Origin of the sequence: Azonexus hydrophilus, assembly GCF_001956855.1 — a bacterium.
In the GTDB taxonomy this organism is placed as follows: Bacteria; Pseudomonadota; Gammaproteobacteria; order Burkholderiales; family Rhodocyclaceae; genus Azonexus; species Azonexus hydrophilus_A.
This window is the reverse complement of record NZ_MTHD01000005.1, coordinates 284,847-373,621: the sequence shown is the minus strand read 5'-3', so window position 1 is coordinate 373,621 and position 88,775 is coordinate 284,847. Positions and strand designations below refer to the sequence as shown.

Genomic DNA, 88,775 nt, shown 5'->3' with positions numbered 1-88,775 from the left:
ACCCACCCGTTCAGGAAATTTCGCAATGATCGTCACCAATATCGAAACCGTCCCCGGCAAAACCATCGTCAAACACCTCGGCATGGTCAGTGGCAATACCGTCCGTTCCAAGCATGCCGGGCGCGACATCATGGCCGGCCTGAAGAACATCTTCGGCGGCGAACTCAAGGGCTACACCGAATTGCTGACCGAATCACGCGAGGAAGCCACACAGCGGATGCTTGACCAGGCGAAGGCCATCGGCGCCAATGCCGTGGTCAACGTCCGCTTCTCGACTTCCTCGGTCGCTGCTGGCGCTGCCGAACTGTTCGCCTACGGCACCGCAGTCGTCGTGGAATGACAGCATGTACGACCTGATAATTTTCCTGGTCCTGCTGCTGCTCGGCTATGTCTTCGGACAACGCGCCGAAAAACGGCATTTCAAATCAATCATCGAACGCGAGAAAACCCTGCGCGACATCCTGGTCTTTTCCGAGCGCCGCATTCCGGACGAGGATCAGCTCGAAGGCACGCTGGTCAGCGGCAATGTCGTCATCTCGGTCGACTTCTTCAAGCGTTTCGTCGCCAATCTGCGCAATCTCATCGGCGGTCGTGTCAGTTCCTACGAATCCCTGCTCGAACGCGCCCGCCGCGAAGCCATCCTGCGCATGAAGGACGCTGCCCGGCGCAAAGGCGCAACAGCGGTCTGGAATATCCGCCTGGAAACGGCATCGATCTACAAGGGCGCTGCGCAAAGCATCGGCGCCGTCGAGGTCGTCGCTTACGGCACTGCTGTCAGGCAACGCCGCTGAGTCATGGCCGAGTACGAAAACCCGGAGATTCCGGAAGGCATCAACGTCAGCCCGACGCATCCGCTCAAGGATTTCGCGCTGCTCGTTGGCGGCATCAGCGCGCTGATTCTGCTTGCCGTGCTGGCCCTGTCGCTGCTCGCCGGGCAACTGGCCCGCCACGTTCCGTTTGCCCAGGAGCGCGCCCTGGCCAGCAGCCTCGGCCGCTGGCTGCCGGACGCACCGGCCAAACCGCTGCACCAACAGCGCCAGCAATACCTGCAGCAACTGGCTGAACGCCTGGCCAAGGCGATGGAACTACCGCCGGAAATGACGCTGACCGTCCACTACTCCCCGGCGGACACGGTCAATGCGCTGGCCACGCTGGGCGGTCACATCGTCGTCTTCCAGGGGCTGATCGACACACTGCCCAGCGAAAACGCACTGGCCATGGTCATGGCCCACGAAATCGCCCACATCCGCCACCGCCACCCCATCGTCGCCACCGGCCGTGGCTTCGCCGTCGTGCTTGCGCTATCCAGTCTCGCCGGCATCGGCGACGGCGCGATGCAGCAGTGGCTGACCGGCGTCGGCATGCTGCCCATCCTGTCGTTCAGCCGCAACCAGGAAGAAGAAGCCGACGCCGATGCGCTGCAGGCCATGCTGCGCAGCTACGGACATGTCGGCGATGCTGCCGCCTTCTTCGAGCACATCAGCCGCCAGGAGCCGATGCTGCAGACTCCGGCGCTGTTCAACACTCACCCCGGGCACGAGGAACGCATCAAGCGCATCCGCGATTTCGCGCAACGGCACTCGCCTCAGGCGGCCCCGGCGCCGGTTCCGCTGCCGGACTTCATGAAGGCCGAGTAAGCACGGCCTGGCGGGCGTGTCGTCTGACCGGCAAACAAGCGGGCGAACGGACGGGCAATGACCGCGATGAGCCGGTCCTGCACCGCCAGAATTTCCGCACGCCGCATTGCCTCGGCCCGGATTACCGCCTGCGCGTGGCAGCGACCGATCTGCCCTGCATCGTGCGCTGTTGCGGGCTGCGCTCCCGGACGGGTGATCTGGCTCATGGCAATCTCCTTCGTAAGTGACGGTTCGTACTTTATTGCTACGACCGACTATCGGAAACCGTCACGAATGCAGATTGCTGTTGCAGTTTTTGCAAAACCAGAAAATCCCGTTCATACTGCCCGGCATGCAACTCAACCTGACCGATGCCGCCCTTTTTGTCCGCGTTGCCGAACTTGGCACGCTGTCCGCTGCGGCACGCGAACGCAACGAACCGGTCAGCCAGGTATCGCGGGCCATCGCCCGCATGGAATCGGCACTCGGCGTCCGCCTGCTGCATCGCAGCACGCACGGCCTGTCGCTGACCGATGAAGGCGATACCTTCCTCGCCCATGCGCGGCGCATGCTCGACATTGCCGCCGAAATGGACAGCGAACTCAGCGGCAAGCTGGCCGGGCCAAGCGGACTGGTCCGCATCTGCATCAGCCCGATTCTCGCCCAGATGGTCATCGTCCCCAGCCTGCCCGGTCTGTATGCGCGCCATCCGGCGTTGCAGATCGACATCCTGGCCGACGACCGCGTTTCCGACCTGGCCCGCGACGGCATCGACATCGCCATCCGCGCCGGGGTCGACAACGCCGAAAGCCTGGTCATCCGGAAAATTGGCGAACACGGCCGCAGCCTCTACGCCGCCCCCGCCTACCTGGACAAGTTCGGCGCACCGGCGACCCCGGCCGATCTGGCGCAGCACCGGCTGATTGCCAACAGCGCCAGCCAGTCGCTGAACCGCTGGCCGTTCAGGAAATCGACGCTGGACACTAGCGAATGGAACAGCATCGCTGCCGTCTGGCAATCCGCCGGCAAGGACAAACGACTGGCCCGCAGCGACCGGACCGATACCCTGCTGGTCAAGGGCCACACCCGCGCCGACAGTACCTCGATCGTGCTCGCGCTGGCGCTCGAAGGCATCGGCATCGCCCGCCTCAACGAGTTATTGGTATCGCCGCTGGTCCGCCGCGGCCAACTGCGCCAGGTGCTAGCCGACTACACCGACCGCGAACGCATCCCCGTGTACGCGGTGATGCTTCAGGAACGCCATCGCCTGCCCAAGGTTCGCGCCTGCCTGGATTACTGGCAGGAATGCTTCGCCACGATGCGCACGCACCGCGACGACGAGGCGGGTTAAGGAAGTCATCGCGAGGAGCGAAGCGACGTGGCGATCCAGGGGTTCTGGATTGCTTCGCTGCACTCGCAGTGACAGCGATATCGCATCAATCAGCAAGGGCCGCGTCGATCAGCCGCCGCGAAATGCTGACCGGGTCGGGCAGCAGCGGCAGCGCATCGGGCAGGAACCAGCCGGCGTCCTCGATTTCGCCGGGTTCCGGCGTGATCGTGCCGCCGGCGTAGTCGGCGAAGAACGCGATCATCAGCGAATTGGGAAACGGCCACGGCTGGCTGGCGAAATAACGCAGGTTGGCGATCTCGATGCCGACCTCCTCGCGCACTTCGCGAACGGCGCATTCCTCCAGCGTTTCGCCCGGCTCGACGAACCCGGCCAGCGCACTGTAAACGCCCGGCTTGAAATGCGGACTGCGCGCCAGCAGTAGTTTTTCACCATCGCGCACCAACACCATCACCGCCGGCGACAGGCGCGGATAAGCGAGCAGACCGCAGGCCGGACAGTGCATCGCCGGCTCGTCCGGCTTGATCACCGTCGGCGTACCGCACCTGCCGCAGTAGCGGTGATTGGCCTGCCAGTCGAGCAGTTGCGTCGCCCGACCGGCGAGCGCGAAAACTTCCGGACCGGCCAGCGTGAAGATAGCGCGCACGGAAACCGCTTCGGCGCCGGGCATTTTCGGGAATTCTGCGACGTCGACCGCAACATGCCGACAATCCGCGGATTCGCTGACAATCAGCGCCCGCTCCGGATTGCCGAAATCGGCAGCATGGCCCACCGGGAACTGTGCGCCATCGGTCAGGAACAGCAAGCGATGCTCGCAACGCAATATCCAGTAAGTCGTCTTGTCCATGATGGCTCCGGAAAATCAGGCGTTACGGCCGTGCATGACGATGCGCGAGGCGCACCAGATCGCCGCCAGGTTGGCAACCACGGCAACGTAGCCAACCAGCGGATAGCCGACCATGCGGCCACTGTCGTCCATGTTGACCAGGAAGCCGGCCAGCGTCGTCGCCAGCCCCATCGCCAGCGACTGCATGGTGCCGTTGAGCGACATGAAGGTGCCGCGCAGTTTCGGCTGAGCCGCTGACGCGATGATCGCCATCGCCGGGATCATCCGCCCTGACAGCAGCACGAAGAAGCTGGTCGAACAGATCAGCCAGCCCCACAGCGGCAGCACGCCGACATGCGTCAGCACCAGCAGCGGCACCATCGCCAGCAGGCCGACCCGGCGATAGATCTCGACCTTGCCGTGACGATCGGCCCAGCGCCCGATCAGCCGGGCGCTGATGAAGGTGGCGAAGCCGCCGACCAGGTAGACGATGGGAATGTCCGTCTGGGCGATGCCAACGTTGCTCACCGCGTAAATGGTGATGTACGGAATCACCGTGAAGCCGGAAAAGATGATCAGCGCGGAAAACAGCAAAGCGCGCAGGTGGTTGCCGTCGGCAAGCACACTGAAGGTATCGGACAGCAGATGCGCGCGCTTTTCCTCACCGAGGTGATGCCGCAGTTCCGGCAGGAAACGCAGGCCGACCAGCATGAAGACGACGCCGAGCAGTGCGATCAAGCCGAACGGCGCGCGCCAGCCCAGGTGATTGGCCAGCCACAGCGACAGCGGCACGCCGGCAATGGTCGACAGCGAAAAGGCGCTGGCCACGATGCCACTGGCCCGCGCCCGGCGCGAGAACGGAATCGCATCGCCGATCATGGTGTGGATCAACGCCCCCATCACCCCGCCGAACACGCCAGCCATCCCCCGCGCCAGCAACAGCGTCGAATATCCCGGGGCCAGCGCACAGGCCAGCGTCGCCAGCGCGAACAACGCCACGACTACCAGCAACAGCCGCTTGCGCTCGAAGCGATCGACGAAGGTCGCCGCCAGCACGCCGGAAGCCGCCGCACTGAAACTGTAGGACGCCACCAGCAAACCGAACTCGTGCGTATCGATGCCGAAAGCGGTCATCAGGATCGGGCCGAGCGGCATCATGATCATGAAATCGAGGACGTGGCTGAACTGGATGCCGGCCAGGGTCAACAGGAAGAAACGTTCTACGCGCGGGGAAAGCTCGGTGGTCATGAAGGATGAATCATCTGCAGATGCGGGCGACAAGGATACGCGCCCGGCGCGACTGTCGGTACACTTCGCGACTCCAGAATCGCTCCCATCAGGAAAATCCATGCAGACACTGGTCGACCGCGTCGCCGCCCATATCAAGGCCCGATTTCTCAGCGAAAGTTCCGGCCACGACTGGCATCACATCCATCGGGTCTGGCAACTCGCCCGGCAGATCGCCAGCGCCGAAGGCGCCAACCGCGAAATCGCCGAACTCGGCGCACTGGTGCACGACATCGCCGACTGGAAATTCCACGACGGCGACGACAGCATCGGCCCGCGTGAAGCCGAGCGCCTGCTCAGAAGCGAGGGCGCCGCGCCGGAAATCATCGCTGCTGTCGTCGACATCGTGGCGACCATTTCCTACAAAGGCGCTGGCGTCGTCACCGCCATGCGCACACTCGAAGGCCGCTGCGTGCAGGATGCCGACCGGCTCGACGCCATCGGCATCGCCCGCTGCTTCGCCTATGGCGGCCACGCCGGCCGGCTCATGCACGACCCGGACGAAGCGCCGGTGCTGCACCAGAGCGCCGCCGCGTACAAGGCCTCGAAAGGCGCCAGCCTGAACCACTTCCACGAAAAGCTGCTGCTCCTGAAAGACCGCATGAACACCCCCACCGGCCGCGCGCTGGCCGAACCCCGGCACCGTTACATGGAAGAGTTCGTACAGCGCTTCCTGGCGGAATGGAATGTTTCGGCCGGGGCCGGCGAATGAAAACGCGAAAAACCCCGGTCGACCGCAGCAGATCAATGCGCCGCGTCTGACTCCACCGACTCGGCCGGCAGCAGCAGGTTGAGCAGCACCGCCAGCACGCCGCACAGGCTGATGCCCTGCAGCGAGAAGCTGCCGATGTTGACGCCAAGACCGCCGATGCCGGTGACCAGCGTCACCGAGACGATGCACAGATTGCGCGCACTGGTCAGGTTCACCTTGGCGTCGAGCAGCGTCTTCAGGCCGATGCCGGCGATCGAGCCGAACAGCAGCACCATGATGCCGCCCATCACCGGCATCGGGATGGTCTGCAGCAACGCGCCGAACTTGCCGACGAAAGCCATCAGGATGGCGAAGCCGGCCGCCCAGGTCATCACCACCGGGTTGTAGTTCTTGGTCAGCATCACCGCGCCAGTCACCTCGCCATAGGTCGTCACCGGCGGGCCGCCGAACAGGCCGACGACATTGACCGCCAGCCCGTCGCCAAGCAGCGTGCGATGCAGGCCGGGGCTTTCGGTGTAATCCTTGCCGGCCACCGAACCGATGGCCAGCACGCCGCCGACGTGTTCGACAATCGGCGCAATCGCCACCGGGATCATGAACAGGATCGCCGCCAGGTTGAATTCCGGCGTACCGAAGGCCGGCATGGCAATCCATGCCGCTTCGCTGACCTTGGTGAAATCGACGATGCCGACGAACAACGAAACGATGTAGCCGACAGCGACACCGATCAGGATCGGCACCAGCTTCAACAGCCCGCGCGCGCGGATTGCGGTCAACATCGTTGCCAGCAGGGAAATGGCGGCAATGGCAATGGCCGTCTCATACGGCACGACCTGCGCATCGCCCGCCTTGCCGGTCGCCATGTTGACGGCAACCTGGGCCAGACCAAGGCCGATGACCATGACCACCGGGCCGATGACGACCGGCGGCAGCAGCTTGTGGATCAGCCCGACGCCGCGCCATTTGACCAGCGCCGCAGCAACGTAATAGAAGAAGCTGGCGGCAGCCAGTGCGCCCAGCGTCGCGTTCATGCCCCAGGTTTGCACCGAGTAGATCACCGGCGCGATGAAGGCAAAGCTGGAGCCGAGATAGATCGGCACCTGACGCTTCGTACACACCTGAAAGATCAGCGTGCCGACACCGGCGCCAAGCAAGGCCAGGCTGGGATTCAGCCCGGTCAGCAGCGGCACCAGCACGGTCGCGCCAAAGGCCACGAAAAGGATTTGCGCACCGGACAGTGCCGTGCGCCAGACGGGATCTTGCGTCGTGTTCATGCTTCCTTCGTTCCAAAAATTTTGTCGCCGGCATCGCCAAGGCCGGGAATGATGTAACCCTGCTCGTTCAGGTGGCTGTCGATCGCCGCCGTGTAAACCTGCACCTCGGGATGCGCCCGGCTCACCGCCTCGATACCTTCAGGCGCCGCAACCAGCACCAGCGCCTTGATCTGCTGGCACCCCTTGCGCTTGAGCATGTCGATGGTGGCGATCAGCGAACCGCCGGTGGCCAGCATCGGATCGATGATGATCGCCAGACGCTCGTCGAGCTGGCCGACAAAACGCTCGAAATACGGCTCCGGCACCAGCGTCTCATGATTGCGGGCAATGCCGACAACGCTGACCTTGGCATTCGGAATCAGGTCAAGCACGCCATCCAGCATGCCGATGCCGGCGCGCAGGATAGGCACCACGGTAACCTTCTTGCCCTTGATCTGCTCGATCTCGACCTCGCCGCACCAGCCGGCAATCCGGCAAGGCTCCAGCTCGAAATCGCTACAAGCCTCGTAGCTCAGGAGGCGCGCCAGCTCGGCCGTCAGCTCGCGGAATTTCTTGGTACTGATGTCGCCTTCCCGCATCAATCCGATTTTGTGTTTGACCAGGGGGTGGCGGACTTCGATCACCGGCATGAATTACCTCGCGTGCGTTTGCAGAAAGGGTGAAGGTTAATCGATTCGGAGCTGCCACGCAGTTGACCAGGCGCAATTTCCATCCGGATTCCCGACAAGCGGATTATCACCGGCCACAAGGCAGGCGTGCGCAAGGCAAAAGGGATATCCGGTATCGCTGAAAGTGAATATCTACCCCGCCACCTTCCGCCAGCCCTTCCCCTCCATGCAGGCATGCATGCGCCGCACCGAAGCAGTCGTCGGCATGGCACCACTCGAATCGCTGAAGGTGACGGTCTTGCAGTCGCGGACATCGGCATCGTAATCACCACCGGCCTTTTCCCAATGCCAGGATGGGGCAAGCAGGGAGCAGGCGGAAGTGAAGACGGCGACGAGAATGATCAGTGAGCGGTGCATTTTGGTAATTGGCTGGGCTAGGAGTGCGAAGCAGCGTTCATGACGAAAGGATTGCAAATGCGTTCTTTCGACCCTGAGCGGCCCCTGAAGCAATAGATGAGCAGTCATTCATGGCTGCACTCTATCAATTCCATATACGTACCATCAGGGTAAGGTAACTGACTATTTATTCGTCGGACAAAAACCAAAAGGGTCTCAAGTGCATCATGCAATTCTTTCGTTGTGCCAAGATTTCTCGCTTTGAACGCGTGAATAGCATTTCTTTTTTGTTGAACTAGAGAGAGCCAGGCGTCCCATGGTTCATTCTCCATCCAAATTCGACTCTTAAAAAACACTCGTAATTTTTCAAGCATTAGGGCATCCGGTTCAATGATGGCTCTTGTTCTTTTGTCAGAGATTGCATAGATATCATTCAAGTAATCTTCGTAATAAACAGCCAAAAATAGCTTTAATTGCCCCTCGACAATCGCACCTATATTGGCCCATGCCAGAATGCGCTCCCCTTGTGTTAAGTCCCCCGTCCATTTCTCAAGGCAGTCCGCAAGAGAACTTTGCCACTCCAGCATAGATTTACTCAACAATTTCGATGCGTCAATTGGCGCCCAGCCATCGGATGAACTCCAAAACCTCGTCATGTTTTGCACTAATCGTGCAATTTTCTTGGTCGTTTCATATGTGGTTCGGTTCATTGAGTTCACCTCAGCTAGAACGAGCGCTTGCGGTGAGTTTGGTTATAGCCGACTGCGGGGTCGTTGCTTCCTAATAAGCGGATAAATTCGCTTTCCTTCTGCCGAATTTCCTTCTTGTCATCGGATTCAAAGAGAATTTGTTTTCGCAAGGTTAAATCTTGAAGTTCTGCCTTGGTGAAGTCCTGTTCAATTAGTGCATCTGACCAACTACCAAAGTAGCTTAAAGAATGCCCTTGTCCTCCTTCATCTTTTCCTACATAGATTTTTCCGTTCGGGAAAGTGATTTTGTAAACTACGTATTGAAATGGCATTTTTCGAGGGTGGCTAAATTAAGTTTTCGGTCAATCAACAAGCGGGAGTTTAGCGACGAAATGACTGCTTTGGGTTGCAAGACACAATGGCCGCTCCTGGCCGAATCCAGTCCTAACCCCTCTCCGATCTGGCGCCAATCATTCGACACGGCCATCATCGCCAGCGCAGCAAGGCAATCCGGTGCATCGATCAGACGATCATTTTCTGGATCGCCACGTCGCTTCGCTCCTCGCGATGACGAGCAAAGCAGTTCTCTCTTCACCAATAGCCACCGCCGCCCCACCCACGCTGCGGTGATAAACTCGCGCCTTCCCCAGATGAGTGCTGCACCGTGCGCCTGACCCTGCTTGTTCCCGAATTGATCTGGCCCGAACCGGGCGACCAGTTGACGCTGGACAAGCTGCCGGCGCCGGGTTTCGAGTGGCTGGACGGGCATGCGGCATTCTTGCGGTCGACGCCCGTTTCCTTCGAAAAATCACTACTCGACCTGTTCGGCCTGCCGACTGGCGAGCCGGCGGTTTTCCGGCGGCTGGGCGAGACTGGCGCGGTCGCTGAAGACGGGCACTGGTTGTGTGCCGATCCGGTGCATCTGCGCTTTCACCACGAGCGCATCGTGCTGGCTGACGCCGGCGCCTTTGACATTGACGACGGCGAAGCACAGTTGCTGGTGGCGGCGCTGAATGCGGAGTTTGCCGATATCGGCGTGTTCCACGCGGCGACAGCGCGGCGCTGGTATTTGCGCCTGCATGCTGCGGTCGACCACGTGGCCGAGCCACTTTCCGCCGTCGCCGGGCGGCGCATGGACAGCGAACTGCAGGACAAGACTTCGCCGCTGCATCGCTGGCTGAACGAGGTGCAGATGTTCCTGCATTTACACCCGGTCAACGCGGCGCGGGCCAGCGCCGGCAAGCCGGCGATCAACAGCCTGTGGCTGTGGGGCGCCGGGACTGCTGGGCAGCCGGCTGGCGCAGTGGATGCGCTGTTCGCCGACGATCCGCTGGCCATCGGCCTCGGCCGCGCCGCCGGCATTGCCGTGCAGCCCCGGCCGGCAAGCCTGGCCGACGTGCTCGACAGCCGCGCGCAGACGCCGCTGGTGGTGCTCGACCAGTTGCTGCCGACCATCCTCTACGAAAACCCGGAAAACTGGCGGCAGACGTTTGCCGACCTGGAAAACCACTGGTTCGCTCCCTTGCGCGGTCAACTGGGTAAAACCGTGAAAAACCTCGACATCGTCGCGCCGACCATCTACGGCCGGCTGCAATGGACGATCAGCGGTGGCGAGCGCTGGAAGTTCTGGAAGAAAGGCCGCTCGCCGGCCGTCATTGCCAACGCGCTGGCCGCCACAGCGCCGGAAGGAAAACCGTCTTGACCCGCATCGTCACCCGCAGCGCGCCCCAGCGTACCGTCTGGCAACTCGAACAACAGGGCCTGCATCCCCTGCTCGCCCGGCTTTACGCCGCGCGCGGCGTCACCGACAAGAGCGAACTCGACTACGAACTGAAGTCGCTGCTGCCGCCAACCGCACTGACGCACGCCAACGACGCCGCCAGCCTGCTCGCCGACGCCATCGAGGCCGAGGCAAAAATGCTGATCATCGGCGACTACGACTGCGACGGCGCCACCGCCACCGCGGTCGGCATGCGCGCGCTGAAGGCGCTCGGCGCCGACGTCGATTTCCTGCTACCCGACCGCTTCAAGCTCGGCTACGGGCTGTCGCCGGAGATCGTCGATGTCGCCGCGCAGCAATCGCCGGACCTGATCATCACCGTCGACAACGGCATCGCCAGCCTCGAAGGCGTCACCCGCGCCCAGCAGCACGGCATCGCCACGCTGATCACTGACCATCACCTGCCGGCAGAGACGCTGCCGGACGCCGATTGCATCGTCAATCCGAACCAGCCCGGCTGCGACTTCCCGTCGAAGTGCATCGCCGGCGTCGGCGTGATGTTCTACGTGATGCTGGCGCTGCGCGCCGAACTGCGCGAGCGCGGCTTTTTCGCGGACCGCCCGGAACCCAATTTCGCCGACCTGCTCGATCTGGTCGCGCTCGGCACCGTCGCCGACGTCGTCAAGCTCGACCGCAACAACCGCATCCTGGTCAGCCAGGGCTTGAAGCGCATGCGCGCCGGCCGGCTGCAGCCGGGCATCGCGGCGCTGTTCAAGGCGGCCGGGCGCGATGCGCGCAAGGCCACCGCCTTCGACCTCGGCTTCCTGATCGGACCGCGCCTGAACGCCGCCGGCCGCCTCGCCGACATGCGCCTGGGTGTCGAATGCCTGCTCACCGACGACCCGGCGCGGGCGCTGAACATCGCTCAGGAACTCGACAACCTCAACCGCGAACGCCGCGAAATCGAATCCGGCATGCAGGAACAGGCGCTGGCGCTGCTGGAAACAATGGATATTGAAGCCGCCGCGCCCGGTGTCGCCCTGTTCGACCCCGGCTGGCACGAAGGCGTGGTCGGCATCCTCGCCTCGCGCATCAAGGACAAGCTGCACCGGCCGGTATTCGCCTTCGCCCAGAGCGAGGGCGACATCGTCAAGGGCTCCGGCCGCTCGATCCCCGGCCTGCACCTGCGCGACGCGCTCGACCTCGTCGCCAAGCGCGCCCCCGGTCTGCTCGTCCGCTTCGGCGGCCACGCGATGGCTGCCGGTGTGACGCTGAAAGCCGGCGATTTTGAACGCTTCCAGGCCATGTTCGCCGAAGTCGCCGGCCAACTCCTCGCCCCGGCCGACCTCACCCGCACGCTGGAAACCGACGGCCCGCTCGAAGGCGGCTACATCAGCCTGGAAACCGCCAAGCTGCTGGAAAACGAAATCTGGGGCCAAGGCTTCCCGGCGCCGCTGTTCTGCGACGAGTTCGAAGTCGAACAGCAACGCGTACTCAAGGAAAAGCACCTGAAACTGCGCCTGCGTAAGGGCAACAGCCGGATCGAGGCAATCCAGTTCAACTTCTCCACCCAGCCCGGCCACAACACCCGCGCCGCCTACCGCTTGTCGATCAACGAATACATGGGCGTCGAGAATCCGCAGTTGATGATCGAACATCTGGAATAAACCCGCCGCACCCCGAAAAAAGCCCGGTTCTTGCGGTCGACCGCAAAAAACCGGGCTTTTTCATCTGGCACACCATCGCGCATGGCATACTTCAGGCCATGACAACCAACTGCCACCCGGGGAGCAAGCATGACATTCGGTGAATCCATCAGCACCTGCTTCAGCAAGTACGCGACCTTCGACGGCCGAGCCACACGTTCGGAATACTGGTGGTTCGCGTTGTTCACCTTTCTCGCCTCGGTCATCCTCGGCATGATCAGCGAGACCGCTTCCGGCGTGTTTTCGCTGGCGGTACTCTTGCCCTCGCTCGCCGTCGGCGCCCGCCGACTGCACGACACCGACCGCAGCGGCTGGTTCCTGCTGCTGTGGCTGCTCCCCCTCGTCGGCTGGATCATCGTGCTGTTCTTCGCCGCGCAGGAAAGCAAGGAACCGAACCGCTTTTCCTGAACCACACCCTGCCCGTCATTGCGAGCACAGCGCGGCAATCCAGCACTGCGCCCGTAATGACGGCGTCCGCATTCACCAATCCAGATCATTCCCATGCGCATCGAAGGCACCCTCGCCAAATGGAACGACGACCGCGGCTTCGGTTTCATCGCACCAACAACCGGTGGCCCGGAAGTTTTTGTTCATGCCTCGGCCTTTCCGAAAGACGGCCAGCGTCCCCGACTCGGTGAACGCCTGAGTTTCGAGATCGAGACCGGCAACGACGGCAAGAAGCAGGCAAAGCACCTGGTCTGCCTTGATCGCTCAACGGTCGGACGAACACCGGAGCGGCCGCGTGCGCTACCCCACCGGGAAACCAGGCAAGGCCCCGGCTGGCTTGGGCGCCTGCTGCCCATGCTGCTGGTTGCCGGTCTTGGCTACTACGGCTATGGCGCATTCATGCAACGCAGCCAGATTACCGAATCCCGCAGCGTACCTCCGGTTGCCGTGAAGACTCAGTCAGCACCGCCAGTCACCCAACAGGCCACACCTGAACCGGCACCCGAGAACTTCCGTTGCGATGGACGCCAGCACTGCTCGCAGATGACTTCCTGCGCGGAAGCGACCTTTTTCCTGCGCAACTGCCCAAATACGAAGATGGATGGCGACGCTGACGGCGTGCCTTGCGAGGAACAGTGGTGCAACAGCCCTTTCGCTCGCTGAAAATGCCTGTTTGATCAATACGCTGGATTGCCGCGCTTCGCTTGCAATGACGGCGATATTGCATTGAGGCTGTTCATCCGGCAATCGTCGGATTCGCGAGATATGCCTCAAGCGCTGCGGCCGGCATCGGCTTGGCGAACAGATAACCCTGGAATTCCTGGCAGCCGAGGGCGTTGAGCACGGCCAGCTGGGTCTGCTTCTCGACTCCTTCGGCGACGACGCGCAGGTTCAGGCTGTGCGCCAGTGAGACGACGGCGCGGGTGATGGCCAGGCCTTCGTTGCCGCAATCGCATTCGATGACGAAGGAGCGGTCGACCTTGAGGATGTCGATGGGGAAACGCTTCAGGTAGGCGAGCGAGGAATAGCCGGTACCGAAGTCGTCGACCGCAATATAGACACCCATCGCCTTCAGTTCGTCGAGCACCGCCAGCGCCCGCTGGACGTCGCCCATCAGCATGCCTTCGGTGATTTCCAGTTCGAGGTTTTCCGGCGGCAGGCCGGCTTCCTCCAGCACCGACATGACCAGTGCGGCGAGATCCTTTTCGCGGAACAGGCTGGGCGAGATGTTGACGGCGACGCGCAGTTTCGGATTGCCGGCGGCACGCCAGGCGGCGGCCTGGTGGCAGGCTTCGCGCAGCACGAACCAGGTGACCTGGCCGATCAGGCCGTTTTCTTCGGCCAGCGGTATGAAGCGCACCGGCGAAACGCTGCCGAACTCGGCACTGTCCCAGCGCACCAGGGCCTCGAAACCGAAAGGCCGGCCGTTGGCATCGACCTTGGGCTGGTAGACGACATACAGTTCATCCTGCTCGACCGCCCGGCGCAGGGCGGAATCGAGCGCCAGCCGGTCGCGGGCTTCGACGTTGAGCGATTCGGTGTAGAACTGGAACTGGCCCTTGCCCAGCTTCTTGGCGTGATGCATCGCCGCGTCCGAATGACGCAGCAGGACTTCGAGGTCGACGCCGTCGTCGGGAAAGAGGCTGACGCCGAGGCTGCAATTGACGCGCACTTCCTGGCCTTCGAGCATGATCGGCGCGCTGACGGCATCCTGGACGCGATGCAGGATGTGCAGTGTGTCGCTCAGCCCGCCGTAATCACCAAGGATGAGCACGAATTCGTCGCCGCCGTAGCGGGCGACGGTGTCCGAATCGCGCAGGCAGGATTTCAGCCGGCGGGCGACTTCGACCAGCAGTTTGTCGCCGGCGCCATGACCGAGGCTGTCGTTGACGAACTTGAAGTTGTCGAGATCGACGAAAGCCAGCGAGCCCTTGGTCGCCCGCCGCTGTGCCAGGCGCAGCACCTGCTGCAGACGGTCCTGCAGCAGGTTGCGGTTGGGCAGGCCGGTCAGCGGATCGTGCGTCGCCTGGTATTCCAGTTGCTGGCGATAATTGTGCTGCGCCGTCACGTCCTCGACGGTGCCTTCGTAGTACAGCGGCTCGCCTTGCGGGCTGTAGACGACGTGGGCGTGTTCGGAAATCCAGATGCTGCTGCCGTCGCGACGGTACACCTCGGATTCGAAATCGGTGACGCGGCCGTGTTCGCGCATCAGCGTCTTGAATTCTTCGCGCCGGCCCTGGGCGACGTAGAGGCTGATTGCGATATCGGACAGTCCGGCGATCAGTGCCGCCGGGTTTTCGTAGCCGTAGAGCTCGGCCAGCGCCCGGTTGGCGGCAAGGTAATGACCGTCGATCGAGGTCTGGAACATGCCGACGACCGAATCCTCGAAAATGCTGCGGTAGCGCAATTCGGCGTCGGCCAGCTGACGCTGGCTCAACACCTGTTCGGTGACATCCTCGATGAAGCCTTCGAGCACGCGCCGGCCCTGCTCGTCGAGCACCACGGCACCGCGCTCGAGCACCCACTTGACCTCACCGCGCCGATGCACGATCCGGTACTGCACGCGATAGCGGCCGCTGCCGGCCATCGCGATGGAAATCGCCCGTCGCACCTGCGCCCGGTCTTCCGGATGGGTGATCACTTCCAGCGAGGTGACCTTGTTGTATTCCAGTTCGTCCGGACAGTAACCGGTCAGCTCGCGGCTGCCGTCGCTGACGAAATGCATCGTCCACTGATCGTCGATGGCACAACGAAAAACCATCCCGTCCAGGTTATGCACGAGCACCTGCAGCACGCGGTCGCTGTCGATGCCGTTCCAGGCCGAATCACGACGCTTGCGCAATACAGGGAGAAAACCGAGGGGTGGTGCAATATCGTTCACGATGCGGATACATTGAGTCAGTACTTTTGATTCAGAGCAAAAATCTTGCCTGCTTGAAACCTGCCAGTTTTTACATTTTTTTACGGTCGACCGCAAAAAAACGCGTTTTTCCGCAGATCAATGCACCACGGCAGTGCATGACTTTCAGGAAAGTGCATACCCGACCGCAGCCCCCGTCGAACCACCGATACCAACCCCGGCCAACTGCCTGCCATTATCGGAAATCCAGGCAAAAACGGCGTCGACCGCACGCGTGGCATCGTCGAAATACTCCTGGGCACCGACCGCCACCCCGGAAGCGCCCAGCATCCGGTTGCGCACCAGCTGCGCCATGTGCTGCACGGCACGCTCGGCCTGACCGTTCGCTGCCCCGCCTTCGCCGGCCTGCTTGAGGATGGCCTCGGCGCGGGCGATCAGGAACATCAGGCGAACCCTGGCCACCGGCGAACAGGCGCGGCGCGTCGCCACGCTCAGGCCGACGGCGCGGGCCTGGCCCAGGCACTCGGTCAGCGCCGGCAGGCGGGTGGCGTAATTGCGCACTAGCGCGCGTTCGCCGCGAGCGGCAAGCAGCGGCTCGATGCGCGCTTCGCCAAGCGCCGCCAGCCAGCGCAGCAACTGTTCGATCAACTGGCTGTGTTCGGCAATGCTCTGTTCGACCGACAACAGCCCCAGGCGATCGCGCAAACCGCCCCAGCGATGCCGGAACAGCGCCAGATCATTGGCCGTCAGGCAGGGATGCGGCTTGCTGCATTCACTGACGGCGACCGGGCGCAGCGCCTGGAACAGGGTTTCGATTTCCCGTGCCTTGCTCTCCAGCTTGCTGCCAAAACCCTTGTCGCCGGCCAGCCAGGCCGAGCTCATGCCGCGATGCTGCTGGAAGTGCGCCGTCAGCGCCAGCAAGGTCCGGCAGGCCGCCAGATTGATTTCCAGCGACCGGCCGGCATCCAGCCGCTGCGACCGCTGCTGCTGCACCAGCAGCACCACGGCGATCAGCACTGCAGCGCCCAGTATTGAATAAATGATCCAGTCCATGGCTGCCTCACTCATATTGGTATTGGTTCAGGGTGCCGTTCAGTTGCCCGGCCAGTTCGCTCAGGTAACGCGACAACTCGCTGTTCTCGCTGACCAGGTGCTCGTTGGCATCGGCCAGTTGCGCCACCTGTTCGATATCGCGGGCGATGTTCTGCCCGGCCTCGCTCTGCTCGCGGCTGGCGTCGGCAATGTCGCGGATCAGTTCCAGCGTGCGCTGGGCGTTTTCCTCGACCAGGCGCAATTCGCCAACCGCCTGGCCGGCATCGGCGAGGCTGAGCGCCGCTTCCTCGCGGGTCTGCGCCATCGCGGCGATCATCCCGTCGACCTCGTGCCTGACGCCTTCGATACGCTCGCCGATATCGCGGGTGGCAACGCTGGTCCGTTCGGCCAGCTTGCGCACCTCGTCGGCGACCACAGCAAAGCCGCGCCCCTGCTCGCCGGCGCGCGCCGCCTCGATGGCGGCATTGAGTGCCAGCAGGTTGGTCTGCGCGGCAATGTCGGCAATCAAGCCGACGATGGTATCGATCTCGCGCGATCGCTCGTCCAGACGCGCCGCACCGGCCGCCGTGCGGGCCACCGTCGCCGCCAGTCCGGTCAGGCTCTCGGACAGGCTGCTGACCCGGCCGGCACCGGCCAGCGCCATCTGCCGTGACGTCTCGGCGACGCCGGCGGCGCCCTGCGCGCTGTCGCTGGTAATCCCCAGGCTGACCGTCAATTGCTCCAGCGTCGCTGCTGACGAACAGGTGATGTCGCGCTGCCGGCGCACGCCGGCATCACCACCGCTGGCGTTCTGCTTGCTCTCGCTGGCGACACTGGAAATCTCCTGCGACATCCGGGCAAAGACCAGGAACAGCCCGGCCAGCGAGCGGGCCATGCCGTTCAGGCGTTCGGCCAGCGGTGCCAGTACGCCGCAGTCCCGTCCATCGAGACGCGCCACCAGCTTGCCGCCCGCCAGCGCCTGCGCAAAGCGGTCAATCTGCGCCAGGCCCTGTTCCAGCCCGTGCACGAGACGCAGCGACAGCCACGCCGAAACCAGCAGCAGTCCGCCACCCAGCCAGCCCAGATAACCCGGCCAGCCGCCGGCAAAGCCGAGCGCGATGGCGGTGCCGGCGGTCACCGCCAGCAGCCAGCAGGCAAGCTGCGGACTGCGCAGATTGACCAGCAAAGGTCGCGAAACAAGTACATCACTCTCTGTCATGGGGCCCTCGTCATTGATTGACTGTTGTGCAGTGCAATATGCAAAAGCCTTGCCATCCGTCACGCCAAAATCATCATCATTGAAATCAACAACATAAATAAAAACATGATTCACTGATACAGCAAAAATCCCAAAATCGGGGCGTAGACCGCAAGGCTGCTGCCATGCCATGCACTCGAGTGGTGCCATCCCTGCCGGCGCACAATCCAGTCGGCATCCGGGCGCCCGGCAGCTATAATTGCGCCTTTGCAATGCACTGGAATTTGTCTCATGGAAGCAGAACAGCTCAACAGCATCTCCAACAAGCTCGACGATCTGGCGCAGCGCGCCGACGAGCTTCGGAGGTATCTTTGACTACGATCACAAGCGCGAACGCCTGACCCTCCTCAACCAGGAGATGGAAGATCCCAAGATCTGGGACGATCCGAAACGCGCCCAGGAACTGGGCCGGGAAAAGAAGGCACTGGAAGACATCGTGCTCGTCCTCGAAGACGTGGACGGCGCGATCAAGGACGGCCGCGAACTCTTTGCCATGGGCAAGGAAGAAGGCGATGACGATACGCTGCTGTCGGTCGAGGCCGACAATGCCGATATCGAGAAAAAGGTCGGCACGCTCGAATTCCGCCGGATGTTCAACAACCCGTCCGACCCGATGCCCTGCTTCCTGGAAATCCAGGCCGGCGCCGGCGGTACCGAAGCCCAGGACTGGGCGTCGATGCTGCTGCGCATGTATCTGAAATTCGGCGAGAAGAAGGGTTTCACCGTCGAGGTCATGGAAGAGTCAGAAGGCGACGTGGCCGGCATCAAGAGCGCCACCGTCAAGTTCACCGGCGACCATGCCTACGGCACGCTGCGTACCGAAACCGGCATCCACCGCCTGGTCCGCAAATCGCCGTTCGACTCGAATGCGCGGCGCCACACCAGCTTCACGTCGGTGTTCGTCTTCCCGGAAGTCGATGACTCGATCGAGATCGCGATCAACCCGGCCGACGTCCGTACCGACACCTACCGCGCCTCCGGCGCCGGCGGTCAGCACATCAACAAGACCGACTCGGCGGTGCGTCTGACGCACGTCCCGACCGGCATTGTCGTGCAGTGCCAGAACGACCGCTCGCAGCACCGCAACCGCGACGAAGCCTGGCAAATGCTGCGCGCCCGCATCTACGAGTTCGAACTGCGCAAGCAGCAGGCCGAACAGCAGAAGCTGGAAGATGCCAAGTCGGATATCGGCTGGGGCCACCAGATCCGCTCCTACGTGCTCGACCAGAGCCGGATCAAGGACCTGCGCACCAACTTCGAGACCGGCAACACCCAGGCCGTACTCGACGGCGACCTCGATGACTTCATCCAGGCCAGCCTGAAACAGGGCGTGTGAGCGACAACCTGTTTGCCGGATTGCCGTCGGCTGTTGCGGTCGACGAGCAATTCCGGGCAATTTTGCAGCGCCCTGGCCTGAAGATCGAACGCATCGTATCCACCGGCCAGGCCAGCCCGCCAGGTTTCTGGTACGACCAGGCCGACGGTGAATGGGTGGTCGTGCTGCAGGGCGAAGCGAAATTGCGCTTTGCCGACGAAACCGAAGCCCGCCACCTCAAGGCTGGCGATCATCTCGACATCGCCCCGCACCGCCGCCACCGCGTCGACTGGACGCAGCCGGATGCGCCAACCGTCTGGCTGGCGGTTTTCTACTCAGTCTGAAGCCGGCTCAGGCGCCGAGAATATGGCCGACGGTGCGCACGGCGATGCCGATGCAGGCACCGAGCGCCGCCGGCTTCCACACGGCGGCAATGCGCGGACCGGCGGAAATCAGCACGGCAACACCCGGCAGGTCGAAGGGTGAAATCAGGAAACCGGCACTGGCGTTGAGCAGTTCGACACTGATCTGCCCGGCCCGACGCATCTCGTCCATGACCCCCATCATCGCCGTGCCGCCGGCCAGGTACTTGGTCAGCGTCGGCAGGATCAGCGCCTTGTCGATCGACAGCGCATCGAGCAGCGGCGCCAGGATTGCGGTCAACGCGTCGATCGCGCCAAAAACCCGCAAGGCGGTGACGACGACCAGCGACAGCACCAGCATCGGAATCGCCCCGACCGCCAGCTTGAACGCCTCGGCGCCGGCCCGGTTGATCACGTCGAGCACGCCCTTGGCGTTCTCCGCCACCGGATGTTTCAGGCTTTCGTCGAGTTGCGCCTCGGCCGCCGACAGCGAACGACCGAACAGGTAATAGGTCGCCGCCGCTGCGGTCAGCCCGCCGATCAGCGACCAGCCCAGCGTCAGCAACAGGTCGAGGCCCATGGTCATCATCGGCAGTGCGGCGTTGGCCTGCGACATGGCAAAGACCATCGCCAGCGTCGCCGCAATGTGGCGGTCGGAAGCGCCGCGCTGCTCCATCATCGCCAGCGTCGCCATCGGCGCGGCGAAACTGACGAAATTGATCTGCAGCGCCGCAAACACACCCAGCCCGGTCAGCCCGACCGGACGCAGCACCGGTGCGACAACGGCGACAACGCGATCAAGCACGCCACGCGCTTCAAGCAGGCGCATCAGCGACAGCATGACTACCATCACCGGCAGCAGCACGAAAAGGGAAAGCTCGACCGCAGAGCGGCCGGCCTTGAGAATGATGTCGATGAGGATTTCCATGGGGCGGGATTATTTCATCAACAGTTGCGTATCTGCCAGCGGTGGTTGGTTGGCACCCAAACAAATTCAACACCAGCGAAAATGCACGGGGCTAGCGCTATCGAGTGAATCAGAAATTTCTCTCGTTATCGCAACCGGGCAAGCTAAAATACCAATGGTATACAAAAGCCGGCAATAGGAAATCTGATGCAACAGCCCAAACTGAATGCCCTCCTCAAACCGTGGATCGTAACCAGTGTTTTTTTGATGATTGGTGGATGTAATGCCGAAGCCGAGCGCCAGACATTGGCTGATGCGCCAAAAACCCAAGCCAGAGTCAAAAGCCTGATCGACAAGACACTCAAGCAGTTGGTCACCATCAAGGGCGGCAGTTTCTGGCTGGGCGATTACGGCCAGTTAATGCCTAGCGATGGGGAGGGGAAATTCGACAAATTCCCGCACCCTGGCCCGGACCTGCGGCCCGAAGACGAACACTTACCGCTAACCCCGGAAACCGACAACAAGCCTCCGCGCTGGGTGAGCATCGACGGCTTCCAGATGCAGGCCTACAAGGTGACCTATGAAGATTTCGACGTCTATGTCGCCGCCAATGCCCTATCGCCGCATCCGCCCGAAGGCGACGAGAGCTACCACCGCATCTGGGCCAAAGCCCGCACCTCGGGGAATATCCCCGCCGGCGTCAAATGGCAGCAGGCCAAGGATTACTGCCGCTGGCTCGGCAAAATCAGCGGACTGCCCTTTGATCTGCCGACCGAAGCGCAGTGGGAATATGCCGCGAGCAATGGGCAGAACAACGCCCACCACTACTACCCGACGCCGACCGGCAAGCTGGAAGAAAACCGGACGCATCCGTCGTTCAAGAAGAAAAAGGAATTGATCGGCCTACGCGGCGCCCTCTACCCGGTCGGCCTGTTCGCTCCGTCGCAGGCCGGCCTGTACGATCTGGTCGGCAACGGCTTCGACTGGGTTAATGACTGGTATGCACCGGATGCCTACGCTAACGGCGACAGCCATAATCCCCGGGGGCCGGCGGCCGGCACAGAGAAGGTCTTGCGCGGAAAGTCGCCTGGGGATGGCTGGTCATTCGGCTTCCCGCATTTAGATAGGTATCACAAGAATCCTGCCTCATACAAGATAGGCGATGACGATCCGCCATTTCCTTTCATATGGGAAAGCTTCCGCTGCGTCGTCAATCAGGATCAGCTTCCCTCCTCTGGAAATTGATCACCTTCCGTCTCAGGCAATGACCGGGCCGTCACCGGCATTGCGCAGCATCGCCAGATAGGTCGGCGACTCGCCGAAACCGTGATTGAGGTCGAATGACCGGCTACCGTTCATGGCAACCTTGTACCCACGCGCCGGCTCGCCCGGCAAGCCGGCATACAGCGCCCGCAGTTTGTCGTCGTAATCGCTGTCCAGCGGACCGATCTCCATGAAACGCAACAAGCCGTCATAGTTGCCCTGAAATCCGCCCTTGCTGCCGGTAGCCGAGATGTGCTGGACGATATTCTCGAAATGCCGCCGGCTTTGCGCCCATTTGCACACTTGCAGCACGGCCTGCTTGCGCTCGCCCAGCACGTCGAAATTCCAGCCGGTGTTGCTGGGCAAAGCCTTGGTCAGCCCGCCGTGCCGCGTCAGTTCATGGAGCAGGATGCCGTGCGCCTCGGGCGTGCAGATGCGCAACTCCGGTGGATTCTGCAGGACGCGTTTCATCAGCGCGATGCGGCGCTCTTCGCGTTCGAGTTGATCCTGAAAACTGATCCATTTGCCAACGACATCTTTATAGGCATCCTGAATACCGTTGACCAACATGACCTGGAGCTGGGTTGCGGCCTCAAACGCATCTTCGCTTACTACCTGCAGCATTTCAAAATTGGCATTGAGCAAGGCATGGAACAGCCACTCCAGGAAGCTATAGATTTTTTTGGTGTCGACTTCCAGGCTGATTTCTCCCTTGGCGCCGAATCCCAGGCACAGGCCTGCCTTTGCGCGAACGCGGAATTTCCCGCCTTTGAAGTCAACCAGCAGATGCGCCGCGACACCTGCACCTGCCTGGGCGTCGAACTTGGGACCAACGCTGGCCATGTACTCGAACTTGTCGCCCTTTTCCGGGTTCCTGAATTGCAGCCCACCAAGCAGTTCGCAACCGGCCTTGACGCCGGCAAAAGCTTCCGCCCCGGCACTCGCGCCGGCACCGAAGTTATCAAGGGAGACTTTCCGCTGGCCGACCGTCTCGCCCTTCGGGCGCCTGCTCCCCTTGGCCTTGGGCAGCACTCCGGAATAATCCACCTCCAGACTCAATTCCGCCGCAACGCTGGCACCTGCCGCCGCCGTCAGCTTGATGCCCCCCTGGAAACGCATGCAGCCGATCAGGTATTCCTTGCCGGTCTTGACGCCTTGTAGTGACCAGGCCCAGCCCTCGGCATCGGGCAGGAAACCTTCTGAGCTCAATTCCCCATAGGCGAGCATGATTTCGCCCTTGCCATTGAGCTTGCCAGCCACTTTTCCGGATTTCGGCTGCCATTCCAGCGCCGCGCCGCAACCGACGAAGTAGCGCAGCAAATGGACTTTCCAGCCAACCTGGAACGGCTTGTTTTCCGAGGCGGTACGGTTCATCGTCTCCACCCAGGCTTGCAGCCCCGGACTGAAGAAGCCTGCATCGCTAATTCCCCAATCCGCCTTGAGTTTTGGTGCAATGCTGCTCATCTGCTGCTTCAGCGTTGGAGAATCGACCTTGCCATTCTTTACGAACGAGGCGTCCTGGCTTTTATCCGCTCCGCTCATCGGATAGGCTCGCCAGTGATTCTTCATCTTGTCGGAGCGAACGTAGGTCCACTTCCTTGCCCAGTCCTTGGTACGGGAACCACTCTTGTGGGTTACCAGCGGAATCAACTCCAGAAGCTCCTTGCCATTCCCCGATCCAGCAAGATAGCCGGTAGCGCCAAGCTCCTTTTTGACTTCCTCGTAGGCCTTGTCATATGTTTGTTGTGCCTTGCCAAGGTCACGCTTGAGCTGATCCAGACGGCTTGAAGAAGGTGATCGCTTTGCTGTTTCCTCGGCGATGTTCTCTTCCAGCCCGAGAACTTTCTCTCTCGCCGTGACCAGATTGCGGCACAGCATTTCCATCTGATTGGCTTCTTCGAGAAAGGCTTTGGCGTCTTTCTGCGGCACGACGACGATCTCGTTGGTTTCCGGTCGAAACAACACGAGGTTACTGTCGTAGCTGGCTTTTGCATCGACCACGGTCGGACCGTTGGGGTTGAGCTTTGCTTTTTCGAGTACTTCAGTGTCGGACATGCTCACTCCTCGTCCGGGATAATCCGGATGTTTTCAGGTTTGGCTGAATGGATGCGCATGGCGAAACCGTCTTTGTCCGTATAGCCGCGGGTCAGAATCTTTCCTTGGTCGTTTTCAATCCTGTATTTGAAGAATGCCATCGGCTCCCCCGTGTTCTTGTCAGTGACCCTGAATTGCTCGTCGTACAAATCTCGAGCCTTCGGAAAGCTGAGTCCGGCGAGCGATGCGCTTGCCGGCCCCGTCCAGTTTTTCTTGCTCGCCTTGAACAGCACTTTCCCCGGCGCATGCACTTCGATGTTGCCGCCCTCAAGCTTGATGTAGGCCCCCTTGGAAGTCAGCAGGACGTGTTTCGGGGCGCCGACGCTGAGGCTGGCGTGGGTGCTGGCGAAGGTGACTTTCCTGTCGGCGGCGGCCATGGTTTTGCCGCTCTGGCTTTGCAGGCTGACTCGGCCGCTGGCGGCGTGGAGGTGGGTGCCGGTTTCGGTGTTGGGCTTTTGGCTGTTTTTGGCTTTGCCGTGGGTGAAGATGGCGATGCCGTCCTTGACGGCGAGGCTGTGGTTGCCCTGGGCGATCAGGTTGGTGTCGTGGCCGGCGGCGATGGCGAGGTTCTTGCCGGCGAACAGGAAGTGGTTGTTCGGGGTCAATTGGGCGATACCAGCCGGGGCCGAGTATTGCAGCCGGGGTTCGGACCAGGCGGGGACGGTGCCGTCGCCACCGCGGATGCTCTTGATCAGGCCGTCGCCGCCCTGGATCGGGCCACGGGCGGTGGTGGTTTCGAGTACGGAAATCGCGTGTTTGAGGGCGTCGACCGCAGGTAACTGGTCGGCGGCCGGGTCGCCCTTGAGGGCGGCGTTCTGTTTGCCGGCCAGTTCGGCCAGGCTGTGCGCGAGACTGAGGGCGTTTTCTGTGCGGGCGATGGGTTCGCGGCTGTCGAGGTGGCTGCTGCTGGCGTTGTTTCTGGCGTCGGCGCTGAGCAACAGGCCGCTGCCGGCGCGCAGCGCGGTGCTGGCACGGGTGGCGAGATCGCCGCCATGGCCGCGATGCTTGAGCCGGGCATTGTCGTTCTGTTCGCGCAGGTGTCCGAGTTGCAGGCGGCTCTGGTATTCAGTGGTGGCTAGCTCGATGCGCGGTTGCCCCGGGGTGTCGTCGAAGACGAGCTGGTTGTAGCCGCCCTGCCCGTCGCGGGTATTGGCCAGTTGCTGGCTCTTGAGCCCGGAGAGGCTGGCGCCGTGGGTGTGGGGTTCGGCCGCTTCGCCGGCAAAGAAAGTTGGGGCGTTGGCGCTGCCTGCCATGGTGCTGCCGGCAATTGCATTGCCCTGGGCATCGGTTTGTCCCCGACCGTTGTAAACAGCGCCGACGATCACCGGCCGGTCGATGTTGCCACTCTGGAAACCGATGACGACTTCCTGACCGGGACGCGGCGTCAGGTGGCCGCCCCAGTTGGCACCGGCGACCGGGGTCATGACGCGCAGCCAGACGCCCAGTGCATCGCTGGCCGGGGCGTTGTCAGCGCCGGTCGGGTGCGCCTGCCGGGCGCCGGCCTTGCCGCCGCGCTGCCAGGGAAACTGCACGCGCACGCGCAGGTCCCGGTCGGTATGGGTGGGGTCACCCGGGCCGACGACAATGGCGGTGAGCGTGCCGCGCGCGGTCGGTCGCGGGTGGAGGTGACGGCCATGGGCGTCAGCGATCAGCGGGCGCCAGGGGCGCTCGGCGACAAGCGTTTCGATGCGGTTGCGGTACAAATCTGCCGGTTTGGCGAGGTTGACCGCAACATTGCCTGTCTGCGGTGCCGGACCAAGCAGTTCGGTCAGCTGTGGCACCCGCTCGGCAAGGTTGTTGCGGGCGTGATGTGTTACCGCCGTGATCAGGTAGCGGTTGTTGCCCTCTGGATGATCTGCGAGGACGAAGTAACTGCCGGGCATGGCGCTGCGGATGGTGCCTTCGGCCAACTGGCGTGCCAGCCGGGCATCGAGCGCCTGGCGCTGGTTGCCGAGCATGCGCTCGCCGTGGGCGAGGCTTTGCCAGGCGTATTGACCGGGATCGTGCCAGGCAGCAGCGGCGGGCATCGCCCCGGCGGCCTGGGCGGTGACGGCATGCTGCGGTCGACTGGCCAGACTGCGGTAATCCCAGCTGCTGCTTTGGCTCTCGGCGCTATCGATACGCTCGCGCGCCTGCCAGCGGTCCAGGCTGTCCTCCGCCAGGGTTGCGCCCGACTGGGTATAGCGAAAACGCGGCTGGGCGTTGTCGGTGAAGGCGCCGTTGTGGTCGGCGATGACCAGCGTGTGCCGGCCCAGGGTTTCGCCTTCCGTCATCTCATGCTCGAACCAGCAGAACAGCCCTTCTTCGGCCAGCAGGCGTTTGAGGAAAGCCAGATCGCTCTCCTGGTACTGCACCGTCATGCCACGCTTGGGATAAACCGAAGCATCAGCCAGATCCCAGCGCCAGGCCGGTACCAGCTTGCCGCGCTCGTGCCAGTCACCGAACAGCTCGTCGACAATCTCGATGACGCTTTTATCCTGGAACAGGTAGTTGTCGATGTTGTAACCAAGAAAAGCGAGCCAGGGTTCGATGATCAGCCGGTAACGGGCAAAGCCGCCGTTGGCGCCGAGCCTTTCAACCCGACTGATGTGGCCGTGAAAGGGCCGGTGTTCGGTACGCGACAGTGCCGTCTGCAGTTCGAGCCTGGCCGGCTGGCCGAGCAAGCTGGTCAGCGACTGGTGAGCATTGGCAGCAAGTACCGTCAGCGCGATGCGGAATCCGGCGTGTTCGGCAACCGGACCGAGCGCTTCTTCAATGCTTGCAGTTTCGGCCAGCTGCGCGTCGGCACCGGCCGGCGTAGTCAGCGTCAGCAGACGGTCGCTCTGCCGCCAGCCCGCTGCGCCGCCGATCAGGTCGAGGAGATCGCTCATGAATTTACTGCCTTGAAGACAAAGAGACGGCACACGATGCGCCGCAAAGACGCGATATTAGCCCAATATCATATTGCTTTGGAATAACCAGACGATCCACGCGGAACTTCATTCAGGGCAAACGGCTGGTACATTCGAGAAAGCACGCGACAGACTTGTCCCGAACGGCCTAAATCGGCGAAAATCCGGGGTCTCAGGCGGGTCGCCCGCAGCCATCCCATACCCAAGGATTTTCATGTCCAACGCCGAACAGCAAACCCCGGTCCAACAAGACGAAAACCAGCTCATTGCCGAGCGTCGCGCCAAACTGGCCGAGTGGCGCAAGAGCGGTGCCGCCTTCCCGAACGATTTCCAGCGCGAGAACACGGCGCAGAAACTGCACGAGGGTTACGGCGAGAAATCGGCGGAAGAACTCGAAGGCCTGCCGGTCGAGGTCAAGGTCGGCGGCCGCATGATGCTGAAGCGGGTCATGGGCAAGGCTTCGTTCGCCACGCTGCAGGACGTCTCCGGTCGCATCCAGATCTACGTCGCCCGCGACAAGGTCGGCGAGGAAAGCTACACCGCCTTCAAGGGCTGGGACCTCGGCGACATTCTCGGTGTCGTTGGCACGCTGATGAAGACCAAGACCGGCGAGCTGTCGATCCAGGCTGCCGAAATCCGCCTGCTGACCAAGTCGCTGCGCCCGCTGCCGGACAAGTTCCACGGCCTGGCCGATCAGGAAATGAAGTACCGCCAGCGTTACGTCGACCTGATCATGAACGAGGAAACGCGTTTCACCTTCCGCGCCCGTTCGGCCATCGTCCAGTCGATCCGCAACTACATGTGCGGCCACGGCTTCATGGAAGTCGAAACGCCGATGATGCATCCGATCCCCGGCGGCGCGGCGGCCAAACCCTTCATCACCCACCACAACGCGCTCGACATGCAGCAGTTCCTGCGCATCGCGCCGGAGCTGTACCTGAAGCGCCTGGTCGTCGGCGGCTTCGAGAAGGTCTTCGAAGTTAACCGCAACTTCCGCAACGAAGGTTTGAGCCCGCGGCACAATCCCGAATTCACGATGATGGAATTCTATGAGGCGTATGCGAACTACCACACGCTGATGGACTTCACCGAAGGCCTGATCCGCCACGCCGCGCGCGAGGCGCTGGGCAAGGAAGTGTTCCAGTACCAGGGCCGCGAACTCGACCTGTCCAAGCCCTTCCACCGCCTGACCATCACCCAGGCGATCCAGCGCGAGCAGCCGGACTTCTCCGACGCGCAACTGGCCGACGCCGAATTCCTCAAGACCAAGATCGTCGCCTTCGGCGAGAAGGTCAAGCCGGGCGGTCTCGGCAGCCTGCAACTGCAACTTTTCGAAGCCTGCGCCGAAGCCCAGTGCTGGGAGCCGACCTTCATCATCGACTACCCGGTCGAAGTCTCGCCGCTGGCCCGTGCATCGGACGCCAACCCGGAAATCACCGAACGCTTCGAGCTGTTCATCGTCGGTCGCGAAATCGCCAACGGCTTCTCCGAGCTGAACGACGCCGAAGACCAGGCGGCCCGCTTCCAGGAACAGATGAAAGCCAAGGACGCCGGCGACGAAGAGGCGATGTATTACGACGCCGACTTCATCCGCGCGCTGGAATACGGCCTGCCGCCGACCGGTGGTTGCGGCATCGGCATTGATCGCCTGATCATGCTGCTGACCGACTCCCCCGCCATCCGTGACGTGATTCTCTTTCCTTCAATGCGTCCGGAATAATGCAGATCCGGCAGATCCAGGTAGCGAGCGACGCGGTCCAGGATCGGCTGACACTGCGCGTGGCGACGCAGGCCAACGAGGAGTTCCGGGTGTGGATCACCCGGCGCTACCTGCGCGAACTGTGGCCGCATCTGGTCACCATGCTCTCCGGGCATCTCGCGGCGCGGCCGCAGGCGCCGGCCGAGAAGCCGGCTGCAGCGGCGCCGTCGTCGAGCTTCGAGCAGCCGTTCAAGGAAGACAACCCGCTGTTTCCGCTCGGTGCAACGCCACTGCTCGCCAGCGAGGCAACGCTGACTGCCGCCGGCGATGGCGTCGCCCGGCTGATCTTCCGTGAGGGTCGCGAGCGTAGCTTCACGCTCAACCTCAACGGCGAACTGATGCAGGCGCTGTGCGCGATGCTGCGCAAGTCGGCCGAACAGGCCGGCTGGGCGCTGGCGCTCGACTACGCGCCGACCGCCGCTGCCGAAACGCCGGCAATGCCGGCCGACGACAAGAAACCCGGCCTGCTCCACTAGTGGAAGTACTGCGCCCCGCCCGCCTGGAACTCGCCGACGACGGCCGGACGCCCTACGCCAGCGACTACGACGACCTCTACCATTCGGCCCACGGCGGCCCGGCGCAGACGCGCCACGTCTTCCTCGGCGGCAACGACCTGCCCGGGCGCTGGCAGGGCAAGGACCGTTTCGTCATCCTCGAAACCGGCTTCGGGCTGGGTCTCAACTTCCTCACCACCTGGCAGGCCTGGCGCGACGACCCGCAACGCTGCCGGCGGCTGCATTTCGTCTCGGTCGAGAAACACCCGTTCTCCGCCGCCGACTTGGCCATCGCCCAGCGCGCCTGGCCGGAATTCGCCGAGATTGCCGGGCAACTGCAGGCGGCCTGGCCGGTGCTGTCGCCGGGCGTGCATCGCCTTTTCCTCGACGACCGCCGGGTTATCCTGACGCTGGTGTTCGGTGACGCGGCAACGCAATTGCGTGCGGTCAACGCCTCGGTCGATGCCTTTTTCCTCGACGGTTTCTCGCCGGCGAAAAATCCCGAACTATGGACGCCGGCGCTGTGCCGCTCGCTGTCGCGCCTGGCCGCACCGGGCGCGACGCTGGCTACCTGGACGGTCGCCGGGCATCTGCGCAGAGCGCTCGAAGCCGCCGAATTCGAGACGACGAAACGTCCCGGTTTCGGCAACAAGCGGCAGATGCTGACCGGCCGCCTGCGCTCGCGCCGGCCCGACCGCCACCAGCCACCGGCCGAACGCCGGGCCATCGTCATCGGCGCCGGCGTTGCCGGTGCTACCGCCGCCAGCGCGCTGGCCGGTGCCGGCTGGCAGGTCGAGATCATCGAACGTGCCGCCACGCCAGCCACCGGCGCCTCGTGCAATCTCGCCGGGGTGCTGCGGCCGCTACCGAGCGCCGACGACAGCCGCCTGTCGCGGCTGACCCGCGCCGGCTACCTGGCCACGCGCGCATTGCTGCAAAGCCTGCCGGACGCCCGCTGGTCGGGCTGCGGCGTGCTCCATCTCGGCCGCGAAGCACTGCATGAGGCGACCCAGCAACGGACCATCGAACGTCTGCAGATGCCGCCTGAACTGATGCAGTTCGTCGACCGCGAAAGTGCCGGCCGCATGCTCGGCCTGCCGGTGGAAACCGGCGGCTGGTGGTTTCCCGGCGGCGGCTGGGTCAATCCCGTGTCGGTCTGCCGGGCCGCCCTCGCCGCCTGGCCGGAACGCATCGTCCGGCGCTTCAATGTTGCGGTAGACCAGCTGGAACAGACAGAAACCGGCTGGCGTCTGCTCAATGCCGACGGCGAGGAAATCGGCGCGGCGCCCATCGTCATCATGGCCAGCGGCGCCGCTGCCACCGACTTCGCCCAGTTCGCCTGGCTGCCGCAAAAGAGCGCCAGAGGCCAGGTCAGCCACCTGCCGGCCGGGGCCACGCAAGCGCTGGCGCACGTCGTCTGCCGCCACGGCTACGCGATGCCGGCCATCGACGGCCTGAGCCTGACCGGCGCCACCTTGCAATACGCCGACCCCGATCCGTCAGTACGCATCGACGACCACCGCGAAAACCTTGCCCGGCTGAATCTGTGCCTGCCCGGCTACGCCGGCCCCATCGATCCAGCGACGCTGACTGGCCGCACCGGCTTTCGCCCGATGTCGCCCGACCGCCTGCCCATCGTCGGCCCCATGCCCGACCCGGCCAGCGCACCGGCCAATGCGCGCCTGCCGGCCCTGCCCCGCCTGCCCGGCCTGTGGTGCGTACAGGGCTTCGGCGCGCGCGGCATCGTCTGGTCAGCACTGATGGCCGACCTGCTGCTCAGCCGCCTCGAAGGCGAACCGCTGCCGCTGGAAAGCGACCTCGTTGACGCCGTCGATCCTGGCCGGTTTTTGCTCAAAACGCACGGTCGACCGCAAGAAGACGATACTTTCGACGACCGCACGTGAATAAGCTTAGCTGCCGATGTTATTGGCGCAATCCACCAGCCATGGTTAATCTGGCCAGGCTCCTGTAGACTTTTTCCTTTCACCACAAAACCAAGAGAGACACGCGCATGAAGATCGAAACCATCGCCGTACACGGCGGCTACAGCCCGGACCCGACGACCAAGGCGGTTGCCGTGCCGATTTACCAGACGACGTCCTACGCCTTCGACAGCACCCAGCACGGCGCCGACCTGTTCGACCTCAAGGTCGCCGGCAACATCTATACGCGGATCATGAATCCGACCCAGGACGTGCTGGAAAAGCGCGTTGCTGAAATGGAAGGCGGCATCGCCGCGCTGGCCATGGCCTCGGGCATGGCAGCGATCACCGCGTCGATCCAGACGATCGCCGAAGCCGGCGACAACATCGTCACGTCGTCCACGCTGTACGGCGGCACCTACAACCTGTTCGCGCACACGCTGCCGCAGTACGGCATCGAAGTCCGTTTCGCCGATTACCGCGATCCGGAAGCCTTCGAGAAGCTGATCGACGCCAAGACCAAAGCCGTTTTCTGCGAGTCGGTCGGCAATCCGCTGGGCAATGTCACCGATTTCGAAAAGCTCGCCGAAGTCGCCCACAAGCACGGCGTGCCGGTCATCGTCGACAACACCGTGCCCTCGCCCTACCTGTGCCGCCCGTTCGAACACGGTGCCGACATTGTCGTCCATGCGCTGACCAAGTATCTCGGCGGCCACGGCAATTCCATCGGCGGCATCATCGTCGATAGCGGCAAGTTCCCGTGGGCCGAACACAAGCAGAAGTTCAAGCGCCTCAACGAGCCGGACGTCTCCTACCACGGCGTCGTCTATACCGAAGCGCTCGGCGCCGCTGCCTACATCGGCCGCGCCCGCGTCGTACCGCTGCGCAACATGGGTGCCGCAATCAGCCCATTCAACGCCTTCCTGATCCTGCAAGGCATTGAAACGCTGGCGCTGCGCATGGACCGGATCTGCGAGAACTCGCTGAAGATCGCCCAGTTCCTGCAGAACCATCCGAAATGCAGCTGGGTCAACTACGCCGGCCTGCCCGAGCACAAGGACCACGCGCTGGTACAGAAGTACATGGGCGGCCGCGCTTCCGGCATCCTCAACTTCGGGGTCAAGGGTGGTCGCGAAGGCGGCGGCAAGTTCCAGGATGCACTGAAGCTGGTCACCCGCCTGGTCAACATCGGCGACTGCAAGACGCTCGCCTGCCACCCGGCGTCGACGACGCACCGCCAGCTGTCGCCGGAAGAACTGGCCAAGGCCGGCGTCTCCGAAGACATGATCCGCCTGTCGGTCGGCATCGAGCATATCGACGACCTGATCGCCGATCTGGATCAGGCGCTCAACGCCGCCTGATCAGGCACAGCGCAAGAACGACAAACCCGGCTTCGTGCCGGGTTTGTCTTTTCCGGGATCAGGTACTGGCGTTGTCCCAGTCATCGAGCGCGGCGTGGACCCCGGAAATGAAGTTGCCCAGGCCGTCGGCGCAGCGCTCGGCCGGCACCACGCAGGCCGCGGCATCGCCGGCACGCGCCGCCAGTTGCAGATCGGCGGCCAGTGCGCTGACCGAGACGACACCGATGGTCGCCAACGAGCCTTTCAGCGCATGCGCCAGACGCTCCAGCGCAACCAGGTTGCCCTCGGCCAGCAGGCGCCGGATTGCCGCCGCATCTTCGCCATGCACGCGGGCGAAGGAAATCAGCAGATGCGCCAGGAAATCGGCTTTTTCCCGGGCGACCAGCAAGCCCTTGGCAAGATCGAGATCGGCAATCGTCCGCAAGCGCTCTGCCAGCGTCTCGTCGACTTCTGCGGCCAACGGGACGGCTTCCTCGACGATGACCGGTAACTCGTCACTGGCAGGCAGCCATTGTTCGAGCACCGCATAGAGCATTTCCGGTGCCACCGGCTTGGCGATGAATGCGTTCATGCCGGCTTCGAAGCAGTGTTTCCGGTCCTCGTCAAAAGCGTTGGCGGTCATCGCGACGATCGGCACGGTAGTCCCGGCAGGCAGGCTGCGAATCGCACGGGTCGCCTCGACACCATCCATTTCCGGCATCTGCATGTCCATCAGGACCAGCTGGTAATCGCCGGTGCGGAACATTTCCACCGCTTGGCGCCCGTTGACCGCAACATCGGTTTTCAGGCCGACGGCTTCGAGCATGTCGAGCGCAACCTCGCGGTTGATTTCGTTGTCCTCGGCGAGCAGCAGGCGAGCACCCGCGCAATGCTGCAGCAGCTTGCCGCTGTCGGCGAGCGCATTGCTGCCGGGTCGTACCAGCGCCGCCGGGTCGCCCGTGTGCAACACCGCCGAGAACCAGAACACGCTGCCCTTGCCGGGTTCGCTGATGACGCCGATATCGCCGCCCATCAACTCGGCCAGCCGCCGGGTGATGGTCAGACCGAGGCCGGTGCCGCCATATCTGCGGGTGGTCGAGGCATCGCCCTGCTCGAAGGCTTCGAACAACTTCGACTGGCGATCGACGGGAATGCCGATCCCGGTATCCTCGACCGAAAACCGCACACGCAGGACATCGCCTTCGGCACGTTCGAGCGAGGTGCGGATGACAATGCCGCCGCGCTCGGTGAATTTGACTGCGTTGCCGGCAAAATTGAGCAGTCCCTGGCGCAGCCGGGTCGGGTCGCCACGCAGGCAGCGCGGTACCTCGCCACGATCGACGGCGACCGTCAGATCCTTCCTGGCAGCAGCTTCGGCGACCAGCGTCTGCACCTGTGCCAGCACGTCGTCGAGCGAGAAATCGGTTTCCTCCAGCTGCATCCGGCCAGCTTCGATTTTCGACAGGTCGAGGATGTCGTTGATCACCGTCAGCAGATGCTGGCCGGCCGCCTCGATCTTGCGCAGGCGGTCGCGCTGTCGCGGGTCAAGCGACGTCCGCTGCAACAAGCCGGTCAGACCGATCACCGCGTTGAGCGGCGTCCGGATCTCGTGGCTCATGTTGGCCAGGAACCGGGTCTTGGCACTGCTGGCAATCCGCGCCTGTTCCATGGCTGCGGTCCGCTCCTTGAGCAGCACCTGCAACGAATCGCGATGTTCGCGCAGGCTCTGGTCACGGCTGCGGATCTCGTCGAGCATCGCGTTCAGGCCCCTGGCCAGCGTGTCGAGTTCGTGGATGCGGCTGGGGCTGGCGCGCAGACTGAAATCACCGTAGTGCGAGACCTGCTCCATCAGCATCGTCAGCTCAGCCAGCGGCCGCAAGGCGCTGCGGCTCAAGCGGCGGGAAAGATGCTGGCCGAGCAGCAGCGCCAGCAAGGCCGCGGAAAAAATGACCGCCAGTTGCACCAGCATTTGCCAGTACAGCGCCCCAAGGCTGGCACGCAGATAAAGGCTGCCGAGCGCTTGCCCCTGATGATGAATCGGCTGGACCAGTTCGACATGGCCGGCAAAATAATCGATGCCCTCGCCGACCGCGGGAAGCTTCGCCGGCAACGCCTGAGCCGCAGTCAGGTATTGCGCGAAGGGCATCCCGGCCTCGTCATACACCACTGTGGCGAGAACTTCCGGCGCATGCTCGAGCGAACGCAGCAAGGCCGTGGCATCTGCCTCATTGCGGAAAGCCAGGCTGGCACTGAGATTCTCGGCGAGGATCGCGGCCTGCCCGCGATGGGCGTGCAGCAGCGCTGAGACACCGAGGATAAGGCTGCTGGCGACGACGATCAGCGCAAAGATGCCCAGCGCACCCGCAAGAATGCGCCGGTTGATGCCGGCCAGTCGTTGGCCAAGCGTGATCGTATGACTGCTGTCATGATTCACTGGACCACCTCGCTGGCCAGCCGCAACAGCTTGGAACTGAGACCGAGACCACGATTGCGTGCCTCGGCCAGATTCGCCCGGAAGCCGAGCCGCCCATCCGCCATTTCCATGTTCAGGACGATGCCGCGCGCACTACCGCCGGGCGCATCGGCCACCGTCAGCACCGGCCGGTTACCCAGGTGTTCTAGCACGCGCGGCAGGTTGCCGATGGCGGCCTGGCCGATGAAGACGACGTGGCAGGCTGCCAGCGCATCGACGCTGCTGGCGCGCCGGATTGCCAGGCTGCCGCTGCCGATCTTGCGGCCCTGCAGCGCATCGATTTCACGACCAAAGGGATCGGGACCATAAATACAGACATTGAGCACAGGAGGAGCCGCTTCCGGCCAGGTGGTGAAGGCAATGAAGTTGTACAGCACACCGGCCTTCAGCTGATACTCGGTAAAACCCTGGCCAGCCACCGGCGTGGCCAGCAGCGACGCGCACAAGGCGAGGAGCAGAAGGCGCAGGCGCGACATCAGAAGCGGTAATCCATTTTCAGCAGCACGGCCCGCCCGTCCTGGGTGAAGCTATCCTGCCAGTTGCTGTCGGCACCGGGATGGCGGTAGCGCCGGTCGAACAGGTTGCGCACGCCGAGCGACAGGTCGACACCGCGAATCCAGCCCTCGGCACTTAGGTTCAGGTGAGAAAGGCTGTAGGCATCGAGGTTTGCGCCAGCCAGCGTACGCCGCCGACCTTCGAAGCGGTATTCGTAACCGAGGCGCAGGCCGTGCCAGGGCAGCGGATAGATCAGGTTGAGCCGGCCCAGCCAGCGTGGGGAGTTTTCCAGTTCCCTGCCGCCCGGGTAGGCAACATCCTGAAACGACACGCTGCCGCGCAGGCGGACGCCCGATGGCCAGTGGCGTGCGGCTGACAGCTCGACGCCCCGGGCGTCGATGCGCTCGCCCGAGCGGTATTGCGTCAGGCCGCTGACGGCATCGGTGTTCAGCGTGATGATGTCCTTCAGGCGCCAGCGATAAAGCGAGGCGCGCAGGCTGGTGCCGTTGCCCAGGCGATGGTCGGCGATCAGTTCGTAGGTATCGACGGTCTCGCTGTCCAGGCCGGGATTGGCAAGCTGCGAGACGGTATCGTCGTAGTCGCGCTCGTAGGCATTGGGTTCGCGGTGGGCGCGGCCGTACAGCATCTTCAGCGTGGTTGCCGGCGCTGCCTGCCAGATCAGGCCGAGCCGCGGACTGAGCTGGGAGCCGCCGACATCACTGTGGTCGGCGCGCATGCCGATGATCGAGGTCCAGGCATCGGCAAATTGCCATTCATCCTGGAAATAGACGCCTTGACGCCGGCCGTCGCCACGGATCAGCGTGTCGATGCCGACGGTGGTCGGGTCGTCGTTGCTCTGCATGATGCGGCTGTTGCGCTGCCACTCGGCACCGAACAACAGCTTGTGCCCGGCAATACCAGTATGCAGCAGGCGCAGTTCGCCGCCATGCCAGTCGCTTTCCCCCTTGGCCAGGTTGGGCACGCCGCTGTAATGAAAAATGCCGTCGTAACGCTGTCGACCGTAAAAAACGCGGGCCAGGACTTCCAGCTGGTCGTTGAGGTAGCTTTGCCGGTACTGCAACTGCATCACGCTGTAGGCATCGCGCTGGTACTGGCCATCGGCCAGCGCATCGGCGAAGAACGAAGCCGTCGGATCATCCTTGCGCCGCTTGCCACTGGCGACCTCGGCCGACCATGCGCCACGGGCGACGCGGGCGAAGAACTCGCGGTCACGCTCACTGTCCTGACCGGCAACGCGCCCGGCAACATCGCTGCCGCCAGGACCGGCACCGGGGTAAGCCATGTTCAGCGTCTGGCCGTCGGCACGCAGGCCGGAAACCGAAAACATGGCGTCGACGCCGTTCTCCAGGCGGCGTCCCCAGCTGATCCGCGCCTCCCGCTGGTTGCCGCGATTCTTCCAGGCCACCGCGGCTTCGCCGCCATCGAGGCTGGCACCGTCGCGGGTAATGATGTTGACCACGCCGAACATCGCATTCTGCCCATAGACCGCACCGCCGGGCCCGCCGATGAATTCGATCCGTTCGACCAAGTCGATGTCGACCGGAAAATCCCGGCCGATGCTCCCGCCGTCGTACAAGGCATCGTTGATGCGGTTGCCGTTGACCGCGACCAGCACGCGCGTCAGGTAATCGCCGGGCAGGCCGATGCCACGGGTGCCGATGCTGCCGTACTGGCGATCGTACGAGGCATGGATGCCAGGCAGACTGGACAGCGCCTCGTCGAGCGTGCGCCAGCCGAAAGCCTTGATCTCGTCGCGGGTGATCACACTGGCTGCCGCCGCCACCTGGCTCTGCTTCTGCGCGTACTTGGCTGCCCCGGTGACCGTGACTTCGAGCAGATCCTCAAGGCTGAGCGCTGCCGCATCCACCGTTTGCGCACTCGCCGGCGCAGCCGCCGCGATGGCAAGAACGAACGCCGGCAAAAGCGCTCCCGAGCTTTTCCTGCCCATCATCTCCCCCGTTTTTTCTGTTTTATTGCGGTCGACCGCAAGAATCAGTCAATTTCCTCAACCATCAACCAGATCGAGCGTGCATCGCGCATCTGCCCGGTGCCGACGCTGTACGAACCGCCCTGACGCGTGGTCGCCTGCTGGCCGGTGCCGCCAAGCTCGATCCATTCGCCCAGCCGGCCGTTGACCGTGGTCGCCAGTTGCTGCGAGGCAATCGCGCCGTTGCGACGGCCCTCCAGTTGTTCGGCCTGCTGCGAGATTTCCAGCGTCACCCGCTCGCCGCTGACCCGCGGACTGGCGTAGAAACCGCTGCCGATATCGCGATAGACAATGCTGTCATTGACGATGGCGCCACCCGGCCCGACGGCGATCTGACGCATCGGCACCGGCAGCGAACGGCCGACCTGGATGAAGGCACGACCGCCTTCGACGGTCTGCACACGCTGCGCTGCATTCTCGCCGCGCTGGCTGCGGGTATCCCAGACACGTGCCTCGACGTTGGCCTGCGGCTTGCCGCCGAAGATGACCTGGCCGACGGCGTTGGCGCCACGATTTTCGGCCTGCTGCTGGCGGTCATGGGCAACGTGAATGATCAGCCGCCGCGCCGGCTTGTCGACGGCCGCCAGCGCCCGCTTGATGTCCTCGCGATTGCGCGGCGAAGCACGCAGGAACAGCTGGTTGTTCATGCCGGTCAGCGTGCCGCCCGGCTCGACCAGCGGCAGCAGCACCGGCAGCACTTCGTCCACGGTCCGGCTCTTCAGTTCAATGACTTCCAGTTGCTGCGCTGTCGCCAGGCCGATCCAGAACGCGAATATTGCGGTCAACAGGGTTTTCAGCGCAGTTTTCATGAATGGGCTCCTCAGGGGGCGACGATGTGCGGCAAGGCCAGGTATTCGCGCGAGTTCATCTCGGTCAGACGACTTACTGTACGCTTGAATTCACTGGCCTGGGTACCTTCGGTGTACAGATCGTCGGCGGCACAATCGGCGGTGGCGATCAGCTTGACCTTGTTGTCATAGAAGACATCGACCAGCCAGGTGAAGCGCCGGGCCTCGGACGCCTGGTGCTGCGTCATTTTCGGAATGTGCGAGAGCAGCACCGTGTGATAGCCGCGCGAGATTTCCAGGTAATCGTTCTGCGAACGTGGACCACCGCACAGCGTCCTAAAATCGAACCAGATGACGCCATGGCCACGGCGCACCGTCGGAATCTCCCGGCCGAGCACTTCGATATGCCCGCCCTTCTTTCCTTCTTCACCGGCGACCATGCGGAAATAATCGAGCATCTTCTTCTCGGCGGCCGCGTCGGCCGGATGGTGATAGATCTCGACCTGCTCCAGCGCGCGCAAGCGGTAATCGATGCCGGCCTCGACCTCGAACACGTCGAGGTGCTTCTTCAGCAGCGCGATGGTCGGCAGGAAACTCTCGCGATGCAGGCCGTTCGGATAGAGCATGTCCGGCGGGTAGTTGGAGGTCATGACGACGATGACGCCGCTGCTAAACAGGCCGTCCATCAGGCGCCCGAGAATCATCGCGTCGGCGATGTCGGACACGTGGAACTCGTCAAAACAGAGCAGGCGCACGTCCTTGGCGATGTCGGCAGCGAGCTTCAGCATCGGGTCCGGCTCGCCCTTGTATTTCTCCAGATCGCGGTGGATCTGCTGCATGAACGAGTGAAAGTGCAGGCGCTTCTTGCGCCGGTACGGCACCGAATCGTAGAAGCAGTCCATCAGGAAGCTCTTGCCGCGTCCAACGCCACCCCAGAAATACACACCTTTCGGCGGCTTCGGCGGCGACAGCAGGCGCTTGAAGGTGCTGCTGCGGTCGACCTTGAACGACAGCAGATTCGTATATAGCGACTGCAGGGCGCTGGCGGCCGTCAATTGCGCCGCATCGGCAATGTAACCGCGGGCGTCGAGCAGGTTCTTGTAGGCGTCGAGCATGCCCTGCGCAGCGACGTTCAGTTTTCTGTGAGGCATCGGGGAATTTTCGTTATTGGAATGATTGGCTATTTTGCCAAATAAAAAGGCGGGTGCGTTACCGCAACCCGCCTTTGGCGCAACGAATGTGGCGATTAGAAGTGCAGCGAGCGCTTGTCGCAGGCCAGTGCCGCTTCGTGCACGATTTCCGACAGCGTCGGATGGGCGTGACAGATGCGGGCCAGATCTTCGGAAGCACCAGCAAATTCCATCGTGACGACAGCTTCGGCGATCAGTTCAGAAGCGCTGTTACCGATGATGTGCACACCGAGGATACGGTCGGTCTTGGCACAGGCCAGAACCTTGACGAAGCCGCTGGCATCGCCGTTGCCGAGGGCCCGGCCGCTGGCCATGAACGGCACCTTGCCCGGCTTGTAGGCAATGCCTTCGGCCTTGAGCTGCTGTTCGGTCTTGCCGACCCAGGCGATTTCCGGATGGGTGTAAACGACGCCCGGGATGGTGTCGAAGTTGCAGTGACCGGCCTGACCGGCGATCAGTTCGGCAACCATGACGCCTTCTTCGGAAGCCTTGTGCGCCAGCATCGGACCACGAACGACGTCACCGACCGCCCAGACGTTCGGCAGGTTGGTCTGGCAGTGGCCGTTGACTTCGACCTGACCGCGCTCATTGAGCTTCAGGCCGACGGCATCGCCGTTCAGACCGTCGGTGTTCGGGATACGGCCGACCGAGACGATCAGCTTGTCGCATTCGAGCTTCTTGGCGCCGTCCTTGTCTTCGTACTCGACGGTGACACCCTTCTTGGTGACCGAGACCTTGCCGATCTTGACGCCGGTAGTGATCTTCAGGCCCTGCTTGGTGAACAGCTTGAGCGCTTCCTTGGCGATGTCCTGGTCGGCGAACGGCATGAAATCCGGCGCGGCTTCGAGCACGGTGACATCAGTACCGAGACGACGCCAGACCGAGCCCATTTCCAGACCGATGACGCCGGCGCCGATGACGCCCAGACGCTTCGGCGCGGCTTCGAAATCGAGCGCACCGACGTTGTCGCAGATGACCTTGTTGTCGACCGGAATACCGTCGAGGTGACGCGGCTTCGAGCCGGTGGCGATGATCACGTGCTTGGCCAGCACGATCTCTTCACCGACCTTGACCTTGTACAGATCGCCTTCCTTGCCGGCAAAGCTGGCGTGGCCGTTGAGGCCGGTGACCTTGTTCTTCTTGAACAGGCCACGGATGCCGCCGGTCAGCTGGGTGACGATGGTGTTCTTGCGACCGACCATGGTCGGCACGTCGATCGCCACGCCCTTGGCGGAAATGCCGTGCATGGCGAAGGAGTGATTGGCTTCTTCGTAGAGTTCGGAAGAGCGCAGCAGGGCCTTGGACGGAATGCAGCCCACGTTCAGGCAGGTGCCGCCAAGACGCGGTTCACCCTTCGGATCGGCATAGGCTGCGGATTCGGCACAGGCGGTGTTGAAACCGAGCTGGGAAGCGCGGATGGCGCCAACGTAGCCGCCGGGGCCACCACCGATGACGAGCACGTCGAATTGCTTGGACATGTGTAAACCTTTCAGATTGCAGATGTGCAAAAGCGCCAGTACCCGGAATCGGGCACTGGCGCCGGCAAACGTCGATCAGACGCCGAGAAGCAGACGGGCCGGATCTTCCAGCGCTTCCTTCATGGCCACCAGACCGAGGACGGCTTCGCGGCCGTCGATGATGCGGTGATCGTAGGACATGGCGAGGTAGTTGATCGGACGCACGACGACCTGACCATTTTCCACCACGGCACGGTCCTTGGTGGCATGAATGCCGAGGATCGCGGATTGCGGCGGGTTGATGATCGGGGTGGACATCATCGAACCGAAGATGCCGCCGTTGGAGATCGAGAAGGTGCCGCCGGTTAGGTCTTCGATGGACAGCTTGCCATCCTTGGCCTTGTTGCCGAACTCAGCGATCTTCTTTTCGATGTCGGCGATCGACATCTGGTCGGCGTTGCGGATGATCGGCACGACCAGGCCACGCGGCGAACCGACGGCGATACCGATGTCGATGTAGCCGTGGTAGACGATGTCGTTGCCATCAACCGAAGCGTTCAGGATCGGGAACTTCTGCAGGGCGGCACAGGCTGCCTTGACGAAGAAACCCATGAAACCGAGGCGAACGCCGTGGGCCTTCTCGAACTTCTCGCCGTACTGCTTGCGCAGGGCCATGACCGGGGCCATGTTCACTTCGTTGAACGTGGTCAGGATGGCATTGGTGGCTTGCGATTCGAGCAGGCGCTCGGCGATGCGGGCACGCAGACGGGTCATCGGCACGCGCTCTTCGGTGCGATCACCCAGGGCGACGCCGGACGGCGGCACCGGCAGCGAGGCAGCAGAAGACTTGGCGGCAACGACCGGACCAGCGGCAGCAACCGGCTTGGCCTGGGCAGCAACGGCATCTTCCTTGGTCACGCGACCACCACGACCGGAACCGGCGACGTCGGCAGCAGCAATGCCCTTCTCGTCGAGGATCTTGCGGGCGGACGGGCTGGCCGTACCGGCCGTGGCGGCGGCAGCCGGCGCCGGGGCAGCAGCCGGTGCGGCAGCCTTCGGTGCTTCGGCAGCAGGTGCCACGGCACCGGCAACAGCAGCGGTATCGATCCTGGCGATCAGTTCGCTGGAAACGACAGTCTCGCCATCGCCCTTGATGACTTCCACCAGCACACCAGCGGCCGGCGCCGGCACTTCGAGGACGACCTTGTCGGTTTCGATGTCGATCAGGATTTCGTCACGGGCGACTGCTTCGCCGATCTTCTTTTTCCAGGATGCGAGCGTGCCCTCGGCGACGGACTCGGAGAGTTGCGGAACTAGGACTTCAATGATGCTCATGGGTGACTCCACTCTGCTTTCGTTATTAGTAGTCGATCTTGCCCAGCGCGGACTCGATCAATGCTTTCTGCTGTTCGTTGTGCTTGGCCAGGTAACCCACGGCCGGCGACGGAGAAGCAGGACGCGCAACCAGCAGCAGCTTCTGCTTGGCGTCGAGACCGGTGTCCAGGTGATGACGCGAGGCGAACCAGTACCAGGCACCCTGGTTGCGCGGTTCCTCCTGCGCCCAGACGATCTCCGCAGCCTTCGGATACTTGGCCAGTTCCTTGGACAGCGAAGCCGATGGGAACGGATAAAGCTGTTCGATACGGACGATGGCGATATCCTTGATCTGCTTCTCACGACGTGCATTGACCAGATCGTAATAGACCTTGCCGCAGCACAGCACAACACGCTTGACCTTCTTGGCGTCGATCGGATCGACTTCGCCGATGACACGCTGGAATTCGCCATTGGCCAGTTCGTCGAGCGACGAGGCGGCATCCTTGTGGCGCAGCAGCGACTTCGGCGACATGACGACCAGCGGCTTCCGCTGCATGCGCACGGCCTGCCGGCGCAGCATGTGGAAAACCTGGGCGGCCGTAGTCGGGACGCAAACTTCAATGTTCATTTCGGCACACTGGTTCATGAAGCGCTCAAGGCGTGCGGAGGAATGCTCCGGACCCTGACCTTCGTAACCGTGCGGCAGCAGCATGACCAGACCACAGGCGCGGCCCCACTTGGCTTCACCGGAAGTGATGAACTGGTCGATGACAACCTGCGCCCCATTGACGAAGTCACCGAACTGGGCTTCCCAGACGACGAGTTCGTACGGATTGGCCGAGGCATAACCGTAATCGAAAGCCAGCACAGCCTCTTCCGACAACACCGAGTCGTAGCACTGGAAGCCGGCCTGCTTTTCCTGCAGGTTCTTCAACGGATGGTAAGTACCCTCATCCCAGCTGGTACGGTTCTGGTCGTGGAAGGCAGCGTGACGGTGGAAGAAGGTGCCGCGACCGACGTCTTCACCGGAAATGCGCACGCCGTAGCCGGAAACCAGCAACGAAGCATAGGCCAGGTTCTCGGCCATGCCCCAGTCGACCGGCAGCTTGCCCTCGCCCATCGCGGCGCGGTCTTCGGCGATCTTCTTGACTCGTGAATGCAGCGTGAAACCTTCCGGGAAGGTCGTCAGGCGCTGGGACAGACGCTTCAGTTCTTCTACCGGAACGCGGGTATCGCAGGTCTCGATGTAGTTCTTCGTCAGGAACGGCGTCCAGTCGATCGTCATCGGATGCTTGTAGCCGGCCAATACCGGGTTGTACAGCAACTCGCCCTTGTCCAGATGCTCGCGGTATTCCTTGATCATCTGATCCGGACCTTCAGCCGGCAGCGTGCCTTCGGCGACCAGCTTGTCGCCGTAGAGCTTGCGGGTACCCGGGTGCTTGGCGATGATCTTGTACATCAGCGGCTGGGTGACCATCGGCTCGTCCTGCTCGTTGTGGCCGAGCTTACGGAAGCAGAAGATGTCGATGACGACATCCTTCTGGAAGGTCTGGCGATACTCGATGGCCAGCTGGGTCACCAGCGTGACTGCTTCCGGATCGTCGCCATTGACGTGGAAGATCGGTGCATCGACCATCTTGAAGATGTCGGTGCAATAGTGACCGGTGCGGTAGTCGCGCGGATCGCTGGTGGTGAAACCCACCTGGTTGTTGACCACGATGTGCAGTACGCCACCGACACCATAACCACGGGTCTGCGCGAAATTGAGCATTTCCTGGTTGACGCCCTGGCCGGCAACGGCCGAGTCGCCGTGCACCAGGATCGGCAGCACCTTGGTCTTGCTGCCTTCGCCGCGGCGAACCTGACGGGCGTAGACCGAACCGGCAACCACCGGGTTGACGATTTCCAGGTGCGACGGATTGAACGACAGCGTCAGGTGGCAGGCGCCGCCCGGGGTATTGACGTCGGACGAGAAGCCCATGTGGTACTTGACGTCGCCGGCCGAGAGGTCACTCTTCTTCTTGCCTTCGAACTCGGCAAACAGCATCGACGGAGCCTTGCCCAGCGTATTGACCAGGACGTTCAGACGGCCGCGGTGGGCCATGCCGACAACGACTTCATCAACGCCCATGGCGCCGCCGCTACGGATTGCTTCGTCCATCGAGACGATCAGCGATTCGCCACCTTCGAGCGAGAAACGCTTCTGGCCGACATATTTGGTATGCAGATAACGCTCCAGCGTCTCTGCTGCGGTCAACCGTTCAAGAATGCGCTTTTTCTGCTCGGCATTGTAGGTCGGACGCGAACGGATGCTCTCGAGACGCTCCTGCAGCCAGCGCTTCTCGTTGTAATCCGTCATGTACATGTACTCGACACCGATGGTGCCGCAGTAGGTCTGCTTCAGCGTTTCAAGAATCTCGCTGAGCTTGGCGTTTTCCGGCAGGCCTTGCAGCGAACCGACGTTGAAGGTCTGGTTCAGGTCGGCATCGGTAAAGCCGTAGAAGGACGGCTCCAGTTCGTCCAGCTTCGGTCGCGGCAGGCGCTTGAGCGGATCGAGATCGGCCCAGCGGGTACCGAGCGAGCGATAGGCGGTAACCAGTTGACCAACGGCCGACTGCTTCTTGTGCTCGGACTTCGACGATGCCGGTGCGGCCGGGCGGAAACCGCCATCCTTCGCCAGTTCGGCAAAGGCAGCGATGACCGGGGCGTGGGCGACGTCACGGGCAACGAAGCCCGGCATCTGCGCGAGGTGATCGAAATAATCGCGCCACTCTGCCGGAACAGAGGTCGGATCGTTCAGGTAATTTTCGTAAACTTCCTCGACAAACGGTGCATTACCGCCAAAGTAAAGCGTGCTGTCGAATTTTTCATTCATCGTGGTCATAGGCGTCCCCACCAGGGTTTTATTCTCTGTCGCTGCGAATGCAGACTGACAATTCTCCGCATGTAAAAAAGGGCGGCCCACGGCCGCCCGATTCTTCTCTTAGCCGCGTTGGGCGAGCGGTACGACGTTGCGCTTGGCAGCGCCCATGTACAACTGACGCGGACGACCGATCTTGTATTCCGGATCGGAGATCATTTCTTCCCACTGCGTCATCCAGCCAACCGTACGGGCCAGCGCGAAGATGCAGGTGAACATCTCGGTCGGAATGCCGATCGCCTTCTGGACGATGCCAGAGTAGAAGTCGACGTTCGGGTAGAGCTTCTTCTCGACGAAGTACGGATCTTCCAGAGCGATCTTTTCCAGTTCCATGGCCAGCTTGAACAGACGATCGTTTTCCAAACCCAGTTCGCCCAGAACATCGTTGCACACCTTGCGCATCAGCTTGGCGCGCGGGTCGAAGTTCTTGTAGACACGGTGACCGAAGCCCATCAGTTTGAAGGAATCGTTCTTGTCCTTGGCGCGCTTGATGTACTCGCCAACCCGCGAAACGTCGCCGATTTCTTCCAGCATCTGTAGGCAGGCCTCGTTGGCGCCGCCGTGTGCCGGGCCCCACAGACAAGCGATACCAGCCGAGATGCAGGCGAACGGATTGGCACCCGACGAACCGGCCAGACGGACGGTCGAGGTCGAAGCGTTCTGCTCGTGATCGGCGTGCAGCGTGAAGATGGTGTCCAGTGCGTTGACTAGCACCGGGTTCGGCACGTACTTCTCGCACGGATTGCCGAACATCATGCGCATGAAGTTGGCGGTGTAGTCCAGTTCGTTGTCCGGGTACATGAACGGCGCACCGGTGTTGTACTTGTAGGCCATGGCGACGATCGTCGGCAACTTGGCAACGATGCGGTTGAAGCTGATGTTGCGGTGCTCGGCATCGGAGTAGTCCATGGCTTCGTGGTAGAAGGCGGACAGGGCGCCAACGACACCGACCATGACAGCCATCGGGTGCGCGTCACGACGGAAGCCGTTGTAGAAGCGGGTCAGCTGGTCATGCACCATCGTATGGCTCTTGATGGTGGTCTCAAACTTGACCTTCTGGTCGGCATTCGGCAGTTCGCCATTCTTCAGCAGGTAAGCCACTTCGAGGAAGTTGCAGTTTTCTGCCAGTTGTTCGATCGGATAGCCGCGGTACAGCAACTCGCCCTTGTCGCCATCGATGAAGGTAATCGTGGACTTGCAGCTGGCAGTCGACAGGAAGCCGGAATCGTAGGTGAACAGGCCAGTCTTGGCCCCCAGCGTACGAATATCGACACAGTCGTTGCCATGCGTCGGGGACATGATCTGGAAATCGACAGGTGCCTGCCCGTCGATTGTCAAAGTTGCCTTGCGTTCGGTCGTCATGGTTTCTTCCCTTTACAGGTGTTGGTTATCACTGCACTGCCAAAATACGGTCAACGTTACAAAGTTAATTCGCCAACCTTACTGAACACTTACGTAATTTTTCAACAACAGGCACGAATCGCGCCTCATCCTCATTGCACTCTTCCTTGCCGCTGATCAGATACCAGAGATCGTGGTCCTCCAGCGCCACCAGATCCACGAACGCCGCCTGCTCGTCCTCGGTCAACTGATCGAATCCATCATCAAGGAAACGCGTCAGCGTGATGTCGAGTTCCAGCAGGGCGCGCCGGATGCAACGCCAGCGCAGGCGTTCGTAGTCCTGGCGTTCCATCAGACGGCGCGACGAACCATCATGTCCTTGATCTTGCCGATGGCCTTGGTCGGGTTCAAACCCTTCGGGCACACGTCAACACAGTTCATGATGGTATGGCAACGGAACAGACGGTACGGGTCCTCGAGGTTATCGAGACGCTCGTTGGTCGCCTGATCGCGCGTATCGGCGATGAAACGGTAGGCAGCCAGCAGACCGGCCGGACCGACGAACTTGTCCGGATTCCACCAGAACGACGGGCACGAAGTCGAACAGCAGGCGCACAGGATGCACTCGTACAGACCATTCAGTTCTTCCCGGTCTTCCGGCGACTGCAGACGCTCGCGTTCAGGCGCCGGATCATTGTTGATCAGGTACGGCTTGATCGAGTGGTACTGCTTGAAGAACTGGGTCATGTCGACGATCAGGTCGCGGATGACCGGCAGGCCGGGCAGCGGACGCAGCACGATCGGCTGCTTCAGGTCGTCGATATTGGTCAGGCAGGCCAGACCGTTCTTGCCGTTGATGTTCATCGCATCGGAACCGCACACGCCTTCGCGGCAGGAACGACGGTAAGACAAGGTGTCGTCCTTGGCCTTCAGCGCGGTCAGCGCGTCCAGCAGCTTGCGGTCAGTCGGATCGAGCTCGACCGAGATGTCCTGCATGTACGGCGCGTCATCCTTGTCCGGATCGTAGCGATAGATACTGAATTGAACAATGCGTTTGCTCATTCTGGACTCCAATTAGTACGAGCGCGTCTTGAGCGCAACAGGCTCGACGGTCAGGGGTTGCATGTTCACCGGCTTGTAGCTGATCGAATTATCAACCGGAGAGAACAGCGTGTGCTTGAGCCATTCCTTGTCGTTGCGGCCGTTCGGGAATTCCGCGGTATCCGGCGCATCGTCGCGCACGTGGGCGCCACGCGATTCCTTGCGGGCTTCGGCGGACATCATCGTGGCCTTGGCGACTTCGATCAGGTTTTCCATTTCGAGGGCTTCGGTCCGTGCCGTATTCCAGGCCATGGACTTGTCCTTGATCTCGAGTTCGCGGGCAGCCTTTTCGACTTCGAGAATCTTCTCGACGCCCTGCTTCAGCATGTCGCCGAAACGGAACACGCCAGCGTGATCCTGCATCGTGCGCTGCATGGCCAGACGGGTCTCGTGCACGTTGGCACCACCCTTGCGATTGTCGATGGCGGAAATGCGGGCCAGCGATTTCTCTGCCGCATCCTTCGGCAGTGCGCGATGAGCGCGACCGGCCTTGAGATCCTCAACGGCGGAATCACCGGCCGACTTGCCGAAGACCAGCAGATCGAGCAGCGAATTGGTACCGAGACGATTGGCACCGTGCACCGAAGCACAGGCACATTCGCCACCGGCGTAGAAGCCCGGCACGACGGCATTCATGTCGCCACCCTGCGGCATCACGACACGGCCGGAGTAATGGGTCGGGATACCGCCCATCTGGTAGTGACAGGTCGGCACGACCGGCAGCGGCTCCTTCAGGCAATCGACACCGGCGAACTGCAAACCGATTTCGTGGATGCCCGGCAGGCGCTTCATGATGGTGGCCGGATCGAGGTGGGTGATGTCGAGCAGGACGTAGTCCTTGTTGACGCCACAGCCGCGGCCTTCCTTGATTTCGGTCGCCATGGCGCGCGAAACCACGTCGCGCGAAGCCAGATCCTTGGCGTTCGGCGCATAGCGCTCCATGAAGCGTTCCTTGCTGGAATTACGCAGGATGCCGCCTTCGCCGCGCACACCTTCGGTAATCAGCACGCCTGCACCGGCGACGCCAGTCGGGTGGAACTGCCAGAATTCCATGTCTTCGAGCGGGATGCCTGCACGCGCCGCCATACCCAGACCATCACCGGTGTTGATGAAGGCATTGGTCGAAGAGTAGAAGATACGGCCGGCACCGCCGGTAGCGAAAATCGTCGCCCGGCTGTGGAAGATCACAACCTGGCCGGTTTCCATTTCCATCGCGGTAACGCCGAGGACATGGCCTTCTTCGTCACGGATCAGGTCCAGCGCCATCCATTCAACGAAGAACTGGGTGTTGGCCTTGACGTTGCGCTGGTACATCGCGTGCAACATGGCGTGACCGGTACGGTCAGCGGCAGCACAGGAACGACGCACCGGCTTTTCGCCGAAGTTCGACATGTGACCGCCGAACGGACGCTGATAGATCTTGCCATCATCGGTACGGTCGAAAGGCATGCCGTAGTGTTCGAGCTCGACGACCACTTCGTTGGCCTTCTTGCACATGAATTCGATCGCGTCCTGGTCGCCGAGCCAGTCGGAACCCTTGACGGTATCGTACATGTGCCACGTCCAGTGATCTTCCTCGGAATTACCGAGGGACGCAGCAACACCGCCCTGCGCCGCAACGGTGTGCGAGCGGGTCGGAAAAACCTTGGAGAGCACGGCGGTTTTCAGGCCGGCTTCGGACAATTGGATTGCGGAACGCAGACCGGCGCCACCGGCACCGACGATGACCGCATCAAACTTGAGAACAGGAATACTCACGCTTACAGCCTCCAGAGAATCGCAGCAGCCCATGCGGTGTAGCCCACCAGCAGGGAAACGGTGACAACGTGCAGCGTCAGGCGCAGGCCGGTCGGCTTGACGTAATCCATCCACAGGTCACGCATGCCAATCCAGGCGTGGTAGAACAGGCTGACAAAGAACAGGAAGGTGAAGAACTTGATGACACCATTGGCGAACACACCCTGCCAGGCTTCGAAGGTCGACGGACGAACGACCAGCAGCACGACGGCAATCAGGACTGAATAAACAGCCATGATGATGGCGGTCGCACGCTGGGCGATCCAGTCCCTGAGGCCGTAATGGGCACCGACAACAATACGGTTGATCACAGCAGAACCCCCCACAGGATCAGGGTCAGCGGAATGCTGACAGCGAACACAACCGCCGCGGACTTGCCGGCGGCTTCCTTCTCGATACCGATGTGCATATCCAGCAACAGGAAGCGGATACCGGCACAGAAGTGATGCACGAAAGCCCAGAGCAGGCCGGCGAGGATCACTTTCACCGGCAGCATGCCGGCGACGGACTGGAAGCTTGCATAGCTTTCAGGGGACTCCAGGCTGGCACTGAAGAGCCAGAGCATTACAGGAAGACAGAGGAACAAGCCGGCACCGCTGACGCGATGCAGAATTGAAACCTTGCCGGGTAATGGCAACCTGATGGTCGTCAAGTCCAAATTTTTTGGACGTTTCTTCTTTATGGACATTTCTGCCATGAACGTCATCCCTCGCGTAAGAGTGCGGTTAACCGCTTGTACGTGGTTTGAAAAGAACCGTAATTATACAGTTAAAAAACGCCTGCAAAGCGCCACATGGCGTGCTTTCAAGACAAGTACGACAAACAGTTGACGATCAACCCAGATCGTTCCGGTAATAGTGATTCCTGGTGCAATAGAGACCTCGCCGCCACTCGACCGGCTTGTTGCCATAGGTATAGGCAGTCCGCTCGACCAGCAACAGCGGATCGCCAACCGCAACCCCCAGCAGGTCCGCACTCTCCGGATCAGCGGCAATGGCTCGCAGACGCTCTTCGGCATTGATCATGCGCACACCGAAATCACTTTCGAACAGACTATAGAGAGAACGCTCGCCGCCACGCAGGGCCTCCAGCGTCAGGCCGCTGAACAGATCGGCGGCCAGGTAGATCTGGTCGAAGACCACGGTTTCACCGGCAAAGCGCAACAGTCGCTTGACGTGGATTACCGGATCGCCTGGCTGCAGACCAAGCGCCGCGGCAACCTCCGGCGTGGCACTAACATTTTCGCAGTAAAACGGGTCGCTGGCCGAAGGCACGGCGACACCGTCGTCCGGCAACAGGCGGAGGAAACGGTAGAAGGAGCGCGGGTCGCTGTGTGTCGAGACGAAGGTGCCCTTGCCTTGCCGGCGAACCAGCAGATTCTCGGCTGCCATTTCATCAATGGCCTTGCGCACCGTCCCCTGGCTGACGTTGAAACGCTGCGCCAACTCTCCCTCGCTGGGAATCGCATCACCCGGCCCCCACTCACCGCGCTCTAGGCTGCCGATCAGGAAATCCTTGATCTGGCGATAGAGCGGACTGAAGGTTGGCGCGGTTGCGCGCGTTGCTGAACGATTTGCGTCACGGGTCATGGCTGCAGATTTCAGCATATTTCTTTATCAGCGTCCACGAAAAGTTGTCTTATATAAGACACATGATGAATTGACAGGGATACGCCGAACTTCTAACATCTTCGTCTCCGTTGCCGACCGACGCAAGGTAGCAAAAACGTCTGCATACGGTGCCATCGAATAATTCAACCAAGCTGTTTAAATACAGGAGCGATACATGTCCAAAGCCCCCATGCGCGTTGCCGTTACCGGCGCCGCCGGCCAGATCGGTTATAGCCTGCTGTTCCGCATTGCCTCCGGCGAAATGCTCGGCAAGGACCAGCCGGTCATTCTGCAGTTGCTCGACCTGCCGCAAGCCCAGAAGGCCGTGCAGGGCGTGATGATGGAACTCGACGACTGCGCCTTCCCGCTGCTCGCCGGCATGGTCGCTACCGATGATCCGAACGTCGCTTTCAAGGACGCCGATGTCTGCCTGCTGGTTGGCGCCCGTCCGCGCGGCCCCGGCATGGAACGCGCTGACCTGCTGACCGCCAACGGCGCGATCTTCACGGTCCAGGGCAAGGCCATTGCTGAAAACGCCAAGGAAGACGTCAAGGTTCTGGTCGTCGGCAATCCGTGCAACACCAACGCCTACATCGCCCGCTCCGCGGCGATCAAGGTTGGCCGCACCAACCCGAACAACTACCACGGCATGCTGCGCCTCGACCACAACCGCGCGCTGACCCAACTGGCCCAGAAGTCCGGCCGCCCGGTTTCCTCGCTGAAGCAACTGGTCGTCTGGGGCAACCACTCGCCGTCGATGTACGCCGACTACCGTTTCGTCACCTCCAACGGCGACAACGTCAAGGGCCTGATCAACGACGCAGCCTGGAACAATGACGTGTTCCTGCCGACCGTCGGCAAGCGCGGCGCCGCCATCATCGACGCCCGTGGCCTGTCGTCTGCCGCTTCCGCTGCAAACGCCGCCATCGACCACGTCCGCGACTGGCACCTCGGTTCTTCCGAGTGGGTCACGATGGGCATTCCGGCCCCAGCCGACAACGGCTACGGCATTCCGGAAGGCCTGGTCTTCGGCCTGCCTTGCGAATGCAAGAACGGCACCTTCACGCTGATCAAGGGCCTGGAAATCGACGAATACTCCAAGGGCAAGATCGCGATCACCCTGAAGGAACTGGAAGACGAGCGCGCTGCCGTCGCCAGCATGCTGTAATCAGCTTTCAGCTGTCACGCAAGGCCGCGGTAAAATACCGCGGCCTTTTTTATTTTCGACGACGACATTCATGCGCCATCCCAAGCACGTCCTGTTCGCGGGCGAAAAGCCCTTCCCCGTCCTGCCCGCGGTCGACCATTACGCCGGCTCGGAAAAGCTGATGAAGAAGGCCCTGCAGTTGCAGAAGGAACTGGGGCCGATCTTCGACATCACCTGCGATTGCGAAGATGGCGCCCATGCCGGCGCCGAGCGCGAACACGCCGAGATGGCCGCCGCCGTGATCATGTCCGACGACAACCTGTTCAACCGGGTCGGCGCCCGCGTGCATGACGTGACCCACGCGCACTGGCGCCACGACATGGAAATCCTGGTCGGCATTGCCGGCAACCGCCTGCCCTTCATCACGCTGCCCAAGCCGTGCAGCGTCGGCGACGTGCAGACGCAGATCGAGACGCTGCGTGAAATCGAGCGTCATTTCGGTGTCGACCGCAGGATTCCGGTGCATGTGCTGATCGAAACCCACGGCGCCTTGCGCGAAGTCTGGGAGATCGCCGCCCTGCCCGGCGTCGAGTCGCTCGACTTCGGCCTGATGGATTTCGTTTCCGGCCACCACGGCGCGATCCCCGGCAGCGCGATGAAGAGCCCCGGCCAGTTCGACCATCCGCTGGTCGCCCGGGCCAAGTGCGAGATCAGCGCCGCCGCGCTGGCCAACGGCGTCGTGCCCTCGCACAACGTCACTACCGAACTGAAGGACATCGACTACATCCGCAACGACGCGCTGCGCGCCCGCCGCGAATTCGGTTACCTGCGCATGTGGAGCATTCACCCGAACCAGATCCTGCCGATCGTCGAAGCGATGCGCCCGGACTTTTCGGAAGTCCAGGCTGCGGCGGAAATCCTGATCGCCGCCCAGGACACCGACTGGGGTCCGACCCAGCACGCCGGCAAGCTACACGACCGCGCGTCCTACCGCTATTACTGGGAACTGCTCGACCGCGCCCACGTCACCGGCATGGAACTCCCGCCTGCCGCCAGGGAACGGTTTTTTGCCTGAAATCGTCGTCGACCGCAGCATCGGCGATGAAGCGCCGCTGCCCATCCTGTACCGCGACGAGTACATCGTCGTCATCGACAAACCGGCCAACCTGCTCGTTCATCGCTCGGAAATCGACCGCCACGAAACGCGCTTCGCGATCCAGATCCTGCGCGACCAGATCGGGCAGAAAGTATGGCCAGCGCACCGACTCGACCGCGGTACTTCCGGCGTGCTGCTGTTCGGTCTGAGCGCCGAAATCGCCAGCGTGCTCGGTCGCCAGTTCGCCGACGGCAGCGTCGGCAAGCGTTATCTGGCGGTCGTGCGCGGCCATCCGCCGGCAAGCGGCAGCATCGATCATGCGCTGACGCGCCAGCGCGACGACTACGAATTCCAGGGCGAACGCAGCAGTCAGGAAGCACAACCGGCGCTGACGCACTTCCGCCGGTTGGCGACGGTCGAACTACCGGTGATGGTCGAGCGCTACCCGAGCAGCCGCTACGCGCTGCTCGAACTGACACCGGTGACCGGGCGCAAGCACCAGCTGCGCCGCCACCTCAAGCACATCGCGCATCCGATCATCGGCGACGCAACCTACGGCAAGGGCCGGCACAACCGTTTCTTCGCCGAACAACTGGCTTGCCACCGCTTGCTGCTGGCGTGCACGCACCTGACCTTCCGCCATCCGGCAAACCATCAACCGATTGCGGTCGACGTACGACCAGGCGGCGAATTCGCCGCCCTGCTCGACCGCTTCGGCTGGACCGGGGCTCAGTAACCGATCACGCTTTCCAGCGCCTCCATGCGCTTGATATCCTGCTCCACCTCGAGCATGTCCTGGCCCAACGCATCGCGCGCCGAGACCATGCCGATCGCCCGGCCCTCGGCATCGACCACCGGCACGTGACGGAAACCGCCCTCGGACATCATGTGCAACGCATGCGACAGCGGCTTGTCGTCACGAATGCACAGCGGGTCGGCGACCATCACCTGTGCCACCAGTGTCTTGTCCGGGTCCAGCGTCGCAGCCAGCACCTTGTTCAGGGCATCGCGCTCGGTAAAGATGCCGACAGTCTTCAGACCTTCGACCACCAGCAGGGCACCGATCCGCTTTTCCGCCATCAGGCGGCAGGCGGCACGTACGGTCATTTCCTTGCTCGCAGTGATCAACGGACGATCGGCGAGAATGTTGCGAATCATTCTTCTGGGCATGATTTGTCTCCTTGTCGTTATCGGGTCAGGCAATCGTTTTGCGAACGCCAAGCGACAGCCTGCCAGCCGTATATTGTGTTTTTATGACCCGGACTGCAAGCATCCGGACAACAGCGACAACTCAGGGCTTGAGTTCGTAGACCACGCGCACCCGCGCATCGGCGCGCGACAGCTCGACAAAGCCGATACCGCCCGGGCGGGCGGCTACCCATTTCAGCACTTCCTCGGTCGACTCCAGACGCGGTGGCGCCTGCATGCGCCCGGTAAAAATCTGGCGCGACCAGTAGGCATTGATTTCGGAGAGATCCTTGCCGACCAGCGTCTTGTAGAACTGCAGACGCTTCGGATGGCTATCCTCAAGATCCACCGGCATTGCCTCCAGACCATTGAAGAACTGGCGATTCCGACCAAAGAAAACGTTGATCACTTCATTGCGGGTCATCGCCGCAACACCGCTGCGGGCATTGACCACGACTACCAGCTCGGCCATCACTGCCCCGCTACCGAGGCAACCGAGACACAGCATGAGAAGTTTCAGGAAGCGCCGGATCATGCGTTCAGAAGACGAAATCCAGACTCATCGAAAAGACATCCATTCTTCCGTCCCAGCGATTCAGGTCATCCTGACGATACGGAAAGAGCGAGGAACTGTCGCCGCGAATGCCATCCCACTGAGCCTTGAGTGCAACGTTGCGCGCCAGGTCCCAGCGCACACCCGCGAAGACTGTTTTCTGGTCGGAGTGGGAATCGGCAACGATCCGCGCCGCAATCGGGCTGGCCGGCGGCGCCTGCTTCTTCGAGCGCACACGCGAGTAACCAAGATAGGGCGTCCATTCGCCCAGACGATAACCGAGCAGCAAATAGCCGGCATCGGAATCCTCCAGCGCCCGGGTGCCCTGGTCGATGTGGTTGAGCATCAACTGGGCCTGCAGCGGCCCCTTGTCGTACACCACGCCAAACGAGTAGTAATGGGTTCGGGTATTGCGCGTTTCCAGGAAGCGGGCATCGGCCTGACTGAAGACGATGCCGTACTCCTTCAGCAACACCGGCGCCAGCGGCAGGTCATGTTCGAAGCGGATATTGGCGTAGCTGCCCCGGACCTGCCAGGGACCGGACTGGTACTCCAGGTAGCCACCCAGCATCGGCGACCCCTTGATGTTCCAAAGCTCGTCGGAAAGCGGGATGTCGCCGCGCGACAAGCCATAGAACAACTTGCCCCGGACCACGCCTTCGCCCGCCGGCAAGGTCAGCGCGGCATCGGCGCCGTGGATGCTGTAGAACGGCAGGTACCAGAAATAATCACCGGGCGGCCGGACGGTGAGGAAGGAATAGCCGACCCAGCGTGAATCGGCGAGCATGAAGAACTCGGTACCCAGGCGACCGGCACGCAGGCTGAGATTTGGCGTCGGCTCGTACTTGACGAACGCCCAGGCCACTTCCGGCCTGAAGCTACGATCGTAACGATAACGGCTGACCCCCTGGGCCACCACCTGCCATTGCGGTGTGATCCGCCAGTTGGCCTGCAAACCGAGCACACTGTCGGTTTTTGCCGTCCATTCATCGGTAGCGCCACGTGCCTGCGAGAGATCGCGAACGAATTCGACGTGATCGGTATCGGTGCGCACCGCCCCCAGCGTACCAAAACCATTTACGGTGAATGTCTGACCCGAATCCGCCTGCGCTGGCAGGTTGAAAAGCAGGCTGGCGAACAGCACGGAGATGAATTTCCCCGCCCGTCCGCAAACCGGATGTCGAACACTGCGTGAATGCGTAGGCATGCCTGGTGTTGGATCGTTACCCCGATCGGTGACCGGGCGCTTGGCGTTGAAGGGAGCGGACCGGCATGACCGGCCGCGGGAAATCAGCCCTGGACAGCCTCCGGCAAGGCGATCTTCTGATCGGTGCTGAACTGGTAATCCTTGAAGATGTGTTCGGCACTCAACATCTGGTAACTGCCGTCCGCCAGCTTGTTGGTCGTGTCCTTGAGCCGCCAGGTCAGTTGACCGCAGGTCCAGATTTCGAAATTGCGCATGTGCGTGCACAGGCAGGTCTTGTCCATCACCTTGACCTTGCGCGCTTCCGGATGCAGCGCGACCTCGCGGTTGTACGAGGAAATGTAGGCGCACTTGCCGTTGGCGTCGAGCAGGTAGCCGTAGGCCTCGCAGTTCGGGCGGATGCCATCGCCGATGCCGGGGCTGGATTTGATCATGCGCATCGGGTAGCCGGTCGGCGAGATCTGGTTGACCTCGATGTCGTCCTCGCTGGCCTTGAAGTATTCCTGCTTGGCGGCATCGGGCAGGCCGCACTCGTCGGCAACGGTGAACCGCGTCGCCACCTGGACGGCGGCAGCGCCGGCTTCCAGGAACTGCGCCGCGTCGGTGCCGGTAAAGATGCCGCCGGCCGGGATCACCGGGATATCGAGATGTTCGTCCTTCAGGTACTGCATCACCTCGGCAACGATGGTCGCCAGGTCGTACTGCGCCCAGTCCATGCCGAAGCCGAGGTGGCCGCCGGCGAGCGGCCCTTCGACAACGATGTAATCGGGCATGCGGTTGGTGCGTGCGCTTTTCTTCAGGAACAGCTGCAGCGCACGGACCGACGAGACGATGATGCCGATCTTGGCATCGCGGAAACGCGGGTGGTCCTCGATCAGACCCAGCGAACCGAGATGCAGGCCGGCAGCCAGCGTGATACCGTCGATGCCGGCATCGAGCGCGGCCGACATGCGGACCTTGAGGGTCTCGCGCGGCGCATTCATGGTCAGCTTTTCCATGCAGTTGATGAAGACCATGCCGCTGCCCTGCTTGCGCGCCATCGTTGCTTCGACGTGCAGGCGGGTCGCTTCCGCGAGGCGGCCAAGGTCGAACTTGACCGAAGATTTGTCCTCGTTGAGGACGTTGTACTTGTACAGTGCGAGCTTTTCCTTGACGTGCTTGGTTTCGTAACGCCGGTCGGAGACCGTGTTGATCATCGCATCGGAAATATGGCCGACACCGCCCAGACGCGCCGCCTCCAGCGCCAGGTCAGCCGTCGAGATATCGACACCCATGCCGCCGATCATGATCGGAACCAGCTCGTGCTTGCCAAAACGCAAGCGGAAGTCATCCACACGCTTCATCATTATCCTTAATAAACCAGCCCGGTCTTGGCCTCTCTCCTTGCCCGGGCAAGAATGCGATTTTACGCCATTCCCCCTGCTCCTGCGCGCCACCATGGGATAAATCAAATTCCGCCCCCTGCACACTTGGTAAAGTTGCGACGTTTTCACCCCACGAACCCGGAAAAAAATCATGTCCCATGCACGCCATCCCCTGTGGCTGGTCGGCTTCCGCCCCTTCTTCCTGCTGGCCTGCCTGGCCGGTGCGTTGCTGCCGCTGATCTGGGCGTTGCTTTTTTCCGGCGTCGGGTCGTTGACCGCAAGTCCGGTCGATGCGCTGCGCTGGCACGCCCATGAAATGTTCTTCGGTTTCGGCTGGGCGGTGCTCGGCGGCTTCCTGCTGACCTCGACCAAGAACTGGGTGAACATCCGCGGCCACCACGGCGACGCGCTCGCCTTCCTCGCCGCCGCCTGGCTGTTCGAACGCTTCGGCATGGCCTATGGCGGCAGTTGGCCGACAGCGCTGTTCCTGCTGTCGAACAATCTCTTCCTCGGCAGCATCGTCGCCATGCTGCTATGGACATTGATCCGCCACCGCGCGCAGGACAGCTACCGCGACAACCTCTTCTTCATCGTGTTGCTGCCGATCTTCATCGTCGCCAAGCAACTGATGCTGCACGGCGATTTCGCCGCCGGCAGCGACATGGTGCTGGCGCTCTTCCGCCTTGCCTTCCTGGTCATGCTCGAACGCACGCTGACACCGTTCATGAAGGGTGCCTTCCAGGTGCAGATCCTGCGCCAGCCGCGACTGGACATGCCGATCAAGCTGCTCGGCCTGATCCTGGTCGGCGGCTTCCTGCTGCCAGCCGCACTGACCGGCGCGCTGTCGCTGGCGCTGGCACTACTGCTGCTGGTCCGCTTCGTCTTCTGGAAACCGCAACTGGCGTTCCGCCGCATCGACATCGGCATCATGTACGTCGGTTATCTGGCCATCGTCGGCCAGTTGCTGCTGGTCGCGCTGGCGCAGGTGGCCGATCCCGGATGGGTCGGCTCGGTAGCCACCCATCTGTTCACCTTCGGCGCGATGGGCTGCATCATCCCAGCGATGATCGTGCGCATCGCCAACGGCCACACCGGCAGAAAAGTCGTGTTTTCGCCGGTCGACCGCGGAATCCTGTACATCATGCTGGCCGCGCTGGTGATCCGCATCGTCATCCCGCAATTCGCCCCCGGCCTGTACCTGGCCTGCATCCATGCTGCCGCGACCTGCTGGCTGCTGGCCTTCAGCCTGCTCGGCTGGCGCTACATCCCGATGCTGCTGAAGCCACGCATCGACGGCCGCGAGCACTGATCGGAGGTTAGCGGCAGGAAAACTTTCTTCAGCCCGGCTTTCGCATTTTCACTAAGACACTTGCTCCAACGCCCGGAACATCGAGCAGCGCCGGAACACCTCCTCCGTCGGCGGTAGCTGTTTCTGGCTACAGTACTTGGCGACCAGCTTGGCCAGGCCCTTGATGTCGCGCCCTGACGCCTGCGGGAAGATGTCCGGCAGGCGGTCGAGCAGGTCGGCCTGGATGGTCAGCCCGAACTGCTCGGCCATGACGCCCCATATCTTTCTGCGGTCGACGCGCTCCGGCGGGTAAAAACGGATCAGCGCGATGCAGCGCGAGACGATGGCTTCGTCGATGTCATCCACCCGGTTGGTGGTCAGGAACAGCAGGCCGTTGAAGTATTCGAGCACACGCAGGAACACGCCGACGACGGCATTCATCGTGATGTTGTCGTCGCGCCGCTTGATGTACACATCAGCCTCGTCGATCAGCATCACCGCGCCCCACCGCTGGGCGCGGGTCAGCACTTCCTTCAGCGATTTTTCCATTTCCGCGACGTTCAGACCGAGCTGGCCGGAGTGCACGCGGTACAGCGGGCGGCGGATGATTTCCGAGTAAACCTCGGCGGTCAGCGTCTTGCCGACGCCCGGTGGCCCGGCGCAGAGCACCGTCGTACCGCCCGATTTGCCGGCGACGATGTCGTCCATCAGTACGTCCATCTCGGCGGTCAGGATGTCGATCAGGTCGGTCTGCTCGGGCGGCAGCACCAGCTTGTACTTGAGTTCCGGCTGGTAGGCGTACGGTTCGATGTCGTCCACATGCACCCAGACGTAGTGATGCAGATCAAGGTGGAACATCAGGATGTAGAAATGCACCGGAAGTTCGGTGAACAAGCCCTTGGCGATGCCGTCGCGGGTTTCCTCGACTTCGCTTTCCTCCTTGCCCGACAAGCGCGCGTTGCGGGCGACGCGGCGCACGAACTTGGCCAGGATGTCGCCGCTGGCATCGAGCGCCAGCAAGCGCTCGCCGAGGATGCTTTCGTCGTTGACCAGGCGCGCCGGGCTGCCGGTCGACGACAGGATGATCTGGTCCTTGCGCGAATAATCGGTGTCACGGTGCGTCGCCGTCGGGTTCTCGGCGAACCAGCCGGTGCCGCTACCGGAAAACTGCGCACCGTACTGCGCGCGCCAGTCGAAATAGCGCGCCGCGGCTTCGTCGTAGCTCGCCAGCAGCGCCGGCGTTTCCTTGACGTAGCCCTTGCTGGCGAGGATTTCCGGGATCGTCCGGCCGGCGATGTCGGGCCCGGCGATACGCACGGTAACCATGGCCATCCGGGCGCGCGAATTGGCTTTCAGTTCGACAAAGATCTTGCCACTTTCCTCTTCCGACGGCGGCGTGTAATCAAGCCGCGTCACCACCCAGGCCAGCGGCTTGCCAGTGATCGCCGCCGAGAACACCCAGCCGCGCGTGGCGTCTTCGGCCAGATACCGGGCGATGGCCGGCACCGCCATTTCAAGTTCTTCAGCTTCGAAACGCTTGCCGCCCTCGGCGAACGCACTGCGCAAGGTGGCAATCTGCGCCGCACGTGCGCGCAACTCGGCGTCGCCGGCGGCGTACAGCGCCTGCAGCAAATCGAGTTCAGCAGCTTCAAGTTGCGGGAAAGCGAGTTCGACACGATTGCCGAAACGCAACTACTCGCGCACGAAGTCGAGGCGCGGAAAAGCCTGCAGCATCGTTTCGATGTGCGGCCGGTCGATCTGCAGCTTCATGGGCTGCCTCCCTGTTGACTGAACAGGGAAAGGACTAGCCAGTTTCGTGCCTTGCGGTCGACCGCGCCAAATCATTAAAAATCAATCGATTGGCGCAAACCGGCATTGTCGTGCTTGCGACAGGCTTTCGTGGGACAATCCCGTCCCCGCAGAAGGAAGGACAGCCATGCACCCGCGCAACAAGAACGCCAACGGCTACGATCTGGCCGCACTGACCGCCACCTCGGCCGCGCTGGCGAAGCACATCAGGACCACGCCGGCCGGCAAGGCCAGCATCGATTTCGCCAACCCGACGGCGGTCAAGATGCTGAACCGGGCGATCCTGATGCATCACTACGGCGTCAAGGGCTGGGACATTCCCGAAGGCTACCTGTGCCCGCCGATTCCCGGCCGCGCTGATTACCTGCACAGCGTCGCCGACCTGCTGGCCACCTGCAACAAGAAGAACATCCCGGCCGGCCCCGGCGTGCGCGTGCTCGATATCGGCACTGGCGCCAATCTCGTCTACCCGCTGATCGGCCATGCCGAATACGGCTGGTCCTTCCTCGGCGTTGATATCGACGAAGCCGCGCTGGCCAACGCCCAGGGCATTTTGACGAAGAATCCGGAGTTGACCGCAGACATCGAACTCCGCCACCAGACCGTCTGGGAAAACATCTTCACCGGCCTGCTGCGCACCGGCGAAAGCTTCGACCTGTCGATCTGCAACCCGCCCTTCCACAATTCGCCGGACGAAGTGTTGGCCGTCAGCCAGCGCAAATGGAACAACCTCGGCAAGCCGGGCGCAAAAAAAGGCAGCGCCCAGCCGCGCCTCAATTTCGGCGGTGGCGGCACCGAGCTGTGGTGCAACGGCGGCGAACGCGCCTTCGTCAAACTGATGATCGAGCAGAGCTGCAACATCCCGAAGCGCGTGCTGTGGTTCACCAGCCTGCTGTCACAGGGCGACAACCTGCCGCACATCGAAGCGGCGCTGAAGAAAGCCAAGGTCGTCGAATCGCGCATCATCCCGATGGCGCAGGGCCAGAAGCAAAGCCGGCTGATCGCCTGGACCTTCTGCGCCAACGGCGAACGCGAAAAATGGCGGCGCGAACGCTGGTCGTCGGCGCCGGCTTTCGGTACCGCCGAGCCGGCAGCCGACGCGTCTACACCACCCGCCGAACCGGCAGACGAATCGTAAACGTAGAGCCCTGCCCCGGCACGCTATCGACCTCGATGCGACCGCCGTGTTTTTCGACGATGCCGTAGGTCACCGACAAACCCAGCCCTGTTCCCTTGCCCACCGGCTTGGTGGTGAAGAAGGGATCGAAGATCCGGTCCAGGAGTTCGGGCGGAATGCCGCTCCCGGTATCGCACACGCTGATCGCGACATGATCACCGTCACGGCGCGTCCGCAGCGTGATGGTGCCGCGTTGCTCAATCGCCTGCGCGGCGTTGACCAGCAGGTTCAGGAATACCTGGTTCAGTTGCGACGGCAGACAGTCGATCTCCGGCAAGTCGCCGTAATCGCGTTCGACCTCGGCCTTGTACTTGATTTCGTTCCAGACCACGTTGAGCGTACTTTCCAGACCGGCATGCACATCGACGGTATGCCATTCCGAATCCCCGGCCCGGGAAAAATCCCGCAAATCCTGAACGATGCGCCGGACACGCGACGTGCCGTCGATCGACTCGGCGATCAACGCCGGCATGTCTTCGCGCACGAAGGGCAGATCAATCCTGGCCTTGAGCGCCTTGATCTGCTCGCCGGCGATCGCTGACAGTTCCGGTTCCAGGCGCTCATACGCAGCGTTCAGTTCTAGCAGGTCGGCGACGTATTTTTTCAGTGTGCACAGATTGGAATTCACGAAGCCGATCGGATTATTCACTTCGTGCGCCACGCCTGCCGCCAACTGGCCGATGGAAGCCAGCTTCTCGGATTGCAGCAACTGGTTGTGCGCCTCTTCCAGCTGCCTGATCAGCGCACGCTGCTCCTCGCGCTCCCGCGTCAGGTCGCGATTGATGCGCTCATTCTCGCGCAGGGCGGCTTCCAGCTCGGCGGTACGGCGACGCACCTGGTTTTCCAGCATCACCGCATTCTGGAACAGGCCGAAATTACCCTGCCGGGTACCGGCCTCGCGTTCGGCATGATTCATCAGCGCAGTAACGATCTTGTTCAGGCGGACGATTTCCGCCTGCAGTTCGGCCTCGTTGCCGGACACCGTCAGCTCAGCCAAGATCCGCCCCCGTGCTGCCGATGGCGATGCCGGTGAGGGTCTGATTGATATGTACGCCGCCGAGCTGCTCGCCGTAGGTGCTGAAGCCGAGCGCATGAAAGCGCTGGAACAGCTCACCTACTGCCGCTTTCTTGCCGTTGCGGGAAATTTCCAGGTTGCGCAGGATGCAGTCGCAGACCAGCATGCCCTCGATGCCGCCGAGTTCTCGCTCCGCCTCGACAAACTCCGCTTCCATCCTGGCCAGCAGATCGACGCCATGCGCCACGCGCAAGACAACACCTTCGTCGATCGCACAAAAGAAAGTCAGGCTGCCGTCCGGATTGGCGTGCTGGATCGAGCGGACGAAATCGCTGCCGTCGATCATCACGACCACCGGCCAGCTGGCGAAATGCTCCGGCGTCAGCTGCCCGGGTGCCACACCAACCAGCCGCGCATACTCCTGAACCGCTGACCGGCCATTGATTTCCCGCACGATACGCCGCGCCGCATCGACCTCGGTGACGACCAGGCGCTCGCCGTCGGCAACGAAATGCTGGCTGCGCAGGATGCGGAAGGGCAGCGGCGTGGACAGCAGCAACAGCACCGCACTGTCGGTATGGAAGCGACCTTCGTGAAATATCCAGGTGCTCTGGAATTTCAGATCGTCGCCGGCCGAGCCACCGAACATCGGCACCGCCCCCAACCCGTCCTGCAAGGCGTGGGTCACCGGCTCCTCGCGCAAGGACAAGCCGTCGATCAACAACAGCCCGAAAGCGCTACCGCCCTGCTGGCGTGCTTCAAGACGTTCCAGGACGCCCTCGGCAAAAGCTCGGCCAGTGGCAATTTCAAAACTGTTCAGGGCATCGATACGGCCGGTTTCGGCAGTAAATGCCTGCGCCGAGAAGCTGACCCCGACCAGCGAATGATTCAGATAGCCGGCCGGTCCGATTTCACCGGCAGACGTACAGCCAATCACCGGCACCCCGGCAAAGCGGCGGTTCATTTCATCGGCCAGCGCATCGAGATCGTAATTCGATGAACAGAAAAACAGGACCAGCGCCAACTCCGGCTGTGCCACCTGTTCGTAAAGCTCCGCCACCGCGGCCCTCGCCTCGGCTGCATCCGAATGTCCCCGGTGCATGTATTTTGCCGTTTTCATTGTCGTCTCCCCCTGCATGTGACACCACTGCACGCAGCAGCCAGTATCCCGCATCGCTGGCATTAGTCAATTGCCCGAGATTCACCGCATCGCCGGTTACTACGGTCGACCCCGTATAATCGCCGGTTTTCGTACTGGAAATTCGCCTGTGTCCGACCGCCTTGCCGTCCTGCCCCAATACCTGCTGCCGAAACAGGCGCTGACCCGCCTCGCCGGCCGGCTGGCTGCCGCCGAAGCCGGCGCGCTGACCACCGCGGTGATCCGCTGGTTTGTCGGCCGCTACGGGGTCAACATGGCTGAAGCGGCAAATCCGGACATCGCCAGCTACAAGAGCTTCAACGAATTCTTCACCCGGCCGCTGAAGGACGACGCCCGCCTGCCCGCCGCCGCCGATTTCCTGTGCCCGGTCGACGGCGCGATCAGCCAGTTCGGCGCCATCGAGCGCGACCAGGTGTTCCAGGCCAAGGGCCACAGTTATTCGACCACCGCGCTGGTCGGCGGCGACCGCGACCTCGGCGCGCAGTTCGAGAACGGCAGTTTCGCCACCCTCTACCTCAGCCCGCGCGACTACCATCGCATCCACATGCCTTGTGACGGCCAGCTGACGCGGATGATCCACGTTCCCGGCGAGTTGTTCTCGGTCAATCCGACCACCGCCCGCGGCGTACCCGGACTGTTCGCGCGCAACGAGCGCGTGGTCTGCGTCTTCGACACCGCCAGCGGCCCCTTCGTGCTGGTGCTGGTCGGCGCCACCATCGTCGGCAGCATGGCCACCGTCTGGCACGGCACGGTCAATCCGCCGCGCCCGGGCGTCGTCCGTGAATGGCGCTACGACGGCGAAACCGTCGTCAAGCTGAAAAAAGGCGAGGAAATGGGCCGCTTCCTGCTCGGCTCGACCGTCGTCATGCTGTTCCCGAAGAACACCCTGAGCTTCAATCCCGACTGGGCACCCGCCCGCACCATCCGCATGGGCGAGGCAATGGGCCGGAAGGCCGGCTGAGGCATGGGCGCTGCCGATTCGACGCGGCGCCGCAAGGGCGTTGCCACGCTGGACGAACTGGGCGACTTCGACACCATCATCGACGTCCGCTCGCCGGCCGAATTCGCCGACGACCACATCCCCGGCGCGATTTCCTGCCCGGTGCTCGACGATGCCCAGCGCGCCGAAGTCGGCACGCTGTACAAGCAGGTGTCGCCCTTCGTCGCCAAGAAACTCGGCGCCGCCTACATCTCGGCCAATATCGCCGGCCATCTGCGCGAGCATTTCCTTGATCGCGACAAGGGCTGGCGACCGCTGATCGTCTGCTGGCGCGGCGGCATGCGCTCCGGCGCAATGACCACGGTATTCCGCTCCATCGGCTGGGATGCCTGCCAGCTCGACGGTGGCTACAAGACCTTCCGCACCCATGTACTGGCAGAACTGGAAACCCTGCCCGGACAATATCGTTATCAGGTGCTCGGCGGTCCGACCGGTTCGGCCAAGACCCGCGTGCTGCAGGCCATTGCCGAACAGGGCGGACAGGTGCTTGACCTGGAAGAGATCGCCTGCCACAAGGGCTCGGTGCTCGGTCGCCTGCCCGGTCAGCCACAACCCTCACAAAAATGGTTCGAAACGGCAATCTGGCAGACCCTGCGCAATTTCGACCCGGCCCGGCCGGTCTTCGTCGAAGCCGAATCGCGCAAGATCGGCAACCTGCGCCTGCCGGCCGAGCTGTTCACCGCCATGCAAAGCAGCCCGATCTGCGAGATCTGCGCCGACATTCCCCAGCGCGTCGATTTCCTGCTGCGCGACTACGACTATTTCACCCAGGATGCACTCAACCTGAAAAAGCACCTGGATGCACTACGGCCGCTGCTCGGCCATGAACGGGTCAATGCCTGGCACGAACAGATCGACCAGCACGATTTCGCCGGGCTGACCGGATCGCTGCTACAACATCATTACGATCCACTCTACGCCCGCGCCCGGCAACGCGATTACAGCGCGACGCCAACTGCCTTCAGCGCCAGCACGCTTGATGAAGCCGAAATCGCCCGTCTGGCCGCCACCATTCTCGACCACGCTGCCCCCACAACGGAGACCGCACAAGCATGAACGAAAAACGCGCCATCACGCTGATGCGCGGCATCAGCGCCCTTGCCATCTTTCTGCCGATGTTGTGGATCGCCTGGGCCTACACCCCGGTACCACTGCTGATCACCCTCGGCATCGCCGCTTCGCTGGTCTCGATCCGCATCGGCCAGGCCGGCGAAGCGCGCTACGGTCGACGCGTCCAGGTCACCGAAATGCTGCCGCTCGGCCGTAAAGGCGACAAGCAGATGCTGATCGGCGGCATCGCCGGCTACCTGATGATCGTCTTCTTCGGACTGGCCGCCTGGCTGGCCTTCCACGACTGACATGCAGATCTGGGTCGATGCCGACGCCTGCCCAGGCGTCATCAAGGAAATCATCTTTCGCGCCGCCGAGCGCAAGCAGATCCAGACCACGCTGGTCGCCAACCAGATGCTGCGCACGCCGCCGTCGAAATTCATCCGCGCCATCCAGGTACCCAGCGGCTTCGACGTCGCCGATGCGCACATCGTCGAGCAACTGAGTGCCGGCGATCTCGTCGTCACCGCCGACATCCCGCTGGCCGCGCTGGTCATCGAACGCGGCGCGCATGCGCTGAATCCGCGCGGCGAGCTATACACCACGGCCACCATCCGCGAACGCCTGAACATGCGCGATTTCATGGAAGGCCTGCGCGCCGCCGGCGTCGAAACAGGCGGTCCGGCAGCCTTCGGTCAGGCCGACCGGCAGGCCTTCGCCAATCAGCTCGACCGTTTCCTGGCGAAAATCCCCGGCTAACCCTTGCGCCCGTGCCCGGTGCGCTGCTGCGTCGACGCCAGGATGCCGCGCAGGATGTTGACCTCGTCCCGCTCCAGCTCCGCCCGGCCGAACAGCCGGCGCAACTTGGGCAACAAGCGGCCGGGCTGGGCCGGGTTGAAAAAGCCGGTTTCGGTCATCACCGCTTCCAGGTGGCCATACAGGCCCTCGATCTCGTCATGCGTCGCCGGTGGCGCGGTAAAGGGCGTGGTCAATTGCTCACGCAGCGGCGCCGCGCCGGCAAATGCCGCCATGCGGCATTCGTAGCTCAGCACCTGGACCGCGGCGCCAAGATTCAGCGAGCTGAAATCGGGATTGGTCGGGATCGTCACTGCCGCCTGGCATTGCAGCACTTCCTCGTTGGACAGACCGACCGTCTCGTTGCCGAAGACCAGCGCCACCGTGCCTTGCGTCGCGGCAGCGAGCAAGCGCGCCATCGTCTCGCGCGGCGTGCCGACCGCCGGCCCGAGGTCGCGCTGACGGGCCGAGACGGCCACGGCGAAGACACTGCCGGCCAGCGCGTCGGCCAGCGTGGTGGTGATTTTTGCGTTGGCGAGCAGGTCGACCGCACCAGTGGCCCGGGTGTCGGCTTCGGGGTCGGGAAACTGTTTTGGCGTCACCAGGCGCAGATCCGAAAGCCCCATGGTCTTCATCGCCCGAGCCGCGGCACCGATGTTTCCAGGGTGACTCGGACGACAAAGGACAACGCTGATGCGGGACAGCAGGACTTCCGGTTTCATGGTGTAAAATTCGCTCTTTCCAAAAATGAATCGGACTGGAACGTGGTCGACGACCATGGCCGCCCGATCGCTCTTTCATAAGCCATGCATCCAGCCATCAATATCGCCGTCAAGGCCGCGCGTCGCGCCGGCCAGATCATCAACCGCGCTTCCAACGACCTCGACATGCTCAAGGTCACCACGAAGCAGCCGAACGATTTCGTCACCGAGGTCGACAAGGCCGCCGAAGCCGCGATCATCGAAACCCTGCTGGAGGCATATCCGAATTACGGCATTCTAGCAGAGGAGTCCGGCACGACGCCGGCCCGGGGCAATGCTGACGCGGAATACCAGTGGATCATCGATCCGCTCGACGGCACCACCAACTTCATCCACGGCATGCCGCAATACGCCGTGTCGATCGCCCTGGCCAAGGGCAACACCATCGAACAGGCAGTCGTCTACGATCCGAACCGCAACGAACTGTTCACCGCCTCCAAGGGCGGCGGCGCCTTCCTCAACGAACGCCGCATCCGCGTTTCGAAGCGGATCAAGCTGCAGGATTCACTGCTCGGCACCGGCTTCCCCTATCGCGAATTCGACAAGATCGACCTTTACCTGTCGATCTTCAAGGAACTCGCCGAAAAGACCGCCGGCCAGCGTCGCCCCGGCGCTGCCTCGCTCGATCTCGCCTACGTTGCCTGCGGCCGTTACGACGGCTTCTGGGAATTCGGCCTGGCGCCGTGGGACATGGCGGCCGGCGCGCTGCTGATCTCGGAAGCCGGCGGCCTGGTCAGCGACCTGCGCGGCGAAGCCAACTACCTGGAAACCGGCAACATCATCGCCGGCACGCCGAAGGTTTTCGCCCCGCTGCTGAAGCTGATCGAAGACAAGCTGCCGGAATCGATACGCGGCTGATTTCCCGCCGCTCCGCCAGAAAAGCGCCGACCCCGGCGCTTTTTTTACGTCCGCTCACAGGCGGGCAAGAATGGCCGACATGGCTGCCGCGGCGCCCATTGGCAGATGAAAGTCGACGTGCTCGCTCAACTGCGTGCGCACCGGGTTGATCTCCACCGTCGGCACCCCGGCCTGCAGCGCCATGACCACCGGCTGGACGATGTACGGAAAGGTCGCCGACGTGCCGATGGTGATCACCAGGTCGAAGCCTGCGTCGAGCGCTTCGTCCAGTCGCTCGATGGCTTCTTCAGGCAGGTGTTCGTCGAACAGCACGACATCCGGCCGCAGGATCGCCCCGCAGGCCGGGCACGGCGGCGGCAGGGGCCGCCCGGCCAGGGTCGGCGCATGTTCGGAGAAACCGCAACGCGGACAATACAGTTCGTGCAGACCGCCATGGATCTCGATCAGTTCGACACTGCCGGCCTGCCGGTGCAGACCGTCCACGTTCTGCGTCAGCGTCAGCACGTAAGGCAGGCGCTGCTCCAGTTCGGCGATGGCCAGATGCGCGGCATTGGGCAGCGCGCCACGGCAGGTCTCCTCGATCTGCGCCAGGTATTTCCAGGTGATTTCCGGATGACTGCGAAACACCGGCCCGGACAAGGCCTGCTCGATCGACATGCCATCATCGGTATGGCGCCCGTTGTACAGCCCTCCGGTGCCACGGTAGGTCGGCAGCCCGGAATCGGCGGAAATCCCCGCTCCGGTAATGAACAGCACCCGCTCGGCTGACGTCAGTTCGCGGGCAATCGCATCAATCATGTTTTTTTGCTTTCTGGATGACAAGCTGGAATGGTCTGATCAGGCGTAGATGTTGACCGAACTGCCGGCAGCCGGCTTGTCTGCAGCGAGATAGCCAGCCAGTTTCCCCTGGCGGGGTTCGTCGCCGTCGGCGCCGGTTGCACCGCGCATGGCCTGCTGCGCCAGTTCGCCCCGCGCTTCCTGCTCCATCTGTGTCGCCTTGGCCGCCACGGCACGATCCTGACCGGATGGATCGGCTGGCGCAAGCGCGGCGGCGCGGATGCGTTGCGCCCGGGCAATGGTCTCCTCCGGCGTTCGCCCGGAGGAGGTATCGATACCGACTTCGCCACCGACAGCGTAATTAACACCGTCCGGCCCTTTCTGATAGGTATAGCTCGCTCCTGAAGTCACCAGGCCGCCACCGGCAGCCATGTGCGCCATCTCGTGCTGGCGGACCTTGCTGTCGATCTTTTTCAGCTCGGCAACTTCGGCAGCTTCTTCCCGGCTCAATTGCCCGTTTTGCCCCTCTTCCGCCCGACGCCCCGAAGCCCCTGCAGACGCAGCATTCCCGGTCGACCGGTTGGCGGTCGATGCATAGTTGCTGCTGACGGGACTGAATCCGGATATGTTCATCGGCGGAAAAATGAAGGTCTGGCAAGCTCATCTTAGGCTGCCCCGGCATTAAATCAACTCCGGTTGAACGGATCAAGCCTGCCGCAGTCAGACCAGCCTCAGCCGCCGAGCGTACTTTTCATGACAACTGTTTCAATCGCACTGACACCCTCTGCCGGCATGATCGACAGCGATGCCTGGGAAAGGCTGGCACCGGCAGGGCATCCCTTCCTCTCGGCCGACTTCCTCGAAACCATTGAACGCCACGCCGTGGCTGGCCCCGGCAATGGCTGGCAGGCCAGCCATTGGCTACTCAAGGATGGCGACGACACAGCACTTGGCCTGTTGCCGACTTACCTGAAGAGCAACTCGCATGGCGACTTCGTCCGCGACTGGTCGTGGGCCGGCGCTTACGAGCAGCTCGGCAAACCCTATTACCCCAAGCTGCTCAGCGGCCTGCCCCATACCCCGGCCGGCGGCAACCGCTTCCTGACCGGTGACGGGACGACAAGCCAGGACATCCGTCAGGCGCTCATCGAAACCGTCAAGGCCCACGTTGCAGAAAACCAGCTCTCGTCGTGGCATGTAGCCCTCCCCGCGCCGGACGAAGTCGAACACCTGCGCTCGCAAGGCCTGCTCGTCAGCCACGACGTGCAGTTTCACTGGCACGACCGGGGCTACGAAGACTTTGCCGCTTACCTGGCACGCTTTCCGTCGGAGAAGCGACGCAAGATCAAGGCCGAACGACGCCGGGTTGCCGAAAGCGGGATCAGCATCGAAATCCGGCATGGCAACGAGATTGCACCGGCGGAATGGCCCGCCCTGTATGCGCTTTATGCAATGACATTCGTCAAGTACCGGAACTACGCGGCCTTTTCAGCCGCCTGCTTTGCCGAACTCGGCAGCCGGCTCGAACGCCGCATGGTCGTTTTCATTGCCTACGCCGATGGCGAGCCGGTGGCGGTCTCCATCTGCTTTCGCAGCGACGACACGCTGTACGGGCGCTACTGGGGCACGAATGGCAAGCACCACAGCCTGCATTTTGAATTGTGCTTCTATCAAGGCATCGATTACTGCCTGAAGCACGGTCTCACCACCTTCGAACCGGGCGCCGGCGGTGAACACAAGGTGGCGCGCGGCTTCGAACCAACCATCGTCCGCTCCTGCCACTGGATCGAAGACCAACGCATGCGCAGCCTGATCGGACAATACCTGGAACGACATCGCGCAAGCGTGCTGGCCTACGCGGAAGAAGCGACCGCGCACCTGCCCCTGCGCCGATGAAGCATCCAGCAGCCAAAAAGCAAAAAGCCCGCATTTGCGGGCTTTGGTGCTTTTTCAAATATCCTTCCGGATATTTCCAGAGTTGGAAGGCTCTGGCGGAGAGGGCGGGATTCGAACCCGCGGTGGGCTATTAACCCACGCACGCTTTCCAGGCGTGTGACTTAAACCACTCATCCACCTCTCCGGAAGCCGCGCATTGTAGCAGAAGCGCGGCTTTGGTCAAACAGAGTTTGACGAAAAACCGGGATCAACCGACCCAACGACGGGCGTTGCGGAACATCCGCATCCACGGGCTATCTTCGCCCCAGCTTTCCGGATACCAGGACATCTGGACGCTGCGGAAGACACGTTCCGGGTGCGGCATCATGATCGTGAAACGGCCGTCAGCCGTGGTCACCGCGGTCAGACCGTTCGGCGAACCGTTCGGGTTGTACGGATAGAGCTCGGTCGGTTCGCCCTTGTTGTCGACGTAGCGCACGGCCGACAGCACCTTGCTGTAATCGTCGGCGTTGTCGAACACGGCACGACCCTCGCCGTGCGAGACGACGATCGGCACTTGCGAGCCTTCCATGCCAGCGAAGAAGATCGACGGCGAATCGAGAATTTCGGTCATCACGAAACGCGCTTCGAACTGCTCGACCTTGTTGCGACGGAAAGCCGGCCAGTGTTCGGCACCGGGGATGATGGACTTGAGCGCGCTCATCATCTGGCAACCGTTGCAGACGCCGAGAGCAAAGGTGTCCTTGCGGTTGAAGAAGGCGGCGAACTCGTCGCGGCAGCCGTCATGCATCAGGATGGTCCGCGCCCAGCCGAGGCCGGCGCCGAGCACGTCACCGTAGGAGAAGCCGCCACAGGCGACGAGCCCCTTGAAGTCCTTGAGCGTAACGCGGCCGGCGAGAATGTCGCTCATATGCACGTCGACCGCAGCAAAGCCGGCCTTGTCGAAGGCGGCGGCCATTTCGTAGTGGCTGTTGACGCCCTGCTCGCGCAGGATGGCGACGCGCGGCCGGCCGCTGATGTCCTGATAGACCTTGGTGAAATCTTCCTGCGGATCGAAGCTCAGCTTCGGCGTCAGGCCGGGATCGGTGACGTCGAGGATGCGGTCGAATTCCTGCTGCGCGCAGCTCGGGTTGTCGCGCATGGCCTGCATCTGGTAGCTGGTCTCGGACCAGGCACGCTGCAGGTCGACACGCTTTTCGCGCAGCACGCGCTTGGCGTTGCGGGTAACGCGGATTTCGTCCCACTCGTTCATCGTGCCGACGAAGTGGTACGGCACACCGCAGGCGCGCAGAATCGGCGTGACCTTTTCGCGGTCGGCACGGCGGATCTGGATCAGGGCGCCGAGTTCTTCGTTGAACAGGGCGCGCACGATGTTTTCGAAATCGCGGCCGGCCAGCAGGTCGGGACGCTTTTCCGAACCATCGACATCGCCAGCGCCGGCGTCGTAGCAGATGCCGTCGAGATCGAGCGACACACCACGGCGGCTGGCGAAGGCCATTTCGCAGGCGGCGACGAACAGGCCGCCGTCGGAACGGTCGTGGTAGGCAAGCAGCAGGCCGTCGCGATTGAGCTTCTGCACGGCATCGAACAGGCCCTTGAGCTTGGCCGGATCGTCAACGTCCGGCGCATCGCTGCCGGTGGCGTTGTAGACCTGGGCCAGACAGGAGCCGCCGAGGCGATTCTTGCCGAGGTCGAGCAGCAGCAGCTCGGTTTCGCCCTGATCGACGGCCAGTTGCGGCGTTTTCGTCTTGCGCACGTCGTCGACCGCAGCAAATGAGGTGACGACCAGCGACAGCGGCGACACGACCTGCTTCTTGACGCCGCCATCTTCCCAGGCGGTGCGCATCGACAGCGAATCCTTGCCGACCGGGATCGACACGCCGATTGCCTTGCACAGGTCAGAAACAGCTTCGACGGTATCGAACAGGCGGGCATCCTCTCCCGGCACGCCGCACGGCGCCATCCAGTTGGCCGACAGCTTGACCTTGGCCAGAGCGCCGACATCGGCAGCGGCCAGGTTGGTCAGCGCTTCGCCGATCGCCATGCGGCCGGAAGCCGGCGCATCGAAGACGGCGAGCGGGGTGCGTTCGCCCATGGCGAAGGCTTCGCCGAGGTAACCCTGGTAACCCATGGTGGTCACGGCGACGTCAGCCACCGGCACCTGCCACGGGCCGACCATCTGGTCGCGAGCGGTCATGCCGCCGACCGAACGGTCGCCGATCGAGATCAGGAAGGTCTTGTCGGCGATAGTCGGCAGACGCATCAGGCGATAGGCTGCGTCCTTGAGTTCGATGGCGGTGGCGTCAAACGACACGAAGGTTTCCGGCTCGTGTTTGACGTCACGCGTCATGCGCGGCGGCTTGCCCAAAAGGGCTTCCATTTCCATGTCGACCGGATTGACGCCGAAATGCGCGTCGGTGACGGTCAAATGGCCGTCGCCGGTCGCTTCGCCGACCACGGCAAACGGGCAGCGCTCGCGCTCGCACATCGCCTGGAATTCGGCGATGCGGTTCGGCGGGATGGCCAGCACGTAGCGTTCCTGCGATTCGTTGGACCAGATTTCGGCCGGCGACATGCCCGGCTCTTCGGTCGGCACCTTGCGCAGATCGAAAATGGCGCCGACGCCGCCCGAGTGGGCCAGTTCCGGCAGGGCGTTGGAAACGCCGCCGGCGCCGACGTCATGCACCGACAGGATGGGATTGTTCTTGCCCATCTGCCAGCAACGGTCGATCACCTCTTGGGCGCGGCGCTGGATTTCCGGGTTGCCGCGCTGCACGGACGCGAAGTCGAGATCTTCGGCATTCGAGCCGGCCGTCATCGACGAGGCGGCACCGCCACCCAGACCGATCAGCATGCCGGGGCCACCGAGCTGGATGAACTTGGTGCCGACCGGGAAGGTTTCTTCCTTGAACGACTGTTCGGCCTGGATGGAACCCAGACCGCCGGCGATCATGATCGGCTTGTGGTAGCCGCGCACGGTACCGGCGACGTCCTGCTCGTAGGTACGGAAGTAGCCGGTCAGGTTCGGGCGGCCGAATTCGTTGTTGAAGGCGGCAGCGCCGATCGGGCCTTCGAGCATGATGTCCAGCGCCGAGGCGATGCGCGACGGACGGCCGTAGGCGTGTTCCCAGGGCTGCGGGGCGTCCGGCAGATTCAGGTTGGAGACCGAGAAACCACAGAGGCCGGCCTTCGGCTTGGAACCCTTGCCGGTGGCGCCTTCGTCGCGGATTTCACCACCGCTACCGGTCGACGCGCCCGGGAAGGGCGAAATCGCGGTCGGATGGTTGTGCGTCTCGACCTTGGTCAGGATGTGGGTCAGCTCTTCCTTGTAGGAATAGCCACGGTCGGCGTCCGGGTAGAAACGCTGGATGGTCGCGCCTTCGATGATCGAGGCGTTGTCGGCGTAGGCCATGATCGTGCCATGCGGCGCGGCGGCATGGGTTTCGCGGATCATGCCGAACAGGGTCTTGTCCTTCTTCTGCCCGTCGATCACCCATGAGGCATTGAAAATCTTGTGGCGGCAATGTTCGGAATTGGCCTGGGCGAACATCATCAGTTCGACGTCGGTCGGGTTGCGGCCGGCCTTGGTGAAGACATCGAGCAGGTAGTCGATTTCGTCGTCGGACAGCGCCAGGCCGAGCGAGCCGTTGGCCTCGACCAGCGCTGCCTTGCCGCCGGCCAGCACGTCGACGGTATTGAGCGGCTTCGGCTCGAAATGGCGGAACAGTTCGCCGGCGGCGTCGAAGCCGGGCAACACAGACTCGGTCATGCGGTCGTGCAGCAGGCCGGCGACGGTTTTTCTCTCTGCTGCGGTCAACACGCGGTTTTTCTGCAAAACCACATGGAAGGCGACAACGCGCTCGATGCGTTCGATGGCATCCAGATCGCAGTTCCAGGCAATGTCGGTGGCCTTCGACGACCACGGCGAAATGGTGCCGATGCGCGGCGCGACGAGGAACAGTTCGCCGGCATCAGAACCGGCAGCCTTCTCTTCCAGCAGCGTCGCCAGCTTGGCGCGCTCTTCTGCGGTCAACGGCCGTTTCAGGGCAGAAACGTGCCAGTAATCGGCACCAACCCGTTCGATGTCCGACACGGCCGCCACCAGGCGGGCTTGCAGGCGTTGCAGACGGAAGGCGGAAAAGGCGGCGTCGCCCTTGAGGCAAAGAATGTCGGCCATTGGGAGTGTGGTCTGGTTAGGCGGAGAGGGCGAAATTATACCTGAGCAGCTACCCGGGGACCCGTCTGACACCGGATGCAAATTCCGTTGCCGGCAATTGCCAGAAATCTGCACAGACAAATACGCAAGTTTTGACCCGCTGCAAATGCAACGAAATGTAACAATGAAACATTTAACAATAAATGCAAAATTATTATTTTTATGTTATTTTTTTGGGCAAATTATTCCAAAGCAATAGGCAGCTCATCATCGTTCTGCCAAGCAATCATTCCCCTACTACATTCTGTTTTTCCGGAGATTTCATGAGCATCGCAATCCGTATTGTTCTGCTGATCGCACTGGCGATCGCAGGACTCATTGGTCTGGGGGGCTTCAGCCTGTACCAGATGTCGTCGATCAACCAGGGCGTCAAGGAAACCAACGAAATCACGATACCTGGCATTCTCAAGCTCGGAGAAGCGCAAACCGCCTTCCTGCTGGCCCGCCCCTTCCTGATCAACGTGCTCATCGAGAGTGACCCGGCCCGGCGCGAAACACTGATCCAGCGATTCAACGAGCGCATCGCCGAAATGAATGCTGCCTTGGCCGACTATGAGAAACTGGCAGCCGACGACAAGGATCGCGAACTGCTGGCGCACGACAGGAAAACCGCTGCTGCCTATGGCGAATTCTCGAAAAAATATGCCACAGCCGCGCTCGCCGGCAACCGTGAGGAAGCCACCGCCATTTCCCGCAGCGCCGCCGACACGGTCAACGGTCTGTCGAACGCCCTGGTCGAGCACGCCAAGTATGTCAAGGTGCATGCCGAAGAATCAGCCAGGGAAGCCTACGATATCCACCAGACGGCAATCCGCCTGGTCGTCACGGCAATCATCCTGCTCAGCCTGTTCGTCGCAATCATCGGCTTCCTGATCTATCGCCACGTCGCCGGCGGCCTGGGCCGGATGGTCGATATCTTTTCCCATGTCGAGAAGGATCTTGATTTCACCACCCGCCTGAGCAGCGACGGCAATGACGAGATTGCCAAGGTCGCCCACGCTTTCAATGGTCTGCTCGAACGACTGCAGACCAGTTTCCGCCAGATCACGCACCACGCCGAATCGGTGAACAGCGCCGCCCAGCGCGTCTCGACAGCCGCCCGGCAGATGTCGGTCGCCTCCCAGTACCAGAGCGAGTCGGCTTCCAGCATGGCGGCAGCCGTCGAGGAAATGACCGTCAGCGTCAATCATGTTGCCGACCGTGCCGAAGACACGCGCCGCCTGGCAACCAATGCCGGCACGGTAGCCGGCAAGGGTGAAGGGATCATCAGCGAGACCGTGCTGTCGATCAACAGCATCGCCACTACCGTACAAAGCGCCTCAACCCAGTTGACCGACCTGGAAAAGCAGAGCGAGAAGATCAGCAGCATCGTCTCGGTCATCAAGGAAATCGCCGACCAGACAAACCTGCTGGCACTCAACGCCGCCATCGAGGCAGCCCGGGCCGGCGAACAGGGTCGTGGTTTCGCGGTCGTTGCCGACGAGGTACGCAAGCTTGCCGAACGGACCGGGCACTCGACCCAGGAAATTGCCAGCACCATCCAGCAGATGGTGGCAGGCTCGCAGGCCGCGGTACAAAGCATCCAGAGCGTCGAAGGCGCCGTCGGTGCCGGCGTCGCCTTCGCCCGCCAGGCCAGCGATGCAATGCAGGAAATCGGCAGCGGCTCGGCCGACACCGTCGGCATGGTCAGTGACATCACCAGCGCGATTCGTGAACAGGGTGTCGCCAGCACCGACATCGCCCAGCAGGTCGAGAAGATCGCCCAGATGACCGAGGAAAACAGCGCCGCCGCGCAATCGACCTCGAACACTTCCGAAGAGCTGGTCAAGCTCGCCCAGGAAATGCACCAGATCGTCGCCCGCTATCGGGTGTAGGAAAAATCTGCCCGGCGTGGGTCGGGCGTGTCGGTGCTGACGCATTAGAATGCTGCCGATGCCAAGCTCACGCCCCCTGCACGGAGACACCGCCTTTTACCGGGCCTTGGCAGCATCGTGCCTGGTGCACTTGCTGCTCTTGCTGCTGCCGAGCCAGGAACCTGCCATCATGCACGCCGTCCCGTCGCGCATGGAAGCCCGCCTGCAAGCACGCCCTGCCGTAGCAGAAACACCAGCGCCAGCCACTGAGGCACCGCGGCAGACAAGCGTAAAACCCGACAAGGCAAAGACCCGCACCCGGATATTGAGCGCAAAAAAATCGTCCACGCCAACCTGGACGACGGCAGAAAAATCCGAGATGGACAGCTTTCTCAACGAACTGGAGAAGGCGCCAAAACCAAGCTTGGCTCAGCGTTCACTGGCGATGGCACGCGAACAGGGACGGCAGATGGCCGCGCGCGAGGAAGCCGAGGAGGCCCTACTTGAGCTGCGCCCGAATGCACCACCGGTCAATGCCTTCAGCCTGGAGACCTATCTTGACGGCATGGTCCGCCGCTTGAACCGTAGTGCCGCCTTCGTCGAGCGCAATCAACGCGACCCCGGCATCCGGCCGGCTGCGGTCCAGTTCCGGCTGCATCCGGACGGTTCGCTGAAAAGCTTCGTCGTCCTCAATGCCGGCGATCAGGCAGGCGAAATCGCCTACATCAAGGCCATCATCGAACGCTCGCTGCCGTTTTCACCTTTCCCGCCCGATATCGATCGCGCCGCCAGGTCGCTTGGCATCACCATCTGCATCCGTCCCGGCAGCAGCGGCGACGGCGCGGGCTTCACGCGGATGAACGGCAACCGCTGCAATTGATCGTTCTCACTTGCGGATCGGCTCGTTGCGCCCGGACATGCTGTCGCTCATCCGGTAGGCCGCATCGATGAACAGGCCGGTGGGATTCTTCCGGCAATATTGTTCGATGTTCCGCTCAACGGTCCCCGCCGAGACATCAGTCACCTGCTGGCGCTGATTCGCGTAATTGTGGCCGCTGAGAAAACCACGCGCCCAGGCCACCTGGGCTGCGCGCAACTCGGGATCGCCACTGGTCCCCTGCCAGGCCTTGCAGGAATTGTCGTCAAACCCGAGTACCTTGAGGTTCTGCGCCATGGCTACCGTCGATGTCAGCGTCAATGCCGCAACCGCCAGCAGTATCGCTGCGTTCTTCTTGCCCATCGCACTCTCCTGGATGAATTGCTCGTTTGCAGGGCAGAGGATAGACCAGCTTGCGGTCAACGCGAAATCAGGAGAAAAACCGGGTTGACCGCAACAATTGCTACTTCGCCCGTTTGAGCGCTTCCAGAAGCTCGTTATCGGTCCTGCCATTCACTTTCATCCCCTGGGCCCGCTGGAATGCCTCGATGGCAGCCCGCGTCTTGCTACCGGCCACGCCATCGGGTTTGCCCACCGGATAGCCAAGACGATTCAACTGCCCCTGGATCTCCCTGACCAGCGCCTTCCGGTCCAGCGGCTTGCGCGCATCGCCAAGAACAGCACGGGGCTTCGCCTTCACTTGCGCGGCAACCCCCTCTTCCGTCAACAGGAGCGGTTGCACGGGATAACCATGGGCCTTGGCCATGCGGAACCAGCGCAGCGCTTCACCGGCATCAGCCGCGACCCCGGTACCGTAGACATGGAGCAGGCCGAGATAGAACATGGCGACCTCGTCCTCACCCTCTGCCGCCTTCAGCATGTAGGCTGCGGCAGCCTGAGGATTCCGTTTCTCACCAACGCCGCCGAGGCTGCGGACACCCATCGTGAAATTTGCCGCGGGATAGCCGGAATCCGCCGCCTTGCGCATCCACTGCTCGGCCTCAGCCTGATCGCGCTTGACGCCCTTGCCCTCGGCATACATCCAGCTGAGCATGTACTGGCCGTAACCGCCGCCAGCCTCCGCGGAGCGCCGATAGGCTTCGGCCGCCGCCACGTAATCCCTGGTGGCATATGCATTTTCGGCTTCGTGAACCGCCATGTCCGACTTGATTCTTTCGGTAACCGCGCAGCCTGCCAGCAGAATGACAGCCATGCAGGCACAGACCCGGTTGCGCCATGTGGTAATTGTTAATGACATTTTCTTCTCCCAACCCAGAGTATCAAGCACCGTGAGCGACTGTTCCTGTCGGCCCTATTTGCCGCCGCCACCGCCTCCGCCGCCACCACCGCTGTTGTGCACCAGGATGGCGCCCTGTTCCGGTACTGCCACATAGAAGTTGTGCGTATCGGCAACCTGCATGTTGAACAACCGGCGATTTTCCGGCGTCAGGTCGATGCGCTCGATTTTCAGCATGCGCCCGGCAACATGAATGCTGTCGCCGACCTTCAGGTCGCGCACAGGTCGCCAGCCATCCTGGCTGAGCAGGCGTTCGCCACCACTGGTCCGCAATTCGCCATTGATCAGGTACAGGTGGTTGCCATCGACCTGGTAGACATCAACGACCTTTCTCGGCACGGTCTTTTCGTAGCCGATGTCGTAGGTCTGAACGAGATCCCCGATCCGGACTTCGGCAAACGGTCGTGTCGTGCCATCGGCCATCACCACCAGCGTTTCTGCCGGGAAGCAACCCATCGACTGCTGCTGCAGGCTCTGCTTCTGCTTCGTCAGATTTTCCAGTTCCTGCTTTTGTTGTTCCAGTACCTTGCGGGCGACCTCCAGATTCTTCGTGACACGTACCACCCGCCCTGTATTCGGGTCACCCGGATTCTGCCCACCAGTCATGTTGTAGTCCGAACTGTGGGGATAATTCACATTGACCCGAAGTTGCTGCTTGATCTCGAAATCCTCGATCACCAGCTGGTTGATGTCATCCTTGGTTCCCTGGATCTTTGCTTGAACCTGCTGGATTTCCTTATCGATATTCGCAACTGCATTGCTGGCCTGAACCGGATTGTTAACCGGCGTGCTGCGCGGTGGTGTGGACAGACACCCGGCCAGCAGCAACGCCAACAGACAGATGCCCCCTCGCCATGGAGCGGATTTGCAATTGATCATGATGGCCTCCCGTATTGAAGCGCTGAACAAAGACTACTGAGTTCAACCTACGCCAACGTCAGGACAACGTATTGACGCCAATCAACAAACAGGGGATTTTTACGCCAATGGCAAGGCGGAATTCCCGGAAAAACTCAGCTCCCGGCGTCGTGCGCCGCGCTCAGTTTTTCCGAAACGTACTCGCCGCGGGCCGTTGAATCGTTCTGGCGCTCATTACGCGCGCACCAGGCAAAGAACTCCTCGGGAACAACCTGGCATTCGAGCGCCATCACGCCGGAACGCTGGAAATTGCGACGGGCCGCGACGGCCATCGTCTTCCATTTTTCGAAGGAATCCTCGAAACATTCGGGATCGACCGCCGTGGCCTTGACCTGTGCCCAGGTTTCCGGGGTGTACCAGGTAACGCCGATGACCAGCGATTGCGTGCGGCGCTTGGCCTTGATGCTTTGATAGAGGGTCGGTTTTCTCATGACGGGAATGGCTGTGTGAATTGACGGGACGCCGACCGGAGCGCGGCCAGCCATTAAGCAACAAGTCCCTATCCGGCACAAGGTTTTTACCCGCGATTTCCAAAAAATCGCCGGCAGCCGCACCGAATCCCGCGCTCGGCTTAAAATCGGGCCTTTCCATCCCGAACCCGCCGATGCGCATCCTCCACACCTCCGACTGGCACCTCGGCCAGCACTTCATGGGCAAGAGCCGGCAGGCCGAGCATCAGGCGCTGATCGGCTGGCTGCTCGAACAGGTGGATGAACAACAGGTCGACGCGGTGCTGATTGCTGGCGACATCTTCGACACCGGCACCCCGCCCTCCTACGCCCGCGAGCTCTACAACCAACTGGTCGTGCGCCTGCACGAAGCCGGCGTCGCGCTGCTGCTGCTCGGCGGCAACCACGATTCGCCGGCGACGCTGGGTGAAAGCCGCGAACTGCTGGCGCGCCTGGGCACCACGGTGATCGCCGCGACGCACGAAGACATCAGCACGCAAGTCATCGTCCTGCCGCAGCGCAACGGCAAACCCGGCTGCCTCGTCTGCGCCATCCCCTTCATCCGCCCGCGCGACGTGCTGCAAAGCCAGGCCGGACAAAGCGCCGAGGACAAGCAGCAGTCGCTGCAGCAGGCGATCCAGCAGCACTATGTTGCGGTCGACGCCGCCGCCAGGGCAAAAATGGCCGCGCTCGGCATCACCCTGCCGATCGTCGCCACCGGCCACCTGACCACAGTCGGTGCCAGCACCAGCGAATCGGTGCGCGAGATCTACGTCGGCGCGCTCGAAGCCTTCCCGACCGCCGCCTTCCCGCCGGCTGACTACATCGCGCTTGGCCACATCCACCGGCCGCAGAAAGTTGGCGGGCTGGAACACATCCGCTACTGCGGCTCGCCGATCCCGCTCGGCTTCGACGAAGCCAGGCAAACGAAGGAAATGCTGCTCGTCGACCTCGACAGCGACGGCCTGAAAACCGTCACCGTGCTGCCGGTACCGCGCTTTCAAGGCCTGGTCGCCATCAGCGGCAATCTGGAAACGCTGGCCGGCGCGATCGGTGCCGCAGCCGCCGAAGGCACGCGCGAACGCCCGGCCTGGCTCGAAGTCACCGTCGCCGACGACGACTACCTGGCCGACCTGCCGGCCCGCATCGAGGCGCTGACTGCAGGCTGGCCGGTCGAAGTCCTGCGCATCCGCCGCCAGCGCGGCAACGCCGCCGCCCGCCTGGAAGCTGCAGCCAGCGAAACGCTGGACGAACTCAGCCCGCACGACGTCTTCGCCCGCCGCCTGCAACAGGAGGAATTGAGCGACGAGATGCACGCAGCGCTCAATGAACGTTACCGCGCCATCGTTGCCGGCCTGACCGACAGCGAATGAAAGATCACCTCACCGGTCGTTGCAGACTTTCGGCAAACGCACCAATCAGGCAATGTGCGGCCGGCGCAACGCTATCGCCCGCATAAGCCGCCACCAGCCGGGAACGCGGCAGGCTCGGCAAGGCAATACCGGCGCAGGAATCAACAGCCAATAGCCCGTCACCCAACAGGCTTTCGGGCAGGACACCCAGCCCCAAGCCGTGGCGTAGCGCGTGCCGCAACCCGGTCGTGCTGCTACCGGAATAATGCACTTGCCAGGCGATACCGGCGCGGGCCAGTGCAGCCGTCGCCGCCATGCGGAACACGCAATTTTCACCAAATAGCGCCAACGGCAAGACGCCCGCATCGGCGTGCAAGGTATCGCGGTAGGCTTCGCCGGCCACCCAACACAATGGCTCGTCGCGCAGCACCTCAAGCTCACCGCCAACGACGTCGCTGCAATCCTTGTAGATCACCACATCGAGCCTGCCCTCCGCCAGCGCAGCACGGAGCACTATCGACGCTTCCGCCTGAACGGACAAACGTAAGCGTGGGTAGCGTGCCCGGAACAGCGGCATCGCAGCAGGAAAAACCTGCTCCATCAATTCTTCGGGCAAACCGATACGCAGGCTGCCACTTACGGCATTCCGGGCCAGGATCGCGCAGGCTTCGTCATTAAGCCGCAACATCTGCCGCGCGTAAGCCAGTAACGCATTGCCTTCGGCGGTCGGCCCGTCTACGCGCCCTTGCACTCGCTGCAACAAGGTCTGCCCCAGCGTCTGTTCGAGCCGCTTGATCTGCAGGCTGACGGCAGATTGTGTCCGGCCAAGCTGTTCCGCCGCGATGGAAAAACCGCCCTGTTCAACAATCGCGACGAAAGCGCGTAAGGCATCAAGGTCGAGATGGCGGAGCGACATTGCACAATCCTATTTTAAATTCGAATTAATAACCAATATTAATCAATTTTCCAAATAATGAAAGCCAAAGTACAGTCACTGCACCCCATCCAGACAAGGAGAACGTGATGCCCTACCTGCACCTCACCCTCGGCCAAACGATTACCGCCGAAACCCAACATCAACTCGCCAGCCGCAGCACCGCATTGCTGCAGCAACTGCTGCGCAAACGCGCCGAAGTCACCGCTGTCCGCATCGAGTGCACGGCGGACGCCTGGTTCATCAATGGCGACAAACCCGCTGCAGCGTTGCTGCCCTGCCATGGTGAAGTCTGCATCACTGCCGGCAGCAACAGCGCCGAAGAGAAAACTGCCTTCCTTGCTGCCTTGCATGCGTTACTCGGCGAAATCTGCGGTCCTTTGCCCGAAGCCAGCTATCTGGTCATCCGCGAGATCGCCGCCGGCAACTGGGGCTACGACGGAAAAACCCAGGCCAGCCGGCTGGCTGCACGCCAATCCACTTGATGCCACTTGCGGTGTGGCGCCGGCGAAGTACTGCGGAATATCCTCATTTTTTGACAAACGCCCCCCAGTGGCCTGGCGCCAACAGTAAAATCGGCCCTTCGATGGATGCCCTCACCCAGACGCGAAGCCACACCGCATGAAAATCCTCACCCTGCGCCTGAAGAACCTCAATTCGCTCAAGGGCGAATGGACCATCGACTTCACCAAGCCACCGTTCACCGACAACAGCCTGTTCGCCATCACCGGCCCGACCGGCGCCGGCAAATCGACGCTGCTCGATGCCATCTGCCTCGCCCTCTATCACCAGACACCGCGCCTGAAGACCATCTCGGCGTCCGACAACGACATCATGACGCGGCACACCGCCGACTGCCTGGCCGAGGTCGAGTTTGAAGTGAAGGGTGCCGTCTACCGCGCCTTCTGGAGCCAGCGCCGCTCGCGCGACAAGATCGACGGCGCGTTGCAGGCGCCCAAGGTCGAACTCGCCACTGGCGACGGCACCATTCTCAGCACGCAGACCAACGACAAATTGAAACGCATCGCCGAGATCACCGGCCTCGATTTCCCACGCTTCACCAAGTCCATGCTGCTCGCCCAGGGCGGCTTCGCGGCCTTCCTCAACGCCAGTGCCAACGAGCGTGCCGAACTCCTGGAAGAACTGACCGGCACCGAAATCTACGGCGAGATTTCGCGCAAGGTTTTCGAACAAGCGCGCGAAGCGAAAAGTCAGCTCGACCAGCTGAAAGCCCGCGCCGACGGCATGGAACTGCTGAGCGATGAGCAGCGCGCCGCCATGCAGCTCGAAGCCTGCCGCCTCGACAGCCAACTCGCCGACCTCCAGCGCCGCCACCAGCAGACGCAAGCCCAGCGCCAATGGCGTCTCGATCTGGCGCAAGGCGAACAGGAAATCAAAACCGCCGAAGTCAGGCAACAGGAAGCCGACGCCGCGCTGACCGCCGCCGTGCCGGAGCTTGCCAAGCTCGCCGCCAGCGACCCCGCCGAACTCCTCAAGCCGCTGCATCTGCAGTGGCAACAGGCCGGCACTGCCTGCGCCCAAAGCGAAAACGAACTCAAGACCCTGCACGCCGAGCGCATGACACGGCAAGGCGAACAGTTCGCCCAGCACCTCGCCGCCGAACACTACAGCGCCCAGGTTGCCGCGCAAACGCAGCAGGCCCTGCAACAAAGCCAGCGCGAAGCCAAACAACTCGACGACTTCTGCGCCGCCCACCCGCAACGCGCCCAACTCGGCGAACGCCTCGGCGTCTGGCGTCAGCAGTTCGAACAGCGGGCCAAGCTGGTACGCGACCTCGCCGCCCAACAACAAGCGCAGCAGAAACTCGAACAGGAACAAGCCGAAACCGCGCGCCAGCTCGCCGCGCAGAATCTTGCGGTCGACTCGGCAAACAAGGCAAAAACCACTGCCGACGCCGCCCTGGAAAAAATTCAGGCCGAACAAAACCAACGCCTCGCCGGCCAAACCCTGGCCGACCTGCGCCAGCACTGGCAGCGCGAACAAGCCAACCTCGCCCGCTGGCAGCAACGCGAAGCCCTCGCCCAGCGCCGCCGCGAACTGGCCGAACTGCAAACGACGCAAGCCGCACAACTGCAACAGGGCGAACAGAAGATCGCCGCCCAGGAAAAGCTGCTGATCGCCCTGCGCGAGCAACACAAGGAACTCGCCGGCCAGGTCGCCGACAAGCAAAAATTGCTCGAACAGGAGCGCCGCATCCAGAGCCTGGAGCAACATCGCCAGCAACTGCAACCGGGCGAAGCCTGCCCGCTGTGCGGCGCCCATGAGCACCCGGCCATCGCCGCCTACGCCGCGCTCGACGTTTCCGCCACCGAAACCGCGCTCAAGGAAAAACAGGCGGCGCTCGAAGCGCTGACCCAGAAAGGCCAGCAACTACGTGCCGAACAAGCCGCCGCGCAAGCCACGCAAAAAAGCGGGCTGGAGCAGCAAGCCAGAACGACACAGGAAAGCGCCCGCCTGCAGAACGAATGGCTGGAAAGCATCGCCGAACTGCCCGCAAACACACTTGCGGTCGACGCCTGGCAGAACGCAGAAACCCTGGCCACCGCCCGCGCCGCCGCCGAACAGGCGCAAACCCGACTCGCCGCCCGGATGCAAGCTGCCGATCAGGGCGAACAAGCCCTGAACGCCGCCCGCAAAACCGCCACCGACACCGCCCAGGCGCTGCTCAACGCCGGCAACCAGCAGAAACTGCTGCAACAGACGACGCAAACCAACCAGACCCGTCAGGCCGAGATAAACAAAACCCTGCAGGCCATCGCCCGCGAACAGGCCGAACTCGACGCCAGACTGGTCGAAACGCTGAACGAAATCCCGCCCGACCCCGCCGCCTGGCTAGCCGAACGCGACAGCGAATGGCAGCACTGGCTGCAAATGCAAAAACGCCGGCAGGAACTGGCAGCCCTCCTCGTCCAGCAACAGGAACGCTACGACGCAGCACAAACCCAGGCCGTGCAATGGGCGGAACGCCGGAAAAACTGCCCGGAAACCCCGTCGACCGCAGAAATCCCGACTACCGACGACCCGGCCACCGCCCTCACCCGCAGCGCCGAGCGCATCGCCGACCTGACCCAGCAGCTCGCCGCCCAACAAGGCCGGCAAGCGCAGCTCGAAACCAACCTCGCGCAACAACAAAAAGCCTTCGCCGACGCCGCGACCGCCTGGCAAACCGCCCTCGCCGCCAGCCCCTTCGCCGACCTCGCCGCCTACAGCGCCGCGCTACTGCCGGCCGAAGAACGCCAGCGCCTGCTGCAACTCAAGGAAACCCGGCAACTCGCCAAACAGCAAGCCGAAGCCGTCCTCACAGCCGCCCGCGAAAAACTCGCTCGGCTGCAAGCCAGCGCCGGCGAAACGCCGATCCCGCCGCTACCCGAACTCGACGAAACCCTCGCCCAGCTCGACACCCAGCGCCGCCAACTCAGCGAACAACTCGGCGCCCAGCGCGCCCTGCTCACCCGCGACCAAGAGGCGCGGCAAAGCCAGCAGGCACTGTTCGCCCAGATCGCCGCGCAAACCACCGAAACCGACATCTGGCAACGCCTCGACAGCCTGATCGGCTCAGCCAAGGGCGACAAGTTCCGCAAGTTCGCCCAGGGCCTCACGCTCGACCACCTGCTGCACCTGGCCAACGGCCACCTCGCCCGCCTGCACGGCCGCTACCTGCTGCGCCGCAAAAGCACCGGCGAACTCGAACTCGACATCGTCGACAGCTGGCAAGGCGAAGTCGCCCGCGACACCCGCACGCTCTCCGGCGGCGAAAGCTTCCTGGTCAGCCTGGCGCTGGCGCTCGCCCTGTCCGACCTGGTCAGCCACAAGACCTCGATTGACTCGCTGTTCCTCGACGAAGGCTTCGGCACACTGGATGCCGACACTCTGGAAATCGCCCTGAACGCCCTCGACACGCTCAACGCCAGCGGCAAGATGATCGGCGTGATCAGCCACGTCGAAGGCATGAAGGAAAGAATACCGGCGCAGATTCGGGTCGAGAAAGGCGGCGGGGTTGGGTATTCGCGATTGCGGATTTAGGCGACGGAATGGCTAGGTAGCCAGATAGGCGCTGACGGTGGCTTTCAGCTAATCCATATGGTTCTGCAGCCAGCGCTGCCAGATGCTGAGCGGATCATTTTGGAGATGCTGATTCATTCGACATGGCCGTCATTGCGAGCGCAGCGCGGCAATCCAGTGCATTGATCAAGCAGGCTTTTCTGGATCGCAACGTCGCTTCGCTCCTCGCGATGACGAATAAATCAGCGATGCATCAGCAACGGCTGCTGGCGTACTGGCAAAATTCGCCCACGACGACCAGCATCACGCCGAATCTTCCGCCTCATAAAAGCGGATCGTGTTCCGCCCTGCAGCTTTTGCCTGATACATGGCTTTGTCGGCCCATTTCAGGATATCGCCCGGGCTGTCCTCATGGTCGAGAAACACGAACACGCCAATGCTCGCCGAGCAATGATGTTCAACGGTGCTCTCCGCCATCCCCTCGTGCACGATATTCAAATGATAGGTCGCTGACAGCCTGAGGCGGATCTTTTCGGCAACGGCCTCGGCCTGGGCGATGGATTTCGTGCGATCGGCATCAAGCTCGCCCAGCATCACGACAAACTCATCGCCACCAAAGCGCGCCACGGTGTCCATTTCGCGTACGCAAGCCTTCAATCGACTGGCAGCTTCGACCAGCAGCAGGTCACCGACGAAATGGCCGTATTTGTCATTCAGTGGCTTGAAGTTATCGAGGTCGACAAACATCAAGGCACCATGGCGACCAAAGCGTTTGCTGGCAGCCAGCGTCTGGCTCAGACGATCGCTGAGCAAACGCCGGTTGGGAAGCTGGGTGAGCGTGTCATAGAACGCCAGTTGCCTGACCTGGTCCTGCATCTGTTTGCGCGTGGTGATTTCGCGGGTGATGCCGTGATATCCGGTGATCTTTCCGTTTTCATCGCGCGTGGCCTTTGAGAATACTTCTCCCCAGATCACGCTGCCGTCCTTGCAACGGTGCGGGGCCTCGAAGCTGGCAAAGCCCAGCCTGTTGCCTGCCCGCTCCGCTTCCTGCCGCTTGCGCCATGCTTCCATGACGATGGCAGCGCCTTCTTCGTTGAATAATTCAAGCACGTGATGACCGACGACCTCGTCTGCCTTGTAGCCACGTAGGCGCTCGTCCGATGGGCTGATGTAGGTGATGCGAAGTTCGCTGTCAACCCGCCAGATGACATCCATGGCATCTTCCGTAAGCAGCCGGTAGAACGACTCCCTTTCATTCAGCGTCCGGGTGCGTTCTTCGACCAGGGCTTCGAGTTCCCGGTTACGCTCCTGCAGATTCTTGAGCGGATAGACTTCGCCATCGAGCACCAGGTGATAGGGGATCGAAATGCCGCTATGAACGATTTTCCAGGCCTCGCCTTCAAGACGGAAGATCAAGGTCAGTCGTGCTACCTCACGCGCCAGGACATGGTCGGGAACCGGCAGATGAATGTTGAAAAAAGCCGTGACGGCAACGACCTGCTCGCTCAGGTCCTGCAACGAGATGTCGCGCATTTCGATGCGGATACGCCCCGGCACCTCGGAGAAATCCTGGCGGGTGATTCTCACCCACTCGTCGCAATCCGTGACCAGAACACTTCCGCCGCCCGTGTATCCGCTGAAGTCTTTGCTGAACAACGTGGTCAGCCGGTCATCTCGTGCAGCGTAGAGCTCGATGTATTCGTCAAACAATGCGCGGATTTTGCGCTGGCGGTCCGGATGAAGAATGCTCGAGGTCATGGCAAATACTCGTTTATTAACAGAAACAACGACATCGAAGTACATATACCATACAGAGCCGCCTGATCACCCGTCACGGGTCAACCTTTGAGTGAAGGGAAAACCCGAATCGCTCTGCCCACTCAGTCTGCTGCCCCATTTTCAATAATAAAGATCGAGATGCCCGCGAAAACTCCAGTCATCCATCGCTATCCGGCCTATCAGCCGAGTACCCAGCCGCCACTGCTTTTCGTGCATGGTGGTTACAGCAACGCCGCGCTGTGGAGCGTGCACTTCATCCCCTACTTCCAGAACCTGGGGTACGACTGCTACGCAGTTGAACTTTCGGGCCACGGCAG

At 62.3% G+C, this 88,775-nt stretch carries 79 protein-coding genes and 1 tRNA gene (1 of these 80 only partly in view); 33 read left to right on the top strand and 47 right to left on the bottom strand.

The genetic code is table 11. The annotated features are described in order from the left end of the window. From BJN45_RS15240 to BJN45_RS15230, 3 genes are all read left to right on the top strand, one after another. The coding region (locus BJN45_RS15240; RefSeq protein WP_205750607.1) for a YbjQ family protein at positions 1 to 340 on the top strand (340 nt) is incomplete at its 5' end. Positions 341 to 344: 4 nt separating this feature from the next. Beyond that, positions 345 to 791, top strand: coding sequence for a YbjQ family protein (locus BJN45_RS15235; RefSeq protein ID WP_076096713.1), 447 nt, complete (start codon positions 345 to 347; stop codon positions 789 to 791). A 3-nt stretch (positions 792 to 794) separates the two neighbouring features. Next, entirely contained in the window at positions 795 to 1,637 is an 843-nt protein-coding gene (locus tag BJN45_RS15230) for a M48 family metallopeptidase (RefSeq protein ID WP_076096711.1), read from the top strand. On the opposite strand, the gene BJN45_RS15225 is transcribed toward BJN45_RS15230, so the two are convergent. Continuing rightward, on the bottom strand, positions 1,586 to 1,843 hold the full coding sequence (locus BJN45_RS15225; protein WP_076096709.1) for a hypothetical protein: 258 nt from the start codon (positions 1,841 to 1,843) through the stop codon (positions 1,586 to 1,588). The two genes, BJN45_RS15230 and BJN45_RS15225, sit on opposite strands and share 52 nt — an antisense overlap. Before the next feature lie 80 nt (positions 1,844 to 1,923). Between BJN45_RS15225 and BJN45_RS15220 the strand changes: the two genes are divergently transcribed. After that, a complete protein-coding gene (locus tag BJN45_RS15220; RefSeq protein ID WP_205750606.1) occupies positions 1,924 to 2,967 on the top strand; it encodes a LysR family transcriptional regulator in 1,044 nt (347 codons plus the stop codon). Between the two features lie 85 nt (positions 2,968 to 3,052). Here BJN45_RS15220 and nudC read toward each other — a convergent pair whose 3' ends face one another. Both nudC and BJN45_RS15210 read right to left on the bottom strand, forming a co-directional pair. After that, positions 3,053 to 3,811 carry an NAD(+) diphosphatase gene (gene nudC, locus BJN45_RS15215; RefSeq protein WP_076096707.1) on the bottom strand — a complete coding sequence of 253 codons (759 nt, stop codon included), beginning with the start codon at positions 3,809 to 3,811 and terminating at the stop codon, positions 3,053 to 3,055. Between the two features lie 15 nt (positions 3,812 to 3,826). Further along, positions 3,827 to 5,038: an MFS transporter gene (locus tag BJN45_RS15210; RefSeq protein ID WP_076096705.1), complete on the bottom strand. Its 1,212-nt coding sequence runs from the start codon at positions 5,036 to 5,038 to the stop codon at positions 3,827 to 3,829. A gap of 100 nt (positions 5,039 to 5,138) precedes the next feature. Between BJN45_RS15210 and BJN45_RS15205 the strand changes: the two genes are divergently transcribed. Beyond that, entirely contained in the window at positions 5,139 to 5,789 is a 651-nt protein-coding gene (locus BJN45_RS15205) for an HD domain-containing protein (protein WP_076096703.1), read from the top strand. Positions 5,790 to 5,821: 32 nt separating this feature from the next. On the opposite strand, the gene BJN45_RS15200 is transcribed toward BJN45_RS15205, so the two are convergent. From BJN45_RS15200 to BJN45_RS15180, 5 genes are all read right to left on the bottom strand, one after another. Beyond that, entirely contained in the window at positions 5,822 to 7,063 is a 1,242-nt protein-coding gene (locus BJN45_RS15200; protein ID WP_076096701.1) for a uracil-xanthine permease family protein, read from the bottom strand. Further along, entirely contained in the window at positions 7,060 to 7,692 is a 633-nt protein-coding gene (gene upp, locus BJN45_RS15195) for a uracil phosphoribosyltransferase (protein ID WP_076096699.1), read from the bottom strand. The genes BJN45_RS15200 and upp overlap by 4 nt, the downstream gene beginning before the upstream one ends. 171 nt (positions 7,693 to 7,863) lie before the next feature. Continuing rightward, positions 7,864 to 8,088: a hypothetical protein gene (locus BJN45_RS15190; RefSeq protein WP_076096697.1), complete on the bottom strand. Its 225-nt coding sequence runs from the start codon at positions 8,086 to 8,088 to the stop codon at positions 7,864 to 7,866. A 104-nt stretch (positions 8,089 to 8,192) separates the two neighbouring features. Next, complete coding sequence (locus BJN45_RS15185) at positions 8,193 to 8,777, bottom strand: hypothetical protein (RefSeq protein WP_076096695.1); 585 nt, start codon at positions 8,775 to 8,777, stop codon at positions 8,193 to 8,195. Positions 8,778 to 8,791: 14 nt separating this feature from the next. After that, positions 8,792 to 9,088: a GIY-YIG nuclease family protein gene (locus tag BJN45_RS15180; RefSeq protein WP_076096693.1), complete on the bottom strand. Its 297-nt coding sequence runs from the start codon at positions 9,086 to 9,088 to the stop codon at positions 8,792 to 8,794. A 332-nt stretch (positions 9,089 to 9,420) separates the two neighbouring features. Here BJN45_RS15180 and BJN45_RS15175 point away from each other — a divergent pair, with 332 nt between their 5' ends. The 4 genes from BJN45_RS15175 to BJN45_RS15160 all read left to right on the top strand — a co-directional run bounded on the left by BJN45_RS15175 (position 9,421) and on the right by BJN45_RS15160 (position 13,292). Further along, complete coding sequence (locus BJN45_RS15175; protein ID WP_076096691.1) at positions 9,421 to 10,458, top strand: hypothetical protein; 1,038 nt, start codon at positions 9,421 to 9,423, stop codon at positions 10,456 to 10,458. Next, positions 10,455 to 12,143: a single-stranded-DNA-specific exonuclease RecJ gene (gene recJ, locus BJN45_RS15170; protein WP_076096689.1), complete on the top strand. Its 1,689-nt coding sequence runs from the start codon at positions 10,455 to 10,457 to the stop codon at positions 12,141 to 12,143. Before BJN45_RS15175 ends, recJ begins: the two co-directional genes overlap by 4 nt. Positions 12,144 to 12,272: 129 nt before the next feature. Continuing rightward, positions 12,273 to 12,590 (top strand): DUF805 domain-containing protein, encoded by a 318-nt coding sequence (locus BJN45_RS15165; RefSeq protein WP_076096687.1) that lies wholly within the window; start codon positions 12,273 to 12,275, stop codon positions 12,588 to 12,590. A gap of 93 nt (positions 12,591 to 12,683) precedes the next feature. Next, entirely contained in the window at positions 12,684 to 13,292 is a 609-nt protein-coding gene (locus BJN45_RS15160) for a cold shock domain-containing protein (RefSeq protein ID WP_076096685.1), read from the top strand. A 73-nt stretch (positions 13,293 to 13,365) separates the two neighbouring features. Here BJN45_RS15160 and BJN45_RS15155 read toward each other — a convergent pair whose 3' ends face one another. The 3 genes from BJN45_RS15155 to BJN45_RS17560 all read right to left on the bottom strand — a co-directional run bounded on the left by BJN45_RS15155 (position 13,366) and on the right by BJN45_RS17560 (position 17,740). Then, positions 13,366 to 15,510, bottom strand: a complete 2,145-nt coding sequence (locus BJN45_RS15155) for a sensor domain-containing protein (RefSeq protein ID WP_240494592.1) — start codon at positions 15,508 to 15,510, stop codon at positions 13,366 to 13,368. 144 nt (positions 15,511 to 15,654) lie between these two features. Further along, positions 15,655 to 16,542: a nitrate- and nitrite sensing domain-containing protein gene (locus BJN45_RS15150; protein WP_170873108.1), complete on the bottom strand. Its 888-nt coding sequence runs from the start codon at positions 16,540 to 16,542 to the stop codon at positions 15,655 to 15,657. A 7-nt stretch (positions 16,543 to 16,549) separates the two neighbouring features. Further along, the gene (locus BJN45_RS17560; RefSeq protein ID WP_170873107.1) at positions 16,550 to 17,740 is read right to left on the bottom strand and encodes a methyl-accepting chemotaxis protein; all 1,191 of its coding nucleotides are present in this window, start codon (positions 17,738 to 17,740) and stop codon (positions 16,550 to 16,552) included. Positions 17,741 to 18,010: 270 nt separating this feature from the next. Here BJN45_RS17560 and prfB point away from each other — a divergent pair. Together prfB and BJN45_RS15135 are read left to right on the top strand one after the other, a co-directional pair. Further along, positions 18,011 to 19,115, top strand: a protein-coding gene (prfB, locus tag BJN45_RS15140) for a peptide chain release factor 2 (protein ID WP_139326367.1) whose coding sequence is annotated in 2 segments (ribosomal slippage) — positions 18,011 to 18,091 and positions 18,093 to 19,115 — 1,104 coding nt in all. Because the reading frame shifts where the segments join, the coding sequence is not laid out codon by codon here. Continuing rightward, a complete protein-coding gene (locus BJN45_RS15135; RefSeq protein ID WP_076096679.1) occupies positions 19,112 to 19,438 on the top strand; it encodes a cupin domain-containing protein in 327 nt (108 codons plus the stop codon). The genes prfB and BJN45_RS15135 overlap by 4 nt, the downstream gene beginning before the upstream one ends. 7 nt (positions 19,439 to 19,445) lie before the next feature. On the opposite strand, the gene BJN45_RS15130 is transcribed toward BJN45_RS15135, so the two are convergent. Then, entirely contained in the window at positions 19,446 to 20,384 is a 939-nt protein-coding gene (locus tag BJN45_RS15130) for a nucleoside recognition domain-containing protein (protein WP_076096677.1), read from the bottom strand. Between the two features lie 186 nt (positions 20,385 to 20,570). On the opposite strand from BJN45_RS15130, the gene BJN45_RS15125 reads away from it, so the two are divergent. Beyond that, positions 20,571 to 21,608 (top strand): formylglycine-generating enzyme family protein, encoded by a 1,038-nt coding sequence (locus BJN45_RS15125; RefSeq protein WP_076096675.1) that lies wholly within the window; start codon positions 20,571 to 20,573, stop codon positions 21,606 to 21,608. Between the two features lie 12 nt (positions 21,609 to 21,620). On the opposite strand, the gene BJN45_RS15120 is transcribed toward BJN45_RS15125, so the two are convergent. Together BJN45_RS15120 and BJN45_RS15115 are read right to left on the bottom strand one after the other, a co-directional pair. Beyond that, the gene (locus tag BJN45_RS15120) at positions 21,621 to 23,681 is read right to left on the bottom strand and encodes a hypothetical protein (RefSeq protein ID WP_076096673.1); all 2,061 of its coding nucleotides are present in this window, start codon (positions 23,679 to 23,681) and stop codon (positions 21,621 to 21,623) included. 2 nt (positions 23,682 to 23,683) lie between these two features. Beyond that, positions 23,684 to 26,590 carry a type VI secretion system Vgr family protein gene (locus BJN45_RS15115; protein WP_083651342.1) on the bottom strand — a complete coding sequence of 969 codons (2,907 nt, stop codon included), beginning with the start codon at positions 26,588 to 26,590 and terminating at the stop codon, positions 23,684 to 23,686. Positions 26,591 to 26,825: 235 nt separating this feature from the next. Between BJN45_RS15115 and lysS the strand changes: the two genes are divergently transcribed. From lysS to BJN45_RS15095, 4 genes are all read left to right on the top strand, one after another. Next, the gene (gene lysS, locus BJN45_RS15110) at positions 26,826 to 28,331 is read left to right on the top strand and encodes a lysine--tRNA ligase (RefSeq protein ID WP_076096671.1); all 1,506 of its coding nucleotides are present in this window, start codon (positions 26,826 to 26,828) and stop codon (positions 28,329 to 28,331) included. Beyond that, on the top strand, positions 28,331 to 28,846 hold the full coding sequence (locus BJN45_RS15105) for a hypothetical protein (protein ID WP_076096670.1): 516 nt from the start codon (positions 28,331 to 28,333) through the stop codon (positions 28,844 to 28,846). The genes lysS and BJN45_RS15105 overlap by 1 nt, the downstream gene beginning before the upstream one ends. Continuing rightward, complete coding sequence (gene mnmC, locus BJN45_RS15100; protein ID WP_076096668.1) at positions 28,846 to 30,768, top strand: bifunctional tRNA (5-methylaminomethyl-2-thiouridine)(34)-methyltransferase MnmD/FAD-dependent 5-carboxymethylaminomethyl-2-thiouridine(34) oxidoreductase MnmC; 1,923 nt, start codon at positions 28,846 to 28,848, stop codon at positions 30,766 to 30,768. Before BJN45_RS15105 ends, mnmC begins: the two co-directional genes overlap by 1 nt. A gap of 107 nt (positions 30,769 to 30,875) precedes the next feature. Then, positions 30,876 to 32,147, top strand: a complete 1,272-nt coding sequence (locus BJN45_RS15095; RefSeq protein WP_076096665.1) for an O-acetylhomoserine aminocarboxypropyltransferase/cysteine synthase family protein — start codon at positions 30,876 to 30,878, stop codon at positions 32,145 to 32,147. A 58-nt stretch (positions 32,148 to 32,205) separates the two neighbouring features. Here BJN45_RS15095 and BJN45_RS15090 read toward each other — a convergent pair whose 3' ends face one another. From BJN45_RS15090 to BJN45_RS15020, 15 genes are all read right to left on the bottom strand, one after another. Beyond that, entirely contained in the window at positions 32,206 to 34,560 is a 2,355-nt protein-coding gene (locus BJN45_RS15090) for an ATP-binding protein (RefSeq protein ID WP_076096664.1), read from the bottom strand. Next, positions 34,557 to 35,075 (bottom strand): YfiR family protein, encoded by a 519-nt coding sequence (locus BJN45_RS15085; RefSeq protein WP_076096662.1) that lies wholly within the window; start codon positions 35,073 to 35,075, stop codon positions 34,557 to 34,559. The genes BJN45_RS15090 and BJN45_RS15085 overlap by 4 nt, the downstream gene beginning before the upstream one ends. Beyond that, positions 35,075 to 37,036 (bottom strand): TonB-dependent receptor plug domain-containing protein, encoded by a 1,962-nt coding sequence (locus BJN45_RS15080; RefSeq protein WP_205750605.1) that lies wholly within the window; start codon positions 37,034 to 37,036, stop codon positions 35,075 to 35,077. The genes BJN45_RS15085 and BJN45_RS15080 overlap by 1 nt, the downstream gene beginning before the upstream one ends. A 71-nt stretch (positions 37,037 to 37,107) precedes the next feature. Next, positions 37,108 to 37,911 carry a secretin N-terminal domain-containing protein gene (locus tag BJN45_RS15075; RefSeq protein WP_076096660.1) on the bottom strand — a complete coding sequence of 268 codons (804 nt, stop codon included), beginning with the start codon at positions 37,909 to 37,911 and terminating at the stop codon, positions 37,108 to 37,110. Positions 37,912 to 37,922: 11 nt separating this feature from the next. Next, positions 37,923 to 39,041 (bottom strand): cell division protein ZapE, encoded by a 1,119-nt coding sequence (gene zapE, locus BJN45_RS15070; protein WP_076096658.1) that lies wholly within the window; start codon positions 39,039 to 39,041, stop codon positions 37,923 to 37,925. Between the two features lie 95 nt (positions 39,042 to 39,136). After that, a complete protein-coding gene (lpdA, locus tag BJN45_RS15065) occupies positions 39,137 to 40,558 on the bottom strand; it encodes a dihydrolipoyl dehydrogenase (protein WP_076096657.1) in 1,422 nt (473 codons plus the stop codon). A gap of 75 nt (positions 40,559 to 40,633) precedes the next feature. Beyond that, complete coding sequence (odhB, locus tag BJN45_RS15060; RefSeq protein ID WP_076096655.1) at positions 40,634 to 41,872, bottom strand: 2-oxoglutarate dehydrogenase complex dihydrolipoyllysine-residue succinyltransferase; 1,239 nt, start codon at positions 41,870 to 41,872, stop codon at positions 40,634 to 40,636. A gap of 25 nt (positions 41,873 to 41,897) precedes the next feature. Continuing rightward, positions 41,898 to 44,738, bottom strand: a complete 2,841-nt coding sequence (locus BJN45_RS15055) for a 2-oxoglutarate dehydrogenase E1 component (RefSeq protein ID WP_430793448.1) — start codon at positions 44,736 to 44,738, stop codon at positions 41,898 to 41,900. A 99-nt stretch (positions 44,739 to 44,837) separates the two neighbouring features. After that, positions 44,838 to 46,136, bottom strand: a complete 1,299-nt coding sequence (gene gltA / locus BJN45_RS15050; RefSeq protein ID WP_076096653.1) for a citrate synthase — start codon at positions 46,134 to 46,136, stop codon at positions 44,838 to 44,840. Between the two features lie 64 nt (positions 46,137 to 46,200). Then, positions 46,201 to 46,467 (bottom strand): succinate dehydrogenase assembly factor 2, encoded by a 267-nt coding sequence (locus BJN45_RS15045; RefSeq protein ID WP_076096651.1) that lies wholly within the window; start codon positions 46,465 to 46,467, stop codon positions 46,201 to 46,203. Next, positions 46,467 to 47,177 carry a succinate dehydrogenase iron-sulfur subunit gene (locus BJN45_RS15040; protein WP_076096649.1) on the bottom strand — a complete coding sequence of 237 codons (711 nt, stop codon included), beginning with the start codon at positions 47,175 to 47,177 and terminating at the stop codon, positions 46,467 to 46,469. The genes BJN45_RS15045 and BJN45_RS15040 overlap by 1 nt, the downstream gene beginning before the upstream one ends. Positions 47,178 to 47,189: 12 nt before the next feature. After that, the gene (gene sdhA / locus BJN45_RS15035) at positions 47,190 to 49,007 is read right to left on the bottom strand and encodes a succinate dehydrogenase flavoprotein subunit (protein ID WP_088179091.1); all 1,818 of its coding nucleotides are present in this window, start codon (positions 49,005 to 49,007) and stop codon (positions 47,190 to 47,192) included. Beyond that, a complete protein-coding gene (sdhD, locus tag BJN45_RS15030) occupies positions 48,977 to 49,324 on the bottom strand; it encodes a succinate dehydrogenase, hydrophobic membrane anchor protein (protein ID WP_076096645.1) in 348 nt (115 codons plus the stop codon). Before sdhD ends, sdhA begins: the two co-directional genes overlap by 31 nt. Then, the gene (gene sdhC, locus BJN45_RS15025) at positions 49,321 to 49,710 is read right to left on the bottom strand and encodes a succinate dehydrogenase, cytochrome b556 subunit (RefSeq protein ID WP_076096790.1); all 390 of its coding nucleotides are present in this window, start codon (positions 49,708 to 49,710) and stop codon (positions 49,321 to 49,323) included. Before sdhC ends, sdhD begins: the two co-directional genes overlap by 4 nt. Positions 49,711 to 49,846: 136 nt before the next feature. Beyond that, the gene (locus BJN45_RS15020; protein WP_076096788.1) at positions 49,847 to 50,602 is read right to left on the bottom strand and encodes a GntR family transcriptional regulator; all 756 of its coding nucleotides are present in this window, start codon (positions 50,600 to 50,602) and stop codon (positions 49,847 to 49,849) included. Between the two features lie 196 nt (positions 50,603 to 50,798). Between BJN45_RS15020 and BJN45_RS15015 the strand changes: the two genes are divergently transcribed. The 3 genes from BJN45_RS15015 to BJN45_RS15005 all read left to right on the top strand — a co-directional run bounded on the left by BJN45_RS15015 (position 50,799) and on the right by BJN45_RS15005 (position 53,602). Next, a complete protein-coding gene (locus tag BJN45_RS15015; protein ID WP_076096643.1) occupies positions 50,799 to 51,791 on the top strand; it encodes a malate dehydrogenase in 993 nt (330 codons plus the stop codon). Between the two features lie 70 nt (positions 51,792 to 51,861). Beyond that, the gene (locus BJN45_RS15010; protein WP_076096641.1) at positions 51,862 to 52,845 is read left to right on the top strand and encodes an HpcH/HpaI aldolase/citrate lyase family protein; all 984 of its coding nucleotides are present in this window, start codon (positions 51,862 to 51,864) and stop codon (positions 52,843 to 52,845) included. Continuing rightward, positions 52,838 to 53,602, top strand: coding sequence for a tRNA pseudouridine(65) synthase TruC (locus tag BJN45_RS15005; protein WP_240494591.1), 765 nt, complete (start codon positions 52,838 to 52,840; stop codon positions 53,600 to 53,602). Before BJN45_RS15010 ends, BJN45_RS15005 begins: the two co-directional genes overlap by 8 nt. On the opposite strand, the gene BJN45_RS15000 is transcribed toward BJN45_RS15005, so the two are convergent. The 4 genes from BJN45_RS15000 to BJN45_RS14985 all read right to left on the bottom strand — a co-directional run bounded on the left by BJN45_RS15000 (position 53,596) and on the right by BJN45_RS14985 (position 57,154). Continuing rightward, positions 53,596 to 54,036 carry a CBS domain-containing protein gene (locus tag BJN45_RS15000; RefSeq protein WP_076096639.1) on the bottom strand — a complete coding sequence of 147 codons (441 nt, stop codon included), beginning with the start codon at positions 54,034 to 54,036 and terminating at the stop codon, positions 53,596 to 53,598. The two genes, BJN45_RS15005 and BJN45_RS15000, sit on opposite strands and share 7 nt — an antisense overlap. A gap of 121 nt (positions 54,037 to 54,157) precedes the next feature. Continuing rightward, a complete protein-coding gene (locus BJN45_RS14995; RefSeq protein ID WP_139326366.1) occupies positions 54,158 to 54,526 on the bottom strand; it encodes a hypothetical protein in 369 nt (122 codons plus the stop codon). 67 nt (positions 54,527 to 54,593) lie between these two features. Further along, entirely contained in the window at positions 54,594 to 55,751 is a 1,158-nt protein-coding gene (locus BJN45_RS14990) for a porin (protein WP_076096635.1), read from the bottom strand. A 146-nt stretch (positions 55,752 to 55,897) separates the two neighbouring features. Then, positions 55,898 to 57,154: a nitronate monooxygenase gene (locus tag BJN45_RS14985; RefSeq protein WP_076096784.1), complete on the bottom strand. Its 1,257-nt coding sequence runs from the start codon at positions 57,152 to 57,154 to the stop codon at positions 55,898 to 55,900. 172 nt (positions 57,155 to 57,326) lie between these two features. Between BJN45_RS14985 and BJN45_RS14980 the strand changes: the two genes are divergently transcribed. Continuing rightward, positions 57,327 to 58,484 (top strand): NnrS family protein, encoded by a 1,158-nt coding sequence (locus BJN45_RS14980; protein ID WP_076096634.1) that lies wholly within the window; start codon positions 57,327 to 57,329, stop codon positions 58,482 to 58,484. 51 nt (positions 58,485 to 58,535) lie between these two features. Here the strand turns inward: BJN45_RS14980 and BJN45_RS14975 are convergent, their stop codons facing one another. After that, a complete protein-coding gene (locus BJN45_RS14975; RefSeq protein ID WP_205750604.1) occupies positions 58,536 to 60,155 on the bottom strand; it encodes an AAA family ATPase in 1,620 nt (539 codons plus the stop codon). A 244-nt stretch (positions 60,156 to 60,399) separates the two neighbouring features. Between BJN45_RS14975 and rlmF the strand changes: the two genes are divergently transcribed. Continuing rightward, positions 60,400 to 61,410, top strand: coding sequence for a 23S rRNA (adenine(1618)-N(6))-methyltransferase RlmF (gene rlmF / locus BJN45_RS14970; protein ID WP_076096632.1), 1,011 nt, complete (start codon positions 60,400 to 60,402; stop codon positions 61,408 to 61,410). Here rlmF and BJN45_RS14965 read toward each other — a convergent pair. Together BJN45_RS14965 and BJN45_RS14960 are read right to left on the bottom strand one after the other, a co-directional pair. Further along, complete coding sequence (locus tag BJN45_RS14965; RefSeq protein WP_076096630.1) at positions 61,376 to 62,446, bottom strand: ATP-binding protein; 1,071 nt, start codon at positions 62,444 to 62,446, stop codon at positions 61,376 to 61,378. The genes rlmF and BJN45_RS14965 overlap by 35 nt on opposite strands. After that, entirely contained in the window at positions 62,439 to 63,584 is a 1,146-nt protein-coding gene (locus BJN45_RS14960; protein ID WP_088179090.1) for an FIST N-terminal domain-containing protein, read from the bottom strand. Before BJN45_RS14960 ends, BJN45_RS14965 begins: the two co-directional genes overlap by 8 nt. Positions 63,585 to 63,732: 148 nt before the next feature. On the opposite strand from BJN45_RS14960, the gene asd reads away from it, so the two are divergent. Genes asd through BJN45_RS14940 form a run of 4 tightly spaced genes read left to right on the top strand, consistent with a single transcriptional unit; the run spans position 63,733 to position 66,432 of the window. Beyond that, entirely contained in the window at positions 63,733 to 64,584 is an 852-nt protein-coding gene (asd, locus tag BJN45_RS14955; protein WP_076096627.1) for an archaetidylserine decarboxylase, read from the top strand. Positions 64,585 to 64,587: 3 nt separating this feature from the next. Then, a complete protein-coding gene (gene mnmH, locus BJN45_RS14950) occupies positions 64,588 to 65,679 on the top strand; it encodes a tRNA 2-selenouridine(34) synthase MnmH (protein WP_076096625.1) in 1,092 nt (363 codons plus the stop codon). Beyond that, on the top strand, positions 65,676 to 65,981 hold the full coding sequence (locus BJN45_RS14945) for a hypothetical protein (RefSeq protein ID WP_076096623.1): 306 nt from the start codon (positions 65,676 to 65,678) through the stop codon (positions 65,979 to 65,981). The genes mnmH and BJN45_RS14945 overlap by 4 nt, the downstream gene beginning before the upstream one ends. 1 nt (position 65,982) lies before the next feature. Then, positions 65,983 to 66,432, top strand: coding sequence for a YaiI/YqxD family protein (locus BJN45_RS14940; protein WP_076096621.1), 450 nt, complete (start codon positions 65,983 to 65,985; stop codon positions 66,430 to 66,432). On the opposite strand, the gene BJN45_RS14935 is transcribed toward BJN45_RS14940, so the two are convergent. Continuing rightward, the gene (locus BJN45_RS14935; RefSeq protein WP_076096782.1) at positions 66,429 to 67,190 is read right to left on the bottom strand and encodes an RNA methyltransferase; all 762 of its coding nucleotides are present in this window, start codon (positions 67,188 to 67,190) and stop codon (positions 66,429 to 66,431) included. The genes BJN45_RS14940 and BJN45_RS14935 overlap by 4 nt on opposite strands. A gap of 84 nt (positions 67,191 to 67,274) precedes the next feature. Here BJN45_RS14935 and BJN45_RS14930 point away from each other — a divergent pair, with 84 nt between their 5' ends. Continuing rightward, entirely contained in the window at positions 67,275 to 68,087 is an 813-nt protein-coding gene (locus BJN45_RS14930; RefSeq protein ID WP_076096619.1) for an inositol monophosphatase family protein, read from the top strand. 54 nt (positions 68,088 to 68,141) lie between these two features. Here the strand turns inward: BJN45_RS14930 and BJN45_RS14925 are convergent, their stop codons facing one another. Beyond that, positions 68,142 to 68,885, bottom strand: coding sequence for an NAD-dependent deacylase (locus tag BJN45_RS14925; RefSeq protein WP_076096618.1), 744 nt, complete (start codon positions 68,883 to 68,885; stop codon positions 68,142 to 68,144). A 39-nt stretch (positions 68,886 to 68,924) separates the two neighbouring features. Further along, positions 68,925 to 69,374, bottom strand: coding sequence for a putative metalloprotease CJM1_0395 family protein (locus tag BJN45_RS14920; RefSeq protein WP_346417543.1), 450 nt, complete (start codon positions 69,372 to 69,374; stop codon positions 68,925 to 68,927). Between the two features lie 243 nt (positions 69,375 to 69,617). Here BJN45_RS14920 and BJN45_RS14915 point away from each other — a divergent pair, with 243 nt between their 5' ends. Then, positions 69,618 to 70,760, top strand: a complete 1,143-nt coding sequence (locus tag BJN45_RS14915; RefSeq protein WP_076096614.1) for a GNAT family N-acetyltransferase — start codon at positions 69,618 to 69,620, stop codon at positions 70,758 to 70,760. 93 nt (positions 70,761 to 70,853) lie between these two features. Here the strand turns inward: BJN45_RS14915 and BJN45_RS14910 are convergent. Both BJN45_RS14910 and purL read right to left on the bottom strand, forming a co-directional pair. Next, positions 70,854 to 70,944, bottom strand: a tRNA-Ser gene (locus tag BJN45_RS14910). A gap of 63 nt (positions 70,945 to 71,007) precedes the next feature. Beyond that, positions 71,008 to 74,937 carry a phosphoribosylformylglycinamidine synthase gene (purL, locus tag BJN45_RS14905; RefSeq protein ID WP_076096612.1) on the bottom strand — a complete coding sequence of 1,310 codons (3,930 nt, stop codon included), beginning with the start codon at positions 74,935 to 74,937 and terminating at the stop codon, positions 71,008 to 71,010. A 302-nt stretch (positions 74,938 to 75,239) separates the two neighbouring features. Here purL and BJN45_RS14900 point away from each other — a divergent pair, with 302 nt between their 5' ends. Together BJN45_RS14900 and BJN45_RS14895 are read left to right on the top strand one after the other, a co-directional pair. Continuing rightward, positions 75,240 to 76,850, top strand: coding sequence for a methyl-accepting chemotaxis protein (locus BJN45_RS14900; protein ID WP_076096610.1), 1,611 nt, complete (start codon positions 75,240 to 75,242; stop codon positions 76,848 to 76,850). Positions 76,851 to 77,019: 169 nt separating this feature from the next. After that, positions 77,020 to 77,709 carry a hypothetical protein gene (locus BJN45_RS14895; RefSeq protein ID WP_240494590.1) on the top strand — a complete coding sequence of 230 codons (690 nt, stop codon included), beginning with the start codon at positions 77,020 to 77,022 and terminating at the stop codon, positions 77,707 to 77,709. A gap of 6 nt (positions 77,710 to 77,715) precedes the next feature. Here BJN45_RS14895 and BJN45_RS14890 read toward each other — a convergent pair whose 3' ends face one another. The 4 genes from BJN45_RS14890 to BJN45_RS14875 form a co-directional block, all read right to left on the bottom strand. Further along, entirely contained in the window at positions 77,716 to 78,069 is a 354-nt protein-coding gene (locus tag BJN45_RS14890) for an HdeA/HdeB family chaperone (protein ID WP_076096608.1), read from the bottom strand. Between the two features lie 100 nt (positions 78,070 to 78,169). After that, on the bottom strand, positions 78,170 to 78,994 hold the full coding sequence (locus BJN45_RS14885; RefSeq protein ID WP_170873105.1) for an SEL1-like repeat protein: 825 nt from the start codon (positions 78,992 to 78,994) through the stop codon (positions 78,170 to 78,172). A 24-nt stretch (positions 78,995 to 79,018) separates the two neighbouring features. Then, positions 79,019 to 79,882 carry a Hint domain-containing protein gene (locus BJN45_RS14880; RefSeq protein WP_083651339.1) on the bottom strand — a complete coding sequence of 288 codons (864 nt, stop codon included), beginning with the start codon at positions 79,880 to 79,882 and terminating at the stop codon, positions 79,019 to 79,021. 134 nt (positions 79,883 to 80,016) lie between these two features. Further along, positions 80,017 to 80,352 (bottom strand): hypothetical protein, encoded by a 336-nt coding sequence (locus BJN45_RS14875; RefSeq protein WP_076096601.1) that lies wholly within the window; start codon positions 80,350 to 80,352, stop codon positions 80,017 to 80,019. Positions 80,353 to 80,525: 173 nt separating this feature from the next. On the opposite strand from BJN45_RS14875, the gene sbcD reads away from it, so the two are divergent. Beyond that, positions 80,526 to 81,743, top strand: coding sequence for an exonuclease subunit SbcD (gene sbcD, locus BJN45_RS14870; protein WP_076096598.1), 1,218 nt, complete (start codon positions 80,526 to 80,528; stop codon positions 81,741 to 81,743). Positions 81,744 to 81,747: 4 nt separating this feature from the next. Here the strand turns inward: sbcD and BJN45_RS14865 are convergent, their stop codons facing one another. Further along, a complete protein-coding gene (locus tag BJN45_RS14865) occupies positions 81,748 to 82,638 on the bottom strand; it encodes a LysR substrate-binding domain-containing protein (RefSeq protein ID WP_076096596.1) in 891 nt (296 codons plus the stop codon). A gap of 107 nt (positions 82,639 to 82,745) precedes the next feature. On the opposite strand from BJN45_RS14865, the gene BJN45_RS14860 reads away from it, so the two are divergent. Next, positions 82,746 to 83,141, top strand: coding sequence for a tautomerase family protein (locus BJN45_RS14860; protein ID WP_076096594.1), 396 nt, complete (start codon positions 82,746 to 82,748; stop codon positions 83,139 to 83,141). Between the two features lie 136 nt (positions 83,142 to 83,277). Then, complete coding sequence (gene sbcC, locus BJN45_RS14855; protein WP_076096592.1) at positions 83,278 to 86,700, top strand: exonuclease subunit SbcC; 3,423 nt, start codon at positions 83,278 to 83,280, stop codon at positions 86,698 to 86,700. A 282-nt stretch (positions 86,701 to 86,982) separates the two neighbouring features. On the opposite strand, the gene BJN45_RS17530 is transcribed toward sbcC, so the two are convergent. After that, a complete protein-coding gene (locus BJN45_RS17530) occupies positions 86,983 to 88,437 on the bottom strand; it encodes a diguanylate cyclase domain-containing protein (RefSeq protein WP_083651338.1) in 1,455 nt (484 codons plus the stop codon). 159 nt (positions 88,438 to 88,596) lie between these two features. On the opposite strand from BJN45_RS17530, the gene BJN45_RS14840 reads away from it, so the two are divergent. After that, positions 88,597 to 88,775 carry the start of an alpha/beta hydrolase gene (locus BJN45_RS14840; protein WP_076096590.1) on the top strand. The gene runs 622 nt beyond the window's last position, so 179 of the gene's 801 nt are visible here — the first part of the coding sequence; it begins with the start codon at positions 88,597 to 88,599; its stop codon lies beyond the right edge, outside the window.

Excerpts from the sequence above, each read along its gene's own strand:
- BJN45_RS15235 (WP_076096713.1), top strand. The coding sequence starts at position 345 with ATGTACGACCTGATAATTTTCCTGGTCCTGCTGCTGCTCGGCTATGTC.
- BJN45_RS15230 (WP_076096711.1), top strand. The coding sequence starts at position 795 with ATGGCCGAGTACGAAAACCCGGAGATTCCGGAAGGCATCAACGTCAGC.
- BJN45_RS15225 (WP_076096709.1), bottom strand. The coding sequence starts at position 1,843 with ATGAGCCAGATCACCCGTCCGGGAGCGCAGCCCGCAACAGCGCACGAT.
- nudC (WP_076096707.1), bottom strand. The coding sequence starts at position 3,811 with ATGGACAAGACGACTTACTGGATATTGCGTTGCGAGCATCGCTTGCTG.
- BJN45_RS15210 (WP_076096705.1), bottom strand. The coding sequence starts at position 5,038 with ATGACCACCGAGCTTTCCCCGCGCGTAGAACGTTTCTTCCTGTTGACC.
- BJN45_RS15205 (WP_076096703.1), top strand. The coding sequence starts at position 5,139 with ATGCAGACACTGGTCGACCGCGTCGCCGCCCATATCAAGGCCCGATTT.
- BJN45_RS15200 (WP_076096701.1), bottom strand. The coding sequence starts at position 7,063 with ATGAACACGACGCAAGATCCCGTCTGGCGCACGGCACTGTCCGGTGCG.
- upp (WP_076096699.1), bottom strand. The coding sequence starts at position 7,692 with ATGCCGGTGATCGAAGTCCGCCACCCCCTGGTCAAACACAAAATCGGA.
- BJN45_RS15190 (WP_076096697.1), bottom strand. The coding sequence starts at position 8,088 with ATGCACCGCTCACTGATCATTCTCGTCGCCGTCTTCACTTCCGCCTGC.
- BJN45_RS15185 (WP_076096695.1), bottom strand. The coding sequence starts at position 8,777 with ATGAACCGAACCACATATGAAACGACCAAGAAAATTGCACGATTAGTG.
- BJN45_RS15180 (WP_076096693.1), bottom strand. The coding sequence starts at position 9,088 with ATGCCATTTCAATACGTAGTTTACAAAATCACTTTCCCGAACGGAAAA.
- BJN45_RS15165 (WP_076096687.1), top strand. The coding sequence starts at position 12,273 with ATGACATTCGGTGAATCCATCAGCACCTGCTTCAGCAAGTACGCGACC.
- BJN45_RS15160 (WP_076096685.1), top strand. The coding sequence starts at position 12,684 with ATGCGCATCGAAGGCACCCTCGCCAAATGGAACGACGACCGCGGCTTC.
- BJN45_RS15150 (WP_170873108.1), bottom strand. The coding sequence starts at position 16,542 with ATGGACTGGATCATTTATTCAATACTGGGCGCTGCAGTGCTGATCGCC.
- BJN45_RS17560 (WP_170873107.1), bottom strand. The coding sequence starts at position 17,740 with ATGACAGAGAGTGATGTACTTGTTTCGCGACCTTTGCTGGTCAATCTG.
- BJN45_RS15130 (WP_076096677.1), bottom strand. The coding sequence starts at position 20,384 with ATGGAAATCCTCATCGACATCATTCTCAAGGCCGGCCGCTCTGCGGTC.
- BJN45_RS15125 (WP_076096675.1), top strand. The coding sequence starts at position 20,571 with ATGCAACAGCCCAAACTGAATGCCCTCCTCAAACCGTGGATCGTAACC.
- BJN45_RS15120 (WP_076096673.1), bottom strand. The coding sequence starts at position 23,681 with ATGTCCGACACTGAAGTACTCGAAAAAGCAAAGCTCAACCCCAACGGT.
- BJN45_RS15115 (WP_083651342.1), bottom strand. The coding sequence starts at position 26,590 with ATGAGCGATCTCCTCGACCTGATCGGCGGCGCAGCGGGCTGGCGGCAG.
- lysS (WP_076096671.1), top strand. The coding sequence starts at position 26,826 with ATGTCCAACGCCGAACAGCAAACCCCGGTCCAACAAGACGAAAACCAG.
- BJN45_RS15105 (WP_076096670.1), top strand. The coding sequence starts at position 28,331 with ATGCAGATCCGGCAGATCCAGGTAGCGAGCGACGCGGTCCAGGATCGG.
- BJN45_RS15095 (WP_076096665.1), top strand. The coding sequence starts at position 30,876 with ATGAAGATCGAAACCATCGCCGTACACGGCGGCTACAGCCCGGACCCG.
- BJN45_RS15085 (WP_076096662.1), bottom strand. The coding sequence starts at position 35,075 with ATGTCGCGCCTGCGCCTTCTGCTCCTCGCCTTGTGCGCGTCGCTGCTG.
- BJN45_RS15075 (WP_076096660.1), bottom strand. The coding sequence starts at position 37,911 with ATGAAAACTGCGCTGAAAACCCTGTTGACCGCAATATTCGCGTTCTGG.
- zapE (WP_076096658.1), bottom strand. The coding sequence starts at position 39,041 with ATGCCTCACAGAAAACTGAACGTCGCTGCGCAGGGCATGCTCGACGCC.
- lpdA (WP_076096657.1), bottom strand. The coding sequence starts at position 40,558 with ATGTCCAAGCAATTCGACGTGCTCGTCATCGGTGGTGGCCCCGGCGGC.
- odhB (WP_076096655.1), bottom strand. The coding sequence starts at position 41,872 with ATGAGCATCATTGAAGTCCTAGTTCCGCAACTCTCCGAGTCCGTCGCC.
- BJN45_RS15055 (WP_430793448.1), bottom strand. The coding sequence starts at position 44,738 with ATGACCACGATGAATGAAAAATTCGACAGCACGCTTTACTTTGGCGGT.
- gltA (WP_076096653.1), bottom strand. The coding sequence starts at position 46,136 with ATGACGACCGAACGCAAGGCAACTTTGACAATCGACGGGCAGGCACCT.
- BJN45_RS15045 (WP_076096651.1), bottom strand. The coding sequence starts at position 46,467 with ATGGAACGCCAGGACTACGAACGCCTGCGCTGGCGTTGCATCCGGCGC.
- BJN45_RS15040 (WP_076096649.1), bottom strand. The coding sequence starts at position 47,177 with ATGAGCAAACGCATTGTTCAATTCAGTATCTATCGCTACGATCCGGAC.
- sdhA (WP_088179091.1), bottom strand. The coding sequence starts at position 49,007 with ATGGGCTGCTGCGATTCTCTGGAGGCTGTAAGCGTGAGTATTCCTGTT.
- sdhC (WP_076096790.1), bottom strand. The coding sequence starts at position 49,710 with ATGGCAGAAATGTCCATAAAGAAGAAACGTCCAAAAAATTTGGACTTG.
- BJN45_RS15020 (WP_076096788.1), bottom strand. The coding sequence starts at position 50,602 with ATGACCCGTGACGCAAATCGTTCAGCAACGCGCGCAACCGCGCCAACC.
- BJN45_RS15015 (WP_076096643.1), top strand. The coding sequence starts at position 50,799 with ATGTCCAAAGCCCCCATGCGCGTTGCCGTTACCGGCGCCGCCGGCCAG.
- BJN45_RS15010 (WP_076096641.1), top strand. The coding sequence starts at position 51,862 with ATGCGCCATCCCAAGCACGTCCTGTTCGCGGGCGAAAAGCCCTTCCCC.
- BJN45_RS15000 (WP_076096639.1), bottom strand. The coding sequence starts at position 54,036 with ATGCCCAGAAGAATGATTCGCAACATTCTCGCCGATCGTCCGTTGATC.
- BJN45_RS14995 (WP_139326366.1), bottom strand. The coding sequence starts at position 54,526 with ATGGCCGAGCTGGTAGTCGTGGTCAATGCCCGCAGCGGTGTTGCGGCG.
- BJN45_RS14985 (WP_076096784.1), bottom strand. The coding sequence starts at position 57,154 with ATGAAGCGTGTGGATGACTTCCGCTTGCGTTTTGGCAAGCACGAGCTG.
- BJN45_RS14980 (WP_076096634.1), top strand. The coding sequence starts at position 57,327 with ATGTCCCATGCACGCCATCCCCTGTGGCTGGTCGGCTTCCGCCCCTTC.
- rlmF (WP_076096632.1), top strand. The coding sequence starts at position 60,400 with ATGCACCCGCGCAACAAGAACGCCAACGGCTACGATCTGGCCGCACTG.
- BJN45_RS14960 (WP_088179090.1), bottom strand. The coding sequence starts at position 63,584 with ATGAAAACGGCAAAATACATGCACCGGGGACATTCGGATGCAGCCGAG.
- mnmH (WP_076096625.1), top strand. The coding sequence starts at position 64,588 with ATGGGCGCTGCCGATTCGACGCGGCGCCGCAAGGGCGTTGCCACGCTG.
- BJN45_RS14945 (WP_076096623.1), top strand. The coding sequence starts at position 65,676 with ATGAACGAAAAACGCGCCATCACGCTGATGCGCGGCATCAGCGCCCTT.
- BJN45_RS14940 (WP_076096621.1), top strand. The coding sequence starts at position 65,983 with ATGCAGATCTGGGTCGATGCCGACGCCTGCCCAGGCGTCATCAAGGAA.
- BJN45_RS14935 (WP_076096782.1), bottom strand. The coding sequence starts at position 67,190 with ATGAAACCGGAAGTCCTGCTGTCCCGCATCAGCGTTGTCCTTTGTCGT.
- BJN45_RS14930 (WP_076096619.1), top strand. The coding sequence starts at position 67,275 with ATGCATCCAGCCATCAATATCGCCGTCAAGGCCGCGCGTCGCGCCGGC.
- BJN45_RS14925 (WP_076096618.1), bottom strand. The coding sequence starts at position 68,885 with ATGATTGATGCGATTGCCCGCGAACTGACGTCAGCCGAGCGGGTGCTG.
- BJN45_RS14915 (WP_076096614.1), top strand. The coding sequence starts at position 69,618 with ATGACAACTGTTTCAATCGCACTGACACCCTCTGCCGGCATGATCGAC.
- purL (WP_076096612.1), bottom strand. The coding sequence starts at position 74,937 with ATGGCCGACATTCTTTGCCTCAAGGGCGACGCCGCCTTTTCCGCCTTC.
- BJN45_RS14900 (WP_076096610.1), top strand. The coding sequence starts at position 75,240 with ATGAGCATCGCAATCCGTATTGTTCTGCTGATCGCACTGGCGATCGCA.
- BJN45_RS14895 (WP_240494590.1), top strand. The coding sequence starts at position 77,020 with ATGCACGCCGTCCCGTCGCGCATGGAAGCCCGCCTGCAAGCACGCCCT.
- BJN45_RS14890 (WP_076096608.1), bottom strand. The coding sequence starts at position 78,069 with ATGGGCAAGAAGAACGCAGCGATACTGCTGGCGGTTGCGGCATTGACG.
- BJN45_RS14880 (WP_083651339.1), bottom strand. The coding sequence starts at position 79,882 with ATGATCAATTGCAAATCCGCTCCATGGCGAGGGGGCATCTGTCTGTTG.
- BJN45_RS14875 (WP_076096601.1), bottom strand. The coding sequence starts at position 80,352 with ATGAGAAAACCGACCCTCTATCAAAGCATCAAGGCCAAGCGCCGCACG.
- sbcD (WP_076096598.1), top strand. The coding sequence starts at position 80,526 with ATGCGCATCCTCCACACCTCCGACTGGCACCTCGGCCAGCACTTCATG.
- BJN45_RS14865 (WP_076096596.1), bottom strand. The coding sequence starts at position 82,638 with ATGTCGCTCCGCCATCTCGACCTTGATGCCTTACGCGCTTTCGTCGCG.
- BJN45_RS14860 (WP_076096594.1), top strand. The coding sequence starts at position 82,746 with ATGCCCTACCTGCACCTCACCCTCGGCCAAACGATTACCGCCGAAACC.
- sbcC (WP_076096592.1), top strand. The coding sequence starts at position 83,278 with ATGAAAATCCTCACCCTGCGCCTGAAGAACCTCAATTCGCTCAAGGGC.
- BJN45_RS17530 (WP_083651338.1), bottom strand. The coding sequence starts at position 88,437 with ATGACCTCGAGCATTCTTCATCCGGACCGCCAGCGCAAAATCCGCGCA.